The sequence below is a fragment of the Algoriphagus sp. AK58 genome (assembly GCF_014324365.1).
Lineage (GTDB): Bacteria > Bacteroidota > Bacteroidia > Cytophagales > Cyclobacteriaceae > Algoriphagus.
The window spans coordinates 115344-230686 of record NZ_QEIG01000014.1; the positions used below are offsets into that span (position 1 = coordinate 115344).

Genomic DNA, 115343 nt, shown 5'->3' on the forward strand with positions numbered 1-115343 from the left:
ATCCACACGGGTTTGTTCCCACTTGATGGATAGGTCAGCACTGTTGTCAGTCAGATTGTTGAAACTGATCTCGAACGATTCGTATTTTTTGCTGGTTTTGGAAGTTGTCACAGTGAATCTGAGCTGATCTTCCGACTGATTGTACCCAATAGCACCCCAAAGCTTGGTGTTTTTGCTAAGGATCATGGTCCAGGAGGCTTTTCCCGGTATGGAATACAAGGCATAAGAACCAGCGGGCACTTTTTGACCTCCAATAATTACTTCTGTGGAAAAAGTCAGGACAGTAGCACCATTAGCACCCGTTCTCCATATTTCACCGTAAGGCACTAATTCACCAAAGATTTTTCTTCCCTTGGTGCTTGGTCTGCTAAAATCAACAGAAACATCTGTAAGTCCTACTTTCTGGGAAATTTTGGCACTTGGGCTAGCCTGTGGCATTTGAAGCTGCTGTGCAAAGCTGCTGAATCCGGCAAATAAGAAAGCCAGGAATACAAGTTTGAATTTGTTTTGCATATAGGGTTTATAACTTTTGTTTATCGGGACATTTCTTTTACAAATCCTACTCCAATTTTTAGATTTGTCTGCAATTTCACAGAATATTCTCTCTTTTTGGCAATCACTTACCAGTTTTTGATTAATGGGTTTTTTAGGTTTTGGGATTGGGTTAATTTTACTCAGACATTGTATACCATATGAGTTTAGCGATCATCAGCCCTGGGAGGAATCCAAAAGTTTGGATAGATGCACTTCGTCATCATCAGCCGGACATTGATATTCAGGTCTATCCTGATATCCAAAGGCCAAAAGATGTGGAAATGGCGCTGGTGTGGCAGCATCCTCCAGGATATTTAAGCTCTTTTCCCAATCTTAAATTAATCAGTTCATTGGGTGCAGGGGTAGACCATATTTTATCAGATCCGGCGGTGCCTGAGAACATGCCAATCGTTCGGATAGTGGATGAAAAACTGACATGGTCTATGACCAATTATGTCATCATGGGTGTGCTCAATTTCCACCGACAGATTACCCGCTATCAGGCCGACCAGAAAAGAAAAGTATGGGACATGTCTCATCCGGAGGTTCCTGTAAAAGTGGGAGTCATGGGAGTAGGAGCCCTCGGGGGAGATGTGTTGGATAAATTAAACTACATGGGATTTGAGGTTTTTGGATTTGGATTCTCCGAAAAGTCCGATTTTCCTTACCCGTATTTTTCCAAGAATCAACTGGGAGAATTTCTATCGCAAATCAATGTCTTGGTTTGTTTGCTGCCACTGACACCGGAAACAGAAGGGATTTTAAATCTTGATCTTTTTAAGAAATGTACCAAAGGTACTTACTTGATCAATGTGGCCCGCGGAAAACACCTGGTGGAAGAAGACCTCATTCCCGCATTGGATCAGGGATATTTATCTGGAGCATTATTGGATGTTTATCGCGTGGAGCCATTGCCGCAGGAACACCCATTTTGGGAGGAGTCCAGAATCCAGCTGACACCTCATATTGCCAGCGTGACCAATCCGCTTGCAGCTTCGCCCCAAATCATTGATAATTTTAATCGATTAAAAACTAACCGTCCACTTCAGAATCTCGTAAACCGCGAGAGAGGTTACTAATTTTTAGCTATGGAACAGGACTTCATTATTCTTTGCCCGACTGACTTTTCCGAGTGCTCCCTGAATGCCATCGAATATGCTTCAAGGCTCGGAGAAAAGTATAGGGCTAAACTGATTCTTTTTCACGTGCTTAATCGGGAAGACTACTTGAAGCTTTCTCCCACGGATCCCGAAGGCATCCATCAGCTTGATTTTGTTAAGCAAAAGCTTAAAAGTCTTCAAAGAACGGTATCAGAAGAATGTATTACAAGAGGGCTGAAAAGTTGTGAAATCGCCGTAAAAGAGGGGAAAATTGTACAAGGAACCCTCTTATTTGCTCAGGAAGTCGGTGCCAATCTCATTGTGGTAGGGACCGAAGGAATGAATGAACTCAGAGAAAACATTATAGGTAGCCGAACCAGTCGAATGGTAGAACAATCCGATCGGGATATTTTGGTGGTCCCGAGAAGGGTGTTTTTCAAAAGGCCAAGAAAATTGGTATACGCTTCTGATTACCTCGAAGAAGATAAATTAGCCATTCAGAAGGTGGTGGAAGTTGCAGGCTTCTTTGATGCGGAAATCGACTTGGTCCACGTTTCCTCCTCCCAAAAATCCATAGAAAAAGCCCTTCATCAGACGATGATCGAGGAAGTAAGACCTTTCGTCAGGTATGAGAAAATCAATTATGTCCTGAAGTCCTTCCGGGATGATCTTGCTCTGGGTCTTGAAAATTACATTCAGGTCGCCAAAGGGGATATCTTGGTAACACTGAGCAAAAAGAAAACTTTTTTTGACCAGATTTTCTCGAAAAATCTATCCAAGAAAATGTCCTACTTTATCAATAAGCCTCTTTGGGTGATTAAGAGTTTTTAGCCTTTTTTCCGCTAAAAAGCCCTTTGATAAAATCCGAAAACTCTTTTCTGGAAGCTTCATCTCCGACAATAGACTTAAGTGTTTGCCAAAAGTGATTGACAGTCATTTTCTTTGGCTCCTCTGTTGCTACAAAGCTGGGTTTAGGGATTTCAGTGGATTTTTTGTTTCCTATGGGGGGAAGATCGTCTGATTTTTGAGCGGGCTTGTAGCCTACGAGTTCATCTGCTTTTTCAAAGCTTTTTTTGGCTCGTTCTTTTTGGCCAAGCTTTTCTTCGACCAATCCTTTATTATTAAAAGCTACTGCATCTTCGGGATCGAGCTCTATGGCCTTTTCATAGTCTTCGATGGCGCCTTGCAAATCTCCCAATCGATCCTTCAAAAATGCACGGCTGGAATAGCGGTAGGGATTCCTTGGGTCTAAATTTGCTGCACGATCAAGCTCGGAAAGTGCTTCTTCATTTCGGCCCAATAGATGTAAAACAACACCCCGGTCGCTGATGAAATCGGTGTTGTAGGGTTCTAAGGCTGTCAAAAGATCAAAATCAGCCAAGGCCAATTCACCTTTGCCCAGTCTGGTCAAGATCCTGCCCCGATAGAGGTGAAGCTCGGTTTTTCCTTTTTCCTGAATAATCAACTCATCGAACACCGCCAATGCTTCTTCAAATTTTCCTTCCTGATAGAGTTGATAACCGGTATTGAAATTCATTTTTTAAGACTTTAGAGGCTAGATTCAAGATGCTAGACTTTAGAAATAAGAGGCTAGATTCAGGAATTCAGTCGCATGAAATAGCTCCTTGATCCAAGAATTAAGACCCAAGAAAGTAGATGGAATAAGTGGGAAAATTGTTCTAATAGGAATAGGTCCCAAATCTCTAGTCTCTTATCTCTTGTTTCTTGCTTCTGCAAAAGTAAACCCCGTTTCCCAAACCAAAGTTTATTTTCTGTCTTTTTGCTTCAAAATCCCTTCGGCTGTTATCTTTAAACCCACGAGTATTCCCGAATATGGCCCTCAGTCCCGAAGCAGTTCTCAAAGACCTCAAAGCGAAGAAGTTTGCTCCCATTTACTTTTTGCAGGGAGACGAACCCTATTACATCGACCTGATTACGGATTTTATTGAGAAAAATGCCATCCCTGAATTTGAGCGAGGATTTAATCAATTGGTTCTGTATGGAAAGGATTCTCCGGTCAGTACGATTTTGAATAATGCCCGTAAGTTTCCCATGATGGCTGAGCGGCAGCTTGTCATCGTAAAAGAAGCTCAGAGTATTCCTGATTTGGGAAAAGAAGAAGCTCAGAAGCTGTTGGTCAGCTACCTGACCAATCCGCTACCGAGTACGATTTTGGTCTTTGCCTACAAGCACAAAAAGCTCGACGGTAGAAGTTCCTTGAAAAAGGAACTGGAGAAAAAGTCGGTTTTTGTAGAGTCTGAAAAAATCAAAGATTGGAAGCTTACTGAGTGGGTAGATGGATACTTTAAAGACCTCGGACATCAAATCGAACCAAAGGCTAGCCAGCTGCTTGCTGATTCTATTGGTAACAATCTGGAGGTGTTGACCAACGAGGTAGGAAAGATGCTGATCAACTTTCCTGAACCCACCAAGTTTACTTCCGACCACATTTCCAAATACATTGGAATCAACAAAGACTATAACAATTTTGAACTGACCAAAGCTATAGGCTACAAAGATGTGATAAAGGCCAATCAAATCATCCATTACTTTATCCAAAATCCTAAGGCTCATCCGGTTATTCCTATTTTTTCACTTTTGTACAATTATTTCACAAAAGTTGCATTGGTGCATAAAGTGGGTTCATTGCCCGAAAACCAAATGGCGAGTGCTATTGGGGTCAATCCATATGGAGTAAAAGAATACATGACTGCAGCTAGAAACTACAAATTGGGCAAGGTAATTGATGTATTCGGGTACATCAAAGAGGCAGATCTTCGTTTCAAAGGAGTGGACTCCGGAAGTATGGACGAAGGTGAAATCCTCCGAGAGTTAGTGTATAAAATTTTGCACTGATTACCCCAAAACCAATTATAACCACATGAAATACTACCTGGTGCTGCTTGCAGGCCTGGGTATGAGCATGGAAGCTTTTTCTCAATCCACGCTATACCAAACCGGCCATCAGCAAGCTTTGGATTATCATTTGGAGCTTTTCGATAAGCAACTTTTTTCAGCGAGTCTCTATGACAACACACGTCTTTTAGCTGAATCACTTACAGAAGAGCAGCGGAAAAACGCACAACTCAACCGCGCCATGTCGGCCCTTCAGTTGGAAAGTCCCGACGGTCCGGGATTGATGAAAGCTTATATTTTTGATCATGGAAACCATCCCACAGTGGCTACGGCCGGGCTTTACCTCGGTAATCATTTTTTCTACAAGAGAAACTACAAAGAATCCATCGAGGCCTTCGGACTAGTCAATACCAAAGGACTAAATGAAGAAACAAAGGCTGATGTCCTTTTCAAACAAGGCTATGCCTATTTCCAGTTGAAAAACTACGGTCAGGCTGCAGGATTTTTCGATCAGGCAAAAACGTTAAATCAGCCAATCAGTTCGGATGCTTATTACTACAGTGGATTTATTGCGATGGAGCAGGGAAATACATCCAAAGCGGTGACTGATCTTCAGGCAGCAGGTAAATCGCCCTTTTACTCAACAAAGGTTCCCTATCTTTTGACGGCTCTTTATTATCAGCAGGGGGCTTACGATCAGGCGATTACCTATGCAGAACCTTTGTTGGCTTCGAGTCAAAACTTAGATCGAAGGGAAACCATCCATTTGTATTTGGCCGAAGCCTTTTACGCCAAGAAAGATTTTGCCAACGCGGCCAAGAATTATGATGCCTTTATCAATGCCAAAAAAGGAACGCTTTCCCGAGAAGAGGTTTATAAAGCAGGCATCTCGTTTTTTGAAATCAAAAATTACCAGAGAGCTACGGACTACCTGAAAGTCTCGGCCTCCGGAAACGACGAAATCGCTCAGTCCTCAAGTTATTATCTGGGACATTCTTACATCAAGTTGGATAATTTCGCTTTTGCTTCTACCAGCTTCCAAGCAGCTTCCAAAGTCTCATTCAATAAGCAAATTCAGGAAGAGGCTTTGTTCAATTTTGCCAAGACCAACCTGCAAAGAGGAAGTTTTCAGGTAGCGATCAGCACGCTCGATGAGTATTTGGACACCTATCCGTCGGGCAGACATCGTACGGAAGCGGAGACACTTCTTTCCGAAGCACTGATCAATACCAATGATTACTTGCGGGCCATTGAGCAGATGGATAAGATTCGCACGAAGTCGCCAAGAATCCAGTCAGCCTACCAAAAAGTGGCTTTCTATCAGGCGATGGTATACTATCGTGACCAAAAGTATAAGCAGTCTATTTCCTTTTTGGACAAGTCGCAAGCCTTTCCTTCAGACAAAGATTTGTTGTTGGAAACTCATTTTTGGAAAGGAGAGGTGCATACTGCTGATGGCAATTTGCCTCAGGCGATCCGTTCTTATGAAGCGGCAAGAGCGATGAATCCAGCCAGCAGTCATCCTTTCTTGATCAAGACCCATTACGGTTTGGGTTATGCCTATTTTAATACCCAGCAATATCCAAAAGCAGAAGAACAATTCCGTTTATACACCGAAAAGCTTAGAGGTCGGGACGAAAAGCAAAACTATGACGATGCCCTATTGAGACTCGGCGACTGTCAGTATGTGCAAAAGAAGTTTGGGGACGCTTCGGCGACATTCCAAAGGGCAATTACCGAGCGAAACTCCGGAATTGATTATGCCTATTATCGCTTAGCGGTCGTTCAAAATTTCCAAAATCGAAATGATGAAGCCCTTTCACAATTGGATCGCTTGATCAGTGGTTTTTCTTCCAGTTTGTATTTGGAAGATGCCATGTTTCAACGAGGACAGATCTACTTGGAGGAAGTTCGTTATGCTGAAGCTTCAAGGGCTTTTTCGGATTTGATCACAGGCAGACCTAGTTCACCTTTTGTTCCTTATGCCTTGGAGGGAAGGGCAGTGGCCAACTTCTCCATGCAGCGCTACGATCAGACCATCGCGGATTACAAAGCCATTTTGGACAACCATCCCAATGCTCAAAACGCAGAAACTGCATTGAAAGGGCTTCAGGAAACACTGGCACTTCAGGGTAGATCGGCTGAGTTTGGAGACTATGTGGCTAAGTATAAAAGTTCAAACCCTGGCTCTGGAAATGTCCAGGTGCTAGAATTTGAATCTGCCAAGAGTTTGTACATCGACAAAAACTATCCTCAGGCAGCCAGAGCTTTTGAAAACTACTTAAGGAGCTATCCTCAATCCGCCCAGAAGACCGAGGCCCTGTTCTTCGCCGGAGATGCTTTCCTTCAGGCCGGTGATGCAGATAGAGCTATCGGCTATTTCAAGCAACTCGAACGCGAACCCGCTTCTCCCCAGCGTGTGAGAGCCATGCAAAAGCTTGGAATGATCGAATTGGATCGGGGAAATTATGCGGCAGCGATTCCTTATTTAGAGACTGCTTCGCAAAATGCACGAAACAAGGTGGAAGAAGCAGAAGCAGTGCAGGGATTGATGGTGGCCAGTTTTGCCACACGTAAGTTCCAGCAAGCTATTTCCTACGCAGATCGACTGATGACTTTGGATGGCATTATTCCAGAATCAACCCCGACAGCCCTTTTGACTAAGGCCAAAGCTCAGCGAGAAATGAACCAAAAGCCACAAGCTGAAACTACCCTGCAAAATCTGGTGAAAGATCATAAGACGGTCCAAGGTGCAGAAGGCTTGTATTTGTTGGCATTCTCCTACCAGGAAAGAGGAGATTTTGAAAAGTCCAATAATGCCATTTTTGATTTCTCCGGACCGTTTGCAGATTATGATTTCTGGTATGGAAAGATGTTTTTGCTCTTGGCAGACAACTTCCAAAAGACAGGAGAAACCTTCCAGGCAAAAGCCACACTTGAATCCATCGTAGAGCGATCTACCAATGCGGAAATCAAGGCAGAAGCTCAGTCCAAACTCAAAAACCTGAACTAAATAAATGAATAGATTTGCAATATCCTTATTGTTTTCAGGCGCTTTTTTGGGAGGCCTGACATCAGCTTTGGCACAAAACCCTCAAAGAGGTGCAGTGCAGGATCAGGAATTTGTGATTCGGAAAGATCGGGTTTTGACCGTTCCGACTCAGCCACGTTCTTTTGAGCGTCTGCCTGTGTTGCCACAGCCCAAGGGCATGGAAGATTTTAATTATGCCATCACCCCTTATTTCCTTTCTATTCCGGCATTGAAGCTACAGCCCACGCCAGTTCAGAAAGACTACCGTCAACCCAAATTGGATTTGTATCCGGGTTTTGTACGCGCAGGTTATGGTAATTTTGCTTCACCGCTGTTGGAAGGAAGATACATGTCCACAACCGCTGATCCGCTGAACTATGCGGTGAGATTTAAGCACCAGAGTTTTGGAAAAGGGCCTGTAGAAAAGTACGGAGAAAGTAGTCCTGAATCCCATACCGTATTTGGAGGAGATGTAAGTTACTTCCTGGACAGAGCAGAAGTCTTTGGTGGATTGAGTTGGGGCCAAGACAAGTATTCTTTTTATGGTACGGATTTAAGTTTGTATGAAGATCCGCTATGGGATCCAATTAACCCACTAATCCAAAACAACGTCCAAAACAACGTTCAGTTTTCGGCCGGAATCCGAGATATTGAGAAAGTCGGCCCATTTGGATACGAAGCCAAAATTAGCTATAGAAGCTTCAAAGACAGTTATTTAGCCAGAGAAAATGAAGTAGGGGTACAGGGCTTGGGTAAGTTTAAACCAACTGATGACTGGTCAGGAAAAGTAGGGTTAAGCTATTTCTCTACTGCTACGGAGGATTTGAATTATGATCTAAACCGAACCTATTTTGCCATCCGACCAGAAGTTTCCTACAACTATGAGTCTTTCCGATTTACGGCAGGGTTGAATATTGTCTCTGAGAATGATTCATTACCCGAGAAAGAGAGTGATTTCCGGATTTTTCCCGTGCTAAAAGCCAGCTACCAATTTGCGGATGAGTTTGGTTTTTATGGAGAGTTTTCCGGTGATGTAGATCGAAACACCTATTTCAGTTTTGTCCGAGAAAATCCATTCCTAGGACCTAGTACCCAATTGCTTAATACCGTCAACAATTACAAAATCGCCGGTGGGATAGAGGGGCAGTTTCAGGAGGCATTTCATTACCGAGCAGGTATCGATGTGAGCCGATTCAATAACATGCATTTTTTCGTGAATTCGATTGCCGACTCTGCACGATTTGAATTGGTTTATGATGATAAGACTACCGTAGTCAATCTCAATGCAGAATTGGGTATGAAGTTTTCGGACGTGTACACCTTGGGTTCTCGATTGGATTTGTACCAATATGACTTAAGCACTCAGACCGAAGCGTGGCATAGACCCGTTTGGGCACTTTCGATCAACAATCAGGTGAAGCCATTCGAGAAGCTTTTACTTCAGGCCAATCTGACTTTCATGGGGGGAATCAAGGCAAGAGGGGATGTGAGCGCGGCTGCTATTTTTCCTCCGGACATCGAAGTAGTCAATCTGAAAACCATCGCAGACCTGCAATTAAAGGCTGATTTTAAGATTACAGACCGAATCTCCATTTTCGCAGAGGGGAATAACCTGACCAATGGGAAAAATATGCGCTGGCTAAATTATCCCGTCCGTGGTGTTCAGCTCATCGGTGGTGCCAGCTTCAAATTCTGATTATTCAGAATTTGAGGTTGGGCTTTCCGTTCATTTAGGTTAGTTTCGTAGCTTTCCCAGAATGAAGATGTCATCAAAAGATACAGATACCCGTGCATGGTCAGATCCTAAAGATTATGGGCTGCCTTTTGTAGAAATTACCCCGCTCAACCCCCAACCTTCCCTGCCAAAAGAAAAGCAGGAGGTTAAAAAAGCAGTTCCGGTTCAAGTAGAAAACAAAGTTGAACAAGCAGAAAAAGAGCCGATTCCTGTTTCAGAAGACAAGCCTAAAGTCGATCCAACTAAAGTTAAAGATCAGCCCAAACCAAAAGTCGAGAAAAAAGCCAAATCCAATGCTTGGGTTTGGGTGGTAGTTTTCATGGCATTGGCCGTCTTGGGAGTCATTGTTTGGCAACTTCAATTGACTCAGATAGATTCAACTTCCCAACCAGTCGAATCCGACAGGAAGGAGGATTTTTCAACTCAATCAGATGTACCGGCTCAGCCTGAACTTACCCCAAGTGAAGAAACTCTAATTGCTGAAAATCAGGATTCTATCACAACCATAAATAATTCAAATCCTAATATTTCCAAACCTGCCGAAACTGGTACAACAATTGCCAATACGGTTAGTGGAAATTTGATCCGAATTGAATCCAAATCTGATAAAGTGAGGTATTTCATCGTGGTGTCAAGTTTGCCAAAAGAGCAATTGGCCTTGGAGATCGCAGCAAAATTTGCCGGTAAAACACCGGAACTGTATCTGATCACTCCGTACGAGTCCAGTCCGAATTATCGGGTTGCCATTGGCAAGTTTGATACTTGGAAAGCCGCAGCTGACGAGGTCGCTCGGATCAAATCTCAGTATTCTGAAGATTTGTGGATTTTGAACTATTAATATGATCCTTCTCCAAACCCTAACTGTTGATTCCCTGTCCACTGCGGACGCATTGGCTGCAGAAGCCACCAAAGAAAATATCGGCCTTTTGGACCTCCTGCTCAAGGGAGGATACATGATGATCCCGCTTTACCTTTTGTTTGTTTTGGCGATTTTCATCTTTATCCAAAAACTTATCACCCTCAACAAAGCCGCCAAAACACCAAGCCATCTGATGGATCAGGTAAAAGTCTTGGTACAAAGCGGTCAGATTGAAAAGGCCAAAATGCTTTGCGCAGGCGAAAACACCCCGGTAGCCAATATGATTGCAAAAGGGATTGAGCGTATTGGCTCTCCCTTGAAAAATATTGAAGTTTCCATCGAAAATGTGGGTAAGATCGAGATCTATAAACTCGAGAAAAATCTTGGTCTGTTGGCTACGGTATCCGGTGCGGCACCTATGATCGGTTTCCTTGGAACGGTGACAGGTATGATTCAGGCCTTTATTTCCATCGCACAAGAAGAGGGTAATGTGTCTCCAAAATTACTTTCCATGGGTATTTATGAAGCGATGATCACGACCGCTGCAGGACTCGTCGTCGGTATTATAGCCTATTTGGGCTATAATTATTTGGTTACTCAGGTTTCCAAGTTGGTGCATAATATGGAGTACACCTCCATTGAGTTTATTGACCTTCTTCAGGATAAATAATTATGGGACTTCAGGCAAAAAATAAGGTTGAATCGGCATTCAGTATGTCCTCCATGACGGACATTATCTTCCTGCTTTTGATTTTCTTCATGCTTACTTCTTCCTTTATCACCCCTTCAGGATTGCCGGTAAACTTGCCATCCAGCGAAGCTTCTGATATTGTGATGCAAGAGGTGACTGTATCTGTGACAAAAGATCTTCGCTTTTCAGTCAATGACAAAATCGTGAGTCGTGATCAAATCAAATCTGAACTTTCAACTCTCCTTGAAGGGAAAAAAGGTCAAGTGGTTTTGCACATAGATAAGGAAGTTCCCGTTGAATATTTAGTGGAAATCGGCGGAATAGCGGCTGGCCTTGAGGCTAACGTATCCATCGCAACCAAACCCTATTGATCATGCAAAGCTGGAATGCCGACCAAATAGAAAAGGACAGTAAGAAAAAATCAGCCATTATCACTGCAGTGGTAAATGTGCTGCTTCTGCTTGCTTTCTATTTCATCGTGGTATGGCGTCCACAGATCCCTCCTTTGCCAACCTATGGTTTGGAGCTGAATTTAGGTTTTTCGGATGTAGGTTCTGGAAATCGAAACAGTCCGAATGCACCTTCCGAAACTCCTTCTCAAAGTGTAGAACAAGCCGCTCCAGGCGAAGTAGCCCAAGCTGTGACGCAACCTGCTACACCTGCACCAGCTCCAAGAACCGAGACAGCCAAGCCTAAAACCGCTTCCAAACCAGCGGCAAATCAGGCGGTAACGACCAAGCCATCTCCGATCAAAGGAGTGGAAAAAGCCGCTGTCGAAACCAAAAAGCCAGAGCCAGGAAAAACGGAGCCTGCCAAGACAGTCACCACTCCAGCTAAATCTGAAGCCGAACAAACCACTCAAAAAGCACCCGAACAACCCAAAATAGACCAAAGAGCGATTTTTGGAGCAGGTGGTACTTCGGGAAAAAGCTCAACTCCAGCCTCCGGTGGTGCACAAGGCTCTTCCAATGCCAAGGGTGATGAAGGGCGACCAACCGGTACTGTGGATGGTCGGGCGATTATGGGTGAAGGAAGTGGAAAAGGAACCAATTCCGGTGCGGGATATAGCTTGGATATGGCAGGATGGGATTTTGCTTCCAGGCCGAATATCAATGACCGGGTTTCTACTAGAAATGGTCGAATAGTTTTCAAAATAACTGTGGATGATTCCGGAAGAGTAGTTCAGGCTGTACCTTTGGAATACAATGTTTCCAACGATGTGTTGGCCTATTACCGTCAAGTAGTCAACCAGATCAATTTCAAAAAATCCGGTGGAGCTGCTGCCGATTTTTCTACCGGAAAGATCACCTTTGTGATTAAGGTGGATTAATCTGTTTTTTTGATTTAACCTTCGTCAGTAATTATTTTCAGATCATTGGGAAGAAAGACCGATGACCGAAGACCGAAGAAATCTGATGCTAAACATTTTTTTATCGGAATTGCCTAATGATTTTTGGAAAAGCTGACGAATTCAATTGGATTTAAGAATGAATTACCAAGAAACCATCGATTACCTCTTTAATGCCCTTCCCATGTTTCAGCGGGTAGGAGCTTCTGCATTCAAAAAAGACCTCAGCAATACCCTAGCGCTCTGTTCCCATTTGGGAAATCCCGAGCGAAAATTCAAGTCCATCCACGTAGCCGGAACCAATGGAAAAGGGAGTACTTCTCACACGTTGGCAGCCATTCTACAGTCAGCAGGCTACAAAACGGGTCTTTATACTTCTCCGCACCTCAAATCCTTTACCGAACGGGTTCGAATTAATGGTCAGGAGATTACTGAGCAAGCAGTGGTTGATTTCGTAGAAGCAAATAAGTCATTTTTGGATGAATTAAAGCCCAGTTTTTTTGAGATGACCGTAGGCTTGGCCTTTTGGTATTTTGCCAAAGAGGAGGTCGATATCGCAATCATCGAAGTGGGAATGGGAGGCAGATTGGACAGCACCAATGTGATTACTCCTGAGCTTTCGGTCATAACCAATATCGGTTGGGATCACATGCAGTTTTTGGGAGATACTCTTCCTCTGATTGCCGGAGAAAAAGCAGGAATCATTAAGCCAAATATCCCGGTAGTCATCAGTCAAACTCAAGAGGAGACCACTTCTGTTTTCATTCAAAAAGCAAAAGAAAATCAAGCTCCGATCACGTTCGCTGATCAAAAAATCAAGTTGGAAAAACTTGCATCTTCACAAACAGGGTTAGCCAGTTATGCAGTTTCTCAGGATGGGGAAAGTTCAATCTTGGATTTTGGACTTTTGGGCGATTATCAGATTCATAACCTTCCAGGAATTCTGGAATCAGTTAATCAGCTGCGTCAGATGGGATGGACTATTTCTGATGAAGCCCTCCGATACGGATTACAGGGAGTTTCATCACTTACCGGATTGAAAGGCCGTTGGCAGATTCTGGGAGAAAAACCAACCGTCATTGCAGACACAGGCCATAACGAACCGGGAATCCGGGCTATTTTGACTCAGTTGAAAAGTTATTCTTTTGATCAACTTTGGATGGTCATCGGAATGGTGCAGGATAAGGACATCTCCAAGATTTTGGCATTGCTTCCCAAGGATGCCCAGTATGTATTCTGTCAAGCGGATTTACCTCGTGCCATGCCAGCTGAATTGCTTGGTGAAAAGGCGGCTGAGTATGGTCTGAAAGGAGAAGTGATATCCGAGGTGAACCAAGCGCTTCAATTTGCCCGAAAAAATACAGGTCCAAATGACCTGATATTTGTGGGAGGGAGTACTTTTGTGGTCGCAGAAATCGAGGACCTCTAAATGAGCAGAAAAAAGCTGGTTCGCTTCGCCCAAAATGAAGCCAATCCCAATGTAATTCAGGCTGGAAAGCCACTTTTCGAAACCATCAAAGGCAACTGGCACGAGGAGCAGTTCCAAAATCAGAATCCCATCGTAGTCGAATTGGCTTGCGGACGGGGAGAATTTACCGTGGGTCTGGGCCGTGAATACCGTGATCAAAACTTCATTGGAGTGGATATCAAAGGGAGCCGGATTTGGAAGGGGAGCTCTACCGCAACAGTGGAAGGATTAACCAATGTGGCTTTTCTGAGAACGCAAATTCAAAATCTGGATCAGTTTTTTGCAGAAGGCGAGATCTCCGAGCTTTGGATCACCTTTCCGGATCCTTTTCCTCGTGATGGAGATGAAAAGCGCCGGCTGACTTCTCCGAAGTTTCTGGATATGTACAAGCCGATGATTAAGGAAAACGGTTTGGTTCACTTCAAAACAGACAATACAGGACTTTTTGATTATACCTTGGAACTGGTCAAAAGCCGGGAAGACATCGAGGTGTTGGCCTACACGCATGATTTCTATCAGAGTGAAATGCGTGACGATCATCATGGGATCAAAACCCGCTACGAGAAGATGTTTTCCGACAAGGGAGAGAAGATCAAGTATTTGAAGTTCAGATTTAAGTAATCCGTTGTCCTGCTTTTTCTAAAGCAGGACTTGTAATAAAAAATCCTGCTTCTGGAGAAGCAGGATTACCTGGTAGACCTTTGAGGTTTTCAAAACCCCGAAGGTCTGAATCAACTAGTGAAACCTTCGAGGTTTTTAAAAACCTCAAAGGATTTATTTTAGAGTTTTTCCAACTGCACGTTTTCCAAAAACAGTGCTTGTAGCACTTTTTCCAAAAGAATTTCGGCATCAACGGGCTTGGTCATGTAGTCATCCATACCCACTGCTTTGGCTTTGACCTTGCTTTTTTCGGTGGTGTCGGCCGTCACAGCAATAATGGGAATAGTGAGGTATTTTTCACCGGCTGAGCCGGCACGAATGGCTTCTGTTGCTTCATAGCCGTCCATTTCCGGCATCTGCAGATCCATCAAGATGAGGTCAAAATGACTTTGCTGCAGTTTTTCCAATCCTTCCAGACCATGATTGGCAAAGTCAAAGGTGATGCCCTTCCACTTTCTTAGGATTGATTTGATCACCAATTGATTGACAGGATTGTCTTCCACTACCAAAATCCGTTTGCCTAAAAGCAGTGTTTCTGAATGAGCTTTGATAGGATCTTGGACAGATTCCTCGGCTTTTCCAAAAGTCAGGGAAATGCTGACTTTGGTGCCTTTGCCGACTTCACTTTGGATCGCCACTGTCCCGCTATAGAGTTGGGTCAGCGCTTTGACAATACAAAGACCGAGTCCAAATCCCCCAAATTTTCGCTTATCGTCAATTTGTTCCTGAATAAAGGATTCAAAAATACGATCCAGTTTTTCCGGCTTGATACCGACTCCGGTATCACTGATTTCGAAACTTAAAATGCTGTTTGATCCACTTTCAATCAAATCCGTAATAGCAAGTTTGACTTCTCCTTGATTGGTAAACTTGATGGAGTTATGGATCACATTCATCAGAATCTGTCTGAATCGGGTGGCGTCACCGATGAGTTTTTTTGGAAGTTGGACTTTTTCCTCTACTATGAATTTGAGTCCCTTATCCCGAGTCTGTTGGTAAGCCAAAAGCTTGATTTCATTTAAAACCTTTTGAAAATCAAAAGTTTTCTGTTCCAGATTAAGCTCGCCTTTTTCGATTTTGGAATAATCCAAAATGTCGTCAATTGAGGAAAGGAGTGAAACAGAAGAATACTTGATGACCTCGAGATTCTCTTTGATTTTTTCATCCTGAATCTCTTTCATAATGGACTGAGAAAGGCCCAAAATCGCATTAAGAGGGGTTCTGAGTTCATGCGATACGTTGGAAAGGAAAAAGGACTTGATCTCATTGCTTTCTTCCGATCGTTGAAGTGCAAGTTCCTGTGCCTTTTCTTTTTCGGTTCTGAGTATTCGAATTCGGTTAGCCATGGAAAGAGATAGAAAGAGAATCTCTAATCCCGTACCCAGCTTGGCTGAATTTTCGGTCAGAAATGAATTTTCAATGAGTGAAAAGTTATTCAATATAAAGATGACAAATCCCAAGGTCAGTGAGGTGAAACCCAAAGCAAAAAAAGCATCTACGGGTTTTCTTTTGAAAAAGCTCATGACAATGGATGCTACCGCCAGCAATACACCTATAAATCCCAAGGCATTGACCAGAGGATAGTATAAAGGTTTACCTGCATCATAAAGCAGAATCCCAACTAATAAGAGTGCCAAACTGAAATTGACTACGTTAATCGTCGCGTTGAGCCCTTTTGCGAAGGTTTTTACCTGAACGAAGGCCTGACTGTAGCGATTAAGAAGGATAGCAGACACTGTGGCAAAGATCAAAAGACTACGGTCTGCAAACCAACCTGGAGTGCCAAGTATATATTGGAAAAAATATCCGTCTAGTGAAGAATGGAGTAGGGCTATGGATATGACATAAGAAACATAGAGAATAAAGCTTTTCTCTTTGATGCCGAAGTAGAAAAAAAGGTATGTCAAGGCAGCAAGTAATAAAATCCCATAAAAAACCCCAAAGACCAATTGGTCCGTGAAAGTAGATTCAATCAAAGAAGTACCATCGTGAAGCACGAGTGGTAGGTTGATTACTTCACCGTCGCTTTTCAAGTGAAGAAAAAATTCGGTGCTTGAATTAGGTGTAAGTGTAATTGGAAAAAGAAGCTTTCGATGGCTGATTTCACGATCAACAAAGGGCATCATATCCCCATTTTGGATGATTAGGGGTTCTTGTCCCTCCGCTTGCAAATACAAATCCGCTACATCCGTGATGGGGCGGGCGGTTTCCAAATACAGCGTTTTGGTTTTAGAATCTGTATTTTCAAGACTGAACTTCACCCAATAGTGATGATCCGTAAATCCCAAGTTGGTATTGGGATTAGGCAAGGGTTCAAATCTATTTTCTGATGGTTCGGAAAGTAGTTTGATCAATGGCACGAATTCTTTCCCCAAGTCCCAAATCTGTGCTTGGTCATGGATGGAAACGGGATAGGCTTCTTTGGCGTCCTGAGCTTGGGACAATGACGCAATGACTACAAAGAATCCGACCAGGAAATGGGTGATCAGTCGACGATTCATAAAGGGGGTAGTTTGGCCCCATTTACGCCGTAACTGGGGGGATTGGATCTTATTGACAGAAATTTTCTTTTCTATAGCTCGGATTGGGGTAGGTGTAGAACCCTTCTCCGGATTTTTCTCCCAATTTTCCTTGGTCTAGATATGTCTTCAATAGTGCTGCAAAAGCCTGAGAAGCTGCGTCAGGCATCTTATGTGTCACATGCCAGGCGGTATCCAAACCTATCGAATCCAAAATCCCAAATGGTCCCATGGGCATATGAAAATTGACCATCCAGGAACGGTCGATGTCTTCAATACTTGCCACTTCCCGGGTGAGCAGTTTTCCTGCTGCTCCAATCAAAGCCATGAGCATAGTATTGAAAATGTAGCCGGGATTTTCTTTTTTGACCAAAACGGGCACTTGATTGAGTTTTCTTCCCAATTCCTCCAACATCGGAATCATGGCCGGGTCAGTTCCCGGATGAGGCATGATATCGACCACTCGGGAATAAAACACATCATGAAAGTGAAAGGCGCAGAATTTGGCAGGACGTCCACTTTCCTCGGCAAACATGGACGGAAGGAGATAGGAAGTGTTGGTTGTAAACCAGGTTTTCGCTGGGGCTAGTTCTCCAAATTGCTTCCAGACTTTTTTCTTGATATCCGCTTCTTCGGTAACGCTTTCATTGATGATATCAGCATCTTTCACTGCCTCAAGAGGGTCGAGTGTAAACTGGATTCTTGAAAAAATATCAGGGATTTGACTTTCGTTCAGTTGTTTGGCTTTGACGAGTTGGCGAAGGATTTTTTCCATCGTTTTTTCGCCAAAATCCAGCGCTTTTTGAGAAATGTCATAGATGGAAACTTGAAATCCAGAAATGGCTGATTGGAGAGCGACACGAGAACCTAGGGTTCCCGCTCCCAGAATACATATCTTTTGAATAGTCATATTGGGTTAGATTTTTTCGGTCAAAATGGCTTTTTCTCCTTTTTCAGCGGCGGCCTTGACCACATAAATCAAAGCACCAAATCGTGGATCTTGGGTCAAGCCCATCGCAAAACGCTTATAAATCTGCTGAGCGATTACGGCTACTTTGAAAAGTCCAAAAGCATAGTAGAAGAGCATATTATCCAATTCAAGTGGGCTTCTGAGATTATAAAAATCAATCACTTCCTGTCGAGTCATATTTCCAGGCAGGTAAGTCAGGTTGAATTGTTTGAGAATCTCTGGATCATCCTCCTGCGCCCAATAAGCCAAAGTTGTACCCAAATCCATTAACGGGTCACCGACTGTGGCCATTTCCCAATCCATAACTGCTTTGATTTCAGTAGGGTTTTCTACTTCTAAAATGAGATTATCATATTTAAAATCATTGTGAATTAATCCGGCATTTTCCTTTTCAGGCAGGTTTGCAATCAACCAATTTGAAATTTTTTCCATTTCAGGGATTGCGTCCGTCTTTGCCCTCTGATATCGATAGATCCATCCTTCTACCTGTCGCAGGACATAGCCTTCCGGTTTTCCTAAAGCGGCCAATCCACTGAGTTGTAGATTGATCAGATGAAGGTCTAGTAGGGTTGAAATGGTGTTTTCGGATAGTTTTCGAAAATGGGATTCTGTAAATCCCCATTCTCTTGGAACTCGATTTCTGAGCACAGGACCTTCGACAAACTCCATAATGAAAAAAGGGGCTCCTATGATCTCCGCATCCTCAAAATAGAGTACTGGTTTTGGAATTTTTTTGTAATCAGACTGATAAAGTAATTCTAAGACTCTACATTCCCTTTCCATATCATGAGCTTTGCTGACCGTATTTCCATAAGGCGGTCTCCGGAGTGCAAACGCTCCGATCGGAGTATCTATCCTAAAGGTCAAGTTGGAAAAACCGCCACTCATAGGTGTAATTTCAATTTCTTCGGCTTTCCAAAAAAGCCGCTCTTCCAAATGCTTTTTGAGTCGGTCAAAATTTTCCATCAGTCACTAGTTACAGGTAATTTTTGAGAATACTCCTCGCCAAAGCCGATTTATGCACTTCATCGGGTCCATCATAGATTCTCGCTCCACGCTCATGTCGGTACCAAAAAGAAAGCAGGGTGTCATCCGTGATTCCCAAAGCACCGTGAACCTGAATAGCCCTGTCGATTACTTTCATGAGTACGTCTGCTACAAAGAATTTGATGGTGGAAATATCCTCCTTGACGGCTTTTGCTCCCAAATTCTGCATTTTTTGAGCAGTATCCATGACCATGAGTCGGCTAGCCTTGATTTCAGCACGGCTTTCTGCAATCCAGTTTTGAATCGTCTGCTTTTCAGCTAGTGGTTTTCCGGGATCCAAATGGCGGGAAATGGTTCGACGACACATGAGGTCAAAAACCCGCTCGCAGATACCGATCCAGCGCATGCAATGATGAATGCGGCCCGGTCCAAGCCGCTCTTGTGCCAAAGCAAAACCTTGTCCCTCTTTTCCGATCAAATTGGAAATAGGAACCCGACAATTTTCAAATTTCACCTCTCCATGAGAAAGGTAATCCTCTCCAGCCTCACCCATGATCGGGATGTTCCGGATCAGTTGATAGCCTGGATTATCCAAAGGAACCAATAGCATACTTGCCCGCTGATAGGGGCTTTCCGCTTCGGGATTGGTTACTGCCATGACGATGGTGAATTTGGCGCCGTCCGCAGCGGTGGTAAACCATTTGTGTCCGTTGATCACATATTCATCTCCCTCCCGGATGGCCGTAGTTGCCAAATGCACCGGATTGCTACCCGCCAATGCGGGCTCTGTCATCGCAAAGCAAGAGCGGATTTCTCCTTGCTGTAGAGGGTTGAGCCATGTTGACTTTTGGTCATCAGTTCCAAAAAGATGGAGTAATTCCATGTTTCCGATATCTGGAGCGGCGCAGTTGAACACATAATGGCCGATTGGGCTTTGGCCCAAAATCTCAGAGACCTGTGCAAACTGAACGAGATTCAATCCGACTCCTCCATCTTCCCTGGAGAGGTGAGGAGCGAATAGTCCCAGCTCTTTGGCTTTTGATCTGAGCTTAAATAATAAAGGTAGAAAGCTTCTGAATGGCCCTTGGACAACTTTTAGATCAATAGGGAAAAGTTCATTCTGGACAAATAGACGGTACTGGTCGAGGAGTGCAGGCAGTGCCTCCTGAGGGAAATTTTGGGTAGAATGCATGGAAAGAGATTATATCGTAAAACCACCGTCAGCGGTAAAAACACCACCTGTGGTGTAGGAGGAAGCTGCTGAAGCCAAGAAAAGCGCCATAGCACCGATTTCTTCGGAAGTACCAGAGCGTTTGATGGCAAGCTGTTTCATAATCATGGACATGATTTTTTCATTCGACCAAAGAGCTTCCGAAAACTTGGTTTGAATCAAACCCGGGCAGATGGCATTGACCCGGATTTTAGAGTCACCCCATTCTTTTGCAAAGACTTTGGTGAGGGAAATCAAGGCCGCCTTGGACACCGAATAGATTCCTAACCCATGTTCAGGGGAGATTCCTCCAATACTGGAAATATTGATTACTGATGCGCCTGAGGATTTTCTCAGATGGGGATAGCAAAGCCGACAAAGCTCAAAGGCTGCTTTTACGTTGACATTCATAATCTTGTCAAATGCCTCCAAGCTGGTTTCATGGACTGGACCAAACACAGGATTCGTAGCTGCATTGTTGACAAGGATGTCGATGGTCCCGTATTTTTCTACCGTCTTTTCTACTAAAATGGGCAATTCAGCCATGTTTCCGACATTGCAAGCGATGCCAGTAGCCTCATATCCCTTCGCTTTTAGCTGATTTGCCATCTCATCCAATACTTCCTGTTTCCTGCTGCTGATCACCACTTTTGCTCCGGCAGCAGCAAATATTTCCGCTATACTGAATCCAATACCTTTGCTTGCCCCTGTGATTAAGGCAATTTTTCCTTCCAAAGAAAAAACCGAAGATAAATCCATGAGTTTTGGGTTATATTTCTTCCTTAAGTTATAAAAGTAAAATCAGTGAAAAGAGGTAAATACTCAGGAATTTCTCTGAATTGATAAAAATCATCTTTAAAATCAGCTCAAATGCAAGAACTCATTTTTGAACAAACTGGTCTGCCTCTTGAAGTCCTCCAACTTAAAGAAAGCCCGATTCCTACTCCCAAGTCTCACGAAGTCTTGGTCAAGGTCAAGGCACGAAACATTAATCCATCAGACATCATGTTTGTCCGGGGGATGTATGGCATCACTCCCAAATTGCCAAGTAGTGCAGGGTTTGAGGCAAGTGGGGTAGTGGAGCAAGGCGATGAAGGCGGAAAAGTAAAGGCAGGAACCCGAGTGATGTTTACTGCCATAGGCACATGGAGAGAATATGTCTGTGTCCCTGCGGCTTTGGTAATTCCTGTACCGCCTCAGATGTCGGATGAGGTGGCCTGTCAGGCTTTTGTCAATCCGATGACAGCTTACGGCATGATCGAGGAGTCAGGCCTCCGGGCAGGAGAATGGTTATTGATCACTGCGGGAGCCTCAGCTTTTGGGAAATTTGCCCTTCAGATGGCCAAGTCAAAAGGAATCAAAGTGGCCGCCACTGTAAGACACGATGCCCAGAAGGAGGTGTTGGAGAGTCTTGGAGCAGATTTGGTAGTCAATACCGAAACAGAGAAGCTTCAGAAAGTAGTGCCTGAAAAAACCGATGGGGGAGTTCAGGTGATTTTTGATGCCGTGGGTGGTATACTTGGTGCTAAGGCCTTGGCATGTCTCAGACCCAAAGGAAAGATGATGGTTTTCGGTGCTTTAGCCTTAGAAAATATGCCGGTCAATAGCGGATTACTCATTTTTAAAAATCTCAGAATTGAAGGCTTTTGGTTGAGTACTTGGGTAGAAGAATTGGCACCTGGGGCTCGGATGAAGGCTTTTCAGACGGTTTTTGGATTTCTGATGAAGGAGGATTCGAAGATCGATATCGAGGGAAAATATCCACTCTCGGAGTTTAAAGCCGCGTTGGAAGCCTACGAAAAGCTGGGCAGAAACGGAAAAATCCTTTTGGTCAGCGAATAATCGGTCTTTTGTTCGGCTAAAACTTCAGGATTAGCCATCTTTGCACTTTCAACAAACCAAATTTTACTCCATGAACTGGGAAAAGTTAGATCAGCAGCTTACCGAAATTGTCAAAAAACGAAATCAACTGAGTCAGATGGATTATAGCGACGACAGCTATGATGATCTGGAAGAAGAACTGCATGATCTGGAGGATGATTTCAATGAGGAATATGAGGAAGTGCTTGAACCCCAATTGGAAAAGATCTATGCTAAATTGAAGTCCGATACGGATATCCTTCTTCCCACAGCCTATTTGGCAAATCAGTATAAGGAAATGCTGCCTGATGCCAAAGGTATTATCACTTACGAAGTGAGCGGTAGCCAAGGCGTTCCGATTGAATCTGATCAGCTAGGCAAGGTGGATATGAGAATTGTCCTTGTGCCCAATCCAGCTCGATTTGTCTTACTGGTCAATGGGGTACAACTCAAAGAGCTTTGGAAAAGCAGATAACCAACAAGGGCTGTCTAAAATGACAGCCCTTGTTATTTTAGAGACTCCTTTTGAAGTACCCACTTTTTTATTTCGCCCAGGATCCTGTCAAGGTCTTTTCTTGAAAAATATTTTCCTTCCACAATCACAGATTCAATGGTTTGGGTATTCTCAATTTGCTCCAAAGGATTGTTTCGTAGGATAAGCAAACTGGCTTTTTTACCTGAGGTAACAGCTCCATAATCTTCCTCCAGTCCAAAGTAGGCAGGTCCATTTATAAGGGATGCAGTCAGCGCTTCTACCGGAGACAAGCCATAGTTGACCATCAATGCAAGTTCTAAATGAATCCCCAGTCCAGGGTAATCGTAGGTGTTCAAATAACCTGCATCTGTTCCAGCCATGATTTTCATGCCGGATTTCTGCATGATTGGAAGAAGGCGGGCGGAAGCTTCATAAAGTCGTTTTCTGTTTTCCCGACTCGGTTGATCTTCTTTGGCATACCTGTCAATTCTCCATTGATAGCTTTCCTTAAGCTTAGGACCCAGGTAATTCAGAATGGTATCTGTTGAAAAGTCCAGAGAATCCAGATAGGCTATATTCCGGCTAATCAAAAGAGTAGGAACTATTCCTGTTCCCTGTTTGGCAAACTTTCTAAAATTGACTTCGGCCACAGAATCAGAAAGTGTTTGGAATTGAAGGAGATTTGCCTCTTCTGCTGTCATTTTTCCAGCGACTCTTTCATTCCTAATCCGGGTCTCTTCTGAAGTCGCGGCGCGAAGAGCATATCCTTGGTGCTCTATGGTTGAAAGACCGGCAAGGGAAATTTCATCCAACGTTATTCCCGCATGAACATGGCCCGAAACAGGCAATCCTCTCTTTCTGGCTTTTTGTGTGGCTGAAAGAAATAATTCAGCGGATAAGGTATTGTCGGTAATTTTCACAAAATCCACTTTGAGCTTTACCAAGGAATCCAGAGCGCGATCAAGTTCCTCTTCTGAACCTACCTCTAGATCTCCCGGCCAAATCGAATTGATTCCTTCGATCTTAGGACCTGAGGTAAAGATTCTTGGTCCGGTCCTGTTACCGTTTGCGATTTCATCTCTCCATTTCAATACTTCCAAAGGAATGTCTCCCGCCGCATCCCGCACTGAAGTGACTCCAAAAGCTACATAGAGCGGTAGCAATTGTTCGTTTTCGTCGATGTATTCAGCTCCTCCAAAGTGTACGTGGTTATCCCATAATCCCGGAAGTACAAATTTTCCCTCAGCGTTAATTTCAATAATACCTTCATATTGACTCAAAAGCGTATCGCCACCGGTAGTTAAAATTCGGTCGCCTTGGATAAGAATGACTTGATCTTGGATTATTTCTCCGGATCTTAAAGAAATAATCGAGGCATTTTTGATCAAAAGATCAACCGAAGACTTGGGCGAGCAGGAACTAATCAGCCCAATAAGGAAGAGGTAAAATCCGCGAATGGCCATTAGAAAAGGCTCGCCTGAACGATTTGAGGTTTACTCGCCTGCACGGTTCCTTTAAGCATATCCTGCATCAGTTTGATAAAGCCTGGCTGCCAGGATTCCGGGCTGATTTTGGTTTCTTTTCCTTCAAATTCGATCGGCCCGCTCATTTTTTCGAAACCGATAATCATACTCCAAATGGTATAAAAGGTGATTTCCGGTTGGAGTTCAGGACGGATACTGCCATCCTTGATTCCTTGGGAAACCATCTGAATCCCGATTCGGGCCGGCTCATGATGCAATTCCAATAATTTGTGAAAATGGGTCGAGTCCAAAATCAGCGGATCAATTTCATGTCTGAGTTTTGGGTTGGTGTATTTTTTCATCACATCCAAAAAGTGAAGAATGGCTTGGTAATAAACCGGTTGCTCCTTGGCAAATACCCAAATCCGCTGGACCAGATCGGTGATCATTTCCAATCCGTTTTTTCCTTTGGAACGGAAGGATTCCCGAAACTCCTCCTTAAACTGGTCAAAGGCCTTTTTGGTCAACGCCATGAACAGGTCTTCTTTGTTTTTGTAATAAAAATAGGTGAGGCCCTTACTGATTCCTGCCCGCTTTGCCACATCTTCCATACGTGTGGCATTGTAGCCTTTAGTGGTGAAGAGTGCTACTGCCGAATCGAGAATGAGTTTTTCCTTGTTTTTTTCTCCTGCCATGGGTTTGAAATGCTTGATTGAAAAGTGAAGGCAAAGATATTAAATACGGGTCAAAAAAGAACCATTTTTCGAACCGGATTCAACTAAAAAAGGCCTCAAATTTTATTTTTGAGGCCTTTCTGCTGAGAATCAGGAGATTTATTTTACTTCCAGAATGTAGTAGTTTTTCTTTCCTTTTTGGATCAAAAGATACTTTCCTTGCAACAGATTGAAGCTCAATGGGGCATTGGGATCCGCTACTTTTTCTTTGTTGATACTTACCCCGCCACCTTGGATCATTTTGCGTGCTTCTCCTTTGGAAGGGAAGATTTGAGCATGGGTTTTTTCTCCGAAAAGATCCAATATATTTTCAATCGAGTTAAATTCTTCTTTGTTCAATTGAACCTGGGGCACACCTTCAAATACGGCCAGGAAAGTTCGCTCGTCCAAAGAGGCCAAGTCTTCTGTTGAAGATTTTCCGAATAGAATCTCGGAAGCCTTAACCGCCATTTCGTAGTCTTCCTGACTGTGAACCATAATGGTCACCTGCTTGGCGATTTCCTTTTGGAGCGTTCTCAGGTGAGGAGCTTGGGCATGCTCGGCTTCCAAGCTTTCGATGGTGGATTGATCCAATACAGTGAAAATGCGGATATACTTAGATGCATCCTCATCCGACACATTCAGCCAAAACTGGTAGAAAGCATAAGGTGAAGTCTTTTCCGGATCGAGCCACACGGACCCACTTTCGGTTTTTCCGAATTTGGTGCCGTCTGCCTTGGTGATCAAGGGAACAGTCAAAGCAAAGGCACTTCCACTGCCCATTCTTCGGATGAGTTCCGTACCGGTGACGATATTTCCCCACTGATCCGAACCACCAAGCTGGATCGTGCAGTTGTTGTTTTTCCAGAGATGGTAGAAGTCATAGCCCTGAATCAATTGGTAGCTGAATTCAGTAAAGGAAAGTCCATTTCCATCTTCCAGTCTTCTTTTCACGCTGTCTTTGGACATCATATAATTGACCGTGATGTGCTTTCCTACGTCGCGGATAAAATCCAGGAAGGAAAACTGAGACATCCAGTCGTAATTATTTACCAGCTCTGCTTTATTAGAAGTGGCTCCTGAAAAGTCCAAAAATTTGGACAATTGTCCCTGAATGCATTTCACATTGTGATCCAATGTCGCTTTATCGAGGAGATTTCGTTCGGCAGATTTGAAGGAGGGGTCACCAATCATACCGGTGGCACCACCGACTAATGCAAAAGGCTTGTGACCTGCTCTTTGAAAATGAAGCAAAGTCATCACACCCACCAAGTGGCCGATATGCAGGGAATCTGCAGTAGGATCAAATCCCAAATAGGCCGAAGCCATTCCTTTGGCAAGGTGCTCCTCGATCTCTGGGGTCATGTCCTGAAGCATTCCTCTCCATCTCAGCTCTTGAATAAATGAATTCATTGGAAAAAGGTCGTTTTTTAATTGCCCGCAAATATAGGGTTATCGGGGGAGTATGGAAATTTCCCGCTCACTTCAAATTTTTCAATGTAGAGGATTCTAAGAAGTATTACCACTCTTCAAAACAACCTTACAGGGCTTGGGTTTAATTGCTTACTTTCGCCAATTCCAATTGACATTTATGAAAAAACGATTTCTATCCTTTGTTTTTGGGGTTTCACTGCTAGTTGGAAGTGAAGTTAATGCCCAAAACTCACCTAATTGGCTTCGCTATCCGGCTATTTCTCCTGATGGAAGCCAAATTGCTTTTACCTACAAAGGGGACCTTTACCTAGTTTCAAGTTCAGGGGGTAAAGCCACTCAATTGACTTTTCATGAAGCGCATGATTTTAAGCCTGTGTGGTCTCGGGACGGGCAGCACATTGCTTTTGCTTCAGACCGATATGGCAATTTTGATGTGTTCATCATGGGTGCAGATGGGGGAGAGGCGCAGCGATTAACCTATCACTCCACGGATGAAATGCCTTATGATTTCAGCTCAGATGGGCAGAAAGTGATTTTTGGTGCAGCTAGAATGGATCTGGCAGAGCATCGTCAATATCCTACCGGATCTCAGCCTGAATTGTATCAGGTTAATAAAAAAGGCGGTAGAGTGGATCAAGTTTGGACTATTCCTGCGGAGTATGTGCAAAGCTCCAAGGATGGCTCCAAGATGATCTATCATGATAAAAAAGGAGGAGAAAACGAATGGAGAAAGCATCATCAGTCAGGCATTGCCCGAGACATTTGGATGTATGATGCTGCCAAAAATGAGCATGTGATGCTGACCAAGTTCTATGGCGAAGACCGTAATCCGGTTTTTTCACCTGACGAATCAGAAATCTTCTACCTCAGCGAGGCCAATGGCAGCTTCAATGTGTACAGTATGCCGGTAGCCAACCCAAATCAAACTCAGGCGCTGACTTCGTTTAAGAATTTCCCCGTTCGGTTTTTGTCCATAGCCAAGGATGGAACTATGAGCTTTAGCTATGACGGGGAATTGTACACGTTGAGAAAAGGCGGCGAACCTAAAAAACTGGAAGTTTCCATCGCCACCCAAGCCATTGCCAATCCAGACAATTTCATCTCTATCAATGGAGGAGTGCGCGAAATGTCCATTTCTCCTGATGGAAAAGAAATTGCCTTTATTGCGAGAGGCGAGGTTTTTGTCACTTCGGTGGATGGTTCTTTGACCAAGCGAATCACCAATACCCCTGAGCAGGAGCGATTTGTGGAGTTTGCTCCTGACGGGAAGTCAGTCATCTATGCCTCAGAGCGTGAGGGCAAGTGGCAGATATTCAAAAGTTCCAAAGTGAGAACGGAGGAGCCGTTTTTCTTCGCAGCTACCTTGTTGAAAGAAGAACCGATGGTGAGTGTAGCAGCGGATGCCTATTTGCCTAAATTTTCTCCGGACGGCAAGAAGCTGGCCTATGTTGAAGGAAGAAGAAGCCTGAAGGTGATGGATTTGGCCACAAAGGCGACGGTAACTTTGATGGGACCTGACTTACTTTTCCACATGAGCGATGGGGATCAATATTTCACCTGGAGTCCAGATAGCAAGTGGCTCCTTGCCAGCTACCGACCTACGATGACCAATTCTGAAGTAGTGCTTTTGGATGCTTCCGGAAAAGAGAAAATGCGTAAGCTCACTCAAAGCGGGTATTCAGACGACAATGCGAAGTGGGTAAACGGTGGCAAACAAATGATTTGGTTTTCCAACCGGGATGGTCTGAGAAGCTATGCCACGAGCGGTCGAATGGAAGAGGATGTCTACACCTTGTTTTTCGATCAGGCAGCTTGGGATAAATTCCGATTGAGTAAGGAGGAGTTTGATTTGCTTAAAGAAATTGAAAAAGCTAAAAAACCGGAATCCAGCGAAGATAAATCCAAAACCGATTCAAAAACTGAGGAGAAAAAGACCGAAACTTTGGTATTCAACTGGGATGGGTTTGAGGATCGAAAGGCCCGATTAACCATTCATTCTTCCATTATGGGGGATGCAGTACTATCCAAAGACGGAGAAAAACTCTACTACCTCGCCCGATTCGAAAAAGGAATGAATCTTTGGTCTACCAATTTGAGAACCAAAGAAACCAAGCAGGAAATTGCCTTAGATGCCAACTCAGGACGCTTGTTTTGGGATAAGGAACAGAAGAACCTCTTTCTCCTTGCGGATGGAAGTATAGCCAAAATCAATCCGGAGGGCATGAAGCGTGAGTCCATTAAGATTGCAGGGGAGATGACCTTTGACAAGAATGCCGAGACTGCTCATCTTTTTGAGCATGTGTGGTTAAGAACAAAGGGGATTTTCTATACACCTGACATGCATGGAATTGATTGGAATGCCATCAAGCCAGCCTATCAAAAATATTTACCACATATTGGCAACAGCTATGAATTTGCGGAGCTTCTTTCCGAAATGATCGGTGAGCTCAACGTTTCCCACGCCGGAGCGAGATTTAGCAGGTCTGTGCCAATGGCTGACGCCACAGGTGCCCTTGGTGTATTCTTTGACTACAAACACTCCGGAAACGGAATAAAAGTGACCGAAGTCATTACAGGAGGACCGTTGGATAAAGCAGATATAAAAGTCGTTCCTGGAATGATCATCGAGCGAATTGATGGGGAATTGATCACTCCTGAACTGGATTTTGCAAAGCTGCTCAACAGAAAAGCGGATAAGTTTACCTTGATTGAAGTATTGGATCCCAATACCAATGCAAGAATTCAGTACACCATTAAGCCGATTACTTTGGCTGCGGAGAGTCAGTTACTCTACAAGCGTTGGGTGAAAAAAAACCAGGAAGAAGTGGAAAGATTAAGTGGTGGAAAGCTGGGCTATGTCCATATCCCGGGTATGAGTGACGGACCTTATCGAAATGTCTACGAGGATATGCTTGGTAAGTATTTTGAGAAGGATGGAATTGTTGTGGATACGCGATTCAACGGAGGTGGTGACCTGGTTGCAGATTTGGCTATGTTCTTTACCGGAGAGTCTTTCTTGACCTATGCCACTGCAGATAAAGTGGTAGGAGGAGAGCCTACCTCTCGATGGACCAAACCTACTTTGGCCATGTTCAATGAAGCTAATTACTCTGATGGTCATTGCTTTGCTTGTGGCTATACTGATTTGAAAATCGGAAAGACTGTGGGAATGCCTACACCTGGAACCTGTTCTTTTGCAGGATGGGAAAGTCTTCCAGATGGAACCCGCTGGGGCGCGGTGCCGATTTCTGCGAAAAACAAAGCAGGGGAATGGTTAGAAAACAACGAAACCCGTCCTCAGTTTGAAGTGAAAAATATGCCTGGAAAAATCGATAAAGGGATAGATCAACAGCTTGAAAAAGCAGTGGAAGAACTGCTCAAAGATATCAACTAAAACAAGAAACCCCGGTCCAAAAGGCCGGGGTTTCTTAATTGCTTATCCACGTTGAGTATTTTACTGGTATTGCTTAGTGTTCAGTGATTCATCGTTTTTGAAAAACTGAGTCATCTTTGCAAAAGAACTGTCGAAGTAACCTTCCAGCATCCTTTTAATGATGAATGTTCTGTATTCATCTTTAGAAACGATTGGAAAATATTCGTGGCTCTTGCCATAAGACTTGTGACTTACAAAGCCTTTTCTTTCAAGAATTCTTACAATGGTAGATACCGTGTTGTAAGCAGGTTTTGGTTCAGTCATGGGTGTTAGGATATCTTTCACGAAGCCTCGCTCAATATCCCAGAGGATTTGCATAATTTCCTCTTCAGCTCTGGTTAATGGTTTCATAATGTGTTAAGTTTTAAATCTGTAGAAAATTATTGGTTTAGTTTCTGATAAGCAAAATATTTTTTGAATTTATTTTTACTATTTAGTTGAAAGAAGTTCTAAACATCTGAAAACCAATTAACAAGCATAAAAAAAGCCACCGGTTTGGTGGCTTTGGTATTTAAATGTTTGAAGAAATTATGCAGTCCTGAGTTTGATTATTCCAGTAGCATGCAAAAGCTTAACCACAGGATAAGTCGGATCAAATTCATACCATTTTACTGCAAAGTTGGGTCTGTTTGGAAGTTTGTGATGATTGTTTTGGAAGAGTTCCCCAAGCATCAAAACGTCCAGCAATAATGAGTTTTTGGATTGGTCATTGTTATCAAAATTGGAATAACCATACTTATGCCCACTCCAGTTTACAATGGCACCGTGTACAGGGCCCATTAAAAAATGGATTGGCAAAAGGAAATACATCCACCAATGCGTACCAGGCAATTCAAACACTGAGATGCAAAGGATGTAGACGAGTACATAGAATACTCCCCAACCCAGTCTTACCGCCATGTTATCCGCAAATTTGTCAAACTTGCCCCAGTCAGGAATGTCTTTTGAGAATCTCTCTTCCGGTTTAAGTTTGAAACTGAAGTAATCGTTGTAGATATTTTTTGTTTTCCACATCATCGTGAATAGGTTTTCTGTATGATGTGGGCTGTGTGGATCTTTTGGCGTATCAGAGTAGGCATGATGCATGCGGTGAAGAATCGCATAGGCCCTTGGTGAAAGGTAGGAGCTACCTTGCCAAATCCAGGTAAAGAAGTAAAAGAATTTTTCCCAGAATTTGCTCATCACAAACATTTGGTGAGCGGCGTAACGGTGAAGAAAGAAACTCTGGCAAAACAGGGAGAAATACCAGTGTAACAGGAAGAAGATAATGATAATCACTCGGGTAATAGTTTGATTTTTTGACAAAGATAAGTTTTGGACGTTAATAATTCCTTAATTTACATATATGGCAGTTTACTTTTGAGGTGATTTTAATCAGTTTTGTAAAATAGGAAGATCTTTTATTACAGATAGCTATGAGCGATCAAAAAAAGTCAACGTCGATTCTGGTAAAAATTTTGGTAGGAGGAATTTCCGTATTGATTGCAGATTATTTTCTTAGCGGGGTTTCTTTAGACAGCTGGATCACTGGGTTTCTTTTAGCAGCCGTGATTATTCTGATCAATTTTACACTGAAGCCAATTATGGTGTTTCTCACTTTCCCGATTACTTTGGTCACATTTGGTTTGTTTTTATTGGTAATCAATGCTTTGGTGATTTTGATGGCTGCTGAGTTGATTCCCGGTTTTACGGTAAATGGATTTTGGTGGGCTTTGGGATTTGCAGTCGTACTAAGTTTGATAAACGGGATTTTTGGAAATACATTGGATTCAGATCGCTAAGGTTTTATCACCCTCTCTTCGGTAAGCTTTTCTTTCTCCTGTTTTGCTTAATACATAAATCAATGGACCAAGGGTAGGCCTTACTGAAACGATTAAAACAGATTTTTCCTCTTTCAGAGGATCTCCTTCATTTATTTTCACTTCCTGGATCGAAAGAGATGCCTTTGGGATGCAAAATTCATTATTGGCAGCATCCACCATATATCTCTCTTCTTCAGGATCAATTCCGGTAATTTTCTTTTGATCAGACGTGCCGATTAGGATTAGTCCACCTTCTGTATTGGCCATAGCTGAGATGGTCTTTGCTATTTTTTCTTTCGAAGTTATTTTCTGTTTGAAATCCAGGGATTTACCTTCTTTTTCCTTTAGCAGTTTATTAACAAAATCCTGATCAAATTTTTTTGAAAACATTTTATTACTTTACTTTCTACAACTATATTAATACTTCTTACGCTAAGCCCAGAAACGAATGAGAAATCTTGTTGCAATTAAAAATTTTTAAGCCATGCCTTTCAGTAACCCAGGATTTGATCCAAAAAATATTGAAAACTTAAAAGCAGAATTGAAAAATTCAGGTAAATCTTTCAAAGTGATTCCTGATGATGAAAATTCGGATGAGTTTGTCAACTTCTATTTTATAGGAAAATATGAAGGCCGTGAAGTAATCTACGACGCAGCCCTTTACACTTTGAGATTGCATCATGCCAGCGAAGTATATGAACTGGCAGAGCACGAAGCAGCCAAAAAGTTCCCGAATTTCAAAGGAATCAATTATGAGGAAGACGAAAACGGGAATATGAAACCCCTTTCCAGCGAAGAGGAAGAGATTGGCTGGTTTATCACAGAGATCATCATGGATTTGGAAGAGGAGGAAGCAGTAAAAGTTCAGGAGTTTGTGGATATCGACACCAATCATGATTATGGCATTGGTCTGGATGCCGCTTTGAATGTGGAAGAAATCAACGAAAAAGTAGTTGCCAAATTCATCCAAGAATTCAATGATGATACGCTTGTATTAGATGAAACGCTTTATTCTTTCCAAACAGAGGAGGATGAAATTTGAATTTTTTTAATCCTTCAAAACATACCTTTGCGGCGTTGGTTATACCGACGCTTTTTTTATGCTCAAAATCGCCTGGTCTACCGCTTATTCTCATCCGTTGCCTGCTGGCCATCGCTTTCCGATGGAGAAGTATCAGCTCTTGCCCGAACAGCTCAAATATGAAGGGACGCTGGAGGACATTAATTTCTTTGAACCCCAAGCGCTGGATGATAAATGGATCCTAAATACGCACAGACCAGTGTATTTTCAGAAATTAAAAAGCCTCCAATTGTCTAAGTCGGAGATTCGAGCCACAGGATTTCCTCTGAGTAAAGAATTGGTCGATCGAGAGATACAAATTGCTGGCGGTTCGGTTCAGGCTGCTCTTTTTGCTTTGGAATATGGGATTGGGATGAACATTGCCGGCGGGACTCACCATGCTTTTTCGGATCGGGGAGAAGGATTTTGTCTTCTAAATGACATTGCAATCACTGCCAATTATTTAATTGAAAATCAATTGGCCCATCGAATACTTGTGGTGGATTTGGATGTGCATCAGGGAAACGGGACTGCTGAACTTTTTCAGGAAAGTAAGGAAGTTTTTACCTTCAGCATACATGGAGAAAAAAACTATCCCCACCGAAAGGAGCGATCCCACTTGGATATAGGACTTCCTGATGGAACGCAAGACAAGGATTACCTGAGCATATTGGAGAAAAACCTAAAATTCATTTTGGACCGGTTTTCCCCTGATTTTATCATTTATCAATGCGGGGTGGATGTTTTGGCTACTGATCAACTCGGAAGATTGGGCATGACTCTTTCAGGTGTAAATGCCCGCGATCGCATGGTTTTGCAATTGGCCAAAGAAATCAAGGCTCCCATCATGTGCTGCATGGGAGGTGGATATTCCAAACAGATTAAGGATATCATTGAAGCTCATGCTCAAGTGTACAGGCTAGCACAGGAGCTTTATTTCTAGACTTTAACGCTAATTAACTGACTAAAAAACGGGTGCCTCTTGCAAAATGAATACTTTATTTATATTTGCGGCCTGTCAACCATAATCAATTAAAAGTGAAAAAAGGATTACAACTTATCGGTGTACTGTCCCTAGCTACGGTACTTTTCTATTCTTGCGGTCAAAAAACTGAATCAGGCTCTTCCGCCTCTACTTCTGCTGAGCGAGTTGCAGCTGGTGATATGAAAGTTGCTTTTGTGTACACCGACTCAGTGATCAATAAATATGATTTTTTCAAAAAGAAATCTGAAGAAATCACCGAAAAAGGCAAAAGATTCGACGCTGATCTTCAGTCAAGAGCCAGAGGGTTTGAGCAGGAAGTTGCTACTTTTCAGCAAACTGGTGGAAACATGACTCAAAATCAAATTCGGGCCAAGCAAGACGAATTGATGCAGAAAGAGCAAAACCTCATGACCTACAGAAACAATCTGATGCAAGAGCTCTCTACTGATGAGCAAAAGCTTTTGAATGATGTCTACAAGCAAGTTCAAACTTTCATGCAGGAATATGCCAAAGAAAACGGCATTGACATCATTCTTAGCTACACACGTGGTGGTGCAATGTGGTATGCTACAGAAGCCATCGATGTGACTAGCTCTGTCGTAGAAGGCTTGAATAAAAAATACAATGCCAATCCAAATGCAGTAACTACTACTCCGGCTGCTGCAGATACCACAGCTAAAAAATAAAGAGTCATTTCCGGCCTCTGAAAAACCCGGCTAAGTCCGGGTTTTTTTGTGGGTAAAAAATGGGTAATTTTGCGGCTCTTATTCAAAATCCGATTGAAATGAAATCGAGCAAGCGGGGCAACGTAAAGGTTGGAAAGGTTTGCCACATTGCTGGATCTCTAGTGACTAAAAAAACATATATAACTCATGAAAATCACTGAATTTTTAAAGCACAACTATAGACACTTCAATGCTGCGGCACTAATCGATGCGGCAGAAGGATATAAAACCCATCTCAATGAAGGTGGAAAAATGATGGTGACTCTGGCAGGAGCCATGTCCACTGCCGAGTTGGGAATTTCCCTAGCTGAGATGATCCGTCAGGACAAAGTTCAAATCATTTCTTGTACAGGTGCCAATTTGGAAGAAGATGTGTTTAACCTGGTGGCCCATGACTACTATGAGAGAGTTCCAAACTATAGGGAACTTTCCCCTGAACAAGAACAGGAGCTTTTGGAGCGTCATATGAACCGTGTGACCGATACTTGTATTCCTGAAATGGAAGCAATGCGTCGGATCGAGAACGTGATTTTGGAAGAATGGATGAAGGCTGATCAAGCAGGAGAGCGTTTTTTCCCGCATGAGTTTTTCTATAAAATCCTTCTATCAGGTAAACTTGACGCTTCTTTCCAGATAGATCCTAAGAATAGCTGGCTTTTGGAGGCAGCTAAGAAAAACCTTCCGATCATTGTACCTGGTTGGGAAGATTCGACTTTGGGAAATATGTATGCGGGTCACGTGATCTCCGGGGATGTGAAAAATGTGCATACTGTAAGAAGTGGAATAGAATACATGATGTTCCTGGCGGAATGGTACACAGTCAATGCCACCGAAGAAAGTAAAGTCGGATTTTTCCAAATTGGCGGGGGAATTGCAGGTGATTTCCCAATCTGTGTGGTTCCGATGTTGCACCAGGATTTGCAGAGAGACAATGTACCTCTGTGGGGCTATTTCTGCCAAATCTCCGATTCGACTACTTCTTATGGTTCTTATTCCGGTGCTGTTCCAAATGAGAAAATCACTTGGGGTAAGCTGGGTAAAGAAACACCAAAGTATATCATCGAGTCTGACGCAACTATCGTGGCACCCTTAGTGTTTGCCATCGTGTTGGATCAATAAGAATGAAAAAACTGAATCTAATATTTCTTAAGGCAAGCAGCATAATGTTGCTTGCTTTTTGCATTTCTGAGCTTAATGCTCAGCAGCTTAAGTCTCTATCTGGAGCGAACAGCCCTTCTGACGATACTAATCCGATTTGGATTGGAAATAATACCTTGCTGTTTACCCGCACTTTTCATCCCAACAATATGGGTGGAAAGAATGACCCGGGAGATATCTGGATGACTAAGAAAGGTGAAAATGGGGAGTGGGGAGAAGCCATTCACAGGCCAGACTTGAGTTCATCCGGATATGATTTGGCTCTTGGTTTGGAGGATGTATTGACGCTTTTGATTCTTAGGACTGAAGGTGGATCTACTTCTATTCACCAATATTCCAAGTTTGGGCAAGAATGGAATTACCTAAGAGCCGTCAATTTCCCCGGATTAAATGGTTTTGAAGGTTGGTTGACAGGCAGGGTAGTATCAGGAGGCAAACTCATTTTTCTTGCCGGTAAAAAGTCTGGAGGACTTGGAAATGAAGATATCTACATCAGCGAAAAGACAGGTTTCATCGATTGGTCCGAGCCAGTGAACCTTGGGGGAATTATCAATGGATTCGGTCAAGAAATGGGGCCTTATTTTGACCCTAAGACCTCCATTCTTTATTATTCTTCCAGTTCGCATAAAGGTGCGACTGGGAAAGATATTTTGATTTCTAAAAAATTGGGAGAGGGATGGAATACTTGGAGCAAGCCTGAAAAATGGGAACAGATCAGTTCAAATGGTTCAGAAGCGTCCATTACTTTTTTGACTGAAAATGAGGTGGTTTGGACAAGTACCCAAAATAGCGACGGATTTGCTGATTTAGTCACTTTTGCGCAACCGATTCCTTTGGTTATGCCTACGGAATTCATTCCGGCATCAAATCCTGTCACACAAGTCAACCCTCCATCTTCTACTTTCAAAGCAGTAACTCAGCCCGTTTCAAGTACTGCTAGCACAAAAATCAGTATGGTAGAAGTAATGCCTACCGCCTCAGAACCAGATGTAGCCGTCACCTGGCTGGTGATGGACTCCAAATTGAAAATAGAAGTTCCATACACGATTTCATGGCTTAAAGGAACTCAGAATATGAATTTTCCCACTGAAAGTTTGATTTCAGAACTTGAAAAAGGAGGGATTACTTCAGCAAAAATTTCTTCCAAGGGATATTTCCCGGTATTACTCCCATTAAGTGAACTGATGAGGAAAGGTAAAACAGTAGTTCTCATGACCAAAGCTGAATCAGGGAGTTCGGTACTTCTGAAAGATGTAAACTTTAAGGTGGGAACAGCTGAATTGGAAGGGGAGGTGACCATGAACACGTTAAAGGAGATATCTGAGTTTTTGATCGAAAATCCCTCAGTAATTGTAAGAATCAACGGTCATACAGACAATGCCGGGGATCCGGGGCTTAATAAAGAGCTATCTCTCGAAAGGGCAGGATCCGTAAGGAAGTTTCTGGTGTCTAATGGAGTCAGTTTCGAGAGGCTTAGAATTTCAGGATGGGGTGGGACCAAGCCAATCGCATCCAATGCCACTGAAGCTGGAAGAGCCAAAAATAGAAGGGTAGAGTTGACCGTAGAAAACTGAGCATTAGAGGTATTATTATAAAAACGCAGGCCTCCAGATTTCTGGAGGCCTGCTTCCTTTTAAAGGGAATATCCTTCCCGATAATCCCGTTTAACAAATTGGTTCGCCGGTTCGAAGTTGGTGATTTTCATATTTGCTCCGTCCCAAACCAGCTTAATACCTCTACCTGGGTAATCGAACTGATTTTGAGCTCCTGCTCTGGGAACTCTGTAATCATAACTCCTGATCGCCAGGTTACCCATCAAAACTGACTCGGTCAAAGGACCTGCCACAGAAAATGGAGAACTAAGCTGATTGAATTCTTTAGAACCATATCCGGCTAAGCAAGCCTCTACCCAGTTATTGTAGTGTCCTCTGTCTCCTTCAGGTACCCGATATTCAGTTTTAGGCACAGACACTTCCTTGGTGCGGGTGGTAGGTAAAAGCTGAGGATTGGCCCCATACGTGGAGCACATCATTTTTCCTTTGGTGCCCTCGATAATTACTCCATTTCCTCCGTCACCCATTATTTCATTTGGTCCCAATTCTTCCGGACGGGTAGGCTGAATACCTCCATCCATCCAGTGGAATACCAAATCTTCTTTCCCTGGACGATCAAATCTCAGCGTGATGTGAGAAGATGGAGGACAGCTTTCAGGGAAATAACCTCTCTGAAATTCTCCCACGTAAACAGATCCTACTGAGCACTCGGCTGATTTTGGATATCCTAGTCCTAACACACGGAAAGGTGGCTCCATAATATGGCAAGCCATATCCCCCAAGGCCCCCGTTCCATAATCCCACCAGCCTCTCCAGTTGAATGGAACCAGATTACCTACATAGTCCTTGTAAGGAGCAGTACCCAGCCAAAGATCCCAATCCAAATCAGCAGGTGGAGTAGCAGGGGTACTTGGCCACTGTATTCCTTGAGGCCATACTGGGCGATTGGTCCAAGACCAGACCCGAGTAGCTTCTCCGATCAGTCCCGCATTGTACCATTCCACCATTTGACGAACGCCGTCCCCTGAAGAACCTTGGTTGCCCATTTGGGTCACTACTTTATATTTCTCAGCTGCTTCAGTTAGCATTCTGGCTTCATAGATATCATGAGACATGGGTTTTTGCACGTACACGTGTTTTCCCATTTTCATGGCCATCATAGCCTGTACTGCGTGCATATGATCAGGAGTAGAAACTGTAACAGCGTCGATATTCTTCTCCTCTTTTTCAAGCATGATGCGGTAGTCTTTGTAATAGGCAGCCTTTGCATGATCCTGTCTCGCTCTAGCAGCTCTTGTGTCATCCACATCACAAAGGGCCACGATATCGGCTTTTCCACTTCTGAATACTCCACTTACATCGCTATATCCCATACCACCTACTCCAATGGAGGCTACACGAAGCCGGTCACTTGGGGCAATATACCCAGGTCCGCCTAGCACATGTCTTGGAACTATGTAAAACCCTGCCAGTGCAAGGGCTGATCCTTTGATAAAACTCCTTCTGGAATTTTTTTCTCCGTTAAAATTATTTTGATCCATACCTATTGTTTTAATGTTTGAGAGACTTTCAAGGGCCTTAAATAATGTCAATTTTACTTAAAAAAGAACTCAAACCTGCGGAATTACAGAATTGGCTAATAGAAGTGGACAAAAAGGACTAGGACCAGCTTTTTCCTACCATACCGATCCTTAGCCCATAAATTATATTAGGCTCGAAAAGATTTATAAAATTTTGAAGTAAGTTTGGACAAAATCCATTCGTTATGAAAAAAACACTTTGGACACTTGCTATAGGAGGTTTGCTGGCTTTAGGGGCGTGCCAAACCTCTCCAAAATTGTCTGAATCAGGGCTTATCCCTCTTCCTCAGCAAATTACAGATGGCTCAGGAAAGTTTGAATTGAGCAACTCCTCTGGAATCAAACTGGTAGGTAACAGTGAGCGACTGACCCGAATCGGTGAATACCTTGCTGAAAAGCTCCGGCCAGCAACAGGGTATGATATCCCGGTTTCTTATGATGCGGGTGAAATTGTTCTAGAACTCACCGGAAATGACGGTTCTGAAGCCTATGAGATACAAGTGACCGGTGATGGGGTAAAGATAACCTCTTCCGGTGAAGCGGGTCTTTTCTATGGCATTCAGACACTCCTTCAGCTTTTACCTGTAGAGATTAGCAACTCCTCGGTTCAGAATGTAGCGTGGGTAATTCCCCAGGGAACTATCCAGGATGAGCCTGAATATGGATATAGAGGCTCCATGCTTGACGTAGCTCGGCATTTTATTTCAGTAGAAGATGTCAAGTTTTACATAGACCAAATGGCTCAGTTGAAGTTGAATTACCTTCACCTTCACCTCACTGATGATCAAGGTTGGAGAATAGAAATCAAATCCTGGCCAAAACTGACTGAAATAGGGGGTAGCACCCAAGTAGGAGGAGGACCGGGAGGTTTTTATACTCAGGAGCAATACAAAGATATGGTGGCTTATGCTGCTGAACGATTTATCACTATCGTACCGGAGGTGGATATGCCCGGACATACCAATGCGGCTTTGGCCTCTTATGCAGAATTAAACCCCGGAGTAAATCTTCCCAACGGTAAGCTTGATTCTGTCAATAAGGCTCCATTGGATTACCAAATGCCTCTAAAGAATCCTCAAGCTTCGGAACTTTATACAGGTATCGAAGTGGGCTGGAGTACTTTTGCTCCCAAACTGGAGTTGACTTATGCTTTTGTTGACAGTGTAGTGAGGGAGATTTCAGAGATTACTCCAGGACCATATTTCCACATCGGAGGAGATGAATCCCATGTGACCGAACAGGATGACTACGTTTATTTTATAGAAAGAGTACAGGATATCGTCTCCAAATATGGGAAAACCAGTATCGGATGGGATGAAGTGGCCACGGCAAAATTACTTCCGGGTAATGTGGCTCAATTCTGGGCGAAAGAAGAAAATGCCAAACTTGCCAAAGAGCAGGGAAACAAGGTGTTGATGTCTCCGGCAAAGAAGATTTATTTGGATATGCAATATGACAGCACCACCCGAATAGGTCTTCATTGGGCGGCTTACATAGAATTGGACTCAGCTTACCTGTGGGAACCTTCAACTTATGCTGAGGGTATTGCTAAAGAAAACATCTTGGGGGTAGAAGCCCCACTTTGGACTGAGACAGTGACCAATAGAGCGGATATCAGTTATTTGGCATTTCCAAGGCTGGCGGCTATGGCTGAGGTAGCTTGGACAGCGCAAGATAAGCGTACTTGGGAAGGATTTTCTAAACGAATTCCTGCTCAAGGAAAGAGATGGGATATACAAGGCGTAGGATTTTATAAGTCGCCAAAGGTAGTTTGGTAATAGCAGAGCCCGGCAGAAACCCACTGTCGGGCTTTTTTTGACATTTTTTGTAAATGTGTCATTCTGAGAGGATAGCGCTACCAAGGGAATAATCAGGGAATTTATTCCACACGCGGTGAAAGGTAATTTTTTGATTTTGCCAAAAATGGGTCTATTATCGAAGTAAGAATAGAAAAGCAGCTATCAATCAATTTACATTTTCATGGGAGAAATTATTGTCGCATTTAGCAATTGGATTTGGGGACCTCCAATTTTGGTATTGTTGTTAGGAGGAGGAAGCTTTTTTTTCATCCATTCCGGGTTCATCCCTTTTACAAAAATGGGTCATGCCATCAGCTTGCTTCGAGGAAAATATGACGATGACCTGGCGCCGGGACAAATATCTTCCCGACAAGCCCTTTATTCAGCCATTGCTTCCACGGTGGGTTTAGGAAATATTTCCGGTGTAGCCATTGCCCTGAATATGGGTGGCCCTGGAGCAATATTCTGGATGTGGGTAGCCGCTTTTGTAGGGATGGCAACCAAATTTTATACATGTAGCTTGGCGATCATGTATAGAGGTACCGATTCTGCAGGAGTGATTCAGGGAGGGCCAATGTATGTGATTGACAATGGAATGGGGAGAAAATGGAAGTTTCTTTCTTATATCTTTTGTATTGCTGGCGTGATCGGATTATTGGCCATATTCCAAGCAAATCAGTTGACGGCCGTCATACAGGCGGTGCTCATCGAGCCTGATACCATGGAAGAAACAGTAAGAAATCGATGGATCATTGGGATTGGAATGATGCTATTGACTGCTATGGTGATTTTGGGAGGCATACAACGTATTGCCGCTGTAGCTTCCAAAATGGTTCCCTTCATGGTGGCAATCTACTTTTTCACAGTTCTGATCATAGTTTTCAAATACTTTGGAGATATTCCCGAAATGTTCAAGCTCATCCTTGTGGATGCATTTACCGGTAATGCTGTTATGGGCGGAGCAGTGGGGTCGGTAATTATTATAGGAGCAAGGAGAGCCGCCTTTTCCAATGAGGCAGGAATTGGAACGGCACCCATGGTCCATGGACAGTCAAAAAACAATGAACCCATTCGAGAAGGTTTGATAGCCATGCTGGGCCCATTTATTGATACGGTGGTCGTCTGCACCTTGACGGCTTTGGCCATATTGTTGACCGGGGTTTGGGAAAATACTGAAAATGATGGGGTGAAGCTTACCTTGGCTGCCTTTGAAATGGGGATTCCTGTGATAGGGAAGTATCTTCTGATGATTTCAGTCCTTGTTTTCGCTCTTTCTACCATGTTTACCTATTCTTATTATGGACACAAATGCACCAATTACCTCTTTGGTGCAGATAAGGCCAACTTCTATAATTATTTCTATTTGATTACTATCGTAGTGGGGGCAGTTGCTTCCTTGGAGGTTGTGGTAAGTTTGGTAGATGGGATGTATGCCGTCATGGCTTTTCCTAACATGATAGCCGCTTTGTACCTAGCTCCTAAGGTAAAAGCAGCCACGAAGGATTACTTCGCCCGAATGAAGAAAAATTAATAGGATTATACCTTTTCAGCCATTTGGCTAATTTTCCTCTGATTTTGGTCGGGGTGTAGAACGTAGTTTTGAACAGAGCTGAGCCTTGTTCAAGGGGATTAAATTTTCTCTTTTCTGAGGGTTAATAATGAAGAGTCGATGAAATTTCTGGTTGCTCCAAATGCTTTTAAAGGAACGCTCTCTGCTGGAGAAGCCGCTAAATTGATTTCTGGAATTATCTCGGAATCCATTTCATACGCAGAGACCCTTTCACAGCCTGTAGCTGATGGTGGGGATGGTACCTGCGAGTTGCTTATTGACTCTTTGAATCTGGAGAGAGTTTATTGTTGGTCTTTGAATGCGGTTGGACAGCCAATTTTGGGTTTTTACGGGTGGAAAGAGAGTACTAAGACTGCTTTCATCGATGTTTCCACCTGCAGTGGGCTTGGAAGTCTCCAGACATTTCAAAAAGATCCAAGATTGGCTTCCACGTATGGAACAGGATTGTTGATCCAAAAAGCACTGAATAGAGGTGCAAAGGAATTGGTTTTAGGTTTGGGAGGAAGTGCCACAGTAGATATGGGAACCGGGATATTGGCAGCCTTGGGATTTTTGTTTTTAGATGAAAAAGGTAGGGAAATTCCTGTTTTTTCTCCCGACTTGTTTAAAAAGTGCAGGCATATCCAACTTCCTTTGGCGGTGCCCTCATTGAGAGTTACTTGCTTATGTGATGTGAAAAACTTCTTTTTTGGGGAAAAAGGAGCCATTCCGGTCTTTGGGCCTCAAAAGGGATTAAAAAAATCGGATCTTAAAGATTTTGAAAAAGAGGCTGAAGACTTTTTTCAACTTCTTTTAAAGAAATCCAAAAAGCCGTGGAAAGATCTGCCTGGTTTCGGTGCTGCAGGAGGTATTGCCATGGGATTGAGCATGTTTTTCACCACTCAAATAGAATATGGATCAGCTTATTTTTTTGATCAGGTGGGAATAGAAAAAAAGGTGGAAGAAGCAGACTGGATCATCACCGGTGAAGGAAGGTTTGATTCTCAAAGTATAGAAGGAAAGGCCTGTTTCGAACTTCTTCAACTAGCCCGATCAAAAGGAAAAAAAATCGGAATAATCACTTCAGGTGATGAGGCTTACTCTTATGATTTTGATATAGTTATGAAACTTCCTGATTTGGATTTCTCAAACTCTTCATTCAAAGAAAAAGCCCGCAAGAACTTTTGCGAGCTTGTCAAAACTACTATTTCAAAAGGGGGATTTTACTGATCAAACTCTTCTGTAATCCCCTTTCCAATTTTTGATTTGGAGTTTAATTTCTTTAGGACTTAGATTTTTTGCAATCGCAATTTTCATCAAATCTATCAATTCATCATCACTGGCAAATCTCAAAGCGATAATCTGTCCCAGCTTTAGTTTTTGCTCTTCATCTTCAAAGGATTTACCTGTTAAATGAAAATACCTAATTCTCATTTCGTTCAGGATGATTCTGTTTTGGAGTTTTAGTGCATACAGTCTTGCTAATAAGGGCAACATGACGATGATCAAGGCTCCAATCAGGGAATAAAGACTGTCTGAGATGGCCTCACTGGATGAAAAATCCATCCTGATTAAGGTCCAAATGAAATAGATCAATGTGAGAGGAGTAATCACAAAGTGATGGAAAGCGTAGTAGCGTGTGTGGTTATGATAATTTTGTGTTTTCATAGATTGAAAAAAAAAAGGAGGCTAAGGCCTCCTTTATGTTCTTTATTCAGATTAATGTTCAGTTTTCTTTTTCTTATTGAACGTGTTACGAGCATCCATAGCAGAGAGTCCCGCTCCCAATCCAATAAGAATGCATACAATCAGGAGGAACAACTGTGCTCCTGACATGAGGGGAGAACTGAAAATATTAAGTAGTGTCATGATTTAAATTTTGAGTTGCAAACGATAAGGCTAAGATAGAATCGATAGGTGAAATAACCAAGATTCACCAATCAACACCCACACTACCGACAAATTAATCCAAATCGTCCTCGAAGTCTTCGTCTTCTTCAAAGTCGTCTTCGAAGTCTTCGTCTTCTTCATCGAAGTCAACAAAGTTGTCGTCTACGAATTCGTTTTCTTCGTCGAGATCATATTCGTCCTCAAACTCATCTTCGAATTCATCCTCTTCTTCAAAGTCATCAATTTCATCGAAATCTTCTTCAAAATCCTCCATAGCTATCTTTAAAGGGGTTTTAATGATTGAACACCACGAAATAAGACAAAAATTCAATTAGACCAATGCAGGTATCTTTAATTTTTTTTCAGGTACAATTTCTGTAGAAATTGAATTTTCCTGAATCCACTTTTCTCTCAATAGGTTAGCCCAAGTTTGCATGTAGTAAATCACATCCTCCCTTGAGTTTTTATTCAATTTATCCCGTTTTTCTTTTTCCATTCTGGAAAGGATTTGAGGATCTGACAATCTTTCTAAATGAGCTAAGTCATCAATGCTTAATCCAAATTCCAGCATTTTGGAGACCATGAGGTCCATCGGATAACCACTGGTGGGGCAATAATCCAGTAACTGCTCATTCCAGTCACCGTATCTTTGCATAGCGAATTGGTGAATTTCTGCTTTTGAAAATTTAGTCAATTCCTGGGCTAGATTTCCGCAATTACACGCGCCCATATGTCCCCACTGATAAGCCGCCCCACTTTGAAGTTTGGATACTGTCTTTTCTATAGCCGCAATTAGTTCTGGATTTGGTATTGCCATGGTTAAACTTTTTAACTCTAACTAATTTACGGATTCTACGGTTTTTAGGAAGCAAAAAAAAACTGATCTTTTTGGATCAGTTGAAGATATGCTTGATGTACTTTTTAATGAGAGGCTTGGAAAGGTAGTCTTTGACGATTCTATACTGGCTGGCTTTAGAAATATCTCTTTCGTCAACCGAACTGCTCAAAATATAAATTTGTGCATCCTCGTCTTGGGGTTGAAACTTGTCCAGAAAATCCCAGCCGTTCATTTCAGGCATATTGAGATCCAAGAATAGGTAATGTGGCTTAATCTCCGGTATTTCTTCCAAGGCTCTTTTTGCACTTTGATACTTATAAAACTGACACGGCTCCTTGACATTCTTGGAGATCAGTTTTTCAGTCACAAAAGTGCTGATGGGATCGTCGTCTATGAGAACTATAGTTAACATCAAAATGCAAATATTTGCTCCTGAAATACATTATAACTTATACAAAAGTATAAGCTATTCTTGAATTAGCAAATACTTTGCCATAAAAGATTGTAATTTTTCAAGAAGGTTTGGACGAGGGTACGAATTTCTGTTTTCCGGTCAACAGTTCGTAAAAGAGAATAAAGTCTGATGCGAGGCTATAAAAGGGATATTTGAAGGTAGCGGGCTTATTTTTTTCGAAAAAGAAATGTCCCACCCATGCAAATCCATAGCCTACAATCGGGATGGAAATCATCCAAGAGTATTCATTCCGAACCACGGAAAGAATCAAAATGACAAAAACCAAGCCTGTGCCGATAAAGTGTAGAATTCTAGAAGTGGGGTGTTGATGCTCGGTGAGGTAGTAGGGATAGAATTCTTTTAGGGATGAATATTTTTTTTCCATGGTTATTTTAGGTTGGGTTGATTGAGATTTATAAATGTATCCGTAGCGCTTTTAAGGGATTTTAAGGTCATTTTTGGTTTGGATTTAGGACTACTTACCTCTGAAACTGCTGTTAGAGTCATAAGATATTTATCCTCTGCAGGATCTATAAAATCCAGGATGACTTGGAGTAATTCATATTCTGAGGTGGTAACCCGTGGGCGATTGTTGAAATTATAGGGATTGTAGAACCATGGGTCATAAACTCGGTATCCCCAAAATGGATAGGGATTCATATTGTTTACAATTTCTTTTTGCCGGGGATCCTCGTTGGAGTGATATCGGATGACCAGATCAGGCTGCTTGGCATCGTAAGTCATTCCTGCAGCTTCAAGTTGATTTTGCAATTCGGTTTTTACCAGTTCATCCAAAAATTGATCGGAAAAACCACGCATTTCCAACTCTTTGTTAACAATGACAAATGACTGGTACTTTTTACGGATCGGGATTTCTGTATTTTCTTTAAACACTTCAATCGAACTGCAGGAAAAGAAAAGAGAAGTAACTGCTGCGGTGACTATCAGGCGAAAGCTCAACTTCATATTTGATGCTCAGAATTTTGAATTACTGGATAAGGAAAGATAATTTTTCTTTAGTAACGAAAAAACTGTCTCAAATGTCACAATCATTTTTTGACTCGATTTTGGAATGTTACTTTTGACAAAAGTATACCATGAGCAGACCTGATTTTGACGATATTTTTATGGAGTTAGCCGTGAATTTGGCTAAACGATCGCATTGCATCAAAAAACACGTGGGTGCAGTATTGACTAAGGATACCCGTATCATCTCTATTGGTTATAATGGACCTCCGGCAGGAACTCACAATTGCGATGTGGAATTTCCTGAACATGGATGTGCAAGAGATTCCAAAGGGAGCTGCTCTTTGGCTTTGCATGCAGAGCAAAATGCCATTCTTTATGCAGTGAAAAATAATACCTCCGTGGAAGGCTCCACGCTCTATGTCACCTTGGCACCTTGTCTTGCTTGTGCAAGAATTATTTTCTCGATGGGAATTTCAAAAGTGGTGTACCTTTTTTCTTATGCCGAGTACAAAGGGATTGGATCTGATGAAGGTGTGGACTTTCTGAAAAAATTTGGGGTTTCGGTGGATCGTTACTCCAAAAATCTGGAGGTGCATGATCCACTGATTTAGATAAAATTCACTTCCGGATTCAATTCGATTCCAAATTTAGTTCGTACAGAGGCTTGGACTTGTTCGGATAGGCTTTTGATTTCCTCACCGGTTCCTTTTCCATAGTTGACTAGCACAAGTGCCTGCTTAGCATGCACCCCAACGTCACCTAAGCGCTTGCCTTTCCATCCCGCCTGTTCGATCAACCAACCGGCTGGAACTTTCACTCCTCCTTCTCCGGGATATCCGGGAAGGTTGGGGAAATCCAACTTTAATTTTTCAAACTGTCCGGCAGGAATGGTGGGGTTTTTAAAAAATGAACCTGCATTTCCTATTTCCTTTGGATCAGGCAATTTGGACTGCCTGATTTGGATCACCGCCTCGCTAACATCACGGATACTCAATTCCTCTATGCCTTTCTCTCGAAGAACATCCTGTATAGCTCCGTATTCTACATGAAAGTGAGGTGTTTTGGACAATCTGAATCTGACTGAGGTGATGATGTATTGGTCTTTCAATTCATGCTTGAAAACACTTTCACGGTAACCAAACTTACAGGCTGCTGAATCAAATGTTTCCATCTCCAGCGTTTCTTTGTTTAGTGCAGTGAGACTGTGAAATACTTCTTTGATTTCAACTCCATAGGCTCCGATATTTTGCATAGGGGAGGCTCCGACTGTTCCGGGTATTAGGGACAAATTTTCTAGGCCTGCCCAGTTTTTTTCCAAAGCATACATGACCCAATCATGCCAGATTTCCCCTGCGCCAACTTCTACCACAAGGTGGTTTTCATCCTCCAATAGAACCTGAATTCCTTTTAACTCAACTTTAATGACCAAGCCCTGAAAATCTTTAGTAAGGAGAATATTGCTTCCTCCGCCGAGAATTAATATAGAATGATTCTTGCTCTTTGCCCAAGAAAGCGCTTCTTTCAACTCCTCAACTGAGCTTGATTTAGTGAAAAATTGGGCTTTTTTATCGATTCCAAAGGTATTAAACGGTTTCAGGGAAATGTTTTCTTGTATCTTCATGGGCCAAGACTTGTGCTGCGAAGTAAACAAGATTTTGTGCTATTGTGAAATGGATCAACAGATCTCTTACCCCTTTACATGAAAGAAATTCAAATCAACGGAGTCCGGGTACGTCCCGGTCAGTCAGTGAATATTGAATTGCCGATCGCTAAACTTCCCACCCATACGGTGATCGATCTGCCCATTTTTATCAGATCCTCCAAAAATGAAGGGCCTGTGGTATTGATCAGCGGTGGAGTCCATGGGGATGAAATCAACGGTGTGGTAACAGCAAAAAAAATCCTTGAGGAATTTGATCAACGTTTGGAGTTGGAAAGAGGGATGCTGATTATCATTCCGTTGGTTAATATTTATGGATTTCTATCCAACAGCAGGACTTTTCCTGATGGCCGGGATTTAAATCGGAGTTTTCCCGGCAGTAAAAAAGGTTCATTGGCCTCCCGCATTGCATTTATACTGAGTGAAGAGGTCATTCCACTCATTGATTTTGGGATTGATTTTCACACAGGCGGCAGGATGCTCTCCAATCACCCGCAGATTCGTGTCGATTTTAAGGATAAGGTAGGACTTGAATTAGCGAAAGCTTTTGGGACTCATTACGTGGTTCATTCCAAGCATATTGAAAAGTCTTTTCGAAAAACAGCCTATAAAAGCCGTAAGCATCTTTTGGTCTACGAAGGGGGAGAATCTATGCGCCTAGATCAATATGCCATTGAGGAAGGAATTGTAGGTACCAAGCGCCTACTTCATCATTTGGAAATGATCAATGCACCTCAACTGCCTCAAAACACCATCATTCTAAAGGATAGCGAATGGACTAGGGCTAAAGCTTCAGGAATTTTTTCCTGCTCGGTTAAACTGGGGGATTTTGTGCGAAAGGGAGAGGTGATCGCTCATGTTTCGGATCCTTATGGGCAGGTGATTGTCCCTGTAAAAGCGGGAACCAACGGACATGTCATCGGCCTCAATAACAATCCTGTCATCAACGTAGGAGATGCTTTGATTCATTTGGGAAAAGAATAGATCTTCTCTACGAATTGAATCATCATAAAAAAGCACCGAATCACTTCGGTGCCTTTCAATTTTTGAATTGGGTTCAGATTAGCTGAAATATGCCCTTAAGCCTTCGAGCTTCTCCACCAGTTGAGCTTCTACCTTTCGGTAGTCCTTTGGGTCTACCAGAGGAGTATTTACCGAGAAATAGTATTTGATCTTGGGTTCGGTACCTGAGGGACGGGCGGATATTTTGCTACCGTCAGCAAGATAGAACTGCATCACATTAGACTTGTCCATATCCAGTTTTTCTACTTGGCCTGATTTCACATGGGTGACGGTCGAATTTTTCACATCCACGATTTTGACCACCTCTGAACCATTCATGTCTTTTGGTGGATTAGTGCGGAAGTCTGCCATCAGTTTTTGGATCTGTTCGGCTCCGTCTTTTCCTTTTTTGGTCACAGAGATCAGAGACTCCTTATAGAAACCAAATTGGCTGTAGATTTCAGCTAAAACCTGAAATACGTTTTTGCCCTTTGTTTTGTAGTAGGCAATCACTTCTGCTACCATGGCACAGGCACTGACTCCGTCCTTATCCCGGACGAAATCACCCACCAGGTAACCATAAGATTCTTCACCGCCACCGATATACGTTTCTTTTCCTTCTAAGTCACGGATGATGGCTGCGATGTTTTTGAAACCGGTAAGAACATTGAAACACTTCACTCCGAAGCCTGTAGCGATTTCATTGATCAACTCGGTGGTCACGATGGTATTGACCATGAATTGTTTGCCATCGAGTTTCCCGGCTTCTTTCCATCGGGATAGCAAATAATAGGAGAGGAGTGTGCCGGTTTGGTTTCCGTTCAAAAGTTCAAATTCACCTTTTTCATTTGGCACCACTGCCGCATAGCGGTCTCCGTCAGGGTCACAGGCAAGGACCAATTCTGCACCTACCTTTTTCCCCAATTCAATAGAAAGCGTCAAGGCTTCAGCTTCCTCAGGATTGGGATAAATAACGGTTGGGAATGTGCCGTCTGGTTCGATCTGCTCTTTGACTACATGGATATTGTCAAATCCAAAGGCTTTTAATGCTGCCGGAACCATTTTGCCGGAAGCTCCATGGATCGGAGAGAAAACAATCGGCATGGATTTTTGGGCTTGGATTTCGGCTTTTGCCAAGCTTAGCCCCTTCACTTTTTCCAAGTAAATCGCATCGAAATCTTCTTCGATATAGTGAATTAGGTCGTCATTTTTATTCCAGTTGACCAGGTCGAAAGAAGTGATCTTTTGTACTTCCTTGATTATGTTGTTGTCGTGAGGAGCCACCACCTGTGCTCCGTCCTCCCAATATGCTTTGTAACCGTTGTATTCCTTGGGATTGTGGGATGCGGTGATCATCACACCGGATTTACATCCAAAATGCCGTACAGCGAAAGAAAGCATCGGAGTGGGACGCATCTCTCGGAAGTACATCACATGTATTCCGTTGGCAGTCAATACATCTGCTGTGGTCTTTGCAAACAGGGTATTGTTGATCCGGCTATCGTGAGTAATGGCGACTTTGATTTCTTGTCCTGGAAAGCATTGCAAGAGGTAATTTGCCAATCCTTGAGTAGCCATCCCTACGGTGTAGACATTCATTCGGTTAGTACCCACACCCATAAGGCCTCGTAGGCCTCCTGTACCGAATTCAAGGTCTTGGTAGAAGGAATCCACCAATTCGGTTGGGTTTTCAGCGATTAATTTTCGGATAGATGCCTTGGTTTCAGCATCTACATTGCCATCAAGCCAACTTTGGGCTTTGCTTAAGATTGCAGGGTCGATAGAACTCATTTTGGTTAAAAATTTCTGTGTGGTCTAAGTTATAGAAAATGTCAAAATATGCCATTCTACCTTGGAAAATGATCTTTGAAATAGTCTGAATATCCAAAGACAGGGAATTAAAAGGTTTTTGGTTTTTATTAGTTGAGATAAAACCTATTTTAGGAGATCAATTGCCCATAAAAATCACATGCTTTCCTCTTTAGCAGCAAAATTAACTTTTGCTTTAACCATATCTATCGTCCTTTTCATTCACTCAAATGCTGACAGGACTAAAAATAAATTGAGTCCTAAAGAGGCTAATTCTATTGATTTAATCCTTGAAAAAGGCTTTTCAACCGAAGAAAAAGGATTCAATGCTGAACACATCAAAGTCAGGGAGTCCACCACTGAATTGCACGTGCAGGTGGGAGAGAAATTATTTGTTTTTGGAAAATCCCGGGGAACACTTGACAAAGTTAAAATAGGGATGCATGTGCTGACATTTGCTCAAGTACCTGGCACCGAAGGAATGGACAGTGGATTTAAGACCGTTTCTTGGAAAAAACTTAAAGATGGTTCGATTCAAATCCAATCCGCCTATGTCCCTTGGCCAAGTACCTTGACCTGGACTGTGATGGGCTCAGGGCATTTAAAAATGGAGGCAAACGGAAATTTTGATCTGAAACCTGCGGCTTCGATTGGTTTGGGTTTTGACTTTCCCAATCAGGAATTAATGACTTTGGATTGGAATGCAAAAGGGCAGGTAAATGGAGTATGGAGCAATAACCAGGATGGTTCCGATAAATTTGATCCTTTTTTCCTTCCGGGTATCGAACGGGTTAATCTGAAGTTTGAAGCTGTTGCTTTGGCGATTCGTTCAGAAACCCCCAATTTGATTCTTAAAGTTGGGGATTTAAAAAACCAATCCTCCATACCCACCAAGTCTGACTTAAGCTTTTTGTTTGCAGGTCCAGAATCAAGCATTTCTCTGCTTTCTACTTTTGATGCTCCTTCGGGATTGCCTTCCGCAACATCTAGCAAGGATTTGACAGTCAGCCCAATGGTGTTGTGGTTTGATTTTCATTGATTTCAATAAACCCTAACCCCCTGCACTATGCGAAAATTTCTCTTTCTCCTAGTTGTGTTTACCAGTCATTGGACTTTTTCACAAACAGCCAGACTCAAGACTCCTTGGACTGATCAGGTCGATCCACAAGCTCCCCTCCCTGAATACCCGAGGCCTCAGTTGGTCCGCCCCAGTTGGCAAAATCTCAACGGTCAGTGGGACTTTGCCATTCTGCCAAAGGGAAGCCTTCCTGAAACTGGTTTTGCCGGTAAGATTACAGTTCCTTTTCCGGTAGAATCCTATTTGTCCGGAGTTCAGCAGACGGTGGGACCGGACAATGAGCTTTGGTATGAAAAATCATTTGATCTAAACTTGGACAGAAAAGGCAAGAGGGTGCTTCTTCATTTTGGTGCGGTGGATTGGGAAGCTGAAATTTGGGTAAATGGAGTTGCTGTGGGCAAGCATCAGGGTGGATATGATGCGTTTTCTTTTGATATCACGGATCAATTGGTAAAAGCAAAAACTCAAAAAATCCGTGTCAGAGTATGGGATCCCAGTGATTCAGGACCTCAGCCAAGAGGCAAGCAGGTTAAAGAACCAAAAGGCATCTGGTACACCCCTGTCATGGGAATATGGCAGACAGTGTGGGTAGAAACTGTTCCTGAAAGCTATGTTACCTCTGTTTTTTCCAATACAGATTGGGAAAATGGGGTACAGGTGTTTTATCCGGAAATTACAGGGGCAAAGCCTACACAAGAAGTGGAAGTTCTTGTCAAAGAAGGAACAACGGTCATTGGGTCCTTCAAAGGGAAAGTCAGTACACCTCTTCCAGTCAAATTGAACTCACCTAAAGCCTGGTCTCCAGATTCTCCGTTTTTATATGAGGTTTCGATAAGGCTAGTTGAGGGAAAAAAGCTGATCGAAGAAGTCAATTCTTATGCAGCCTACAGGGATATTCGGATGGCAAAAACTTCTGACGGGTTTCAGCGCCTTTTCTTGAATGGAAAGCCTCTTTTTCAATATGGTCCTTTGGATCAGGGTTGGTGGCCGGATGGATTGTATACCGCCCCAACTGACGAAGCCTTGCTCTTTGATATTGTGAAAACCCAAGAAATGGGCTTCAATATGATCCGAAAGCATGTGAAAGTAGAACCAGCCCGATGGTACCACCACGCAGATCGTTTGGGCATGCTGGTGTGGCAGGACATGCCAAGTGGAGATATGGGCAACCGTTGGGAAGTGCGTCCCGGTGTAATTCGCGAAGGAGTGGAAAAAGTGAGAACTGCCGAATCTGAAGCCATCTTCAAAACCGAATGGAAAGAAATCATCCATGAATTCAAGTTTTTTCCTTCCATCGTCGTGTGGGTGCCTTTCAATGAGGCTTGGGGCCAATTCAAAACCGGAGAAATTACCAAAATGACCCGTGAATTAGATCCGACACGTCTGATCAATTCAGCTTCTGGGGGAAACTTTGAAATGGAAGGCTCCACGGTGGTGGGAGATATTCTGGATTTGCATAATTATCCCGATCCGGTGATGCCTGATCCAAAGATTTTTGGAGAAAAATCCATTATGGTGTTGGGAGAATTTGGAGGGCTCGGATTACCTCTGGAGGGACATACTTGGCAACAAAAGGACAATTGGGGCTATCAGAGCTTTACTACTGCAGAAGAACTGAAGGCAAGATATTCGATTTTGATTGATGATTTGGCCAAGTATATCCCAAGAGGATTGGCTGCAGCTGTTTATACCCAGACGACGGATGTGGAAATAGAAACCAATGGACTCATAACTTATGATCGGCAAATCATCAAAATCGCAGTGGAAGAGCTGAGAAAAATGCATGAGAAGCTGTATAAGTAGATTTTAGACAAAAGACCCTAGAAATTAAATATAAGACACAAGATTCTAGAGGCTTTCAATCCTTCAACTTTTTCCAAAGTTTGGAACTTTGGAAAAGTTTTCCATTCGATGCCCTAGGTCTGCGGAAAAGAAAACAAGAAAAGCCGGGTTTTGCCCGGCTTTTCTCGTTCATTAAGATTTTTACTTCAGACTTTAAATTCTTGCGTCCAGCCTCTTGCTTCTAAAGTCTAACGTTTTGTGTCTAACTTCTAAAGTATGGCCTTACAAGTTACCTCTCAGTTCCTGTTCTCTTTCAATCGCTTCAAACAGGGCTTTGAAATTACCTTTGCCGAAAGAAGTCGCTCCTTTTCTTTGGATAATCTCGAAGAATAAGGTAGGCCTGTCCTGAACTGGTTTGGTGAAAATCTGAAGCAGGTAACCTTCTTCGTCCCGGTCTACCAGGATGTTGAGGTCTTTTAGTGGCTGAAGATCTTCGTCGATTTTTCCGACTCGGTCTAGCAGATCATCATAATAGGTCGCAGGCACTTCCAAAAACTCCACACCTCTTCGTCTCAACTCACTCACCGTGTGGATGATATTATCAGTAGCAATAGCCATGTGCTGAACTCCCGCTCCTCCGTAGAAATCCAAATACTCTTCAATCTGTGACTTTTTCTTTCCTTCTGCTGGTTCGTTGATTGGGAATTTGATATAGCCATTTCCGTTGGAAACCACCTTGGACATCAGGGCGGAGTATTCCGTGGAGATGTCTTTGTCATCGAAGGTGATCAAAAGCTTGAAGCCCATTACCTCTTCATAGAATTTCACCCATTTGTTCATTTCTCCCAAAGCCACATTGCCTACGCAGTGGTCAATGTATTTCAGACCTATTGGCGTGGCTTGATAGGTGCTTTTTCTTGGCTTGAAGCCTGGCAAGAACACGCCCTTGTAGTTCTTTCGCTCTACAAAGGTGTGGATGGTATCTCCATAGGTTTTGATGCTGGCAATTTTTACTTCTCCATTTTCGTCCTTCAAAACGGTAGGTTCACCGGCTGACACGGCACCACGGGAAGTAGTTTCTTTCCAGGATTTCTCCGCATCGTCTACCCAAAGAGCCAACACTTTTACCCCGTCACCATGCTTTAGAATATGTTGATTGATTGCATGCTCAGAAGAAAGAGGGGAAGTGAGGACCAATCGAATTTTGTCTTGCTTCAACACATAGGATGCACGGTCTTTCACACCGGTCTCGGGTCCGGAGTAAGCGATCAGTTCAAATCCGAAGGCATATTGATAGAAGAGAGCACTTTGCTTGGCATTGCCTACGTATAGCTCTACGTAATCCGTCCCGTTGATGGGGAGAAAGTCTTCAGTCATGGTAAGTTACGTTTGGGTTAAATTCAGAATTCAAAGGTAAAAACAAAGCCAAATATTATTTGGTTTCACGCCATCTTTTTTCGATGGTATGTGAAGGGATACGTTAAGGTTTAGGCGATCTTTTTCAGAAAAAAACCATTTTTTTTCTGCTAATGGTGACCTAACACTTCTTCATCACCTCTTTTTACTCCTGTGGATTCTTATTTGTCCAAAGGGAAATCCAAGCCATGATCAAAAACGCCAAAGCCCAAGTGCCAATACCGGGGAGAAATGCCAAACTAAAGAGGATAAGGTAATAGGGAACAGCCAATACAAATCCTATCAGAAACTTCCAGGTAGAGGTGAAAACCTCATCTTTCACCTTGGGCTGTATCCAAAGCCAAATCCAGTACAAAGGAAGATGAAAAATCTTCATCACTTTGTTGGTCAAGGAGCTGATGGGGTAAACCTTCGAGGTTATTTTTCCTGTACTTACATATTGATCTACTTCGGATTTGTCACTGACATCTACGCCTTGCACGAGTAATTCCTGTAATTTCTCCTCGTAGTTTTCATCAGGAATATCCACTACCAAAGACTTAAGCGCAGCTTCCACTTTTTTGGTCAACTTTCCGGATTGGGAGGGAGGCATGTCCACCGGAATGCATTTTCCAAAGGTGAGTCGAACTATACTTCCTGAGCGTTTGTGAGCGCTGAAGTCTATTCCTACAGGTAATATGACCGGCTTTGAGTCGGGATATTTTTCCAGTAGTCCAAAAGCCATTCTCGTAAATCCCTTGCTCAAAGGTCTTACATTACGCACTAGGCTATGACTGCCTTCGGCAAAAATGATCACACAACCGTTTTTCCTTAATACTTCATTCGTCTGCTCGAATGTTTGCTGATTTTGCTGGATGGTGGAAAATCCATCTCTGACCCGATAAACGGGAAGCATGCGGATAAAACGCAGGAGTTTGTCCGCAATCGGGTTTTTGAAAACCGAGGCGCGGGTCAAGAAATAGGGATTCAGCCGCGTATGGGTAGCCAACAAAAGGGGGTCAATCAAGGCATTTTGATGATTGGCAACCAAAATTACCGGACAATTTTTGGGTAAGTTCTCTTTTCCTTTGACAATGATTTTTTTGAAGTAACCATGCAGGGCCACTTTAACCAAAAGCCTTAAAATAGCGTTGACAAAATCCTTCATGAGCTTTTTTTCCAAATGCTGGCAATGGTCATCCCGGAAATCAAATGCCAAATACCCCACCAAGCGGTGATGATCGCCATTCCTCCCAGGCCCTCAAAATACGTGAAAATCAACACCAGCCCCAAGCCAGAATTTTGGATTCCCGTTTCGATGGTGAGCGTTTTTACATCAGGCAGTGGTAGATTTCCAAGTTTTCCGGTAATATATCCAGCAGACAAGGCGACAAAATTATGAGCCAAAACCCATAAAAAAATCATTCCAATGTAGGTTAAAAACAAGTCAAAGTTGCCGGCAAAGGCTAAAATGACAAAAGCTGCAAATATCAGGATGCTGAGAGGTTTAAGCAGCTTAGAGGCTCTATCTGCCCAAAAGGGTAGTCTCTGGCGTGTTAAGATTCCCAATATCAAGGGGATTCCCAAAATGATTCCCACCGTGAAAAAGACTTCACCGATGTCCAAGCTAATCTCTCGGAGCAACAGAGAAGTGGGTTCGTAAAGTCCTGCCCAAAGTGTGAAATTCAGAGGAGTGACCAAGATAGCAGCAAGAGTGGAAAAGGCTGTAAGACTGACAGATAGCGCAGTGTTTCCCTTGGCCAGGTTGGTTAGAAAATTAGAGACATTTCCTCCCGGGCAGGCTGCTACTAAAAACATTCCCAGTGCAACACTCGGAGGGGGCTGAATCCAATGAATTAAAATCCAAGTCAGAAATGGCAAGAAAAGAAACTGGGAAAAAACACCAAGAAAGAAGCTCTTGGGGTTTTTGACCAAATACCTGAAATCCTGCCACTTCAGATCCAAAGCGACCCCATACATGATAAGCGCTAGCGCTAAGTTGAGCAAGATTAAATCTCCCTGAGAAAAATTGAGCCGAATCGAATCTAAAGGATTGGGTGAAGTCATTGCCCGAAAATCACCCGAAATGAGGAAAAAACAAAATGCTCTTCGGTAAAACAGGTTCTTCGAAGTTGATTTGGGTATCTACATTAGATTAGGATTACAGGAAGATAGTTGGGAACTTGGAGTACCCTTGTCCATCGTCCGCATGATTAAGTTTCAGATTGTCCCCAAACTTCCAGCTATCGACCTCGAACAGACTCGGCAATATTATGAAGATCAACTTATGTTTATGACCCAAAGCCGTTATCCAGAGTACCTGATCATGTCCAAAGGACCGGCTGAAATCCACTTTTTCAGCTTTCCGGATCTGGATCCGCTCACCAATTATGCCATGATCTATATCCGAATCCTACAAGGAATCGAAGAGCTTTATCACGAGTATTTGGATAGAGGAGTAGCCATACACCCAAATGGTTCTTTAGAAGTAAAGAATTGGGGAGTAAAGGAATTTTCACTATTAGACCCCAATCACACACTGCTGACTTTTGGTCAGAGAATTTCTTAAGCTGATTATTTCGGTTCCACTTTTCCGATTCCACTTACCTCTTTCTTGGTCACATTAGGATTGCCGCTGTAGGTCACTTTGCCGATGCCATCTACTTTCATTGATAGATTTCCTTCGCAGTGCACGTCCATTTTTCCAATGCCCGAACTCACCAAATCCATATCTTGGGCAATGAGTTTCGAGGCCTCGATGCTGCCTATTCCTTCGTTTTTGATCGAAACACGGTCCGCTTTTCCTTTTAGTTCCATTTTCCCCACCAAATTGAGGTTAGCGTCCAACTGCTGGGCCTCAAATTCCAATTTCAAATTTCCCACTCCATCTCCATTGATTTTGACTTGATCCACGATAAATGAGCCGGTAGTCTGGATATTTCCCACCCCATCAAATTCAAATTCTTTCAGACTGGCTATGGATAGATCGACCCGAAGTTCCTTGTTGTCAAAAATGCTCGAATTGAATTCTTCCATCTCTAAAATCAACAGATCACCGTCCTGAGTGATTTTAAGGTGCTCTGCAAGTTCAGAACTCCCATCCATAGTAATACTTTCCTGATCTGATTGGGTGAGGTAAAGGTTAAATACGCCGTTGATACGGAGTCTGGATACTCCGTCAAGTTCACGCTCTTCGGAATAGCGATTATCGGAAGTGCCCTCTGAATTTCGGCAGGAGCCTACAGCAAGGCCTGTAAGTAGGAGAAGGAAAAATTTAGCTTTCATAGTTTGGTCGGTTTTTTTATTCAAAACAGATATAGAAATATCCGTGCTAATTATCAAACTGCAAGATTTTCAGGTATTTATTCTTTTTTATCTTGGAAAAATGTATCCAACCGAACACAAGTGTCCGATTTTAGATCAGTTGTTTTTTGGCAAATCCCTTTTTTCGCTTCTAATGAGGCATTTTTTAGCCTGGCATTTTTCTGGTTTTAGAACGCGAGATTTTAAACCAACTTATTATTTACTATGAAAAACAGCTTGCATTATGATGCAGTGTTCTTTTTGATCCTGCTCATGTCTTTGTTTTCCTGCGATTCGGAAAATGACTTTTCTCCAAACCAAAATGCTCTTTTAGGAGAATGGGTACCAGACGCCAACGAATTTATTGAAGTAAGGCTTGATGGGCGAAACGTAAGCCTAGAGGAATTGGGGGTTGAAGTTTTTGGCTTTTCCAATGAAATCGCCGAAGCCGAAGCGAAAGCGTACCTTGAAAGCACCATCCTTGGACCCGTGAATTGGAATAAGGAGAAAATACGCTTGTTTGAAGATGGATCTTTCCTGATTCAAAGATCCGGAGAAACTCAACTGGGTTCTTGGAAGATGCTGAATGACAACTCATCCTTCCAAATAATCTCAATCGAATACCCCAATCAGATTTTTGATTTTGAGGTGCAAAGCCTAAAGCCCGGTGAGCTGATTCTTGCCAAAAGGGTGGAGCTGAATTTTATTGGTCCTGAGTTGGGAACCTCAGATCTGGAATTGAAAGTCCGTATGGTTAGGTAAGCGATGTGTTCTGGATGTGCAATTGATCTGGTCAAGGCCGAGGGCTTTGCCGAATCACTCGTCGATATGATCAACAAAGGAGCGTTGTCCATGATGGTTTCCATAGGACATCAGACAGGTCTTTTTGATCAGATGTCCGAGCTGAAAAAATTTGACAGCAAAATGCTGGCGGAACATTCGGGTCTAAATGAACGCTACGTCAGGGAATGGCTGAAGGCTATGGCAGTAGGAAAAATTGTGGAGCTTGATCTGGAAACAGGAGAATACCTTCTACCAGATGAGCATGCCGCATTTTTGACCCGAAAACAAGGAAGCGACAACATCGCGTTGTATACACAGTACATTCCTGTGTTGGCTTCAGTAGAGCAAGAGGTCATTGATTGTTTTAAAAACGGGGGAGGAGTACCTTATTCATCTTACCCCAGATTTCATGAAGTGATGGCTGAAGATAGTGGACAAACTATTCTTGAGCCTCTCCTGGACAAAGTTATTCCATTGATTCCTGGCCTACATCAGAGGCTGAAGAGGGGTATCCGTGTCTTGGATATCGGATGTGGCAGGGGAAGGGCCATAATCAAACTTGCGGAGGTTTTTCCCAAATCTCAGTTTTTGGGAATTGATCTTTGCCATGAACCCCTGGAGAACGCCAGAAAAGAGGTTGGGGAAAAGCGTTTGACCAACATTCAGTTTGAACAGGCCGATTTGACCAGGTATCGGCCCAGCGGAAAATTTGATTTGATTACTGCTTTTGATGCCATTCACGATCAGGCCAGGCCGGATTTGGTTTTGGAAACAATTTTTGACAGCCTAAGTGAGGACGGAGATTTTCTGATGCAGGACATTGACGGATCTGAAGAGGTTCAAAACAATTTGGATCATCCCTTTTCTCCCTTGCTATACACCATTTCTACCATGCATTGTATGACAGTCTCCTTGGCACAGGGTGGTATGGGGCTAGGTACCCTTTGGGGAGTAGAACAGGCCACTAGGATGTTAAAATCTGCAGGATTTACCCAAATCAAAGAAAACAGGCTGGAACATGACCCGATGAACTGCTACTTTACCATCAAAAAGTAGCACGCAATACCAGTAAAGGGGAGATCGATAAAGTCTCCTCTTTCTTTTTGGGTTTAATGCATGATTTATATCATAAACACCCTAAAAAACCGCGAAAATGAATGCTTTTGACTCTGGGATTTCGTAAAATCAGGAAGATGTGGTTCAAATGGATCAAGTAAAACTCAACCCAATAAAACTTCCTTTTTTATGAAAACCTTAGAAAATAAAGTAGCCATTATCACGGGGTCCGGTTCTGGAATCGGAAAGGCAGCCGCGCTTCTATTTGCCCAAGAAGGGGCAAAAGTAGTCGTATCGGATATTCAGGAAGAGCATGGAAAAGCAGTCGTCGAAGAAATCAAAAGCCAAGGTGGAGAAGCCTTCTTTTTCAAAGCTGATACATCAAAACCCGCAGAAAACGACGCATTGGTAAAAGCAACTGTTGAAAAATATGGGAAGCTGGATATCGCCGTCAACAATGCCGGAATCGGAGGCCCCTTGGGTATGACAGGAGATTACCCTTTGGAAGGATGGCAAAAAGTCATCGATATCAACCTTTCGGGGGTCTTCTATGGTATGCACTACCAACTGCCCGCTATGCAGAAAAATGGGGGAGGAGTGATCGTCAATATCGCTTCGATCTTGGGTATGGCAGGAACACGTTTTTCACCGGCATATGTGGCTGCAAAGCATGGCGTAGTGGGACTTACCAAAGCTACTGCACTGGAATACGCTACGATGAATATACGGGTCAATTCCATCGGTCCGGGATATATCATGACTCCTCTGCTTACCAATGCGTTGGATGAGGCTACGCTAAAACAGGTTGAAGCACTTCACCCGATCGGTCGATTGGGTAAATCTGAAGAAGTAGCCGAATTGATCCTGTGGTTAAGCTCACCCAAGTCATCCTTTGTCACCGGATCCTATTATGCAGTAGACGGAGGATATTTGGCTCAGTAATGAGCTAAGGAAATTAAACCCAACTCTACCAGGGAAAATCCTTTGAAGAGTTGGGTTTTCTTAAATCAGTTCTTGAAAAAATAGATTGACTCAGTTTGATCACACTGATCATTAAGACTCTGAAAACTTCAGGTTTTCTATAAATGCCACCAATTGGGCAGAGTTCTTCAATCCCAATTTTTGGATTAAGTTTCTCCGATGGGTATTCACTGTCAAATCACTTAAAAATAATTTCTCTGCGATTTCTGATGATGTAAAACCCTCTGCTACAAGGTTTGCAATCTGTTTTTCCCGCTTGCTGAGGATATTTAACCTTGAAGAAGACTTTGTGGAGCTTGGAATTAAAGTTGGAGATGGAGGAAAAGTAGCCAAATTTTCCATTGCATTTCTCAAAGCATCCAAAAGCTCTTTTTTGCTTATAGATTTGGGCAGGAATCCAATAGCACCTTCTTTTCTGCATTTTTTCATCACCTCAGGATTGGTTTCCATGGTCAATAAGATCACTTTACTGTTTGGGCATTCAGATTTCAGTTGCCTAATGGAATCAATTCCTTTAGAATCCGGAAGAAAATAGTCCAAGAGAATGATATCAGGCTGAATTTCTTTGGAGATTCTCAGACCCTGTTGGAAATTCTCCGCATGAATCAATTCCTCAATAAAGGTTTCATTGCCCAGAAGCGAATAGATGCCTTGGGCAAATAGTAAATGGTCGTCAATGTGGACTATTTTTAACTCGCTGAAATTAAGCATGCAACGGAATGATAATGGTTAGGGTGGTTCCTGTCTGGTTTGTCTCCAACTCAAATGAGCCTCTTAGGTAATTGACTCGCTCCCTGATATTTTTTAAACCTATCCCGGAAAAGGCCAAAGAGGAATCTATTCCTTTGCCATTGTCCTCTGCGATCAGTTCAATTTGACCCTCTTGCTCCGAAATGCTCAGCAATGCTTCCGTAGCTTCGGCGTGTTTGACGATATTTTGCAGGAGTTCGTTGGAGATTCGATACAAAATTAATTGCAGGGGTTTGGGTAAAGTAGAGGTTACCTGAAAATAAAAATGAAAGTCTATTTCATATTTCTGCATGACTAGCTCAAGTTGGAGCCTAAGTACATTTTCTAGGCCATTTTCCTCCAGATAGTGAGGAGTCAGATTGTGACTGAGTGATCTTGCCTCTTGGATACTTTGTTGGATTAATTGTTTCAGTTCTTCTATGGGACCAGCAGGATAGTGGTCCGATATCGTCTCGGTTTTGATATATAAGCTTGCCAACATCCCGCCGATGCTGTCGTGTAAATCTCTCCCCAACCGTTGCCTTTCATCTTCCTGCACTTGGATCAACTGATCAGCTACCTGCTTATCTTTTTCCAAAATCTCAATGGTCAGTTTCTCCTTTTCCTTTTTAAATAAAGAAGCGCGTCGGGCAAAAGCCGCTGTGATAATTCCCGTCTCCACCATCAAGCCGAAGGCACTTCCAAAGTCCAACAAATAATGGGGTAATCCGATTGAAACTACTTTTTGGTTGATCTGAATAAGGACTCCATAAAGGACCAAAAAGGCAATCCCTACAAAATAATATCCCGCAATTGGGACTTTGGCTTTCCATTGCTGAAAAGGATAATACAAGACCAACAGGCTCGACACCAATGACACTACTAAAGTGAATTGAAGGAGATTCACCTTTGCATCTGGATTTTTCAGAACATTTGGGGTCAAGAAAATGGATAGAATAAGGCAAACCTGAAGGATAATTATCGCCCAGATCAGTTTGGCTGTAATTTTTCCTGTAGTCTTTGGGGGAAAGAACATCACCACCAATAGCAGGATAAGGATATTGGTAAGGAGATTGAAAAAGGGCCTGGCCTTTCCAACCCAATCTATTTGTTCCGGCCATAAATACTGAAAGGTCAATCCCCAATGGGTAGCCAACCAAAAGGAAATAGATAAGACATAAGCTGCATAGATAGCCCCACTCCAAGATTTGAGTTCTGTCGAAAAAAAGATGGCAAAAATGAAAACGATGGCCATCCAGCCCAAAAACAAGCCTATCACCAATGTATCGATCGATTTCCGTTGATGAAAAGTCTGGAAATCCAAAACCTCAGGTTCGATATGAAAGGTTTCGCCCACCTTGTCCAAAAGCATTAGATAGTGCTGCGTGCTGTTTGGGGGAATTACAAGTGGAATTACCAAGTCTCTGTCTGGAAAAGGCCTTTGTCCAAAAGGAAAAAAATCCCCCAATTCCTTAGAAGGTATGCTAGAGTTGTTTTCGAATACCAGAATTCGGTTGATATGGGGATTGTTGGGAACAAAAAGGAATTGACGGGTGGAATCAGAAGGATTGTCAATCGTCATCCCCAACCACCATTGATTACGGGTAATCCCCGGATTGAATTGGATTTTGTCCCGACGGATAGTGTCCGATATTCCCCATGCATTTTCAGGAGTATAATTTAGGTCAGGAAAGATGCTGAACCGGGGACCAAGATTATCCTCATGGCTACAGGAGATCAGTAGCGGCAATAGGAAAATCCAAACGGAATACCTGATGAAAGGCCAAAGCCGCTTTAAGAAGTCATGAAAACAGAATTTGAAATAAATTCTATAGGAGGTGGAAAGCAAAATGGATTGACTTGGGTGAAATCACCCCTAATATATAAACAGCATCATTTATTAAGTCAACTGTCAAAAAATTACCTAAAAATAGGTATTGGAAGAGGCCCTGTTTGGAATCGAACATTGTGTTAAGAAAAATCGAGGAATCACTAACCCAAGGATTCTTCTCAAACCAAATCATATCTAGCTACAATTCAATCAACCAAATGAAAATTTCCATTTCAAAAAAAGCTAAAAATCTTCTTATCAGAAGTTTTGTTTTGATGCTTAGTTTCCTTCCTCTTTCCGCTTGTGAGTATTTCAAAGAGCTCATCGGGGATGAAGTGGATTATTATTCTATTAATTTTTTCGATAGTGACGGCACATTGAGTCAGGTAGAAATAGAAGGGTATTTAAATCTGGGTGGTACCTCACTGCCTGTAAGTTCATCTACTTTCAGTACCCTGTATGTTTCTCAGAATTATATTTCTTTGAGTTTTCAATTTCAGGACGATAATTATACCATCAGCGTTCCAACGAAAAATGGGGATTATGTTATAGTGGATGATTACTTGGGAGAAAATATGCATTTCGGGAGTGCTTATCAAGAATTTCCCGAAGGAACAGGCAGTCTTTCAGGCCTTACGGTTAATGCAAAAGATTCTTACGAAGGAAAAGGAAGATTCAATATTTCAGGAAAGGGTAAATTTACCCGAGCCTTAGGAACCCGACAGCCTCAAAGTTTTGATTTTATTCTTTCTGTTGATTTTGATACAGATAGGGCAATTGGTTCGCCTATCTCCGGTGGAAATAGCGGAGGTTCGACGGGTGGATCTACAGGAGGTGGCTCAGGTTCTACTTCTTGCGTCAATGACATTAAGGCACCCATACTTACGAGTTATTGGAGGGATCAAATCAGACCTGGTTCCGCTACCGGTACAGGAAGAAAAGTGGCCGCAAATACGATATTTTCAAACTATTCTGCATCGGATGTTGCTCTGGTGATCGATGGAACATCAGGTGGCACACGCTATGTGGTTCAGATTATGTTAACAGCTTCAAATTTGGTAGCCAATAAAACTATAGATTTTAGAAACGCGGGAACAGGAACCGGTCTTACAAGTACGGGTGCAGTGGGAAGATTGATAGCCTTTAATGGATCAGTTAATGACGACTGGAGAACCAATCGGGATTGGGGAAAGAATCAAGATAGGGGAGATTTAATCATTGAAACTGTCACCCCTAAAATCACCGGGAGCTATAGGTTTCAAGCTTCGGGAGATGGATATCCTACTCTTAATGATCAATATGCGGAAGTTAGCGGAAAATTCTGCATCGATCCTTGATGTATAATTTTTTTGAAATTTGATTCAAGCGGTCTGTTGAAGACTGACTAAATACCAAAAATAAAACCTGCCAAAATCTGATTTTTGGCAGGTTTTTGATTTTGTGACTTTTGGTTAAAACTCCCATCGGGTAAATAAGCCGTAGTTGTCCCGTGAAATTTTATCTGGACCATATTGGTCCCAATTAGCACCGATACCAAAGCCAAGAGGTCCCTTTTTAAGTCCCGCACGCAAGTAAAGAAAGCTTCTGTTGTGGTGGTCCTCGGCCAAGGTATAATTATAAACAAACTGAAGCCTCGAATAAATGGACCAAGCCTCATTGAGCATTGGCTTGTATTCGTAGAGGCCAAAAAGCTTCACGTCTTTAGATTCGCCTAGCTGATAGTTAAGCACGGAGATGGCCAGCCATTTTTTACTGGCATACCCATGTGTCAATCCTAAAGTAGTACCAAATCCAGCCACTGAATTGGCCTCAGCCCCTGCAGCCAAGAAGAAGCCTTTTTTACCTAAAGCATAATTGACTTGAAAAGGCATAACCATTGAATCACCGACACGTCTTTCCTTGACATAATTCTCTGAAAATACCGCAATGGCCAAGAGACTGAATTTGCTTTGCGGGGCAAAATTACGCTTGAAAACCATCTGAAAATCCAATCGCTCGTGACCAAACATCAACTCAACCGGGGTAGGAGGTGCAGGAGGTCCCTGTGCCAATGCCGACGTTGGCAAAATGCTAAATAGACTAAAAATCAAAAGAAGGAAGCTAAAGGTGAGTTTTGTAAATCTTGGGCTCATCGGTTTGGGAGATTATGCCTCAAAATTAGCAAGGACCATTTTCTTGAAACTTGCTCTAAGGCAAGACTTTCCACTTACAATTGCGCCTTGAGACGGCTCAAAGTATAGGGAGTAATTCCCAGATAAGAAGCAATCATCCGACTTGGAATTCGGGTTAAAATCATTGGATACTGCCCTAATAGCCATCGCAGGCGATCCAGGGCAGTCATACCCTGCAAATCATAGATCCGCTTTTGGGAAGTGATGTAGGCGTTTTCGAGGATGTTTCGGTAGATTTTGTTGACGGGAGGATTGTTTTCTACCAAGCCGAAAAAGTCTGATTTAGATATCCTGAGCACCTCCAATGGCTCAATGGCTTGGAGATTTTCTATTGAGGGTGAACCCTCGATCAGACTGGTGAGATTGGTGCCAAACTTATTCTCAAATGCGAAGTACCGGGTCAGTTCCATGCCTTCGGCGTTCACATGATACATTCGAAAACTCCCCTTGGTGACAAAGTAATTGTGCTGACATACCTCTCCTTCCCGAAGCAGGAACGTATTGGTTTTGTAGGAAAAGGGCTGAAAGCAAGCTGAAATCGGTACAAATTCCTGTTCGGAAAGACCAGTCCTCTCTTTCATGTAGCGGTAAAGCAAATCCAATTGGCTCATGGTCAATTTTGGGTGATGCGTTCAAGATACACATTATCCTAGTATCAACTTACCCCGCGTTTATTTGTCAAGGATTCTGTTTAGAAACTCTTAGCTAGGGTATATCCCTGGCAGGTTTTCAAATCTGCCATGTTCTTTCAATCCTTTTAGCTTCCAGGACGGATAAAGCCGCCCGATGGATTAGGGCTAAAAGGCATCCTGTGAAAACTTTCCCAAAACACTTCTCTTTCGCTTTTACCTGGGGTATCCCAATGCAAATGGGAAACCTGCTCGATCGGAAGGTACTTATCAAAAGTTAAAATCAGGCCATGCCGGCATTCAAACTGAATGCTAAATCCAATATCCAAATCGCCAGAACTCAAATGAGCTTCTGTAAACTTTGCTTCTGCGTTATATTGAGGCATTAGCTAAGAACTCACTCCAGTGAGGTCGAGCTGCGAAGTTAAATGCCGGTGAATAAAAGAAAAAAGAAGGACCTTGGGCTCAGGAACAAGCCATTCTCGGGGTGCGATTTAAGAGTGTAAATGAAAATATTTTAAAGCCCTAATTAGGCATTTGGAAAGAAAAATTCCCCCCCATCAACCAAAAAGCCCGATCGAAAGACCGGGCTTTTGCTTGTTGTTGGGATCTCTTATCGTTTCAAGAGTCTGACTACTTTGGTTTCCTGACCTTGGTTCAGGTGTAAGTAGTAGATTCCGTTTTTCATACCATTGGCATTCACCACGAGGTTCATTCTTCCTTTTTCAAAAGCAGCCACACCGCTTTGTAGAATTTGGCCTCTCTCGTCAAATAGGATATAAGAAACTTCTACATCCAAAGGCTGATCGAGTTGCACATTCACCTGATTGTCCATCGGATTAGGGAAGGTTCTGCTTATGCTGGCAGAGATAAACGCTGCATCCACGGTGCTACCACTTGCAGTTCCGCAAGGTACTACACCGCATGCACCCAAAGTGGCTCCTTTTTCCAAAAGTGCAGGTACAGCTTCCAATGCCACGCTGAGGGTATTGCTTCGACCTGAGTTTCCAGCCGGCAAGCACACGGTTACTTTGTCTCCCTTGTTTCCGCTTCTCACATCCACCACACAGACGGTGACTTCATCGGTGAAGACATTTCCGGCTTCGTCGGTCACGGTTAGCGTATAGGTAGTAGTCTCTGTAGGAGAAACTGTGATCTCCTGTCCGACTTGTCCATCGCTCCAAGTGTAGGTATAGGCACCATTACCTCCGGTGGCATCAGCTGCACGAAGGGTTGTGCTCGATAATGGAGGATAGCCAAGATACACCACCCCACCTTCACCGGCATCAGAAACCAGCGGAGCTCCAGCCAGCAGTCTGACTGATACCGGAAGGTGATCTGAAGTCGTATTGGCGTAATTGTCGATCAGGTTGAACGGAATAAACAATACCTCAGATCCTTCCAAGTAGTTGTCATACAATTCATTCGAAATCGTGATATGGTCGATCACATTGTCATTGAAGATAAATGATCTCAAACCCGCCTCACTCAGGGAAACGGTGACACCGTCAAAATCAGAATCTGAAAGGATTACCTCATAGGTAGAGGTACCACCACCGATTGACACGTCCAAATCATCGTTGTAATCACCCAACAAAATGATGTTTTCATCCGCATAGTAGGCATCCAAGGTGTCTTTTAACGCTTTATTGTCAAACCTTCTTCTTAGCAGATCCTCGTTTGAAGAACCAGACTTCGCATGGATATTGATGAAGTTGATTTTTTCTTTCACTCCGTTGATATCCGCAATAGCAGTAATCATCCAAGGCAAGCGGCCACTGGACCAGAAGGAAGAAGCATTTCCGGTAGGATACCCATCCAAAAGGTTATTCAATCCCAATCGGGCTTCATCATAGATCTGCTCAAATAGCACTTTGGAATCTAGGATTTCCACCACGTTGGTGTTGTAGATCAGGCAGAGCTTCTGAGGTGGGAAAGTTGGATCAGGAGCCTCAAATGATCTGGAGAATCGATCCGAGCAAATTACTGCATAGCCCGGCAACTGTGCCACCACGCTTGAGAGAAGATTCTCATCACTGATCTCCTGTACTGCAATCACATCCGGAAGGGTGGCTTGGAATACTTTCAGCGCATTGGCAGCCTGAAGCGTCACGTCTGAAGGTCCAAAAGTGGCTATGGTAGATCCAAAGAACTCCATGTTCCAAGTCATCACATCCAGGGTTTCTGCTGCAGGAATATCTGATCCGGCACCTTCGTAAGGATTGGTGCCTGGAAGATCGGCAATAAATCTCGGGAAGAGCTGCAAAGTACCTCGGAAACTACCCAAAACACCAGTGATAGTTTGCGCGCCTGTAGGAATAACTCTTCCTACCAGGCTGTTGACTTGTCCGTCGATTCTCAGCTGAAGATTTCCTGTTCCGTCGGTAATCACATAATTGCTCTCTGGGAACAGCAATCCTTTTGGCACAGCAAAAGATGCTGCCGGAATCTGAATCAGTTGACCCTCCAAGGCAGGAGTGATTTGAGAAATGCTTACCACTCGTGGAGAAATCGCATTTCCTGAACTGATCAATTCTAGTTCAGTCACGTTGGTCAGCTGGATTTGCTGATTAAATGCACCCAATGAAGCCAAAATCTCGATTTCATCTCCAATTTGGAAGACACCCATGCCGTGTATTTGCGTGTCAAATACAGGAATACCACCTGTAGCATCCTGAATAAAGGCAGGACCGCCAAACTGATCCGTTGCAGTCAAAATACCTTTTACCAGGACCTCAGCACCTTGAGGCTTAGTTCTGGCTTCTGCGATAGTGATCAGGACTGGATCCGGATCCACTACTTCACCGCCAAAGCTCTGACCTGTGTTGATTTGATTGTAAGTACTTGCGATGGAGGTGGATGTCCAAGTGAAGTCATTGTACTTAGTACCAGTCCCTTGGAGTTGCAGGGAAAAGTTTATAGGGGTAGAAGTTCCCTGACTCGCGCCCACATCTTCGCTGGTCAAGCCATTTGCAGGACCACCCACAGCCACAAAGCTTCCCTCATAGCTGAGGAATTGAATTACTTCATGGGCTGGATTCACTAAGGCAAAGCCATCAGGAGCTCCATTTTGCAAGCCCGGAGCAGCAAAGAACAGGGTGCCGAATCCACCGTTTTGGTTAGGGAATACCCCGGAAAGAGTGATGGCCCCATAAGGGGCACCGCCGGTACCGTTGTAAAGGACCAACGTCCAACCGCTGAGATCCAATCCGGCTGTACCGGCTAGCTCGATCCCTTCATTGACATCATTTCCGGCATTGTCGTAATGGAATTCATTGACAAAAACCACCGGATCTGAAGCAAGAGTTTGACCGGTATTGATCGCTCCAAACGTGTTGGTGGCAGCAGCTTGCCAGGTAAAGTCTGTATACTCTTTGCCTGTGCCGCTTAGCTGGAGAGAGAATCCAACAGGGGTGGTGCCTGGTTCGGTGACGCCTATATCCGTACTGATCAGTCCATTGGCTGGACCACCCACCGCGGTAAATGTACCTTCATAACTTAAGAATTGAACTACTGTCCCATTATTGATTAAGGCTATTCCATCGGGACTTCCATTTTGAATTCCATCAGTAGGATAGGAGGCGACGACAAACCCAAAGCCATTCCCCGAATCCGGGATGCTTCCGCTGAGTGTTCGGGTGTTGTAAACTGCCCCGTTGGCCCCATTGTAGAGGACGATGGACCAACCTGTCAGGTCAGTCCCTGCTGGTCCGGCAATTTCGATGGCTTCTCCGGTATCGGTGCCAGAATTGTCGTAATGTATTTCGTTGATAAAGACCTGTTGGGCTTGAGCTGAAAAGCCCCAAAAAGCAAACAGGATCAGGCATAATGCACGTAAAATTTTTCCCATAAAGTTTGATTTAGATTTTGACATTAAAATTCAAGGATATTTCATAACCATAAAGATTCCTAAGGTTATGATTAAGTTATTTTTTGTGGAAGGATATTGTTTTGAATTTTGAAAAAGAATGAATCACGATTTGACCAAAAATATAAAAGCCATTTCCTTCGAGTCATTGGTCTTAAAAAAGGAGGAAATCCAGGATTTTCGAATTGAATTTATCCATAGAGTTCCAGCCGAAGGTATGACGATTCATCCTGAATTTTGGCGGTTTGAAATTCGTTTTTTGTGATCTGAACCCATTTTTTATTGCTTCAAAAAACATCTATAGGATGATGTAGTTCATTGGTAATTAATAGTTTAACCTATAAACATTCAAAACCAATGACTACTTCAATCAACCGATTTATCAAAGGAGGGATGTATTTGTTCCTCGCTTTGATCATTGTTTCCTGTTCGGAAATCGGGGAGCAGACTGACCCTGTTACCCAATCCAACCTGAAATCCATCCCTGAAGTCCTAAAAACTTTGGAACAGGGTGATGCGGGACAGGATGTGAACGCCAGAAGAAGTGCAGGTGCTACCTACGCCACCTTCAATGCAGCCCTGGGCAAATCAGGATTGGCTTCTGTTTTCTCCAGAAATGACCTGACCGTATTTGCTCCCACTGATGCGGCTTTCGCAGCTTTGGGACTGAATCCCGGCAATATTGGCAGTGTAGAAGGGCTGACCAATATTCTGCTTTACCATGTCGTGGCTGGATCCGTATTTTCTACCGATCTGACTGCTGGTTTTGTTCCAACTTTAAACGGTGCGGCTGTAAAAATCAGCCTGATGGGAGGAGCAAAGGTAAATGAGGCTAACATCGTGATGGTGGATAAGCAAGCCCGAAACGGGGTGATCCATGGAATCGATCGGGTATTACTGCCTCCTGCTGAAAACATCATGCAACTGGTAGACGGCAACCAAGATTTTAGCATTTTAAAGACCGCTATTGATGCAGCCGGGTTGAGAGAAGCGCTTGCCACCACCAATGACCTTACGGTGTTTGCGCCTACCAATCAGGCGTTTTTTAATCTATTGGAGGAATTGGGCTATGATAGTTTGGGTAAATTGGTAGGTGCTATCGGTACAGATGGTTTGATCAGTGTACTCAAATACCATGTGTTTGCAGGTGGTAGAATATATTCTTCCGACCTGTCAAACGGTGACATCACCATGTTCTCAGAAGATAAGGTTACTGTGGATGTGTCAGGTCCTAAATTGATCGATCTGGGAGGAAGAGAATCCATGATCATCGGCACAGACGTGCAGGCAACCAATGGTGTGGTGCATGTGATCGATACGGTGATTCTGAACCTGTGACAGATAGAGGAGTATAAATAAAATGAAAAGAGCGAGGTCATTTTGGTCTCGCTCTTTTTTTGGATTGATGAAACACTAAAAAACAAATATACAAAAGCCATGTCACTAATCAACCTGAGCTCAATAGTGTAATGAACAGCTCTTCCTTCTTTCTTTTTGTTTGATCCAAAAGAAGGAAAAGCTCAAGCTAGGACAACATGAGAGCCTTATTCTCAGGCAGGTATCAGAAATTTTTAAGGAATTTTTTCTTCTGGGTGCAACCCAGACTCTCACTTTTCCATCCTGAAACAAAATTCCAATTCGTGTAAGAATACTGCCATGAAAAAAACCAACTCAATGTTTCACCTAGTCAACTTGGGAAAACTTCCGCTGGAGGTCTCCCGTTTTTTGCCTTCCTTTTTAGCCATTCCTTTACTCTTTTTCGGGTCGGCATGTAAGGATCAGGAAGAAATAATTCCCCAGGGAAATCCCATCAACCTCAACTTCAAAGAAATTTCCCTGAGTTTTTCGGAATCCCAAACATCCGGAATTGAGGTCATCCTTCACCTGGACAAACTGGCCGGGGCCAACTCTGAAATCACCCTGAGATTACAACAAGGAGAGCTAAGCGGTAGATGGGAAACGACCCCTGCAATTTCGGCTCAGAATGAACTCAAAATTCCAGTTACGAGAGGGGCACGGCAGGTTTCCTTCCAAATCAACCCTATAAATGATCTCCTTTACAATGGTAATCTCAGCCTGAATTTCAAAATTATACAGGTAGGATCTGATCTCAAGATCGGAACCGCAGATCAAATCGAGATAACGCTGATTGATGACGAACTCAGTGGAAAATTGAAATCCTTTGAAACCCAGGGAATGCTTACTCAATTCAGAAGTTTTGACTACTCTCTATATGGAAAAATCAATAGGATAGTGCACAAAAATCCTCAGGCCAGCAACTCTGAAATTTCCTACACCTACCTCTATGACGACAAAAGACAACTGGTCAGAATCAATTCTAATCCAGAGTCTACCAATCAAACTTTTTTCTATGAAGGAAACGTATTGGCCAGAACCATCAAGCAGTTTTCTACCAATCAGGTAGAAAGTGAGGAGTATACTTTCGACTCCGAAAACCGAATTCTGGGGATTACCGTTCGGGATCGAAATGCCGTCGCACAAAATCCCGTAAAATCGTACACCGAATTTACCTACCATGACAATGGAAACGTGCACACCATTACCACCATGGAGCCCATTTCCAACTTGGAGTATAAGGTGATCCGAAAGATTACCTATTCGGATTACTTGGAAAAAACCAATCCCGTACCCTATTATCAGGATATCCCTGCATTATTGATTCAGCCCCATCTGCCCGGAAAGGTGATTATCGAAGAGCATGAGACCACGTTTACCTATGGGTTGACTTACCAATTTGATTCTTCCGGAAAAGTGACCAGTCGCAACGTATCAGGCCCCAGTGGCACAGAGATTACCCGCTATTCCTACTATTGATTGGGAAGAATCAGACTGTTTTGGTCATCCACTCCAGATGGGGTATTTTTTTGAAAATCCTGCCTCTCGTGATGGAGAGGCAGGCATTTTTTTTCTTGGGGAGGTGAATGGTATATGACTTCTTCCTTTTTCAAGGGTATCTCAACTAGGATTCTGAATTGATTGGGACCGCCTAATCCGATCAAACTTAGATCAGGGCCATGCCAAATAGGGCAAATGCCGTATTTCCACCCCCATTTTGCAACCTTATACTTGGAACGTTAAATAATCCATTTTTCGCAATGAAATCGAGCATGTCGGAGGAGCCACACACTGGAATGATTTTTTGCCATGTGAAATTATCCCGATCCGCCGCGGCGTACGGGACAGGCTCTCTGACCTACAAGATGAACCTTAAAGTCATAACCAAAACTATGTGATCATGAAAAAATCAATTCTCTCTATCCTGTTTGTGATGCTTTTCCTGACCCAACTTCAGGCTCAGGAGATTTTTAACGGACTCAGTAAAGGACCTTACAGAAAAACAGTGGAAGAAAGTGATAAAATCACTATTCCACAGTTCAGTATCAATTTTGAAACTTACACCGAGACCAAAGTGGTAGTGCAGGAAGGAAAGTTGAGCAAGCTTCAGAATACATTTGAGGCCGCTAGCAAGGGAGGGCAGTATGGAGGCAGCCAATCAGGATCGGCCAAAACCACCACTATCCTCAATTCTCCACTGGAACTGGCAGATTTTCAGGAATTAGCCAATGACTTTCAGTTAATATTGGAAGAAGAAATCGGAAAAGCCGGCAAGAATGTATTGCCCCTGAAAGACCTGGTCAAAACGGATGGCTATGCCAAAATGCAAGAAAAATACTCCAGTAAAACTGCATCCAAAGGCAAAAATAATTCGGATGAAAATGTGGGAGTGGGTCAGATCAAAATGTTTCCTGAAAACAGCCTTTTCATGTTCGATGAAAAATCCGTGACCAGGGGAGGAGGAGTTCCCTTTGTGACTATGATGAGGAATTTTAATAAAGAAACAGGTGCGGTGGTGATGCTAAACAATGTCGATGTGGACTTCTCTACCGTAGAGCTGAATGTAAGTCTTGATGCGGGTACCCAAGGAAAAACGACTTCAGCTGACACCAAGATTTTTCCAAAAATGAGAATTTCCAGAAATACCATGGACTTCATCGGAAAGGGTGGAGCACCAAGTACGGCACCGGCTACCTTGGTTTCAGAATATGTCGCTAACAAAGAATATGAGGCTAAGATCTATAAGGATACCGCCAAGAGTAAGAGTCTGATTGATAAAATGACAGGTAGCGGGGCCAAGATCGATTTTGATCCATTTATTGTAGAAATGTCAAAAGACACCTATAAACAAGCAGCTAGGGATTTGTTTAGGCAATATGCCCAAGATTTGGCCAAGGCATTGGTAGTTGGGGCCAATTAAGGGCTTAAAATCGTCCATAGGGAACCGGGGGTTTTTCCCCGGTTTTTTTATTTCCAATTTTCAAATCTTTAAATCGTTCAATTTTCCCATCTTATACTTCTTCCAAAAATAAAACGGAACCCCGAGTAAAACGCCCAACACGCACCAGATCACAATCTCCAAACCTGATCCAAATATGATCCAGAAACTAAAGATCATTCCTAAAATTCCTAATCCGATCTCACGGAAATTTCTTTGAAAACCCAACTGACGGGTAAAAGCAAAATAGGCAAAAGCAGAAGCCGCGGAAAGATAAAAAAGGAGAGAAGTCAAGGTGGTCAATTCCACCATGAATTCATAGAGATCGGCAAAGCCCTTGGAGGAATTAGCCAGCAAAAGGATAGAAGCTACCGAACTCGAAACCGCGATTCCCATACCGGGCGAACCCTTGCGGTTGAGTTGTGAAATAGATTTAGGCAAATAACCATCCAAGGCCAACGAGCGGGAAATTTGACCCTGGACCAAAATCCAGACATTTAATGCCCCAAACGTGGAAATACAGGCACCAGCTGCTACCCAGTACCTGGCCTTTCCGCCGAATATCCGGGTGGCCGTATCACTCAATGGTGCAATGCTATGGGCTAATTCTCCAGGAGATATCGCACCAAAAAGCGAAATCGTACTGAAAATGTAGAGCAGGATGACCAAGATCACTCCGATCATCGTTCCCTTGGAAATATTTTTTTCAGGATTCTTGATGTTATCGGCCGGTATGGTGGCTGTCTCGATACCCAGAAAAGCAAAAAAGCACAGGACTGTAGCTCCTGAAATGGCCTGCAGAGAAGATTCCCCGGACAGATTGAATGGAAAAAAATGATCAGGATTGAAAAAGAAAATCCCGCCAATCGCCACGACCAATACCGGTATGATCTTCAACAATGTGGTCACCACCTGAAGATTTCCCGAAGCCCTGACGGAATAAGTGTTCAGTAAACTCAAGCTCCAAAGCACCCCCAAGGCTACCAGCACCGAAAGCCAAGGATGTTCAATCACTGGGAAAAATACGCTTAAATATCCCGCAAAGGTCAATCCAATGGCTGCATTGGTAGTCCAAAGGGTCATCCAATATCCCCAGGCCACCAAAAAAGAAGGAAAATCTCCAAAGGCTCTTTTCGTGTAGATGTAAGACCCTCCGTTTTCAGGGATGGCTTTGCTGAGTTTTCCCATGATTTGGGCCAATGTAAGGGCCCCTAAGGCCGCCACCATCCAACCTATCAGACTGATTCCCCCAAATCGAGCCAAGGCTGCGGGGAGAGCAAAAATGCCCGAACCGATCATTCCCCCCGCAACCAGAGAAATTACGGTGATCAGTCCCAACTGTCTGGAAGAGGAATTTTTCAAAAGAAAATCGGTAATGGTGGCTTTTACTTAATTTGTGGATTCAGTAAGGTAAAAATATATGACGAATAAATTCTCCATCCACCCTGATATTGCTCAGGCTGAAACGCTCCCATCCTCCTTTTACAGATCACAGGAAGTCTTTGACCAACTCTTGGAAAAAGTCTTTGCCAAAACCTGGCAGTGGATTGGAGACAAGTCCATGGTGAGTCTCGATCAGCAAATCCATCCTTTTTCTTTTATGGAGTTTGGAATTCAGGAACCCATGTTGTTGACCAGGGAAGGGGAGCAGCTTTCTTGCCTTTCCAATGTCTGTACCCATCGGGGAAATATTCTTTGCCATGACCCCAAGCAATCCCGTCAAATCACCTGTGCCTATCACGGGCGTAGGTTCAATTTGCAGGGGGAATTTCAGCACATGCCACAGTTTAGAGAAACTCAAAATTTTCCCCGGCCTCAGGATCACCTTCATCGATTTCCCTTGAAGACTTGGGGACCTTGGCTTTTTGCTGCCCTTTCCGATCAGCATGACTTTCAGTCTGTGCTGGAGGTGATGAATCGAAAGGTAGGTTTTCTTCCGTTGGAGCAATTCAAAGAGGACAAAAGCCGAAACAAAGATTACCTCGTCAATGCCCATTGGGCGCTTTATTGTGACAATTACCTGGAGGGTTTTCATATTCCCTTTGTCCATGCCGACCTCAATGCCGTGTTGGATTATGGAAAATATGAAACCATCCTTTATCCTCACTGCAACCTTCAGATCGGGCATTCCTCCGGCGGGGAGCATGTTTTTGACTTGCCGAGGGACCATGAGGATTATGGGAAGCAGATTTCGGCCTACTACTTCTGGGTTTTCCCCAATATGATGTTCAATTTTTATCCTTGGGGCTGCTCCATCAATATAGTCAAGCCTATTTCTCTCCACAGAACCAAGGTCAGCTTCATTACCTATGTGTATGATGAATCCAAGTTAGATACCGGAGCAGGTGCGGCATTGGACAAGGTGGAGCGGGAAGATGAATTTGTGGTGGAGGGAGTATTCAAAGGAATGGCATCCAGAGTCTATCAAACGGGCAGGTTTTCACCCCAAATGGAAAAAGGAGTACACCACTTCCAGAGACTGTTGGCTGAGTTTCTGAATACCTGAGTATTCGGATTTCCCAGTCCAAGTCACCGACCCAGTAGTGTACCCTAGTTCTGGATTAAATTTTATCCGGGGAGATACTTCACAACTCCATTTTGACGAACTGCCCGCAGATTTTGTCTTCTCCCGCCTGCGGGATTGAAAGAGACATGTACCCATTGATCAAACTCTTGGATCAGTTGGTCATAGGGGAGGGAGGAGTTTTTGATGCGTTGGTAGAGTTGCTCAATTGTCAGGTGACCTGCTTCGATATCGGCAGCCTGTCCGGTCAGGTGCTGACTGCTGGGAGAACCTCCCACGGCCTGATTGACTCGGGGACAGCGATAGCCACTGTTGACAAAAAGGGCCCGCCCCATACTGTCACGCAAGGGCTGAAGGACATGGACACAAAGCAGTCGGAGGTTGTCGATCACGACCGGCCCGGGGTCAAACTGCTCTTCATATCCCAATCGGGTGGCGGTCTGACTTCGGAGAAGTTCTCTCAGGGGGAAGTTTTTGGTGAGTTGCATAGCGGTGAACTAAAATGTAAAACAAAAGAGTCTAAATCGCTAAAAATCAGCGTATAGGAAAGGTAGGAAAAAAAATGAACGTGGAATAAGTCTCAGAAGCCTTTCTCTATTCCTTCAAGAAACTCTTTTACGTCCCTTGAATCACTTGCTTTCTCATCAGTCTCCTCCCAACTCTCAAATTCGTGGTAGTCATGGTCTAGTTCTGAGTCATAAGGATAGAAATGAAGCTTTGGTAAATTCCAGTTTTGGGGTACAAAAAACTCCTCTGAAATCAGCTTTTCCCTAATGAGTTGAGTCGCCTCTTCTATAGATAGCCGATTTTCATTTGAAAAAATCACTGATCCAAACTGCTTATAATTCCCTGCATCTCGGTAGCGATAATTCAGTTTGAGATTTAGCTCAGTTGACAAATCACCCAAACCAAATCCTTCTAAAAACTTGTCCAATTCCTGTTCTGTCAAAAAAGAAATCTCTGGTTCAATTCCTTGTTCAAAAAAGGAAATTAGACTCAAGATCGAATCAAAAAAACGAAAATGAATTCCTTCGAAATTGTAGACATAAACCAGCCTAGATTCCTTTTGATTGATTAGAGTAAGAATTTCAATGGATCGGAAAGGGGTAATGTATTCGGTGGAAATGGGGAGGATTTTGTTCATTTCAAGAGATTTGATTATTCTTGATTACTGATCTTTTAAGAGATGCAAAACGAATTGGATACCTTTTTAATGACAGACCAGCCAGCTACTTGCCCAAAATGTGGAGCTAGAACTGATTTTCAGGAAGTTTCCAAGGATGAAGCTATTGGTGTAATTCAGATTCACCAATGTTTTGACAAAAAGTGTCAGTATAAATTTGAGGTTATTGAATTCTGATTTTTTGAAAATGAAAAAAGGTCAAAAACCGTGGACTAGGGAAGAATTAATCCTTGCAATAAATCTCTATTGGAAAATGGAGTTTGGAAAAATCCATGAACGAAATCCTGAGATTCAAAAATTCGCAAATTTCATTGGAAGAACTCCTGGCTCAGTTGTTTTCAAATTGGGAAATTTTGGCAGTTTTGATCCAAGTTTGCAAGAGAGGGGAGTTGGTGGATTAAAAAACACTTCGAAGCTAGATCGTGAGATTTGGAATGAGTTTTTCGGAAATTTAGAAGACCTAAGTTTTGAAAGTGAAAAGCTGAGAGCTCAGTTTGAAAATAAGACAGTAGAGGAATTGAATGAAATTGATCTTTCTGAATTACCAAAAGAAGGGCTTGTAAGGGAGCAACTAGTAAAAACTCGAGTCAATCAAAATTTCTTTAGAAGAGCAATTTTGGCTTCTTATAAAAACACATGTTGCATCACTGGAATAAACCATCCCAATCTTTTGGTGGCTGGTCATATAAAACCATGGAGTGTAGATGAAAAGAATCGAATGAATCCAAGGAATGGATTATGTTTAAACTCTCTTCATGATCGAGCTTTTGAACTAGGCTTGATTACCGTGAATACTGATTATAAAATTTTAGTATCTCCTAAAGTTCTTGATTCGATGAATGTTAAAACTTTTGAGACTTATTTTGAAAGGCACCATAATCAAAAAATGATATTACCGAATCGGTATCTGCCCGATCCAGAGTTTTTGGATTACCATGGGGAAACAAGATTTTTAAAGTAAATGCAATTTATTCTTCATTTCCCCAAACTCTTCCTATGCCTCACCAAAGACGTCATTTGAGCGATAGCGAGTTGAATGAGAATTGGGCGAATGTTTTGTTTTTGGGCTAAAGCCCAGATAGGGAGGGTTTCTTTTTTGTGGAATGGCCTAAAGGCATATTCCTATTCAATATTCCTGAAACACCATTGCTGTTCAAATTATAGATAGTTTGAATTGCCTCCTGTCCCGATTTTTTTCGGGACTGGAGGCAACTAAATGGCTAAAATTAATGCTGGGCTTTAGCCCAATTCCATAATCATTGGGCTAAAGTCCGAAGTGGAAGGTGTTGCCAATTTTAGAAATGGCCTAAAGGCATATTCCTATTCAATATTACTGAAACACCATTGCTGTTCAAATTATTGATAGTTTGAATTGCCTCCAGTCCCGATTTTTTTCGGGACTGGAGGCAAGTAGATGGCAAAAAAAAATGCTGGGCTTTAGCCCAATTAACCCTTGAATTTCTGAAAACCATATTTGGCCATAAATTCATCATACTCATCCTGAAATGTCTTTTTCTGATGATGTTCCTCTTGATTTTTAATATAATACCGAGTTTTGTCCAACATAGATTCTGAAACAGAAACAGCAAAATATTCATCCTGCCATTCAAATTTCTCTTTTGTAAGCTTGTTTTTATTGATCCAAAAGGATGATTCGCCTTTTAAAAGCTGCACAGTCTTTTCGATGGTTTGATCTACGCCTAGAGAAATCAGACAATGGCAATGGTCTGAGTATCCATTGATGAAATCCACAAAAATCTCTTTCTTCTGGGCGTTTTCACGGATATGATTCCAGACTTTTACCCTAAGTTCTTTTGAGTTCAAGTGCGGCACCCTGTTTTTGGTACTCCAAACAAAGTGAATGTAAACTTTTACAAATGGTATAATTGAAAAATTTAGGAGAAAAAGAATTTGGCTAAAGCCTTGAAACATAAACAATTTAGTGAGAATGGGAAAAAGCCAATTCTTGATTAGGAAAAAATATTTCAAGGAATTCCAATTGAAAAGAGGACTTGAATTTCCTTTTGCTTTTTGCTGAAAATTTTGGGCTAAAGCCCAGAGAGGGGGGGATTCCATTTTTGGAAATGGCCTAAAGGCCATTCCTATTCAAAAAATGCCGAATGGGCATTCCTATTCAAAGGGTTGAGATTTTGAATTATCTCTGTATTATCTGAATAATTTGGGCTAAAGCCCTACTTGATAATTTATAAATTCAAAATGATTGGCCTAAAGGCACATTCCTATTCAAATATGGCAGGACCATCATTACTATTCATTGTATGGATATTTTGCATTGCCTCCTGTCCCGATTTTTTTCGGGACAGGAGGCATGAAAATGCAAAGGAAACCTTCAGGGCTTTAGCCCAATCTATTTGCATTTTGGGCTAAAGCCCAGAAAGGGGTGATTCTCATTTTAGGAATGGCCTAAAGGCACATTCCTATTCAATAATTTTCCGCTGCTATATTCCTTTTCAAGGTGGAATCTCCCAAAGAAATGAAAAGCCTCATAAATGGTCTGAGATTTTGAATTGCCTCCTGTCCCGATTTTTTTCGGGACTGGAGGCTTTCAAAAGGATGAAAAAAACACACCGGGCTTTAGCCCAATTATTTCAGGAAATCAAGCCAACTCCCTCAAATCCACCGGAACCACCCTCGACACACCTGCTTCGATCATCGTTACGCCATACATGATATCCGTGCTGGCCATGGTCCGCTTGTTGTGCGTCACGATGATAAACTGGCTCTCGGAGCTGAACTTCTGGATGATCTGATTGAACTTGTCGATGTTGGCATCGTCCAACGGGGCGTCCACTTCGTCGAAAATACAGAAAGGCGCAGGCTTCAGCAGGTAGATGGAAAAGAGTAGGGAAGTGGCCGTCAGGGTCTTTTCTCCACCGCTGAGTTGGTTGATGGTCAGGGGACGCTTGCCCTTGGGCTTTGCCATGATCTCAATCGGGGATTCCAAAGGATTCTCCGGATCGACCAAAGTCAGGTCGCAGTCGTCCTGCTCGGTAAAGAGGGAGCGGAAGACTTTCACAAAGTTCTCCTTGATCTTGCCAAAAGCCTCCAAAAACGTATCCTTGGCCACTTGATCGATCTCGGAGATGGTGGATAAAAGAGATTCCTTGGCCTTGACCAAGTCGGCTTTTTGGCCGGTGATAAAGTCGTAACGGATCTTGATCTCGTCGTAGGCTTCCATGGCCATCGGATTGATCGGGCCGATTTTCTCCAGTCTCTCTTTTTGCTTGCGCACCAGATCGCGAAGTTCGTCTTCGGCAAAGTCTGCAAACTCAGGATCAAGGTTCGGATTTTCTTCCATCAACTGATCCAAGTCGAGCTCAAACTCCACACTCAGTCGCTCCTTCATCCCACTCATCTTGAGCTTGATCTCGTTGATGGCGTTTTGGAGTTCGCTGAGCAGGTGGTCAAATCCTTCCTTGGATTTTTGCAGGCTGCGGATGCGGGTATCGGTCTCATCGATCATACCACGGGCGCCGTAGTAGTCTTTCTCGGCCTCGGTCACGCCCTGCTCGATGCTTTCCTTTTCGGAGTAGAGTTCGATCAGTTCATCGTCCTTGATCTCGTTGTTGTCCAAAAGACTTTTGATTTCAGCATCAAGTCCGGCAAGTTCGGTTTGCGACTTTTCGATCCGCTCTTTGGAGCTTTCGAAGGCATTTTGCTTGAATTCGATCTCCTGCTCCAGGCTGTTGACGCGGTTGACCTGTTGGATATAGGTGATGTTTTCCTGATTGAAGGTTTGGGACTTTTCGGCCAATCGCTTGTTTTCGGCTTCCACTTCCTCGGTCAGCAGCGCCACCTGCTCCGCCAAACCGTCAAACTGCTCCTTTTCCTCCGCCAATCGGGGCTGAATCTCGGTCAGGCTTTCTTCCAAGTTCGCAATGCGGTCCAGGATATCTTCCCGCTTGTTGGCATTGGAGCTGAGTAGCTCAGCCAATTGCTCCTTTTTGGTACGGATGGATACGTAGGCCGAATTGAGCTCATTGATGGCCAATTGGCTTTCTTCGAGGGCTTTTTTGTAGCTGACTTCCTTTAGTTTGAGCAAGTCACTCAGCTTTTGGTCGAGGTTAGATCGGGTGGTGCTGACTTTTTTGCCCAAGTCTTTGATTTCCTTGTCGAGCTTTTCCAGGTTTTTGGCACGGCCGATTCGCTTTCCTTCGAAAAGGCCTACCGAACCACCTGAGATGGAAAACTTCCTTTTGGTGTATTTGCCCGTTTCGGAAAGAAACACGCAATCCGGATCGGTTGGAAAATCCTTGTAATCCCCCTGCACGAGGTAGACATTGTCCAGAATAAAATTGATCAGGCGGCTGTACTTGACATCAAACTCGATGATCTCCGTGGCCGCGATGGCATTGGCGAAAAGCTTGCTTTGGCTGGGCTTAAAGCGCTCAAAATGCTCCAAAACAAAGAAATTGGCCTTGCCTCTCGCTGCATCGCTGAGCAACTGGATCGCCGCTATCGCTTGCGCCTCGGTGTCCACCACGTAGTAGTTCATGTAGCTTTCGAGGTAGTTTTCGATGGTCACACGATACTTTTCATCGGTAGTGAGCAAGTCGGAGAGGAGGGGAATATCCTTGCCCCAAGAGTCGTTTTTCTTGAGGAATTTGATGGCTTCCGGGAAGCCCTCCAAGTTTTCGACCAGGGATTTGGTCAAGTTAAATTCATTGGTCTTGGAGTCCAGCTTACGTGAAGAAGTGGTCAACTCTTCGCGGATCATTTCGATCACGCGGTTGGTCTCCTCGATCTTCTGATCCTGATCTTCCTGCTTGGATTTCAGGGTCGCATAGGAAGATTGAGCGGCATCGAGCTGTACTTTCAGTTCCGCCATTTTATCCTCAAACTCCACCAAATTGGCTTCCTGTGAACTGTCATCCGAGGAGGTACGCTCGAGTTCCTGCTTGAGAGTACTGAGTTGGATTTGTTTGATTTCGACTTCCTTGCCGAGTTGGTAGACCCGTTCTTTGAGACTTTCGAAGCGCAGAGCCACCTCTTTTTGAGACTGCTGCTTTTCTGAAGTCACCAGTTTTTGGGCATCGTATTCTTCCCGGAGTTGGGAAACAACAAATTCCTTTTCACCCAGGATCTTTTCTGCCGACTCTTTTTCCTGCTGCAAGGAGCGGATGGAAAAGCCTGCCCGGTCGTTTGACTTGCGGTCATTATCGATCTGCTCGCGCAAAGCTTGAGAGCGATCCTCGAGAAATCTCAGGCGTTCATTTTTGATTTTCTTCTCTGACTCGAAAGCCCGGATTTTATTGACGTGCTCATTGAGGGTCTTTTGACGGGAGGAAAGGAGCTTTTCCTTGTGGATCAGATCGGCTTTGAGTTCGCTGAGTTGGGCTTCCAGATCTGCGATTTGGGTTTGAACTTGAAGCTTGCGATCGGATTCCTGCGTGATTTTTGAATTGGCTTCAATCAGCGCCTGAGCGTATTGCTCGATAGACTTCTTGGCCAAGTTGATACTTGCCAATCGGTAATCAGCTTTGATCTCGAAGTACTTGGCGGCCTGCTTGGCTTGCTTTTCCAGCGATTTTAAATTCTTATCAATCTCAAACAGCAAGTCCTCAACCCGCGCCAAATCGGCATCGGTATCCTCAAGCTTGCGAAGGGTTTCTCTTTTGCGGTTTTTAAACTTGGAGATACCGGCCGCTTCTTCGAAGAGCTCGCGTCGGGAGTTGTTCTTGTCGTTGAGCAACTCATCGATCATCTTGAGTTCGATGATCGCATAGGAGTTGGAGTTGATCCCCGTGTCCATGAAAAGGTTGGTGATATCCTTCAGGCGACAGGTGACTCCGTTGATTTGGTATTCGCTTTCCCCAGTACGGTAGTAGCGTCGGGTGATGGTGACGTGCGTATATTCTGTGGGAAGGAGGTTTTTGGTATTTTCAAAAGTCAGAGACACCTCCGCCATGTTGGTGGGCTTACGGTTTTTGGTACCGTTGAAGATGACGTTTTCCATCTTGTCGGAGCGCAGCATTCGGGATTTTTGCTCCCCGAGCACCCATCGGATGGCATCGACTACGTTGGATTTTCCACAGCCATTTGGACCTACGACACCGGTGATACCCTTGTCGAAGTGGATGACCATTTTATCCCCAAAACTTTTGAATCCTTTGATTTCCAGTTTGCTAAGCAGCATACTCTTTTTTCCTCGCGATTAAGCTTTCAAAATAGGGGGAAAGGATGGATTTGGCAATATTTTGATGAGATATGCTTCGCTCAGCGAAATATGCTTTGCGAAATACACTTCGCTGCGCTCAGTGAAATAAACCTCCCTACGGTCGGTGAGATAGGGGTTTGGTGGAAGTTTAAGGTTCGGAGTTCCTCTCCTGGTCGTCAATCGTTATTCGTAAATCGTAAATCCAGAGATATGCTTCGCGAAATATACTTCATGAGATACACTTCGCTGCGCTCAGTGAAATATACCTCCCTGCGGTCGGTGAGATAGGGGGTTGGTGGAAGTTTAAGGTTCGGAGTTCACCTGCTGGTCTTAAACCGTCATTCGTCAATCGTAAATCTAGAGATATGCTTCGCGAAATACACTTCGCTGCGCTCAGTGAGATATACCTCCCTGCGGTCGGTGAGATATGGGTTCGGTGGAAGATTAAGTATTGTAGTTCCTCTGCTGGTCGTAAATCGTCATTCGTAAATCGTAAATCCAGAGATATGCTTCGCGAAATACACTTCCCTGCGCTCAGTGAAATACACCTCCCTGCGGTCGGTGAGATAGGGGTTGGGTGGAAGATTAAGGATTGTAGTTTCTCTGCTGGTCGTAAATCGTCATTCGTCAATCGTACTTCTATTTCAATTTATCTCGCGACCGAAAGGAGCATATTTCTACTGTATTTCTACTGTATTTCTACTGTATTTCTACTGTATTTCTACTGTATTTCTACTGTATTTCTACTGTATTTCTACTGTATTTCCACTGTTTTTCATTTTCAATCCGATTTTCAATTAAATTGACCTCATGGATTTAGGACAAATCATCTACATCATCGCTATCATTGCTTACTTTATCTATCAGGCTTCCAAGAAGAAAAAATCCCTGGACCCTATGGATTCCGATGATAATCAGCCTGAAGCGCCGCAGAAAGGGCTGACTTTTGAAGAGCTATTTAAGGAAATCCGCAATGCTCAAAATACTACTGCTCCAGAACCACCCAAGCCAGTCATTCAGGAAACACAGCGACCTGCACCTATTCCCCCAAATTTTCCCCAAGCCAAAGCCCAGCCTCGAAGACGCTTCGAACCGGTTGAAGAAGTAGATGATGAGGCCAAATTCTATGAAGGTTCTTTTGAGTCTACCAAGAAAAAAAATCCATATCAGGAACTTGCGAATAAAACATTTGCCGAACCTGAGTTTAAACGTTTCAAATCTCAGGAAATCGCAACACCGAAAGTTAACCCTTATGCAAAGCTCCTGAAAAATCCAAAGACGGTTAAAGAGGCGATCATCGTGAGTGAAATCCTCAGACCCAAACATTTTTAAGGCCTGTCAAAACCTTTTTGATCCGAATTGATTGATTGTTCGTAAGTGCTATCACAAATTTTAACAATCAATCTTTTATGGAAAAGTCTATCCAAACTTCCTCAGGAAAGTTGACCGATTCCCGAAGAAAATTTATTGAAAAAGCAGGCCTGGCCGCGGTCATGGGCACTTTTGGAGTGTCCTTTTTTACTTCCTGTTCTTCCACTGAGGATGCTGACCCCGGCAATGGGAATGGTGGCAATTCCGGACAATCCGGAGGAATAACTGTTGCCGGTTCTACAATCAGAATTGACCTTGCGGTCCAAACACGTTTAGCCAGTTCCGGAGGCTGGTTGCTGATTCAAGATGCGCGAACCTTGGTAGCCAACATCAATGGAAGCTACGTGGCGCTTACCTCCGTCTGTACCCACTCGGGATGCTCAGACAGCTGGACGTTCAGTAACAGTCGCTTCACGTGTACCTGTCACGGTTCGGTATTCGACTCCACAGGTCGGGTGTTGCAAGGGCCTGCAGGTGCTCCTTTGCAGCAATTCACCACAAGCCTAAATGGAACAACGCTGACTGTGACCAAATGATCCGTCTGGTTTTTCTCTGTGTTTTTTTCTGGAGTCTAACAGTCAATGCACAGGAATATCAAACTCAAAATGGTAAGGTAGTCTTCCTTTCCAAAGCCTCCCTGAGTGAGTTTACCGGTGAGTCCAAAACCCTAAAAGGTTTGATCGATTTGGAAAAAAATCTGGTGGACTTTTTCCTCGACTTGAATACCCTGAAAACTGGAATCACGCTACGGGACAAGCACATGAGGGAAAATTACCTGGAGACTGAGAAGTACCCGTTTGCGGAGTTTACCGGGAAGTTTGAGTCGATTCCGACGCTTTCAGCTGCCTCTGAAAAAGTAACCGTGAAAGGGAAATTCAAAATCCATGGAGTGGAACGGGAAATCACAGTTTCTGGAATGATTAAAAGACTATCCAATGGCAGCCTCGAACTCAAAGCCGATTGGGTGGTAGCCTTAAACGATTATAAAATCGAAATTCCAAAACTGGTATTCTATGAGTTGGCTGCTGAGCAGCAGGTATCGATCGAGGCAATTTTGACCCCTTCTAAAAAATGAAAAAACTGATTTTACTACTGTCGGTAATGTCTTGGAGCATTCCGCTTTTGGCTCAGCTGGAACGTAAACTGGAAGTTGAAAATCTCCCGGTAGATCTGATCTTTCATGCTCCACGACATATCAATTTGCTGACGGTGGAGCCCTTGGAAAAGAAGTCCATGCATTTTGCCATTATGCACACCTTTGGAACAGTAGATGGAGGAATAGAAAACCTCTGGGGCTTGGACAACGGAGCGAATATCCAGTTTAGTTTTGAATTTGGCTTGAGTGAAAAGCTTTCTTTGGGTCTTGCCAGAAGCAGTCGGGATAAGTTTTATAACCTCTTTGGCAGGTATCACTTGCTACAGCAGACTCAAAATGATAAAATTCCACTTTCGCTAAGTGTGGCAGGCGGCGCAGGAATTGTGAGCAATCCCTACCAGTTTTTGGGACCATCAGAGCGGCCTGATTTCTCAGATCGCTTGGCCTATTCGGCTCAAGTGATGCTTGCGAGGAGATTTTCACCCAAAATCAGCTTCCAGCTCAGTCCCATGCTAAGCTATTTTGTCAATCCCTTGGATATCTATCAAATTCAAGGTGATCAAAATCTTTACTTGGCACTTGGAATGAGCGGCAAGATTAAGGTGACTGATAGATCTTCATTAACTCTTCAATACATCCCCAACCTCAACTCAGATCTCAGAAGTAATTTTGGGATCGGATGGGATGTGGAAGCAGGAGGACATGTCTTTCAGATGTATTTTGTCACTTCTCAGGCGCTCAATGAGCAATACCTGCTGGCAGGAGGAAATGGCGTGCCGGGAGAGGAATTCCGATTGGGATTCAATGTCAACCGAATTTTTGCTTTAGGCCAGAAAAAAAGGATGTATTAAAAGGATATTGAGGCTGTCTCATAAAGGGGCATTAATGTCAGCTTGAGCGGAGTCGAAGGCCGATTCTAGTGATCCAAACCACATTTCGATCTGCCCAACTCTCGTTGGTCAGGTGCTCAATGTGACAAACCCTACTTATGAGACAGCCTCTTTTTTCCATCTTCCAACAGCTAAATAGGAAATCGCTTAACTTAAGATTAGAAGAAGAATTTATTGGTTTTGACGGCTCCAATACCTGTTTAAAAAAAGCCGGAAAGATTCAAATAAAGATGAAATCAAGCTTTTTAATTTTTTTTCAGTTGTTTATCGAAAAGAATACAAGCGGTCCTAAATCTTTTACTTTTATTACCACTTGCATAGGACTAGTGAAAAAGGAGTAGATGATTTTGATTCCATAAGGCGAAAGGAATCTGATCGAATTGAGCGTAATAGGTTCATCGAGAACCTTGGATTGCTGAATAAAATGAAACTGATATATAAAATTCTGAATATCAATCGTTTTTTCTCTATGAATTAAACCTTTTTGATCTAATTTGATTGCTCATGTAGAAGTCGGCAGGAACTGAAAAATATCTCACTTATATGGAAAACATCATCAAATCTCAATCCGGAAATTTGACTGAATCAAGGAGAAATTTTCTGGAGAAAGCTGGGATCACAGCTGTTTTTGGTACTCTAGGCCTCTCATTTTTCACATCCTGTACTTCGGTCGATGACCTAGATCCCAATTCGCCTAACCCCCCTTCCCAAAATGGAGGAATAACCATTTCGGGCAATACCATCCGAATCGACCTCTCTCTTCAAAATCGCCTGGCAAGTCCGGGAGGTTGGCTTTTGATCGAAAATGTCAAAACGCTGGTCGCTAATGTAAACGGTTCATTCGTGGCTTTGACTTCTGTTTGCACTCATTCAGGCTGTTTTGACCAATGGGCTTTTGCCAACAATAGATTCATCTGCAACTGTCACGGTTCTATTTTTGACCCATCAGGAAGAGTAATGCAAGGTCCAGCGACCCAACCCCTTCAACAATATACGACCACCTTGACAGGAGCTACTTTAACGGTGACCCGATAAAAAAATCAAAACTTTTCCAAAGTTCAATAACCTATAATTGTTCAACCAGGTATTTATAGCTTCTCAGGCAAATAACTTTGGAAAAGTTACAGTGGTACTACTTTTTTGTTGCCTTTGACTTTTTCACCGTCATAAAAAACAGCGTAAAACCAGACACAATCGTAGCCAAGCCAAAGAGCGAAAATGCTCTCAGCAGCAGGTTGTTGAAATTGTCCCGGCCGGCATAGTCCATGGTGTGAAACATCCAGAGAAAGTCAAACCAGCGCCAGTTGCGATGGCGAACACGCTCGAAATTCCCGCTTTTCGCATCGATATAGGCCGTCAGTTTTTCGGGATGGTCAAAGTGAATGGCCCAAGCGGGTAGGGACCGTCCACGATATTCATGATGCGAACCTGTCTCGGTCAAGTATTCCGCTGACTCGATCCCAAAATCCCCTTTGATATAGATCTTGGCAATTTGCTTGGCTTCTTCTTCGGTGATTTCTCCCCGGGCTTGGCCGGTTTGGGCATGGAATAGTTTCTCCTTATTGATCCAATAATAGGGCTGATGGTTAACGAATCGAAGTTCCAGATTGGCCACTTCCAAGGTCGAATCCAAGCTGGATGGATCCACCAGATTGTTAGCAGTCAAGTGCATCATGTGATCCTGATGAAAATGATCCCCGTGAATCTCATCGATATCTGTCCAGGAGAAGTATAGCCCCGAAATCGTCCAAAACAGAAACTGGATTCCTATAAATACACCCAGAAACCGGTGGATTCTCCGGGTGTAGTATTGATTGTTTTTTCTCATAAGGCTGGGTGGGTGGGGATACTCAGAGGTTCTTCACTTCAAATTTGATCTTGGTTTTATCCCAAGCTATAGAGATTAGGGCAGTTCCTTTTGAGGTTTCTTCAACCGTGTAGGTAAGTGATTCGACCGTTTCTTGCAAGGCCTCTGGAGTCAAGGATATCCGGACCAAATCTTTACCCGCATCATAGTCATCAGCCAAATGCATGTCCCAAACTTGGTTGATAATCAAGGTCCATTCCGTTTCTCCGGGGATGGTAAACAGCCCATATTTCCCGGCAGGGATTTCCTTTTCACCGATTTTCACGGCCTTGTCAAACTGAATGGAGGTAGCCTTGTGTGCGCCAGTAACCCATACTTCTCCAAAAGCAACCAAGCCTCCGAATATTTGCCTTCCTCTTACGCTGGGAGAGGAGTAATCGATGTGAATGTGGTTCCCATCCACCATGGCCATGGCCGAAGTTCGGGGGCTTTTGGACGCAGCGGGTGAAGTTTCGGCAGGCTGATGTTGACTGTGGTCTTGGGTAGTTGAGGTTTGATTTTCGGTTTTCCCCGTACAGCTGGCGATGAAAATGGGGATCAAAAGGGTGTAGATAAACTTTTTCATTTCTAAAAGATGTTTGGTTGTTAGGTCTTTTTCAACTTGTCTTGATTCTTGCTTCTTGCTTCTCGAATCTTATTTATAGTCTCTTTTCACTTCGGTCTTCGGTCTCCCGTCTCAAAATACAGGTGATAATGCTTGCTGCAACCGGGGTTGAAACCTGATTTGCAATGCGGACAGGTATTGTTGGAGGCCATGTAATCTTTGATGCTCAGTTCGTTGCCGCAGACTCCACAAAGAATGGCTTTTTGATCGAATTCGGCTTTTGGCCAAACCCGATGCTCATGATCTGCCTCTTCTTCATGACAGGAAAAACAGGGATAATACTTGTCGCAGCACTTGAATTTGATGGCAATGATATCCAGGTCGGAATGCCAATGCACGCAGCGGGTTTGGTTGTCCACCGGCTTTCCAAACACATTGATTCCACGGATTTGGGATACTTTGAGCGGTTCCAATACTTTTTCCTGGGAAAATGAATGCGTGGAGAAAAGCAGAAGAAGGCTAAGGGTGAATAGAAGGTATTTTCTCATTTGGTGTATAAATCAAAAGGCAAGCACAAGCTAGTACCCGCCTTTGAAATGAAATCAGTTCAATTCCAAAGTTTCTTCCACTCGACCGCAAGTCAACATGAAGCTGCCAAACAGCGGGTTTTTGATGTCCTCGTTGGCGCTCAGCCACATGCCACCGGTGTTTCCTTTGTACATCGGGCAATATTGATGGTAAAGCGTGCGGTCAGTTCCTGCAATTTTCAGCATGTCTTTCATTACTACGCTCAAGGCTTGGAAACTTTCCCGCTGGGCTGCGATGTCTGCTGTGGCAAGTTTTTCGGCAAAGCCTGTGGCTTCCACTTGCAGTCTTTCCAATTCCTCTGGATCATTGGCTTGGGAACCGGCAATATCATAAGTCTTCAGGGCGGAAACCAAGTCAGCACTTTTTGCAGCTGCGGTGGCAACATCATCTGCGACCAAAGCATCTTTCACTGCCAAATAAGTATCGATAATTCCGCTGGTGGTTTTGGACCTATTTACCGAAACCGAACTGGCTGAAGAGGAATCTCCTGAAACGTGGGTTTCGGTTTGAGTTTCTGTGGTGGTTGATTTTTCTCCGCAGGAAAAAAGGGCGAAAGAAAGGAGAGTGGCGAATAATAGGGTCTTTTTCATATGATTATAATTTGATTTTTAAAGGCCACATGGAATCTCGCAAGTCTTTCAATCATTCCAATGTGTGATTTTTTAGTCATACTCGATTTCATGAGTTTATAGATATTGTTTTTTGAATTTTCTTTTTCAACCTGTGAGTGGGGACACTCACAGGGGCGACATTTTTTAAATACAGATCTGCCACGTTTTTGAAAATCTGGCAGGTCTGGATAGGTAAATCAATGTTTATGTGTTGCAGGAGCTGAAGAAGTGCCTGAAAGATCCAATACCGGCTGGCCTTTCAGATAGGTTTGTTTCACTTCTCCACAGGCTAACATGGAAGCTCCGAAATAAGGATTGGTGATATCCTTTTGCTCGCTCAGCCAATACGCACCTTGATCACCGAAAGCCATTGGGCAATAGTCTTTATACACCACATCTTTGTTGATGCCAAAGGTCTCGGTCATTTCCAAGACATGAAAGGAAAGCATGGAAAAATGCTTTCGGGCCTCTTCGATATCTTTCGCCGAGCCCATTTTTACCTGGGCATCTTTCATCCCTTTCAGCATTTCCATCCATTTGTCATGGGCCTGATCTTTCACCAAATCCATATTTACTTTGGAAAGGCTTTGATCGATTGCAGCAAGAGCCTTTTGTGATTCATCCAGCTTATCTTTCACCAATCCATTTTTTACCTGAAAATAGGCATCAGCCACAGCCGTGATTTGATTTCTGAATTCCTCCGAAACTTCCAAGGATTTGGTTTGAGGACGTTTCATCATACTAAATTGTCCTGAAAGCTGAGCAGCGGCATCGATGGCAAAAACTCCGTTGGTTACGATCTCTTCACCCGCCTGAAGACCGGACTCGATCAGGTAATTGTCTCCCATTCGGTTGCCTAAGCTCACCTCACGCATCTCAAATCCCGGGGTTTCGGAATTGGGAACTTTCACATACACCACCGAGCGCTTTCCTGACCATAAAACGGCTGTTCGGGGAACTGTAACTCCCGCCGAACTTGGTTTCTTTGCGGTTTGAATTTTGGCGGTGACAAACATTTCCGGTTTGAGTTTTCCCCCCGAATTGGTGATTTCAGCACGGACAGAAGCTGCCCGGGTATTGGCATTCAGGAGCGGATCGATAAAGGAGATTCTTGCTTTGAAGTTTTCCTCCGGCATTCCTGCCACGGAAAAACTGATTTCATTTCCGGTGGAAAGCAAAGGCAAATCTGACTCATAGGCATCCAATAGAACCCAAAGCTTGTTGAGATTGACCACATTGAACAAAACAGATCCCGTGCTCACATAATCACCCACAGCGATATTCCGTTGAGTCACCACGCCGGATTGATCGGCAAGGATGTCAAATTGCTCCCGGACCACTCCGCTTTGCTCGATTTCCATGATCTGACTATCGGTCAGTTTCCAGAGTTTGAGTTTTTCTTTTGCTGCAGCATATAATTGAGGAAAAGTGGATTTGCTTTTTACCGCCTCAAGCAATTCCCTCTGTGCCGTGAGCAATTCCGGAGAATAGATCGTGGCAAGCCGCTGACCTGCTTTGACTTGCTCTCCGGTGAAGGTCACGAAGAGTTTTTCTATCCTTCCGGGAAACTTAGCCGTGATGGCTGCATTTTCGCGTTCGTCAGCCTGAATTTTACCGGTAAGGAAAAGTTCTCCGGATCCATTGGTTCCTCCGATTTTGGTGGTATGGATTTGTGCCAAAGCTAACGCTTCAGGAGTCATTTCAAAGACCATGGGATTGTCACTTCCCGAACTGGCTTGCGAGGCAGGAATCAAATCCATGCCGCAAATCGGGCAGTCTCCGGGTTCGCCCAACTTAATCTGCGCGTGCATGGAGCAGGTCCAAAGCGTAGGAACACCGGAATCATTTTCGTGGGCATGCCCTTCATGAGATTCAGAAGAGGATGGTTTGAGCATCCATCCAATCAATCCTCCGACGACCAAGGTCACGAGGATCAGTGCTAATTTATTTTCAAGTATTTTTTTCATTTCAAATCACGGTTGAAGGGTGAGTGAAGTAGCAGCCAAAGCTTCCAGTTGGGCAAGACTTTGCTGCTGCTGATTGAGTGCGTTGATACGCTTTTGCTGATAGTCCAAAAGCTGCTGATTAGCCCGAAGCACCTCTTCGAGACCGTTGGCATTGCTGATAAAGGAAGTCTCCAAAAGCTGGATTTGCTGATTGACCAGCTGGATTTGGTCCTCGTAAAGTCGAAAATTTCGCTCGCTTTCCTCCCAATTCCGGAAGGCATTTGCCCATTCCATAGCGAGGAGATTTTCCGTTTTTTGGCGATCCAAAAGGGCCGACTCTTTGAGGTATTCAGTCTCCTTGATTTTGGAATTGATTTTCTTTCGGTAGATCGGAAGGGTCAAACTGACCATGGGCATGACCATATTCTCTCCGCCCATCTGCATGCCGTTTTCAGGCCTTGGCGCAAAGGTCATGTAATTCACTCCTGCACCCAGCATAGGCTTTCCTTCGAGTTTGGCCATTTTGGCTTGCTGTTCGTAGGCTCCGATTTCGGCCTGATACATAGCGAGCATGGGGTTGTTTTGGCGGATGCTGTCCAGAATTTCCTGTTTTTCCAAGCTCAATACGGGTTTCTCTAATTGGTCCGGGAGATTGATTTCCGCCCGGATTTCCCGATTAAGCAGCTGATTAAATTTAATCTGAAGTGGTTCCTGATTGGCCTGAAGCTGCTCAATGGAGTTCTCCAACTCCCGGATTTGCATTCGGATCTGTAGCACGGCACTCATTCCTGTAGTGGAACTTCCCATCGGAGCAGCACTCATCTCAGAATTCATGGAACTCGGGCTATTCATGGCGCTTGAGGTATTTCCTCCCATGCCACCCATTCCGCTTGAACTTCCAGCCGAGGTAGAATTCACAGTGGGCTGCGGCATAGATTGGGAAGGAGCTGAGCTTGGTGCAGAGGTACCTGCTTGAAAGCGAATCAGCGCCAGTTCCTCGTATTTTTTGAGGTATTCGAGGTTTTCCTGAGCGATTTTGATTTCTTCCTTTAGACGAATTTGCTCATACCAAGTGGATTTGACCAGAAGTAGCAACTGATTCTTTTCCTCCAAGAAAAGCTGATACTGCGCTTTCGCCATTTGATTGGCTTCTTCCTTTTGGGTACCGATCATCCCAAACCATGGAAACATCTGCATCAACCTGAAATCCGCCGTTTGATTGCCCATAAATCGTTCCATCGGTTCAAGGAAAAAACCGGCCTGCAGTTCCGGATCCGGCAAACTTGGCTGATTCACCCGCTCCGCCATGGCCTGATAGCGGGCATAGGAAGCCTTCAGTCCGGGGTTGTTTTCGGCAGCTTGGATGAGGTAGTCGTCGAGGGATTGGGCTTTTACTTGGATTGTGAAAAGGGACGAAAGAATGAAAGTTGAAATCAGAAAGCTGAAGTCAGAAAGCTTAAACCTGAATTTCAACTGTCGAATGTCGAATAAGGAATCCCGAAATCCCTTCGCCGTGGTCTGTGTCACCACAGACCACAATCCGAAAAGAAATCCCCCTAGCCCCTCCCGATAGCTATCGGGAGAGGAATTGGCTCCGTGGAACTTTGAATGTTTAGTTTCCATAGTTGGATGCGTTTGATTCATCGGTGAAAACCTCTGAATTGTGTTTCAAATTGCGCTCTGCCCACCAGCAATACAGGGTAGGCACAATAAATACCGTGGTGACTTCCAGGATCATTCCGCCCAAGGAAGGAATCGCCATCGGAATCATGATATCCGAACCCCGACCGGTCGAGGTAAACACAGGAACCAAGGCCAACAAAGTAGTGGCTGTGGTCATCATACAAGGCAAGACTCTGCGCTTTCCGGCTTCCAACACTGCAGCTCGAATTTCCTGTACAGTCGATGGCTTATTTTCCTTGAAGCTTTGGTCCAAATAGGATGCAACCACCACACCATCATCCGTGGCTATTCCGAACAAAGCAATAAAGCCCACCCAAACTGCCACACTGAGGTTGTACACTTTCATTTGGAACAAGTCGCGGAAATTGGTCCCAAAGAGAATGAAGTCCATAAACCAGTCTTGTCCATAAAACCAAATCATCAAAAACCCGCCCGAGAAAGCCATGGCAATCCCGGTAAAGACAAACAGGGTAGTGGAGACAGCTTTGAACTGGAAATAGAGAATCAGGAAGATCAGGATCAAACACAATGGAACCACGATGGCTAGGCGTTGCTCAGCCCGGATTTGGTTTTCATAAGATCCCGAAAACTCAAATCGAACACCATTAGGGACCTTCAATTCTCCAGAATCCATCTTTTCCTGCAAGTACCGCTTGGCATCTTCGACCACCGTTACTTCAGCAAATCCCGGCATTTTGTCCAGCAATACATAACCCACCAAGAAGCTGTTTTCTCCCCGAATCATATCTGGTCCAGGACGGTAGGTGATGTTGGCCACCTGACCCAAGGGAATGTAATTGCCCATTGGGGTGGGAATCTGGAGATTTTCTATGGCATCCGGATCGTCCCGATATTCCCGAGCATAGCGTACCCGAATTGGAAAACGCTCCCGGCCTTCCACGGTAGTACTGAGTTTCATTCCTCCGATGGCTGTCTCGATAAAGTCCTGCACATCGACCACATTCATGCCATAGCGGGAGATTTGCTCCCGGTCGATGTCAAGCTCGAGGTAAGGTTTGCCCACGATCCGGTCGGCAAAGACCGCTTCCTTTTTCACAGATGGCACCTCTTTCAGGTACTTTTCCAACTCTAAGCCAAAGGATTCAATAGTTTGTAAATCTGGCCCATATACTTTGATCCCCATAGGAGCACGCATGCCGGTCTGAAGCATGACAAGGCGCGTTTCGATAGGCTGAAGTTTGGGAGAAGATGTCACTCCGGGGAGATTGATCACACTGACGATCTCATTCCAGATATCATCAGGGGTGCGGATATGATCTCTCCATTGACGGAAATATTCGCCATCCTCATCTTCGATCAAGTCGGAAACCTTGATCTGATTGGGAGTCATGGTCGCAGGATCGTAAAAGGAACCATCCTTTAACTCATACTTTCCATCCGAAACCTTGAAGCGAAGTCGGTTGCCATTGATATCTGTGGCGTATTCCGACTTGTAGTTGATCGTATTTTCAAACATGGAAATCGGGGCAGGGTCGATTGCGGTTTCTGCCCGTCCCGCTTTTCCTACCACCATATCGACTTCAGGAATCGCAGTCACCAGCATATCGAGCTTTTGAAGGACTTCTTTGTTTTCCTGCATCCCCGAATGCGGCATGGTCGTCGGCATCAACAGGAAAGAACCCTCATTGAGCGATGGCATAAATTCCTTTCCCAAACCCGGAAAAGTATGTGTCAATCCAGACCATACACCGGTGGTACGGATGTTTACTCCCACGGCGTCGAAGGCTTTGGGGATTATTCCGAAGACTCGACCGAAACCTAACCAAACACTAGCGCCAAGTAGAATGACAACCAGTGGAAAGAGCAGGAAAGTGCCCTTATTCGCCAAACACCAATTCAGGATGCGGGGATAGACTTGGATAAATCCGGCAAATCCTCCCAAAACCAGCCCTAAAAGCAAGGCTATGAAGATAAAGTTGGTTAGGATACTGACCGAAACACCCAAAGGCATCCATTGCTGAGTCAGTAGCCAGGCCACAAAAACCAATGTGACGGCAATGATGAGAAGGCTTTTACGCTTTTCAACTTTCTCAGGTAAATGGTAAGCAAGCGTGTGAACTAAGCCATAGCTAAACAGTAACCAACCCGCCCAAGACCAAAGCGTGAAGGCTACGATCGGACCCAAAATCACCAATCCATAATTCAGGAATCGACCGATTTTTCCCTTGGCTGATTTCATGCTGAATACCCAATGGGAAAACGCGGGCATAATCAACAAGGTGAAAATTACCGCTGATATCAGCGCAAAAGTCTTGGTGTAGGCTAGTGGACCAAAGAGCTTTCCTTCGGCTGCTTGTAGGGTAAAGACTGGTAAAAAGCTGATAATCGTGGTGCTGACAGCCGTCAATATGGCTCCCGAAACCTCAGCCGAAGCCAAGTAAACGGTCTTGAGCTTGGATTGGCCTTTGGGTGCCATTTCCAGATGTCGGAGGACATTTTCATTGAGAATAATGCCCAAATCCACCATGGTTCCGATCGCAATCGCAATCCCGGAAAGTGCCACGATATTGGCGTCTACTCCAAAGTACTTCATAAAAATAAAACACATCAGTACCGCCATCGGGAGCAAAGCCGAGATTAGGAGCGAAGCCCTGAGATTGTATACCATCACGATGATAACCAAGATGGTGACTAAAATTTGAAGGTTGATCGCTTCGTAAAGCGTGCCTAAGGTTTCATAGATCAGGCCTGTTCGGTCATAGAATGGGACCAAAGTCACTTTGGAAACTGTGCCGTCGGCCAGGGTTTTGGTGGGAAGACCCTGAGAAAGTTTTTCGATCTCGGCTTTTACGCCTTCGATTACTTTTAGTGGATTATCTCCATAGCGGGCAATGACCACTCCGCCAACTGCCTCAGCCCCGCTCTTGTCGAGAATGCCGGACATGTTTCGGGTTTGTGGACCAATATTGACCTTGCCTATATCCTGAATGCGGATGGGGACATTATTGGTGACTTTGACTACGGCTTTGTCCAGGTCAGAAAGTTCTTCCACATAACCCAAGCCACGGATAAAGTAATCCACCCGATTGACCTCGATGGTATTGGCAGACACATCTAAGTTGGATTTTCGAACGGCCTCCATCACATCCATGAGGGTGACTCCATGCGCTTTGAGCGCTGCAGGATCCACATCGACTTGGTACTCCTTCACATAACCGCCAACAGAAGCCACTTCAGCTACGCCTTCTACTGCAGTCAAGGCATAGCGAACGTAGTAATCTTGGATGGTTCGGAGTTCGTGCAGGTCCCAGCCACCGGTTGGATTTCCGTTTTCGTCTCGACCTTCTAGGGTGTACCAATACACCTGTCCTAATGCGGTGGCATCCGGGCCAAGTTTGGGTTGGACGCCTTCTGGCAAAAGTCCGGCTGGAAGGGAATTGAGTTTTTCCAGAACCCGGGAACGGCTCCAGTAAAACTCGATATCTTCCTCGAAGATGATGTAGATACTGGAGAAACCAAACGCAGAAGTGGAACGAACGCTTTTTACTCCAGGAAGTCCGAGTAGGGAGGTGGTGAGGGGATAGGTGATTTGATCCTCCACATCCTGAGGAGAACGGCCCATCCATTCGGTAAAGACGATTTGTTGATTTTCCCCGATATCGGGAATGGCGTCAACAGGCACGGGATCTCGGGGGAGAAAACCCACGTTCCAATTGAACGGTGCGGTGACGATACCCCAGCCGATAATCAGCAGGAGGAAAAGTACCGTAACCAGTTTGTTTTCAAGAAAATACTTGAGGATTCGGTTAATCATAATTCCAAGGTTTTAAACAGAATATTAATCCCTTTGCCTTTTGGCAAAAGGGTTTACTGCGGGCAAAAGCGATTTGCCCAAACCTTGGGTTTAGATTAAATAGGTTTCGTAAAGGACTTGAAGGTCCTCAGTTGGCGGGGGAGAGGAGTAGTTGGGAAGTTCCGGATTTTCCTGAAGGGAAGAATCAATTCCAAAAATAAAAACCTGAACCAGTGCTAGGGCAAAGTTGAGGTCAAGCTTGATTTCAAATTTCTTTAGCTGAACATCCTCATCGACCTGAAGGTGTTCGGTGATGTTTTCACAACAGGATTTGGGATCTTTTTGATTGTCCGGCTCATTTTCGCTGTGATTCATGGGCATTTCCATACCACAATCGAGGTGTTTTTCACCGAATCCAATTTCCGACTTCATCGCATGGCCCATGCAAAAATGCGTGGTCTTCGCCATCCCGATGGTAGAGAAGAGCACGAAAAAGGCAAGCGATATGGAAACAAGCGTTTTCACTGAGTCAAAAGTACGGAAATTTGGTTGGGAAAGGTTTTATTTTTTTGCGAAGATGTTGCTTCCAATTATTATAGTAAGCTCAAATTCAATGAAATGATTATTAGAAAGCCATTTTTTGTTCATTCATTTCTACACTGAAACTGATTTTTGCGCCCAAAGCTTCAAACACTTTTAAGATAGTTTCAATCCGGGCGTTCTTAGCACCATTTTCGATTTTCGAAATTTGTGCCTTTTGTACACCCACCAATTCTCCAAGCTGTTCTTGGGTCAAGTTTCTATCTCTGCGAGCTTGCTTGATAGCATTCCCCAAGAGCTCTATTCTTAGTTCTTGTTCAAAGGCATCTCTTTTTGGGGTTCCTACTTTTCCGACATATTTATCGATCATGTCGTCAAGGGAAACCGTTTTGAATTTATCGTTCATTGTTGGCTTTATTTTGTAAGTATTGTTTTCGGATTTCTTCTGCCTTAGAAATTTCCTTGGATGGCGTTTTTTGAGATTTTTTGTTTATGCCGTGCGTAGAAATAACTAAAGCTTGCTGACTATCTATCTTATCCCAGAAAGCAAATAGCCGATAAGAGTTGCCTTTATAGATCGTCCTAAATTCCCAAATGGTTTCATTTAGCTTTTTCAAGAGTTCATTATCAACTACGAGCTGAGCCTTTTTAAGATTATACAAGACTTTATCTCTTGATTTTTCATCCAAAGAATCAAGAAAATCTACGGCCTCAGGAAGTAATTTGATATCAAACCTAGGGTTAATCATTTTAGATTTGAAAGGTAATTATTTCCTTTTTGGGAAACAATTGAAGAATATCTTTTCAATAGGTTAGATATAAGACGCTAGACCCAAGACGTTAGACTTTGGAATTCAATTCCCGACTACAACTTTTACAAAGTTTCAAACTTTGGAAAAGTTCTAAGGCCAGACCTTTCATTTTGGAATAAACATCTTGCTTCTAAAATCTTGTGTCTAATGTCTATTGTCTTAAGCCTCGTTATTTCACGTTCGCAATAAACCCTGCCTTCAGTACCGCTTTTTTGATGTCGTCGGGTTCGAGATTTTCGGTTTCTACGGTAAGCGTTCGCTCAGGATCAAGCAGATCTACGTTCCAAGATTCAATCCCGCTTTGTTCATTGAGTTTGGGCGTGACTTTGGCGAGGCAGTTGGAGCACTGGATGTTGGTTTTGAATTTTAGAGTTTTCATGTTTTAGAAAGTTAGATATTAGACGCAAGACACAAGACATAAGAACAGAATTCCGAATTCTTGTGCCATAATTTTTAAATCTTCAAATTTTTCAATCTCAGGCTATTCATCACTACCGAAACCGAGCTAAAAGCCATCGCGGCACCGGCGATCATGGGATCGAGGAGAAATCCATTGATCGGATAAAGCACTCCTGCCGCAATCGGAATTCCGATCACATTATAGATAAATGCCCAAAAGAGGTTTTGTTTCACTCCATTGACGGTCAAGTGAGACAAGCGGAATGCCTGGGGGATTTTTTCCAGATCTGACGTAATCAGGGTGATTTTGGCTACGTCCATCGCGATATCCGAACCATGTCCCATGGCAATGCTGACATCGGCCTGAGCCAAGGCTTCCGAATCGTTGATTCCGTCACCAACCATGGCAACGACTTTTCCTTTTTCCTGAAGGGATTTGACAAAGTCTGATTTGTCGGAAGGCATCACCTCGGCTTTGAAGTGGTCAATCCCTACTTCCTCAGCTACAGCTTTGGCGGTTTGGGGATTGTCTCCGGTTAGCATATAGACTTCCACCCCGGAATTCTGGAGCTTGGCAATGGCTGATTTTGAACTTGGTTTAATTTGATCTTGAATACCCAAAATAGCCAGCGCATTTTCTTCATCCGCAAACCAAATCACGGTTTGGGCTTTTTCACTCCAAGCTTTTGCTTCTGATTTGAGTTCACTGGGAATCGAAATCCCGTTTTCGCTCAGCTGTTTTGAATTGCCTACGAAGTAGGTTTTGCCTTCAAATCTGCCTTTCACACCTCTGGCGGTGACGCTCTCGAAGCTTTCCAATTCTACAGGTTGAACGCCTTTTTCCTTCAGGAATTTGACCACCGCCTCAGCTAGAGGGTGTTCGGATTTGGATTCAAGAGTGTGTAAGATTTGTAAGTAGTGAGTGGCAAGATGTGAGTGGTATGCTTCATTACTGCTGACTACTAACTGATTACCATTTACTGTCAACTGAGACTGATCACTGATAACTGCCCACTTCAAACTAACCACCGTCGGTTTCCCCGCTGTAATCGTCCCTGTTTTATCTAGGATAATAGCATTGACCCTGTGACCGAGTTCAAGGCTTTCGGCATCACGAATCAAAATTTGATTTTCGGCGCCTTTGCCTACACCCACCATAATCGCTGTAGGAGTGGCCAATCCTAAGGCACAGGGACAGGCAATCACCAAGACTGAAACTGCTGCCAATAAGGCATGCGAAAAGGCATTTTCTCCTCCTAAAAGCATCCAAACCGAAAAGGTAACCAACGCTATCCCGATAACCACAGGAACAAAAATCCCAGCTATCTTATCCACGAGTTTCTGTACGGGGGCCTTGCTGCCTTGGGCTTCCTGTACACGCTGAATAATCTGAGAAAGCAGGGTAGCAGCACCCACTTTTTCGGCCAGGATCTCCAAACTGCCTTTTTGATTAATCGTTCCGGCAAAGACCTTGTCGCCGGCTTTTTTCTCCACTGGCACGGGTTCCCCGCTGATCATGCTTTCGTCGATGTAGCTGGAGCCAGCTTCTACTATTCCGTCTACCGGGATTTTTTCACCAGGTTTGATGAGGATACGGTCTCCCAGTTGGACCTCTTCGATTTTGATTTCATGGGTTTGACCGTTTTGGATTCGGGTCAAAGTTTTGGGTTGAAGTCCGATCAGCTTTTTAAGAGCAGTTCCAGTTTGGGATTTGGCTCGTTCTTCCAGCATTTTTCCGAAAGAAATAAACACCACGATTACGGTAGCTGCCTCATAATAGACATGGGGGTGAATTCCCTGAGCATGCCAAAATTCCGGAAAGAAGGTGTTGAATGCGGAAAAGAGAAAGGCAATCCCGGTGCTCAAAGCCACCAAGGTGTCCATATTGGCCTTGCGGTGACGGGCTTGTTTCCAGGCATTAACATAGAAGTGGCGGCCAAAGTAAAACAGCACCGGAATACTCAGCGCCATGCTGATCCATCTGCCTGCTTCCCAATCCATAAAAAACATACCCAAAACAAATACCGGTAAGGTCAATAATCCGGCTCCGATGGTCCTGGCTTTTACTTCTTGGTATTTTTTGGCTTGTTCTTCCTGAACAGTTTCACTGACAGCTTTTTCGCTGATGATGATTCCATAGCCCACATCCTGAAGAGCCAAATTGATGCTTTCGGGAGTTAGGCGATCATCCCATTCCACTTGGACGGTATTGGTCGCAAAGTTGACCGAGGCAGCGTGGACCCCATCGGTGTATTGGAGAATGGTCTCCACACTGGAAGCACAGGCAGCACAGGTCATGCCCGTGACCGGAAAAGTCTGCTTATGTGTTTTTTGTGGTGTTGTCGTATTGCTTTCCATTTTGTGAAATGATTACGCTACAAAGATGATCGGTCTTTTGCCGGAAAGTTTTACAGGATTTTGCGAAAAAGTTATAAGTTTTTGACAGAGGCAATTAGAGTAAAGAGAGTTAAAGACTTTCCTACAAACTTCTTCAAAAACGGAAACGAAGTAGAAGCGTGATTTCAATCCACCTTCTATTCAGGGGCCTTTGAATAGGTCATTTGCCGTATTTCAGGGGCTTTGAGTGGAGCTAATTTTGTAAAAACTCTAAATCTGTTTTTATGAAAATTCGCCCTTTATTTCTAATTCTTTTCTTCTTGATGGGATTGTTAAGTGCTTGTCAGGAGGATTCTGACGGTACTGTAGACCCAGTAGATACGTTTGAAACAGGCCTTGCCGGCACTTTAAATACCCAGTCCCTGAATGTCAATTCGGCAGGGATTGAAGCAAGGTTTTTTCAGGACGCCGGTGAAACAGTTGGAGCTTTAGAGATTGGAGCCACGCTTCCAAATTCCGAAAGATTGACCTTTTTTATTCAGGAAGCCAAAGCGGGGTCTATCACTTTGACGCAAGCATTTCCAGCAGTAATGGGAATAAATTCAGAAGGGCTCAAGGCTCCTGCAAGTGCAGAGGGTAGTAAGTCTGAAAATGCCCGTGTACAGACCTTACCGCCAAACTTTGTCAAATACCTGACTTCCAGCCAAACCTATTTTGCAACGGGTGGCACCTTGACCGTGACGGTGGATAAAGAGAATCTGACAATGACTTGGACAATCACTTTCAAAGACATCAACGGAAACACATTTACGTCCACAGGAACTGTCAAAATCAAGAATTTCACCTCCAATAAAAGGCCAAAATCCGAAATCAACTCTCCCACATCGAATCTAGCCATCACCTCTATCAGTCCTGATTATGCCAAAGTAGGCGATGAAGTGGTCATTACCGGGACAGGTTTCAGTGCACTCAAGTCCGAAAATCAGGTGACTCTCGGTACAGTGGCTGTGACGGTCAACGATGCTATAGCCACGGCGATAAAAGTCAGTGTTCCGACCGGTGCTGTTAATGGCAAATTCAAATTGACCGTATTGGGATCCAGCGTGGAATCCAAAGATTTTTTCTTCATTCCTATCATTTCTGGACTAAGTAAAACCGCTGCCAAAGTTGGTGAAACCATCACCATTAATGGAAATCACTTCGATGCGGACAAATCCAAACTTCAGGTCAAATTGGGTGATTTGGTTCTACCGATCACTACTTCTTCCTATACATCTATCACAGTAGAATTGCCTCAAACAGCCAAATCAGGAAAAATCTCTGTTGCCAGAGTGGGCAAAGATCCTGTAGAAGGTCCGGAATTGACAATCGAATCTTCCGCTCCGCCCTTGCAAGGTCCTCCGGTAAGTGAAATTTTTGAGGTGATCTCAGGTAATTTGACTTTTTCGGAAATATTCACGAATAACACGGAATACGGCGCAGTCCTGCATTTCTTTATCGATCAGAAGAACAACTTCTTGTACGCGCTTACCCAGCGTTACCTTCTTCAGATTAATCTGAGCAATCGAAATGTGAAAGTCATTGCGGATCCACTCAGTCCGATTTTCAAGAGGGATGTTCCACTTCCGGGACCTGCTTATGCTCCCTCATCCTTCTTTGCTGCTCCTGATGGGATGATTTATGGTTATCGTAGTGCATTCTCCGCGATTTTGAGTCCTTCGAATGTTTTCAAAATCAATCCTCAAACGGGTGCAGTCACGGATATAGGCAATATCAAAATAGACGCCGGAGCTTCTCAAGCTTCCATGTTTGTGGATGCAAGTGGAAATCTTTATTTCAATGAATTTGCCAACGGCTACAGTGTGAATTCATACAACAATGCCTTGCAAAACAAAAAGCAATTGATAAGTTCTATCACTGGTGAATTGGTTTCCGGTTTTGTGCCGACGGGTGAAAACTCATTCAGAGTAACGAGAGGGTTTTTGTTGGCAGTGAATGACAAGATACAGTTTCACGATGTATCCAATAACCAAGCAGGTTCTCTGACAGACTGGACCTCTGCTGTGAGTGGGTTGAGACCGACTTCAGGTCATACCCTTCCCGCTTTAATAGGATTTGGCCACAAAGGAGGAGATTACCATGGGTTTATGGGGTCCTTGAGACAGGATGATAACAGGCCTTTTGTGGAATTTCCTAAACTGGTCTACACCATTGGTGTGCAAGCCGGAGGTCAAGGTTCATTTGTGAAAAAAGGAGAGTTTAATATTATCCAAAAATTCACCTTCGGTTCACAGCCTCGCTATGTAAGAGCGTATGCTCAATCTTACTATCGAAATGTGTACGGTGTGGATTCGGAAGGAAACTCGTATATATTGATCCAAACGCCACTAAATCCATCTACCGGAGCGGAACTTGCCCCGGGAGTAGGAGGGATTTATAAAGTGAGTTATTAAAAAACAAAATAGGATTGTCCGCAATTGCACCTCCAGCCAACTACTCTTCGATGATTGAGTCGGAAGACCGATGACCGAAGTATTCCAGATTTCAACCTTTTCTGGAAATTTTTAAGCTGGCTTCACTTTTTGGTAAAAAAGCGATCATACAAAAAACAGAAAAAGCTTCCTAAGGAAGCTTTTTCTGTTTAAAGATGTTCTGAAATCAAATCTTCAGAAGTATTATTTGATGGTGTTTTTGTAAATCTTCCCATCCTTCATCACCATCAGGATGTTTTTCTCGGGTTCATTGATCAATTCTAAATTTTGGATCAGGTTGCCATCGATTAGTAGGATATCTGCCAAAGCCCCTTCTTCAATCACTCCCAATTTACCGGTGTAAGGACTTCTTTTTCCTGATAATGCCAAAAGCTCTCCATTGTTTCCGGTTGCCATTTGAAGGATTTCTAGATTAGAAAACCAGCGCTTCATTTTCAGCAATTGTACTCCAGGTTGAGCTGCTTTTTGAGCATCAAAAAGCACGTCTGTTCCATAGGCAATTTTCATTTTATATTTTTTTGCCAATTCAAATGCTAGGTCTGTACCCTGATACATTTCAAGTTGCTTGGCTCTACTTTCCGGGCTTAACACGCCCTTGTCTCCTTCATCAATAAAAGGCTGCAAGCTCCAATACACGTTATTATCCACCATCACTTTTACGGTCTCCTCATCTATCAGCTGTCCGTGATCAATGCATTTGACCCCGGCTCGAATCGCCTGTTGGATCGCTCTTGGAGTGTAAGCGTGAACCGTGACATAGGTACCCCAGTTTTCTGCAGCTTCTACCGCGGCACGGATTTCCGCTTCGGTGTACTGGGTTACATCCAGAGGATCATAAATGGAAGACACACCTCCACCTGCCATCAATTTGATTTGGCTTGCACCCAGCATGAGTTGCTCGCGTGCTTTGAGCCGGACGGCATCGGGACTGTCTGCAATAGCTGCAGCGTTGATCCGCTCGGCATAGCTGAGTCCATTGGAAGCATCTGAAGGAACATCATTTGGAAGCCGAAAATCCCCGTGACCTCCAGTCTGCGATATAAATGCACCTGAAGGCCAGATTCTTGGACCGGAGACCACCCCTGCATCGATGGCTTGTTTCAATCCGAAAACAGGCCCTCCCAAATCCCGGATGCTCGTGAATCCCTTCATCAAAAGCGCTTCGGCATTCTTTCCGGCTACCAGATTGACAAAGCCTATGTTTCCGGTCAATAGCGCGATTTGCGAAAGATTGGAAAACATCGCATGGTAGTGGGCATCGATCAAGCCCGGCATCAGGAATTTCCCTTTTCCATCGATGATTTGCACATTGGCGCTTTTGTTGGTAGGAATGGGAGAGGTGGAGATTTTTTTGATCGTATTTCCTTCGATCAGGACATTGCCCTTGATGGTGTTCGCATCTTTACCGTTGAAAATCTCCACATTGTTGATCAGGATGATTTTCTGCTGTGCAAAAGCCTCTAGGTTAAGCATATATACCATAACCATTAGGAAAAAAGCAGAGGTAAAAGTTTTCATATTCATTTAGATTAAAACCAGGCAATCAAGATACCCAAGAATTTCAGAAATGGAAATCTTAATCCAACGGAAAAACAACAAAGGATCTAGAACGAACGTTTTTCCATTCCCTCAAAATTCAAGGTTATTTTTATCAAAAATTAGGACTTGAAACCTTCACAGTTACCTCTTCAGTGATGCTTTTTTCACTGCTAAAAAAGCTCATCTGATGGAAGAGATTCTTTGAAAAATCCTTTAGGGAAGATTCAATTCCTTTTTTGCTTCCAGTTCAATAGTGCTCTTTTTACAAAATAGGAACAGACGGAAGGTCGCCCGAGAATGGTTTTTCTCAACAGAATCTTTGTCAAAGGACCGATTTGAATATGTTCAACATCCTCGTGGATCCGAAATTCTACATTTATAATAGGAAATTTAGCCCACTGAATCATTCCAAAAATCGGGTATAGGAACCGGATAGGTTGTGCCAGGTCGATGAATATTTCATTTAGCGCAGCTGGTCAGCGGACTAGGAATCTACCAACTCTTGTTTAGGCCCCTTCATGATGTAAAGGTTATTGTTTCAAAGAAATAGGAGAAAAAATCAACTGTTGTCCAAAGCTGTATTTGACTGAAAGGAGGATTGAGAAATTTTGACCATTTTAGAGGGTAAACTCCCTGATTCCGAAGCTAAGCTTCAAGAAAAGAGTGCTTTGTGGATATCAATTCTGGAATAATGAGCCAAATCACCATCCAATCTCTTCCGGCATTTTCTATTCGTGAGATGGCCGAGCGCAAAGGAATTGGACATCCTGATACCATCTGTGATGCTATTTCGGAGGAAGTTTCAAAGAGTTTATGCCGTTATTACTTAGAGCATTTTGGGCTTGTGCTTCATTACAATGTTGACAAGGCCTTGTTGGTAGGAGGAGCTTCTTCTCCTTCATTCTTAGGAGGAACAATTCATAAACCTATTGAGCTTTATTTAGCAGGAAGAGCCACCTCAGAATTCAATGGGAAAAAAATTCCAGTTGATGAGCTGGCAATTGAGTCGGCGAAAAATTGGCTTAGAAATCATTTGCGTTTTCTTGACATTGAAAAACATATTCTGATTTTTCCGAAAATACAATCAGGAAGCTCTGATTTGGTGGCTCTATTCCAAAGATTCAGCAAGGGGGAAATTCCATTATCAAACGATACTTCTTTTGGTGTAGGGTATTTTCCCTATTCCCTTTTGGAAAAGAATGTTTTGGAAATGGAATTGTATTTAAATCGGACTGAAACCAAGATTCATTTTCCTTTCATAGGGGAAGATATCAAGGTGATGGGGGTAAAAAACGGCAGAGATCAGAAATTCACCATTTCCATCGCCATGGTCGATCGATTTATCAAAGACTTGGATGATTATGTTGAAAAAATCAAGACAGTCAAAAAGGCGGTTTCAGATAAGTTTGGGATTGATCCTTCACACATTCAAATCAATACTGCAGACAATTATGAAAAAGGGCAGCTATACCTTACCGTCACAGGGAGCAGTGCCGAGAGTGGTGATGATGGGCAGGTGGGCCGAGGCAATCGGGTAAACGGATTGATCACTCCCTATCATCCCATGAGCCTGGAAGCATCTTCAGGAAAAAATCCGATCAGCCATGTTGGAAAGATATACAACCATTTTGCCTTTGCGTTGAGTAAACGGATTGTGGAGGAGGGGTTCTCCAGCGATTGTGAAGTTTTTATGGTCTCTCAAATCGGTAAGCCCATTACGGAGCCTCAGTTGATAGACGTCAAACTCCGAAACAGGGTCGGAACAAAAAAACAACTGGAAGAACTAATCAGAAAAGAATTGGCGGCGCTGCCCAATTTCTGGAAAAAGATAGTCTTGTAACTCTACCTATTCTTGCCCTATTGAAATTCAAATCTGATCCAGACTTTTTCGGTTGGGTTTGCCTGAGCTTTTGAATTCACTCGGAGTCATGCCTGTTTCTTTTTTAAATTGGGAACTTAGGTAAGCCACACTGCTGTAGCCCATTAAGTGAGCGATCTCAGAGAGTGTCATTTCTCCATAGTAAAGCAACTCTTTTACCTTTTCTATCTTTTGCCGGGTATAAAATCGCTCGATGGTAACACTTTCGACGGATGAGAATAGCCGACTTAAATAGGCGTAATCATGAGGGATTTGTTGGGTCAAAAAATCTGAAATATTCAGGTTTGGAATTTCTTGTTGATGATGGATTCTATCGATTATCAAGGTTTTGATTTTTGAGATCAGGGCTGATTTGGCATCCTCCAAAATTTCAAAACCTTTTGAAAAAAGGGACTTTTCCAGTTTGGCCTTTTGAACTTCAGTAAGCTCGTTTTGGAGTATGACCTTTCCTAGTTCTACAGAAATCGGCGTTATGCCCAAGTCATCAAAAGAAGCTCTAACTGCCTCCACACAGCGTGGACAAACCATATTTTTGATCAATAATTCAGCATTTTCCATCGAATAGGGCTTATTTTTTTCCAAAAAGCTTAGAAATAGTTGACATGAAGGAATGAAACTGCTCTGTAGGATTTATGGAATTACTGTCAAATGATCCTGAATCTTCCATTCCATCCTGCATTGGGTACACTAGTAGGTAATTATTGGACTGAAAATAATTATTGAGATATTTCGGTAGTTTTTTCATTACAGGATTAAAGGACTTCCCATTCTTTCGGCTGAGTACCACGACCAGGGCATCATTGCTTTTTAAATCCCGGGAGATGATCAGAAAATCTTCCCAATCGGCAAACGGCACATAGTTCACAGAAATTTCCTGCATTTTCTGTACTTGTCGGATGTATTCCAGCGTATCCTCAGTACCATAGAAAACCAATTTGGCACCGGTATTGACCCCTATATTCCATATTCTGAGCAACCAGAAAGCAAATCCAATCTCCTTTTCTGCATTTTCAGGGATAACAATTAAGTATTGACTGACAGTATTGATTGGCTGTACATTTTTGTAGATAAAGGTCGTAATGTTGCAGTTTTTGAGTAGTCCTTCAGTAAGTTTTCCCAAAAAAGAATCTGAAATCCCATGCTGCTTGTGCAAGCCCATGACTAGATCGGTGGCTTTATTTTCTTTGACCACATTAGTAATGCCATTGACAATATCAGAGTCGTAGCGAATCAGTTCGGTAAGTTGATTATCAGAGCCTGATGCAATTACCGCTGCTTTTTCAAGCAGTTTTCTGGCCTCTTTGTCTTTAGTCTCATCCTGTGTATCTGAGGGAACAATGTTTAAAGCCAACAGGGAGTTCTTTGACTTTTTTGGCTTGATCGTGATACCCAGATTGATAAGCTCCTCGATATTTTCTGGGTAATTGATAGGGATCAGGATCTTTTCTGATTTGGTTTCCTGGCCTTCTTCCTCTACTTTTTCTTCTTCCAAGGCGAGGACTGCTGCACCTCTTTGAGCCACAAATGAGGCAACGGTACAGGTCACCAAGATCATTAAAATTGTCCCGTTCAATACGCTTTCGCTAAGTAATCGGATGGGCTCTCCACTGGCATCTTCACCTAAAATGATGTTATAGCCTACCAACACGGCGGCCAATGTCGCGGCGGCCTGTGCATTGCTGAGACCAAAAATTATGTCTCTCTGAGCTTTGGAAAAATTAAAGCTTTTTTGGGTGAGCCAAGCTGCCAGGAATTTGGAAAGAGTCGCCACTACTGTCATTACCACAGCTACTGTGATACTCTCCCAACCCTCGAAAAATACCCGAAAATTGATCAGCATTCCTACTCCGATAAGGAAGAATGGGATAAAGAGGGCATTGCCCACAAATTCAATTCGGTTCATCAGAGCAGAGGTATGAGGAATCAGCCTGTTGAGTGCCAATCCTGCCAAGAAAGCTCCAATAATGGCTTCAATTCCTGCTGCTTCTGCCAAAAAGGCTGCAAGAAACACCATCGCCAACACAAAGATGTACTGGGAAATATTGTCCTGAAATTTGGTAAAAAACCACCTTCCCAAAACCGGAAATACAAACCAAACCAAGGAGGCAAAAATGGTAAAGGAAATGATCAACCGTATCCAAAACTGTGAGTTGATTTCGCCTTTACTCATTCCTACAATAACCGCCAATACAAGGAGTGCCAGTGTATCCGTGATCATAGTTCCCCCTACTGTTATGTTGACCGCCTTGTTTTTGGCTACCCCCATTTTACTGATAATAGGGTAGGAGATCAGCGTATGCGAGGCAAACATGGAGGCTAAAAGAATGGAAGTGTTTAGGGGAAAATCCAGAATATAAATACCTGCCAGAATTCCCAAAGTCATCGGAATCAAAAAAGTGTACATCCCAAAAACCAGGCTTTTCTTACTGTTTTTCTTAAAGTCAGCCAGATCAATCTCCAATCCAGCCAAAAACATAATATACAGAAGACCCACCGTGCCAAAAAGTACCACACTGCTATCCCGCTGCAAGAGATTGATTCCATATGGGCCGATCACTGCCCCTGCAATAATTAGCCCTATGATCTGAGGGATCTTGAACTTGTTGAGGATAATGGGAGCAAAGAGGATTATAAACAGAATGGAAGAAAAAATCAGTACCGGATTTTTCCAAGGAAGACTGAAATTAAGGTCTGCTGCTAAAACAAATAGATTGGTAATCATAAAATCAAGGGACGAATCGGTCGATTAGAATACGACTTGAGGTTTAGTAAAAAATGACCAAACCTCGATAAGAATACAATCGGAACAACTCAAATGTTGAATTGCGGATAGAGAAAATTAAAATTCAAATCCTAGAATTCCTTTTCTCCGAACTCACTTTTGACAAACTTTGATCGATTTTTAGAACCGTTAATGGTGTAGGATAAGTTCAGAATCAGCATATCTACTTCATAGATATAATTTGTAGTGGTATAAAACTCTCCACGCCGATAAGTGGTGATTCGTTGTTCATTTGTTTTCAAAAGCCCCATATCGATGTTTTGCCACTGAAAATTCAGACTTAGTTTTCCATCCATAAAAGTTTTTTTCACATTGATGGAAGGCTGGTAGAATCTTGAATCTTCTCCTTGTGCCGTTATTCTACTAGAAAGGTAATTGAAGGTGAATTGGGAACTGAGTGTAGAAGTGATGGAGTAAGTAGTGTTTAGATTAAATGAATAAACCCAAGCCGATTGGTCCACAGGACGATTATCAAATTCTCCTTTAATCGAATAATGATACACGTTTCCACCGAAATAGGATTTCCACTTTGAGGAGAAGAAAAGCTCAGTTCCTACTTCCATTCCAATTGATTTTCCAGTACCGACATTGGAATAAATCCTGTTTAATATCGTGTCATTGTAAACGGTATTTACCCTATTGACCAAATTTTTAACTCTAGTGTAATAGGCAGTAGCAAAGAAGCTGTTGTCCTTCCATGTTTTAATCATACCGCCTTCCAATTGGTTGATAAACTCAGGGAGTACGGTTGGATCACCTTGCTCCAGAGTTTCGCTATGCTCACGCTCGGGGAAAGGATTCATTTTAAAGGTCGTTTCCCGCTCTACGCGTTGACTGAAATTCAGTTTCCAGGTTAGATCTTCTTTTGCTTTATAGGCAATATTTCCTGAAAAAAAAGGCCTTACATAATCGTATTGGTAAAGGGTGTCAAGCGTGTTGGTTTTGTCCTGAAGTCGGAAATCTCTATTCATCAACTCCACACGAACCCCTGCTCCATAACTCCATTTTTTGATGGATTTGTCCAGTTGGAGATAGCCTGTATGGATCAATCGATTGAGGTTAACCTCACTGGAAAACTCAGGTACCAGCTCAAATTCACCGGTTTCGTTATTTTTTCTTTCGTAGAAAAAGTCTCCCACATGGTTTAGATATCGAAACTGATAACCCGTTTGTAGTTTTCCTATGCCCAAGGGTTGAAATGTATAATCCAAATTCCACCGGACCCCATTGAGCGGATTGTCATTGGTATTGTATTCGTCTTGATACACCAGGCTTAGATCAGGATAGCCGAGGTTTCTGTTGATGGTAGGTCCTCCAAGCATGGTATACTCGTACAGAAAGGAGGAGGTTAATTTGGCTTTTGATCCAAATGTGTGGGTATAGTCCAAACTTCCTAGGACAAAATCTCCCCGGCGATTTTGATCATTGGCATTGAAATATTGGAATGGTGGGGTTCTCTGTCCGTCAATTACCCGATGATTGTCATAGTAGAAGATATCGGCTGTGCGGACACGGTCTCTTACTCCAGCGTAAAAGCCAAGGTTAAAGTTGTTGTTAGCATCGGGAGTAAATCCTATGGTAAATCTACCGGAGTAATTGAGTTCATCGATACTACGTTCCCCATTGGAAGGGAAATGGGTAGCTGTATCTCCATCGTAGGTGATGACGTAACCGTCCCTTCTTCCTGATTGATCATTTCGCTGATAGCTAGCCCCGAGAGAAACATCCCATTTTCCTTTGACATAATTAAGGTTGAAATCACCTCCGTATCTCTTTTGGGATTCTGCATTGTCATAGTTTTGAATGGATGGAAGACCTAAGCGGCTATTGACTTGAAGATATATTCCGTCAGTGGCTCCCATTGCGGTGGTAATATTGATGATGCCGGCCTTTCCTTCCGAATCGTACTGAGCCGAAGGAGAGGAGATCCATTCTACTTTTTCAATGGCATTGGCAGGAAGCTGGCTAAGGATACTCAATGGATCTCCCTGAACAGGTCTCCCATTTACCATTAACACAAAGCCCGCATTTCCTCTGATTGCCACTTGACCCTCGGCATTGATGCTGACACCTGGGAGATTCCTTAATACATCAGTACCTGTCCCGCCTTTTGCGGATTCAAAATTCTTAGCAGAGTAGCTCTGTTTTTGGGCTTGAAAATCATTAGAAATTCTTTGGCCTTGAATATCTACCCCCTGAAGTTCTTGGAGATCTGAGAGGAGAAAAAGAGTTTCCAGGTTTTTCTTTTCATTTCTACTAAGTTGTAGTCCTTTGATGGTCTGTGTTTTGTAACCCAAAAAACTGACCACCACATAGAAAGATCCTTGTGGAAGATTACCTACCAAAAAACTGCCTAGCGGATCAGAAATCGTACCATCAACCAAAGAACTGTCTATGCTGGAATATACTGCGATGGATGCAAATTCGATGGGTTGAAGAGTCGCTTGGTCTTTAACCACACCGGTCAGTTGCCCTTGAGCGAAAGAGTATTGTAAAGAACCAACAAATAGAACGATTGGAATCAGTGCTTTCATCTATTCGAAAATAGAGGCTCATTTACTTACTCCAAGTCAAAAATCCATGAAAGGCTAACATCCATAAAGAATGATTATCTCAAGCTTAAATTTTTCCGGTTTTACCTATCTTGAGTTTTCATGAATCCGATCAAACCCTTACTTATTTTTCTGCACCACCTTCATCCTATTTCGACGGAAACAGAGGCCGATCTGCTCGGACTTTGCAGGCTCAAAACCTATGGTAAGAATGAAGAAATACAGGCCATAGGTGCTACCTGTAGGACCATATATTTTATGGTTTCCGGAGTGGGAAGGATTTATTACCTCAAGGACGGGAAAGAGGTGACGGAGTATTTTGCTTTTCCCAATGATCTCATTGTACGTGCTGAAAGCCTATTTACCCAATTGCCAAGTAAAAAAGCCATCCAAGCTTTAGAGGATTCTGAGGTGGTGGCTATCCCTGCCGATCCATTATTTAAACTTTTTGAAAAGCATCATGATCTGGAGCGGCTATTTAGGCTTCTTGTACAAAATGCCTACGTGGAAACGCTTCGACGCTTGGAAAATATCCAGTTTTTGACGGCTGAGGAGCGATATGAAAAGCTCATCGATGAAAAACCAGAACTGATTCAGAAGATTCCACTTAAGCATGTGGCTTCATTTTTAGGAATTACGCAGGTGAGTCTGAGCCGAATCCGAGGACAAAAAAGGTAGAGAGTGGCTTGTTCACAGGGTTCAGTCTTCAGTCACAGTTCCCAGTGTTCAGTCACTGTTTCAGTTTCTGGACACTGACCTCTAATTACTAATCGCTGATCTCTGATTACTGGTTACTCAGCACTGATCACTCCTAAATAATAAACACAGCGTCCTCTGTGCCTGTGCGGTTTCATTCATTTTTTAACATATGTAAAAGCTTGCCGACTCTAAGCATTGGACCTTTGTGAGGTTAATCGAAAAAACGTGGAAACCCAACTTGGCCTGCGACAAAACTGGAGACAGTTCTCTCTATTAGTCTTGATTAATGCTTTTGTGGGGGGAATGATCGGAATGGAGCGTTCTATTTTCCCGGACTTTGCCAGTGAAGTGTTCGGACTGGAATCGCATGCCGCCATGCTATCTTTTATCGTAGCATTTGGGCTGAGTAAGGCTGGTACCAATTACTTTTCGGGCCGTTTTGCCAATCGATATGGAAGGAGGAATCTACTGCTTTTTGGCTGGGCTCTGGTCTTGCCCGTACCGATTATGCTCAATTTCGCTGATTCTTGGGCATGGATAGTTCTTTCAAATGTTCTGTTGGGAATCAGCCAAGGGCTTACCTGGAGCAGTACGGTGGTGATGAAAATTGACTTGGTTGGAGAAAAAAACCGAGGCTTAGCCATGGGGCTTAATGAGTTTGCAGGATACTTGGCCGTGGGATTGGCAGCGGTGCTTAGTGCCTATTTAGCGTCCAAATTTGGCATGAGACCAATACCGTTTTGGACGATGTTGGGGATAGGTTTGCTTGGGTTTATACTTTCATTTTTGGTAAGTGACACCCGGGCATTTGTTAAAGCCGAGGCAAATGGAAAAGATCTCCCAGAGCGCAAGGGTGTGTTTTGGAATACGACATTCAAGGACAAAATGCTCAGCTCAGTCACTCAGGCAGGCTTGGTCAACAATCTGAATGACGGAATGATTTGGGGGCTTTTGCCAGTGCTGTTGATTACCCGTGGTTTTGAACTCGGGGAAATTGG

100 protein-coding genes (2 of these 100 cut by a window edge) are annotated in these 115343 nt (G+C 43.4%); 46 read left to right on the top strand and 54 right to left on the bottom strand.

Going from position 1 to position 115343, the window contains the following annotated elements; all coding sequences use genetic code 11:
* Positions 1 to 513 carry the 5' portion of a DUF2911 domain-containing protein gene (locus DDT91_RS13670; protein ID WP_187176756.1) on the bottom strand. 336 nt of this gene lie to the left of the window's left edge, so only the first 513 of its 849 coding nucleotides appear in the window; it begins with the start codon at positions 511 to 513; the stop codon falls past the left edge of the window.
* A gap of 179 nt (positions 514 to 692) precedes the next feature.
* Between DDT91_RS13670 and DDT91_RS13675 the strand changes: the two genes are divergently transcribed.
* Positions 693 to 1613: a glyoxylate/hydroxypyruvate reductase A gene (locus DDT91_RS13675; RefSeq protein ID WP_187176757.1), complete on the top strand. Its 921-nt coding sequence runs from the start codon at positions 693 to 695 to the stop codon at positions 1611 to 1613.
* 9 nt (positions 1614 to 1622) lie between these two features.
* Positions 1623 to 2465 carry a universal stress protein gene (locus DDT91_RS13680; RefSeq protein ID WP_187176758.1) on the top strand — a complete coding sequence of 281 codons (843 nt, stop codon included), beginning with the start codon at positions 1623 to 1625 and terminating at the stop codon, positions 2463 to 2465.
* Here the strand turns inward: DDT91_RS13680 and DDT91_RS13685 are convergent.
* Positions 2452 to 3171: a tetratricopeptide repeat protein gene (locus tag DDT91_RS13685; RefSeq protein WP_187176759.1), complete on the bottom strand. Its 720-nt coding sequence runs from the start codon at positions 3169 to 3171 to the stop codon at positions 2452 to 2454. The two genes, DDT91_RS13680 and DDT91_RS13685, sit on opposite strands and share 14 nt — an antisense overlap.
* A 296-nt stretch (positions 3172 to 3467) precedes the next feature.
* Here DDT91_RS13685 and holA point away from each other — a divergent pair, with 296 nt between their 5' ends.
* From holA to trmB, 9 genes are all read left to right on the top strand, one after another.
* A complete protein-coding gene (gene holA, locus DDT91_RS13690; protein WP_187176760.1) occupies positions 3468 to 4490 on the top strand; it encodes a DNA polymerase III subunit delta in 1023 nt (340 codons plus the stop codon).
* A gap of 25 nt (positions 4491 to 4515) precedes the next feature.
* Positions 4516 to 7503 carry a tetratricopeptide repeat protein gene (locus DDT91_RS13695; protein ID WP_187176761.1) on the top strand — a complete coding sequence of 996 codons (2988 nt, stop codon included), beginning with the start codon at positions 4516 to 4518 and terminating at the stop codon, positions 7501 to 7503.
* Positions 7504 to 7507: 4 nt separating this feature from the next.
* A complete protein-coding gene (locus tag DDT91_RS13700) occupies positions 7508 to 9217 on the top strand; it encodes a TonB-dependent receptor (RefSeq protein WP_187176762.1) in 1710 nt (569 codons plus the stop codon).
* A 67-nt stretch (positions 9218 to 9284) separates the two neighbouring features.
* Positions 9285 to 10094, top strand: coding sequence for an SPOR domain-containing protein (locus DDT91_RS13705; RefSeq protein WP_187176763.1), 810 nt, complete (start codon positions 9285 to 9287; stop codon positions 10092 to 10094).
* Position 10095: 1 nt separating this feature from the next.
* Positions 10096 to 10785, top strand: a complete 690-nt coding sequence (locus DDT91_RS13710; protein WP_187176764.1) for a MotA/TolQ/ExbB proton channel family protein — start codon at positions 10096 to 10098, stop codon at positions 10783 to 10785.
* 2 nt (positions 10786 to 10787) lie between these two features.
* Positions 10788 to 11177, top strand: coding sequence for a biopolymer transporter ExbD (locus DDT91_RS13715; RefSeq protein WP_187176765.1), 390 nt, complete (start codon positions 10788 to 10790; stop codon positions 11175 to 11177).
* A 2-nt stretch (positions 11178 to 11179) separates the two neighbouring features.
* On the top strand, positions 11180 to 12136 hold the full coding sequence (locus tag DDT91_RS13720; protein WP_187176766.1) for an energy transducer TonB: 957 nt from the start codon (positions 11180 to 11182) through the stop codon (positions 12134 to 12136).
* Positions 12137 to 12293: 157 nt separating this feature from the next.
* Positions 12294 to 13583 carry a folylpolyglutamate synthase/dihydrofolate synthase family protein gene (locus DDT91_RS13725; protein ID WP_187176767.1) on the top strand — a complete coding sequence of 430 codons (1290 nt, stop codon included), beginning with the start codon at positions 12294 to 12296 and terminating at the stop codon, positions 13581 to 13583.
* Positions 13584 to 14243, top strand: a complete 660-nt coding sequence (trmB, locus tag DDT91_RS13730; protein WP_187176768.1) for a tRNA (guanosine(46)-N7)-methyltransferase TrmB — start codon at positions 13584 to 13586, stop codon at positions 14241 to 14243.
* Between the two features lie 158 nt (positions 14244 to 14401).
* On the opposite strand, the gene DDT91_RS13735 is transcribed toward trmB, so the two are convergent.
* From DDT91_RS13735 to DDT91_RS13755, 5 genes are read right to left on the bottom strand one after another with little or no spacing between them, the layout of a single operon-like run.
* On the bottom strand, positions 14402 to 16783 hold the full coding sequence (locus DDT91_RS13735; protein ID WP_187176769.1) for a hybrid sensor histidine kinase/response regulator: 2382 nt from the start codon (positions 16781 to 16783) through the stop codon (positions 14402 to 14404).
* A 49-nt stretch (positions 16784 to 16832) separates the two neighbouring features.
* Positions 16833 to 17711, bottom strand: coding sequence for a 3-hydroxyacyl-CoA dehydrogenase (locus tag DDT91_RS13740; protein ID WP_187176770.1), 879 nt, complete (start codon positions 17709 to 17711; stop codon positions 16833 to 16835).
* 6 nt (positions 17712 to 17717) lie between these two features.
* Positions 17718 to 18737 (bottom strand): phosphotransferase family protein, encoded by a 1020-nt coding sequence (locus DDT91_RS13745; RefSeq protein WP_187176771.1) that lies wholly within the window; start codon positions 18735 to 18737, stop codon positions 17718 to 17720.
* Between the two features lie 10 nt (positions 18738 to 18747).
* Positions 18748 to 19950 carry an acyl-CoA dehydrogenase family protein gene (locus tag DDT91_RS13750; protein ID WP_187176772.1) on the bottom strand — a complete coding sequence of 401 codons (1203 nt, stop codon included), beginning with the start codon at positions 19948 to 19950 and terminating at the stop codon, positions 18748 to 18750.
* A gap of 9 nt (positions 19951 to 19959) precedes the next feature.
* Positions 19960 to 20727 (bottom strand): SDR family NAD(P)-dependent oxidoreductase, encoded by a 768-nt coding sequence (locus DDT91_RS13755; protein WP_187176773.1) that lies wholly within the window; start codon positions 20725 to 20727, stop codon positions 19960 to 19962.
* 111 nt (positions 20728 to 20838) lie between these two features.
* Here DDT91_RS13755 and DDT91_RS13760 point away from each other — a divergent pair, with 111 nt between their 5' ends.
* Positions 20839 to 21810: a zinc-dependent alcohol dehydrogenase family protein gene (locus DDT91_RS13760; protein WP_187176774.1), complete on the top strand. Its 972-nt coding sequence runs from the start codon at positions 20839 to 20841 to the stop codon at positions 21808 to 21810.
* A 70-nt stretch (positions 21811 to 21880) separates the two neighbouring features.
* Positions 21881 to 22303, top strand: a complete 423-nt coding sequence (locus DDT91_RS13765; RefSeq protein ID WP_187176775.1) for a hypothetical protein — start codon at positions 21881 to 21883, stop codon at positions 22301 to 22303.
* Positions 22304 to 22335: 32 nt separating this feature from the next.
* On the opposite strand, the gene DDT91_RS13770 is transcribed toward DDT91_RS13765, so the two are convergent.
* From DDT91_RS13770 to tyrS, 3 genes are all read right to left on the bottom strand, one after another.
* Positions 22336 to 23766, bottom strand: a complete 1431-nt coding sequence (locus DDT91_RS13770; RefSeq protein WP_187176776.1) for an amidohydrolase family protein — start codon at positions 23764 to 23766, stop codon at positions 22336 to 22338.
* Positions 23766 to 24461: a TetR/AcrR family transcriptional regulator gene (locus DDT91_RS13775; protein ID WP_111392916.1), complete on the bottom strand. Its 696-nt coding sequence runs from the start codon at positions 24459 to 24461 to the stop codon at positions 23766 to 23768. Before DDT91_RS13775 ends, DDT91_RS13770 begins: the two co-directional genes overlap by 1 nt.
* Before the next feature lie 138 nt (positions 24462 to 24599).
* The gene (gene tyrS / locus DDT91_RS13780; protein ID WP_187176777.1) at positions 24600 to 25892 is read right to left on the bottom strand and encodes a tyrosine--tRNA ligase; all 1293 of its coding nucleotides are present in this window, start codon (positions 25890 to 25892) and stop codon (positions 24600 to 24602) included.
* Between the two features lie 178 nt (positions 25893 to 26070).
* On the opposite strand from tyrS, the gene DDT91_RS13785 reads away from it, so the two are divergent.
* Positions 26071 to 29307, top strand: a complete 3237-nt coding sequence (locus DDT91_RS13785) for a S41 family peptidase (RefSeq protein WP_187176778.1) — start codon at positions 26071 to 26073, stop codon at positions 29305 to 29307.
* Between the two features lie 60 nt (positions 29308 to 29367).
* Here the strand turns inward: DDT91_RS13785 and DDT91_RS13790 are convergent, their stop codons facing one another.
* A complete protein-coding gene (locus DDT91_RS13790) occupies positions 29368 to 29697 on the bottom strand; it encodes a BlaI/MecI/CopY family transcriptional regulator (RefSeq protein ID WP_187176779.1) in 330 nt (109 codons plus the stop codon).
* 177 nt (positions 29698 to 29874) lie between these two features.
* Entirely contained in the window at positions 29875 to 30624 is a 750-nt protein-coding gene (locus tag DDT91_RS13795; protein ID WP_187176780.1) for an acyl-CoA desaturase, read from the bottom strand.
* A gap of 137 nt (positions 30625 to 30761) precedes the next feature.
* Between DDT91_RS13795 and DDT91_RS13800 the strand changes: the two genes are divergently transcribed.
* The gene (locus DDT91_RS13800) at positions 30762 to 31127 is read left to right on the top strand and encodes a phage holin family protein (protein ID WP_187176781.1); all 366 of its coding nucleotides are present in this window, start codon (positions 30762 to 30764) and stop codon (positions 31125 to 31127) included.
* Here the strand turns inward: DDT91_RS13800 and DDT91_RS13805 are convergent.
* A complete protein-coding gene (locus DDT91_RS13805) occupies positions 31116 to 31538 on the bottom strand; it encodes a helix-turn-helix domain-containing protein (RefSeq protein ID WP_187176782.1) in 423 nt (140 codons plus the stop codon). The two genes, DDT91_RS13800 and DDT91_RS13805, sit on opposite strands and share 12 nt — an antisense overlap.
* Before the next feature lie 94 nt (positions 31539 to 31632).
* Between DDT91_RS13805 and DDT91_RS13810 the strand changes: the two genes are divergently transcribed.
* From DDT91_RS13810 to DDT91_RS13830, 5 genes are all read left to right on the top strand, one after another.
* Complete coding sequence (locus DDT91_RS13810) at positions 31633 to 32190, top strand: hypothetical protein (RefSeq protein ID WP_187176783.1); 558 nt, start codon at positions 31633 to 31635, stop codon at positions 32188 to 32190.
* A 58-nt stretch (positions 32191 to 32248) separates the two neighbouring features.
* Complete coding sequence (locus DDT91_RS13815; protein WP_187176784.1) at positions 32249 to 33151, top strand: histone deacetylase; 903 nt, start codon at positions 32249 to 32251, stop codon at positions 33149 to 33151.
* 95 nt (positions 33152 to 33246) lie between these two features.
* Positions 33247 to 33879, top strand: a complete 633-nt coding sequence (locus DDT91_RS13820) for an OmpH family outer membrane protein (protein WP_187176785.1) — start codon at positions 33247 to 33249, stop codon at positions 33877 to 33879.
* Between the two features lie 186 nt (positions 33880 to 34065).
* Positions 34066 to 35037 carry a deoxyhypusine synthase family protein gene (locus tag DDT91_RS13825; RefSeq protein WP_187176786.1) on the top strand — a complete coding sequence of 324 codons (972 nt, stop codon included), beginning with the start codon at positions 34066 to 34068 and terminating at the stop codon, positions 35035 to 35037.
* Between the two features lie 2 nt (positions 35038 to 35039).
* Positions 35040 to 36650: an OmpA family protein gene (locus DDT91_RS13830; RefSeq protein ID WP_187176787.1), complete on the top strand. Its 1611-nt coding sequence runs from the start codon at positions 35040 to 35042 to the stop codon at positions 36648 to 36650.
* Between the two features lie 59 nt (positions 36651 to 36709).
* On the opposite strand, the gene DDT91_RS13835 is transcribed toward DDT91_RS13830, so the two are convergent.
* Positions 36710 to 38170 (bottom strand): Gfo/Idh/MocA family protein, encoded by a 1461-nt coding sequence (locus DDT91_RS13835; protein ID WP_187176788.1) that lies wholly within the window; start codon positions 38168 to 38170, stop codon positions 36710 to 36712.
* A 224-nt stretch (positions 38171 to 38394) separates the two neighbouring features.
* Between DDT91_RS13835 and DDT91_RS13840 the strand changes: the two genes are divergently transcribed.
* The 3 genes from DDT91_RS13840 (at position 38395) to DDT91_RS13850 (ending at position 42787) form a co-directional block, all read left to right on the top strand.
* Positions 38395 to 39987 (top strand): beta-N-acetylhexosaminidase, encoded by a 1593-nt coding sequence (locus DDT91_RS13840; RefSeq protein ID WP_187176789.1) that lies wholly within the window; start codon positions 38395 to 38397, stop codon positions 39985 to 39987.
* 202 nt (positions 39988 to 40189) lie between these two features.
* Positions 40190 to 41539 carry a sodium:alanine symporter family protein gene (locus DDT91_RS13845; RefSeq protein ID WP_187176790.1) on the top strand — a complete coding sequence of 450 codons (1350 nt, stop codon included), beginning with the start codon at positions 40190 to 40192 and terminating at the stop codon, positions 41537 to 41539.
* Positions 41540 to 41677: 138 nt separating this feature from the next.
* Positions 41678 to 42787, top strand: a complete 1110-nt coding sequence (locus tag DDT91_RS13850; protein ID WP_187176791.1) for a glycerate kinase — start codon at positions 41678 to 41680, stop codon at positions 42785 to 42787.
* Here the strand turns inward: DDT91_RS13850 and DDT91_RS13855 are convergent, their stop codons facing one another.
* The 7 genes from DDT91_RS13855 to DDT91_RS13885 form a co-directional block, all read right to left on the bottom strand.
* Positions 42788 to 43225: a DUF6526 family protein gene (locus DDT91_RS13855; RefSeq protein WP_187176792.1), complete on the bottom strand. Its 438-nt coding sequence runs from the start codon at positions 43223 to 43225 to the stop codon at positions 42788 to 42790.
* 51 nt (positions 43226 to 43276) lie between these two features.
* Entirely contained in the window at positions 43277 to 43426 is a 150-nt protein-coding gene (locus DDT91_RS13860) for a hypothetical protein (RefSeq protein ID WP_187176793.1), read from the bottom strand.
* 94 nt (positions 43427 to 43520) lie between these two features.
* Positions 43521 to 43721: a hypothetical protein gene (locus tag DDT91_RS13865; protein ID WP_187176794.1), complete on the bottom strand. Its 201-nt coding sequence runs from the start codon at positions 43719 to 43721 to the stop codon at positions 43521 to 43523.
* Positions 43722 to 43778: 57 nt separating this feature from the next.
* Positions 43779 to 44264, bottom strand: coding sequence for a hypothetical protein (locus DDT91_RS13870; RefSeq protein WP_187176795.1), 486 nt, complete (start codon positions 44262 to 44264; stop codon positions 43779 to 43781).
* Positions 44265 to 44340: 76 nt separating this feature from the next.
* A complete protein-coding gene (locus DDT91_RS13875) occupies positions 44341 to 44697 on the bottom strand; it encodes a response regulator (RefSeq protein WP_187176796.1) in 357 nt (118 codons plus the stop codon).
* Between the two features lie 100 nt (positions 44698 to 44797).
* A complete protein-coding gene (locus tag DDT91_RS13880) occupies positions 44798 to 45124 on the bottom strand; it encodes a DUF962 domain-containing protein (RefSeq protein ID WP_187176797.1) in 327 nt (108 codons plus the stop codon).
* 2 nt (positions 45125 to 45126) lie between these two features.
* Positions 45127 to 45705 carry a DUF4136 domain-containing protein gene (locus DDT91_RS13885; RefSeq protein WP_187176798.1) on the bottom strand — a complete coding sequence of 193 codons (579 nt, stop codon included), beginning with the start codon at positions 45703 to 45705 and terminating at the stop codon, positions 45127 to 45129.
* 131 nt (positions 45706 to 45836) lie between these two features.
* On the opposite strand from DDT91_RS13885, the gene DDT91_RS13890 reads away from it, so the two are divergent.
* A complete protein-coding gene (locus DDT91_RS13890) occupies positions 45837 to 46319 on the top strand; it encodes a dCMP deaminase family protein (RefSeq protein WP_187176799.1) in 483 nt (160 codons plus the stop codon).
* On the opposite strand, the gene murB is transcribed toward DDT91_RS13890, so the two are convergent.
* Positions 46316 to 47329 carry a UDP-N-acetylmuramate dehydrogenase gene (murB, locus tag DDT91_RS13895; protein WP_187176800.1) on the bottom strand — a complete coding sequence of 338 codons (1014 nt, stop codon included), beginning with the start codon at positions 47327 to 47329 and terminating at the stop codon, positions 46316 to 46318. The two genes, DDT91_RS13890 and murB, sit on opposite strands and share 4 nt — an antisense overlap.
* Before the next feature lie 78 nt (positions 47330 to 47407).
* Between murB and DDT91_RS13900 the strand changes: the two genes are divergently transcribed.
* Positions 47408 to 48352 (top strand): succinylglutamate desuccinylase/aspartoacylase family protein, encoded by a 945-nt coding sequence (locus DDT91_RS13900; RefSeq protein WP_187176801.1) that lies wholly within the window; start codon positions 47408 to 47410, stop codon positions 48350 to 48352.
* Positions 48353 to 48430: 78 nt separating this feature from the next.
* Here DDT91_RS13900 and DDT91_RS13905 read toward each other — a convergent pair whose 3' ends face one another.
* Positions 48431 to 50161, bottom strand: a complete 1731-nt coding sequence (locus DDT91_RS13905) for a phospho-sugar mutase (RefSeq protein WP_187176802.1) — start codon at positions 50159 to 50161, stop codon at positions 48431 to 48433.
* 178 nt (positions 50162 to 50339) lie between these two features.
* Here DDT91_RS13905 and DDT91_RS13910 point away from each other — a divergent pair, with 178 nt between their 5' ends.
* Positions 50340 to 51218: a hypothetical protein gene (locus DDT91_RS13910; protein WP_187176803.1), complete on the top strand. Its 879-nt coding sequence runs from the start codon at positions 50340 to 50342 to the stop codon at positions 51216 to 51218.
* Between the two features lie 27 nt (positions 51219 to 51245).
* Positions 51246 to 53060: a glycoside hydrolase family 2 protein gene (locus DDT91_RS13915; protein ID WP_187176804.1), complete on the top strand. Its 1815-nt coding sequence runs from the start codon at positions 51246 to 51248 to the stop codon at positions 53058 to 53060.
* Between the two features lie 261 nt (positions 53061 to 53321).
* Here the strand turns inward: DDT91_RS13915 and hppD are convergent, their stop codons facing one another.
* From hppD to DDT91_RS13930, 3 genes are all read right to left on the bottom strand, one after another.
* Positions 53322 to 54416, bottom strand: coding sequence for a 4-hydroxyphenylpyruvate dioxygenase (hppD, locus tag DDT91_RS13920; protein ID WP_187176805.1), 1095 nt, complete (start codon positions 54414 to 54416; stop codon positions 53322 to 53324).
* Between the two features lie 184 nt (positions 54417 to 54600).
* On the bottom strand, positions 54601 to 55602 hold the full coding sequence (locus DDT91_RS13925) for a 1-acyl-sn-glycerol-3-phosphate acyltransferase (RefSeq protein ID WP_187176806.1): 1002 nt from the start codon (positions 55600 to 55602) through the stop codon (positions 54601 to 54603).
* Positions 55599 to 56501, bottom strand: coding sequence for a bile acid:sodium symporter family protein (locus tag DDT91_RS13930; RefSeq protein WP_187176807.1), 903 nt, complete (start codon positions 56499 to 56501; stop codon positions 55599 to 55601). Before DDT91_RS13930 ends, DDT91_RS13925 begins: the two co-directional genes overlap by 4 nt.
* A gap of 70 nt (positions 56502 to 56571) precedes the next feature.
* Between DDT91_RS13930 and DDT91_RS13935 the strand changes: the two genes are divergently transcribed.
* A complete protein-coding gene (locus DDT91_RS13935) occupies positions 56572 to 57003 on the top strand; it encodes a VOC family protein (RefSeq protein ID WP_255502114.1) in 432 nt (143 codons plus the stop codon).
* Between the two features lie 5 nt (positions 57004 to 57008).
* On the opposite strand, the gene DDT91_RS13940 is transcribed toward DDT91_RS13935, so the two are convergent.
* The gene (locus tag DDT91_RS13940; RefSeq protein WP_187176808.1) at positions 57009 to 57719 is read right to left on the bottom strand and encodes a head GIN domain-containing protein; all 711 of its coding nucleotides are present in this window, start codon (positions 57717 to 57719) and stop codon (positions 57009 to 57011) included.
* Between the two features lie 243 nt (positions 57720 to 57962).
* Here DDT91_RS13940 and DDT91_RS13945 point away from each other — a divergent pair, with 243 nt between their 5' ends.
* From DDT91_RS13945 to DDT91_RS13955, 3 genes are all read left to right on the top strand, one after another.
* On the top strand, positions 57963 to 58499 hold the full coding sequence (locus DDT91_RS13945) for a hypothetical protein (RefSeq protein WP_187176809.1): 537 nt from the start codon (positions 57963 to 57965) through the stop codon (positions 58497 to 58499).
* A 66-nt stretch (positions 58500 to 58565) separates the two neighbouring features.
* A complete protein-coding gene (locus tag DDT91_RS13950) occupies positions 58566 to 59576 on the top strand; it encodes a class I SAM-dependent methyltransferase (RefSeq protein ID WP_255502115.1) in 1011 nt (336 codons plus the stop codon).
* Between the two features lie 189 nt (positions 59577 to 59765).
* Positions 59766 to 60518, top strand: coding sequence for an SDR family NAD(P)-dependent oxidoreductase (locus tag DDT91_RS13955; RefSeq protein WP_187176811.1), 753 nt, complete (start codon positions 59766 to 59768; stop codon positions 60516 to 60518).
* 111 nt (positions 60519 to 60629) lie between these two features.
* On the opposite strand, the gene DDT91_RS13960 is transcribed toward DDT91_RS13955, so the two are convergent.
* Positions 60630 to 61268 (bottom strand): response regulator transcription factor, encoded by a 639-nt coding sequence (locus DDT91_RS13960; RefSeq protein WP_187176812.1) that lies wholly within the window; start codon positions 61266 to 61268, stop codon positions 60630 to 60632.
* On the bottom strand, positions 61261 to 63036 hold the full coding sequence (locus tag DDT91_RS13965) for a 7TM diverse intracellular signaling domain-containing protein (protein WP_187176813.1): 1776 nt from the start codon (positions 63034 to 63036) through the stop codon (positions 61261 to 61263). Before DDT91_RS13965 ends, DDT91_RS13960 begins: the two co-directional genes overlap by 8 nt.
* 299 nt (positions 63037 to 63335) lie before the next feature.
* Here DDT91_RS13965 and DDT91_RS13970 point away from each other — a divergent pair, with 299 nt between their 5' ends.
* On the top strand, positions 63336 to 64454 hold the full coding sequence (locus DDT91_RS13970; protein WP_187176814.1) for a hypothetical protein: 1119 nt from the start codon (positions 63336 to 63338) through the stop codon (positions 64452 to 64454).
* 114 nt (positions 64455 to 64568) lie between these two features.
* On the opposite strand, the gene DDT91_RS13975 is transcribed toward DDT91_RS13970, so the two are convergent.
* The 4 genes from DDT91_RS13975 to DDT91_RS13990 all read right to left on the bottom strand — a co-directional run bounded on the left by DDT91_RS13975 (position 64569) and on the right by DDT91_RS13990 (position 69767).
* Positions 64569 to 65249 (bottom strand): hypothetical protein, encoded by a 681-nt coding sequence (locus DDT91_RS13975; protein WP_187176815.1) that lies wholly within the window; start codon positions 65247 to 65249, stop codon positions 64569 to 64571.
* Positions 65250 to 65323: 74 nt separating this feature from the next.
* Positions 65324 to 65899, bottom strand: coding sequence for a Crp/Fnr family transcriptional regulator (locus DDT91_RS13980; RefSeq protein WP_187176816.1), 576 nt, complete (start codon positions 65897 to 65899; stop codon positions 65324 to 65326).
* Positions 65900 to 66045: 146 nt separating this feature from the next.
* Entirely contained in the window at positions 66046 to 66303 is a 258-nt protein-coding gene (locus DDT91_RS13985; protein ID WP_187176817.1) for a hypothetical protein, read from the bottom strand.
* A gap of 227 nt (positions 66304 to 66530) precedes the next feature.
* Entirely contained in the window at positions 66531 to 69767 is a 3237-nt protein-coding gene (locus DDT91_RS13990) for a DUF5689 domain-containing protein (protein WP_187176818.1), read from the bottom strand.
* Between the two features lie 375 nt (positions 69768 to 70142).
* Here DDT91_RS13990 and DDT91_RS13995 point away from each other — a divergent pair, with 375 nt between their 5' ends.
* The 3 genes from DDT91_RS13995 to DDT91_RS14005 all read left to right on the top strand — a co-directional run bounded on the left by DDT91_RS13995 (position 70143) and on the right by DDT91_RS14005 (position 74061).
* Positions 70143 to 71123: a fasciclin domain-containing protein gene (locus DDT91_RS13995; RefSeq protein WP_187176819.1), complete on the top strand. Its 981-nt coding sequence runs from the start codon at positions 70143 to 70145 to the stop codon at positions 71121 to 71123.
* Positions 71124 to 71459: 336 nt separating this feature from the next.
* Positions 71460 to 72620, top strand: coding sequence for a hypothetical protein (locus DDT91_RS14000; protein ID WP_187176820.1), 1161 nt, complete (start codon positions 71460 to 71462; stop codon positions 72618 to 72620).
* A gap of 421 nt (positions 72621 to 73041) precedes the next feature.
* Entirely contained in the window at positions 73042 to 74061 is a 1020-nt protein-coding gene (locus DDT91_RS14005; protein WP_187176821.1) for a hypothetical protein, read from the top strand.
* A 60-nt stretch (positions 74062 to 74121) separates the two neighbouring features.
* Here DDT91_RS14005 and DDT91_RS14010 read toward each other — a convergent pair whose 3' ends face one another.
* Positions 74122 to 75441, bottom strand: a complete 1320-nt coding sequence (locus DDT91_RS14010) for an APC family permease (RefSeq protein WP_187176822.1) — start codon at positions 75439 to 75441, stop codon at positions 74122 to 74124.
* A 58-nt stretch (positions 75442 to 75499) separates the two neighbouring features.
* Here DDT91_RS14010 and DDT91_RS14015 point away from each other — a divergent pair, with 58 nt between their 5' ends.
* Positions 75500 to 76585, top strand: a complete 1086-nt coding sequence (locus tag DDT91_RS14015) for an SRPBCC family protein (protein ID WP_187176823.1) — start codon at positions 75500 to 75502, stop codon at positions 76583 to 76585.
* 62 nt (positions 76586 to 76647) lie between these two features.
* On the opposite strand, the gene DDT91_RS14020 is transcribed toward DDT91_RS14015, so the two are convergent.
* Positions 76648 to 77091: a D-Ala-D-Ala carboxypeptidase family metallohydrolase gene (locus tag DDT91_RS14020; RefSeq protein ID WP_187176824.1), complete on the bottom strand. Its 444-nt coding sequence runs from the start codon at positions 77089 to 77091 to the stop codon at positions 76648 to 76650.
* Between the two features lie 92 nt (positions 77092 to 77183).
* Positions 77184 to 77747 (bottom strand): hypothetical protein, encoded by a 564-nt coding sequence (locus DDT91_RS20680; protein ID WP_255502116.1) that lies wholly within the window; start codon positions 77745 to 77747, stop codon positions 77184 to 77186.
* 226 nt (positions 77748 to 77973) lie between these two features.
* Between DDT91_RS20680 and DDT91_RS14030 the strand changes: the two genes are divergently transcribed.
* Positions 77974 to 78747, top strand: coding sequence for an HNH endonuclease (locus DDT91_RS14030; RefSeq protein WP_187176825.1), 774 nt, complete (start codon positions 77974 to 77976; stop codon positions 78745 to 78747).
* A 485-nt stretch (positions 78748 to 79232) separates the two neighbouring features.
* Here the strand turns inward: DDT91_RS14030 and DDT91_RS14035 are convergent, their stop codons facing one another.
* Positions 79233 to 79718, bottom strand: a complete 486-nt coding sequence (locus DDT91_RS14035; RefSeq protein ID WP_222718648.1) for a transposase — start codon at positions 79716 to 79718, stop codon at positions 79233 to 79235.
* Positions 79719 to 80403: 685 nt separating this feature from the next.
* Entirely contained in the window at positions 80404 to 83943 is a 3540-nt protein-coding gene (gene smc, locus DDT91_RS14040; RefSeq protein ID WP_187176826.1) for a chromosome segregation protein SMC, read from the bottom strand.
* A gap of 831 nt (positions 83944 to 84774) precedes the next feature.
* On the opposite strand from smc, the gene DDT91_RS14045 reads away from it, so the two are divergent.
* From DDT91_RS14045 to DDT91_RS14065, 5 genes are all read left to right on the top strand, one after another.
* Complete coding sequence (locus tag DDT91_RS14045) at positions 84775 to 85296, top strand: hypothetical protein (RefSeq protein ID WP_187176827.1); 522 nt, start codon at positions 84775 to 84777, stop codon at positions 85294 to 85296.
* Between the two features lie 77 nt (positions 85297 to 85373).
* Positions 85374 to 85871: a ubiquinol-cytochrome c reductase iron-sulfur subunit gene (locus DDT91_RS14050; protein WP_187176828.1), complete on the top strand. Its 498-nt coding sequence runs from the start codon at positions 85374 to 85376 to the stop codon at positions 85869 to 85871.
* Positions 85868 to 86410, top strand: coding sequence for a YceI family protein (locus DDT91_RS14055; protein WP_187176829.1), 543 nt, complete (start codon positions 85868 to 85870; stop codon positions 86408 to 86410). Before DDT91_RS14050 ends, DDT91_RS14055 begins: the two co-directional genes overlap by 4 nt.
* On the top strand, positions 86407 to 87282 hold the full coding sequence (locus tag DDT91_RS14060; protein WP_187176830.1) for a DUF5777 family beta-barrel protein: 876 nt from the start codon (positions 86407 to 86409) through the stop codon (positions 87280 to 87282). Before DDT91_RS14055 ends, DDT91_RS14060 begins: the two co-directional genes overlap by 4 nt.
* Positions 87283 to 87864: 582 nt before the next feature.
* Positions 87865 to 88356 (top strand): ubiquinol-cytochrome c reductase iron-sulfur subunit, encoded by a 492-nt coding sequence (locus tag DDT91_RS14065; protein ID WP_187176831.1) that lies wholly within the window; start codon positions 87865 to 87867, stop codon positions 88354 to 88356.
* A 97-nt stretch (positions 88357 to 88453) separates the two neighbouring features.
* Here the strand turns inward: DDT91_RS14065 and DDT91_RS14070 are convergent, their stop codons facing one another.
* The 12 genes from DDT91_RS14070 to DDT91_RS14125 all read right to left on the bottom strand — a co-directional run bounded on the left by DDT91_RS14070 (position 88454) and on the right by DDT91_RS14125 (position 102423).
* Positions 88454 to 89149 (bottom strand): PepSY domain-containing protein, encoded by a 696-nt coding sequence (locus DDT91_RS14070; RefSeq protein ID WP_187176832.1) that lies wholly within the window; start codon positions 89147 to 89149, stop codon positions 88454 to 88456.
* Between the two features lie 22 nt (positions 89150 to 89171).
* The gene (locus tag DDT91_RS14075) at positions 89172 to 89753 is read right to left on the bottom strand and encodes a DUF2911 domain-containing protein (protein ID WP_187176833.1); all 582 of its coding nucleotides are present in this window, start codon (positions 89751 to 89753) and stop codon (positions 89172 to 89174) included.
* A gap of 86 nt (positions 89754 to 89839) precedes the next feature.
* A complete protein-coding gene (locus tag DDT91_RS14080) occupies positions 89840 to 90280 on the bottom strand; it encodes a CHY zinc finger protein (RefSeq protein WP_187176834.1) in 441 nt (146 codons plus the stop codon).
* Between the two features lie 54 nt (positions 90281 to 90334).
* The gene (locus DDT91_RS14085) at positions 90335 to 90910 is read right to left on the bottom strand and encodes a DUF3347 domain-containing protein (protein ID WP_187176835.1); all 576 of its coding nucleotides are present in this window, start codon (positions 90908 to 90910) and stop codon (positions 90335 to 90337) included.
* 218 nt (positions 90911 to 91128) lie between these two features.
* On the bottom strand, positions 91129 to 92898 hold the full coding sequence (locus DDT91_RS14090; RefSeq protein ID WP_187176836.1) for an efflux RND transporter periplasmic adaptor subunit: 1770 nt from the start codon (positions 92896 to 92898) through the stop codon (positions 91129 to 91131).
* Between the two features lie 6 nt (positions 92899 to 92904).
* On the bottom strand, positions 92905 to 94500 hold the full coding sequence (locus DDT91_RS14095) for a TolC family protein (protein WP_187176837.1): 1596 nt from the start codon (positions 94498 to 94500) through the stop codon (positions 92905 to 92907).
* A complete protein-coding gene (locus tag DDT91_RS14100; RefSeq protein ID WP_187176838.1) occupies positions 94490 to 98335 on the bottom strand; it encodes an efflux RND transporter permease subunit in 3846 nt (1281 codons plus the stop codon). Before DDT91_RS14100 ends, DDT91_RS14095 begins: the two co-directional genes overlap by 11 nt.
* Positions 98336 to 98425: 90 nt before the next feature.
* Positions 98426 to 98839, bottom strand: a complete 414-nt coding sequence (locus DDT91_RS14105) for a hypothetical protein (RefSeq protein ID WP_187176839.1) — start codon at positions 98837 to 98839, stop codon at positions 98426 to 98428.
* Positions 98840 to 98939: 100 nt separating this feature from the next.
* Positions 98940 to 99260 carry a helix-turn-helix domain-containing protein gene (locus tag DDT91_RS14110; protein WP_187176840.1) on the bottom strand — a complete coding sequence of 107 codons (321 nt, stop codon included), beginning with the start codon at positions 99258 to 99260 and terminating at the stop codon, positions 98940 to 98942.
* Positions 99250 to 99603, bottom strand: coding sequence for a type II toxin-antitoxin system RelE/ParE family toxin (locus DDT91_RS14115; protein WP_187176841.1), 354 nt, complete (start codon positions 99601 to 99603; stop codon positions 99250 to 99252). The genes DDT91_RS14110 and DDT91_RS14115 overlap by 11 nt, the downstream gene beginning before the upstream one ends.
* A 232-nt stretch (positions 99604 to 99835) precedes the next feature.
* Positions 99836 to 100045: a heavy-metal-associated domain-containing protein gene (locus DDT91_RS14120; RefSeq protein WP_187176842.1), complete on the bottom strand. Its 210-nt coding sequence runs from the start codon at positions 100043 to 100045 to the stop codon at positions 99836 to 99838.
* 74 nt (positions 100046 to 100119) lie between these two features.
* Entirely contained in the window at positions 100120 to 102423 is a 2304-nt protein-coding gene (locus DDT91_RS14125; protein ID WP_187176843.1) for a cation-translocating P-type ATPase, read from the bottom strand.
* A 263-nt stretch (positions 102424 to 102686) separates the two neighbouring features.
* Here DDT91_RS14125 and DDT91_RS14130 point away from each other — a divergent pair, with 263 nt between their 5' ends.
* Positions 102687 to 104855 carry an IPT/TIG domain-containing protein gene (locus tag DDT91_RS14130; protein WP_187176844.1) on the top strand — a complete coding sequence of 723 codons (2169 nt, stop codon included), beginning with the start codon at positions 102687 to 102689 and terminating at the stop codon, positions 104853 to 104855.
* A gap of 222 nt (positions 104856 to 105077) precedes the next feature.
* Here the strand turns inward: DDT91_RS14130 and DDT91_RS14135 are convergent, their stop codons facing one another.
* The gene (locus DDT91_RS14135) at positions 105078 to 106412 is read right to left on the bottom strand and encodes an amidohydrolase family protein (protein WP_255502117.1); all 1335 of its coding nucleotides are present in this window, start codon (positions 106410 to 106412) and stop codon (positions 105078 to 105080) included.
* A 712-nt stretch (positions 106413 to 107124) separates the two neighbouring features.
* On the opposite strand from DDT91_RS14135, the gene DDT91_RS14140 reads away from it, so the two are divergent.
* On the top strand, positions 107125 to 108273 hold the full coding sequence (locus DDT91_RS14140; protein WP_187176845.1) for a methionine adenosyltransferase: 1149 nt from the start codon (positions 107125 to 107127) through the stop codon (positions 108271 to 108273).
* Between the two features lie 27 nt (positions 108274 to 108300).
* Here the strand turns inward: DDT91_RS14140 and DDT91_RS14145 are convergent, their stop codons facing one another.
* From DDT91_RS14145 to DDT91_RS14155, 3 genes are all read right to left on the bottom strand, one after another.
* Positions 108301 to 108870, bottom strand: coding sequence for an AraC family transcriptional regulator (locus tag DDT91_RS14145; RefSeq protein ID WP_187176846.1), 570 nt, complete (start codon positions 108868 to 108870; stop codon positions 108301 to 108303).
* Positions 108871 to 108880: 10 nt separating this feature from the next.
* Positions 108881 to 111034, bottom strand: a complete 2154-nt coding sequence (locus tag DDT91_RS14150; RefSeq protein ID WP_187176847.1) for a cation:proton antiporter — start codon at positions 111032 to 111034, stop codon at positions 108881 to 108883.
* A 131-nt stretch (positions 111035 to 111165) separates the two neighbouring features.
* Positions 111166 to 113628, bottom strand: coding sequence for a TonB-dependent receptor domain-containing protein (locus DDT91_RS14155; RefSeq protein WP_187176848.1), 2463 nt, complete (start codon positions 113626 to 113628; stop codon positions 111166 to 111168).
* Positions 113629 to 113748: 120 nt separating this feature from the next.
* Between DDT91_RS14155 and DDT91_RS14160 the strand changes: the two genes are divergently transcribed.
* Positions 113749 to 114324: a Crp/Fnr family transcriptional regulator gene (locus DDT91_RS14160; RefSeq protein WP_187176849.1), complete on the top strand. Its 576-nt coding sequence runs from the start codon at positions 113749 to 113751 to the stop codon at positions 114322 to 114324.
* A gap of 246 nt (positions 114325 to 114570) precedes the next feature.
* Positions 114571 to 115343, top strand: partial view of an MFS transporter gene (locus tag DDT91_RS14165; RefSeq protein WP_370539320.1) — the 5' portion only. It continues 436 nt past the right edge of the window; the window shows 773 of its 1209 coding nt (coding positions 1-773); its start codon is at positions 114571 to 114573; its stop codon lies off the right edge, out of view.

Coding starts and splice junctions, on each gene's coding strand:
- DDT91_RS13675 (WP_187176757.1), top strand. CDS start 693: ATGAGTTTAGCGATCATCAGCCCTGGGAGGAATCCAAAAGTTTGGATA.
- DDT91_RS13680 (WP_187176758.1), top strand. CDS start 1,623: ATGGAACAGGACTTCATTATTCTTTGCCCGACTGACTTTTCCGAGTGC.
- DDT91_RS13685 (WP_187176759.1), bottom strand. CDS start 3,171: ATGAATTTCAATACCGGTTATCAACTCTATCAGGAAGGAAAATTTGAA.
- holA (WP_187176760.1), top strand. CDS start 3,468: ATGGCCCTCAGTCCCGAAGCAGTTCTCAAAGACCTCAAAGCGAAGAAG.
- DDT91_RS13695 (WP_187176761.1), top strand. CDS start 4,516: ATGAAATACTACCTGGTGCTGCTTGCAGGCCTGGGTATGAGCATGGAA.
- DDT91_RS13700 (WP_187176762.1), top strand. CDS start 7,508: ATGAATAGATTTGCAATATCCTTATTGTTTTCAGGCGCTTTTTTGGGA.
- DDT91_RS13705 (WP_187176763.1), top strand. CDS start 9,285: ATGTCATCAAAAGATACAGATACCCGTGCATGGTCAGATCCTAAAGAT.
- DDT91_RS13710 (WP_187176764.1), top strand. CDS start 10,096: ATGATCCTTCTCCAAACCCTAACTGTTGATTCCCTGTCCACTGCGGAC.
- DDT91_RS13715 (WP_187176765.1), top strand. CDS start 10,788: ATGGGACTTCAGGCAAAAAATAAGGTTGAATCGGCATTCAGTATGTCC.
- DDT91_RS13720 (WP_187176766.1), top strand. CDS start 11,180: ATGCAAAGCTGGAATGCCGACCAAATAGAAAAGGACAGTAAGAAAAAA.
- DDT91_RS13725 (WP_187176767.1), top strand. CDS start 12,294: ATGAATTACCAAGAAACCATCGATTACCTCTTTAATGCCCTTCCCATG.
- trmB (WP_187176768.1), top strand. CDS start 13,584: ATGAGCAGAAAAAAGCTGGTTCGCTTCGCCCAAAATGAAGCCAATCCC.
- DDT91_RS13735 (WP_187176769.1), bottom strand. CDS start 16,783: ATGAATCGTCGACTGATCACCCATTTCCTGGTCGGATTCTTTGTAGTC.
- DDT91_RS13740 (WP_187176770.1), bottom strand. CDS start 17,711: ATGACTATTCAAAAGATATGTATTCTGGGAGCGGGAACCCTAGGTTCT.
- DDT91_RS13745 (WP_187176771.1), bottom strand. CDS start 18,737: ATGGAAAATTTTGACCGACTCAAAAAGCATTTGGAAGAGCGGCTTTTT.
- DDT91_RS13750 (WP_187176772.1), bottom strand. CDS start 19,950: ATGCATTCTACCCAAAATTTCCCTCAGGAGGCACTGCCTGCACTCCTC.
- DDT91_RS13755 (WP_187176773.1), bottom strand. CDS start 20,727: ATGGATTTATCTTCGGTTTTTTCTTTGGAAGGAAAAATTGCCTTAATC.
- DDT91_RS13760 (WP_187176774.1), top strand. CDS start 20,839: ATGCAAGAACTCATTTTTGAACAAACTGGTCTGCCTCTTGAAGTCCTC.
- DDT91_RS13765 (WP_187176775.1), top strand. CDS start 21,881: ATGAACTGGGAAAAGTTAGATCAGCAGCTTACCGAAATTGTCAAAAAA.
- DDT91_RS13770 (WP_187176776.1), bottom strand. CDS start 23,766: ATGGCCATTCGCGGATTTTACCTCTTCCTTATTGGGCTGATTAGTTCC.
- DDT91_RS13775 (WP_111392916.1), bottom strand. CDS start 24,461: ATGGCAGGAGAAAAAAACAAGGAAAAACTCATTCTCGATTCGGCAGTA.
- tyrS (WP_187176777.1), bottom strand. CDS start 25,892: ATGAATTCATTTATTCAAGAGCTGAGATGGAGAGGAATGCTTCAGGAC.
- DDT91_RS13785 (WP_187176778.1), top strand. CDS start 26,071: ATGAAAAAACGATTTCTATCCTTTGTTTTTGGGGTTTCACTGCTAGTT.
- DDT91_RS13790 (WP_187176779.1), bottom strand. CDS start 29,697: ATGAAACCATTAACCAGAGCTGAAGAGGAAATTATGCAAATCCTCTGG.
- DDT91_RS13800 (WP_187176781.1), top strand. CDS start 30,762: ATGAGCGATCAAAAAAAGTCAACGTCGATTCTGGTAAAAATTTTGGTA.
- DDT91_RS13805 (WP_187176782.1), bottom strand. CDS start 31,538: ATGTTTTCAAAAAAATTTGATCAGGATTTTGTTAATAAACTGCTAAAG.
- DDT91_RS13810 (WP_187176783.1), top strand. CDS start 31,633: ATGCCTTTCAGTAACCCAGGATTTGATCCAAAAAATATTGAAAACTTA.
- DDT91_RS13815 (WP_187176784.1), top strand. CDS start 32,249: ATGCTCAAAATCGCCTGGTCTACCGCTTATTCTCATCCGTTGCCTGCT.
- DDT91_RS13825 (WP_187176786.1), top strand. CDS start 34,066: ATGAAAATCACTGAATTTTTAAAGCACAACTATAGACACTTCAATGCT.
- DDT91_RS13830 (WP_187176787.1), top strand. CDS start 35,040: ATGAAAAAACTGAATCTAATATTTCTTAAGGCAAGCAGCATAATGTTG.
- DDT91_RS13835 (WP_187176788.1), bottom strand. CDS start 38,170: ATGGATCAAAATAATTTTAACGGAGAAAAAAATTCCAGAAGGAGTTTT.
- DDT91_RS13840 (WP_187176789.1), top strand. CDS start 38,395: ATGAAAAAAACACTTTGGACACTTGCTATAGGAGGTTTGCTGGCTTTA.
- DDT91_RS13845 (WP_187176790.1), top strand. CDS start 40,190: ATGGGAGAAATTATTGTCGCATTTAGCAATTGGATTTGGGGACCTCCA.
- DDT91_RS13850 (WP_187176791.1), top strand. CDS start 41,678: ATGAAATTTCTGGTTGCTCCAAATGCTTTTAAAGGAACGCTCTCTGCT.
- DDT91_RS13855 (WP_187176792.1), bottom strand. CDS start 43,225: ATGAAAACACAAAATTATCATAACCACACACGCTACTACGCTTTCCAT.
- DDT91_RS13860 (WP_187176793.1), bottom strand. CDS start 43,426: ATGACACTACTTAATATTTTCAGTTCTCCCCTCATGTCAGGAGCACAG.
- DDT91_RS13865 (WP_187176794.1), bottom strand. CDS start 43,721: ATGGAGGATTTTGAAGAAGATTTCGATGAAATTGATGACTTTGAAGAA.
- DDT91_RS13870 (WP_187176795.1), bottom strand. CDS start 44,264: ATGGCAATACCAAATCCAGAACTAATTGCGGCTATAGAAAAGACAGTA.
- DDT91_RS13875 (WP_187176796.1), bottom strand. CDS start 44,697: ATGTTAACTATAGTTCTCATAGACGACGATCCCATCAGCACTTTTGTG.
- DDT91_RS13880 (WP_187176797.1), bottom strand. CDS start 45,124: ATGGAAAAAAAATATTCATCCCTAAAAGAATTCTATCCCTACTACCTC.
- DDT91_RS13885 (WP_187176798.1), bottom strand. CDS start 45,705: ATGAAGTTGAGCTTTCGCCTGATAGTCACCGCAGCAGTTACTTCTCTT.
- DDT91_RS13890 (WP_187176799.1), top strand. CDS start 45,837: ATGAGCAGACCTGATTTTGACGATATTTTTATGGAGTTAGCCGTGAAT.
- murB (WP_187176800.1), bottom strand. CDS start 47,329: ATGAAGATACAAGAAAACATTTCCCTGAAACCGTTTAATACCTTTGGA.
- DDT91_RS13900 (WP_187176801.1), top strand. CDS start 47,408: ATGAAAGAAATTCAAATCAACGGAGTCCGGGTACGTCCCGGTCAGTCA.
- DDT91_RS13905 (WP_187176802.1), bottom strand. CDS start 50,161: ATGAGTTCTATCGACCCTGCAATCTTAAGCAAAGCCCAAAGTTGGCTT.
- DDT91_RS13910 (WP_187176803.1), top strand. CDS start 50,340: ATGCTTTCCTCTTTAGCAGCAAAATTAACTTTTGCTTTAACCATATCT.
- DDT91_RS13915 (WP_187176804.1), top strand. CDS start 51,246: ATGCGAAAATTTCTCTTTCTCCTAGTTGTGTTTACCAGTCATTGGACT.
- hppD (WP_187176805.1), bottom strand. CDS start 54,416: ATGACTGAAGACTTTCTCCCCATCAACGGGACGGATTACGTAGAGCTA.
- DDT91_RS13925 (WP_187176806.1), bottom strand. CDS start 55,602: ATGAAGGATTTTGTCAACGCTATTTTAAGGCTTTTGGTTAAAGTGGCC.
- DDT91_RS13930 (WP_187176807.1), bottom strand. CDS start 56,501: ATGACTTCACCCAATCCTTTAGATTCGATTCGGCTCAATTTTTCTCAG.
- DDT91_RS13940 (WP_187176808.1), bottom strand. CDS start 57,719: ATGAAAGCTAAATTTTTCCTTCTCCTACTTACAGGCCTTGCTGTAGGC.
- DDT91_RS13945 (WP_187176809.1), top strand. CDS start 57,963: ATGAAAAACAGCTTGCATTATGATGCAGTGTTCTTTTTGATCCTGCTC.
- DDT91_RS13950 (WP_255502115.1), top strand. CDS start 58,566: ATGATCAACAAAGGAGCGTTGTCCATGATGGTTTCCATAGGACATCAG.
- DDT91_RS13955 (WP_187176811.1), top strand. CDS start 59,766: ATGAAAACCTTAGAAAATAAAGTAGCCATTATCACGGGGTCCGGTTCT.
- DDT91_RS13960 (WP_187176812.1), bottom strand. CDS start 61,268: ATGCTTAATTTCAGCGAGTTAAAAATAGTCCACATTGACGACCATTTA.
- DDT91_RS13970 (WP_187176814.1), top strand. CDS start 63,336: ATGAAAATTTCCATTTCAAAAAAAGCTAAAAATCTTCTTATCAGAAGT.
- DDT91_RS13975 (WP_187176815.1), bottom strand. CDS start 65,249: ATGAGCCCAAGATTTACAAAACTCACCTTTAGCTTCCTTCTTTTGATT.
- DDT91_RS13980 (WP_187176816.1), bottom strand. CDS start 65,899: ATGAGCCAATTGGATTTGCTTTACCGCTACATGAAAGAGAGGACTGGT.
- DDT91_RS13985 (WP_187176817.1), bottom strand. CDS start 66,303: ATGCCTCAATATAACGCAGAAGCAAAGTTTACAGAAGCTCATTTGAGT.
- DDT91_RS13990 (WP_187176818.1), bottom strand. CDS start 69,767: ATGGGAAAAATTTTACGTGCATTATGCCTGATCCTGTTTGCTTTTTGG.
- DDT91_RS13995 (WP_187176819.1), top strand. CDS start 70,143: ATGACTACTTCAATCAACCGATTTATCAAAGGAGGGATGTATTTGTTC.
- DDT91_RS14000 (WP_187176820.1), top strand. CDS start 71,460: ATGTTTCACCTAGTCAACTTGGGAAAACTTCCGCTGGAGGTCTCCCGT.
- DDT91_RS14005 (WP_187176821.1), top strand. CDS start 73,042: ATGAAAAAATCAATTCTCTCTATCCTGTTTGTGATGCTTTTCCTGACC.
- DDT91_RS14015 (WP_187176823.1), top strand. CDS start 75,500: ATGACGAATAAATTCTCCATCCACCCTGATATTGCTCAGGCTGAAACG.
- DDT91_RS14020 (WP_187176824.1), bottom strand. CDS start 77,091: ATGCAACTCACCAAAAACTTCCCCCTGAGAGAACTTCTCCGAAGTCAG.
- DDT91_RS20680 (WP_255502116.1), bottom strand. CDS start 77,747: ATGAACAAAATCCTCCCCATTTCCACCGAATACATTACCCCTTTCCGA.
- DDT91_RS14030 (WP_187176825.1), top strand. CDS start 77,974: ATGAAAAAAGGTCAAAAACCGTGGACTAGGGAAGAATTAATCCTTGCA.
- DDT91_RS14035 (WP_222718648.1), bottom strand. CDS start 79,718: ATGTTTCAAGGCTTTAGCCAAATTCTTTTTCTCCTAAATTTTTCAATT.
- smc (WP_187176826.1), bottom strand. CDS start 83,943: ATGCTGCTTAGCAAACTGGAAATCAAAGGATTCAAAAGTTTTGGGGAT.
- DDT91_RS14045 (WP_187176827.1), top strand. CDS start 84,775: ATGGATTTAGGACAAATCATCTACATCATCGCTATCATTGCTTACTTT.
- DDT91_RS14050 (WP_187176828.1), top strand. CDS start 85,374: ATGGAAAAGTCTATCCAAACTTCCTCAGGAAAGTTGACCGATTCCCGA.
- DDT91_RS14055 (WP_187176829.1), top strand. CDS start 85,868: ATGATCCGTCTGGTTTTTCTCTGTGTTTTTTTCTGGAGTCTAACAGTC.
- DDT91_RS14060 (WP_187176830.1), top strand. CDS start 86,407: ATGAAAAAACTGATTTTACTACTGTCGGTAATGTCTTGGAGCATTCCG.
- DDT91_RS14065 (WP_187176831.1), top strand. CDS start 87,865: ATGGAAAACATCATCAAATCTCAATCCGGAAATTTGACTGAATCAAGG.
- DDT91_RS14070 (WP_187176832.1), bottom strand. CDS start 89,149: ATGAGAAAAAACAATCAATACTACACCCGGAGAATCCACCGGTTTCTG.
- DDT91_RS14075 (WP_187176833.1), bottom strand. CDS start 89,753: ATGAAAAAGTTTATCTACACCCTTTTGATCCCCATTTTCATCGCCAGC.
- DDT91_RS14080 (WP_187176834.1), bottom strand. CDS start 90,280: ATGAGAAAATACCTTCTATTCACCCTTAGCCTTCTTCTGCTTTTCTCC.
- DDT91_RS14085 (WP_187176835.1), bottom strand. CDS start 90,910: ATGAAAAAGACCCTATTATTCGCCACTCTCCTTTCTTTCGCCCTTTTT.
- DDT91_RS14090 (WP_187176836.1), bottom strand. CDS start 92,898: ATGAAAAAAATACTTGAAAATAAATTAGCACTGATCCTCGTGACCTTG.
- DDT91_RS14095 (WP_187176837.1), bottom strand. CDS start 94,500: ATGGAAACTAAACATTCAAAGTTCCACGGAGCCAATTCCTCTCCCGAT.
- DDT91_RS14100 (WP_187176838.1), bottom strand. CDS start 98,335: ATGATTAACCGAATCCTCAAGTATTTTCTTGAAAACAAACTGGTTACG.
- DDT91_RS14110 (WP_187176840.1), bottom strand. CDS start 99,260: ATGAACGATAAATTCAAAACGGTTTCCCTTGACGACATGATCGATAAA.
- DDT91_RS14115 (WP_187176841.1), bottom strand. CDS start 99,603: ATGATTAACCCTAGGTTTGATATCAAATTACTTCCTGAGGCCGTAGAT.
- DDT91_RS14120 (WP_187176842.1), bottom strand. CDS start 100,045: ATGAAAACTCTAAAATTCAAAACCAACATCCAGTGCTCCAACTGCCTC.
- DDT91_RS14125 (WP_187176843.1), bottom strand. CDS start 102,423: ATGGAAAGCAATACGACAACACCACAAAAAACACATAAGCAGACTTTT.
- DDT91_RS14130 (WP_187176844.1), top strand. CDS start 102,687: ATGAAAATTCGCCCTTTATTTCTAATTCTTTTCTTCTTGATGGGATTG.
- DDT91_RS14135 (WP_255502117.1), bottom strand. CDS start 106,412: ATGAAAACTTTTACCTCTGCTTTTTTCCTAATGGTTATGGTATATATG.
- DDT91_RS14140 (WP_187176845.1), top strand. CDS start 107,125: ATGAGCCAAATCACCATCCAATCTCTTCCGGCATTTTCTATTCGTGAG.
- DDT91_RS14145 (WP_187176846.1), bottom strand. CDS start 108,870: ATGGAAAATGCTGAATTATTGATCAAAAATATGGTTTGTCCACGCTGT.
- DDT91_RS14150 (WP_187176847.1), bottom strand. CDS start 111,034: ATGATTACCAATCTATTTGTTTTAGCAGCAGACCTTAATTTCAGTCTT.
- DDT91_RS14155 (WP_187176848.1), bottom strand. CDS start 113,628: ATGAAAGCACTGATTCCAATCGTTCTATTTGTTGGTTCTTTACAATAC.
- DDT91_RS14160 (WP_187176849.1), top strand. CDS start 113,749: ATGAATCCGATCAAACCCTTACTTATTTTTCTGCACCACCTTCATCCT.